General features: G+C 46.1%; 102 protein-coding genes and 4 tRNA genes (1 of these 106 running past the window's edge). 42 read left to right on the top strand and 64 right to left on the bottom strand.

Going from position 1 to position 115,343, the window contains the following annotated elements; translation table 11 throughout:
- Window positions 1-178, top strand: the 3' portion of a protein-coding gene (locus tag QUA62_RS08695; protein ID WP_333403448.1) for a restriction endonuclease. 968 nt of this gene lie to the left of the window's left edge; 178 of the gene's 1,146 nt are visible here — the last part of the coding sequence; its start codon lies off the left edge, out of view; its stop codon occupies window positions 176-178.
- A 55-nt stretch (window positions 179-233) separates the two neighbouring features.
- Here the strand turns inward: QUA62_RS08695 and hpxZ are convergent, their stop codons facing one another.
- From hpxZ to QUA62_RS08680, 3 genes are all read right to left on the bottom strand, one after another.
- Window positions 234-620, bottom strand: coding sequence for an oxalurate catabolism protein HpxZ (gene hpxZ, locus QUA62_RS08690; RefSeq protein ID WP_333403447.1), 387 nt, complete (start codon window positions 618-620; stop codon window positions 234-236).
- 91 nt (window positions 621-711) lie between these two features.
- Window positions 712-1,131, bottom strand: a complete 420-nt coding sequence (locus QUA62_RS08685) for a peptidylprolyl isomerase (RefSeq protein WP_333024554.1) — start codon at window positions 1,129-1,131, stop codon at window positions 712-714.
- Between the two features lie 235 nt (window positions 1,132-1,366).
- Entirely contained in the window at window positions 1,367-2,236 is an 870-nt protein-coding gene (locus tag QUA62_RS08680; protein WP_333403446.1) for a prohibitin family protein, read from the bottom strand.
- 135 nt (window positions 2,237-2,371) lie between these two features.
- On the opposite strand from QUA62_RS08680, the gene QUA62_RS08675 reads away from it, so the two are divergent.
- Window positions 2,372-3,163: an RNA ligase family protein gene (locus QUA62_RS08675; protein ID WP_333403445.1), complete on the top strand. Its 792-nt coding sequence runs from the start codon at window positions 2,372-2,374 to the stop codon at window positions 3,161-3,163.
- A gap of 15 nt (window positions 3,164-3,178) precedes the next feature.
- Window positions 3,179-4,339: an AAA family ATPase gene (locus QUA62_RS08670; protein WP_333403444.1), complete on the top strand. Its 1,161-nt coding sequence runs from the start codon at window positions 3,179-3,181 to the stop codon at window positions 4,337-4,339.
- A gap of 34 nt (window positions 4,340-4,373) precedes the next feature.
- Here the strand turns inward: QUA62_RS08670 and QUA62_RS08665 are convergent, their stop codons facing one another.
- From QUA62_RS08665 to QUA62_RS08650, 4 genes are all read right to left on the bottom strand, one after another.
- On the bottom strand, window positions 4,374-5,060 hold the full coding sequence (locus QUA62_RS08665) for an HAD family hydrolase (protein WP_333403443.1): 687 nt from the start codon (window positions 5,058-5,060) through the stop codon (window positions 4,374-4,376).
- Window positions 5,061-5,288: 228 nt separating this feature from the next.
- On the bottom strand, window positions 5,289-6,143 hold the full coding sequence (locus QUA62_RS08660) for a manganese catalase family protein (RefSeq protein ID WP_333219040.1): 855 nt from the start codon (window positions 6,141-6,143) through the stop codon (window positions 5,289-5,291).
- A 370-nt stretch (window positions 6,144-6,513) separates the two neighbouring features.
- Window positions 6,514-6,723 carry an acetyltransferase gene (locus QUA62_RS08655; protein WP_333219038.1) on the bottom strand — a complete coding sequence of 70 codons (210 nt, stop codon included), beginning with the start codon at window positions 6,721-6,723 and terminating at the stop codon, window positions 6,514-6,516.
- Between the two features lie 27 nt (window positions 6,724-6,750).
- Window positions 6,751-7,917 (bottom strand): zinc-dependent alcohol dehydrogenase, encoded by a 1,167-nt coding sequence (locus QUA62_RS08650; protein ID WP_333219036.1) that lies wholly within the window; start codon window positions 7,915-7,917, stop codon window positions 6,751-6,753.
- Between the two features lie 641 nt (window positions 7,918-8,558).
- Here QUA62_RS08650 and mutS point away from each other — a divergent pair.
- Window positions 8,559-11,186 (top strand): DNA mismatch repair protein MutS, encoded by a 2,628-nt coding sequence (gene mutS, locus QUA62_RS08645; protein ID WP_333403475.1) that lies wholly within the window; start codon window positions 8,559-8,561, stop codon window positions 11,184-11,186.
- Between the two features lie 193 nt (window positions 11,187-11,379).
- Here mutS and QUA62_RS08640 read toward each other — a convergent pair whose 3' ends face one another.
- From QUA62_RS08640 to QUA62_RS08570, 15 genes are all read right to left on the bottom strand, one after another.
- Window positions 11,380-12,090 carry a hypothetical protein gene (locus QUA62_RS08640; protein WP_333403442.1) on the bottom strand — a complete coding sequence of 237 codons (711 nt, stop codon included), beginning with the start codon at window positions 12,088-12,090 and terminating at the stop codon, window positions 11,380-11,382.
- 29 nt (window positions 12,091-12,119) lie between these two features.
- Entirely contained in the window at window positions 12,120-12,836 is a 717-nt protein-coding gene (locus QUA62_RS08635; protein ID WP_190656501.1) for an actin-binding WH2 domain-containing protein, read from the bottom strand.
- A 332-nt stretch (window positions 12,837-13,168) separates the two neighbouring features.
- Window positions 13,169-13,239 (bottom strand) — tRNA-Gly (locus QUA62_RS08630).
- A gap of 151 nt (window positions 13,240-13,390) precedes the next feature.
- A complete protein-coding gene (gene uvrC, locus QUA62_RS08625) occupies window positions 13,391-15,409 on the bottom strand; it encodes an excinuclease ABC subunit UvrC (RefSeq protein ID WP_333403441.1) in 2,019 nt (672 codons plus the stop codon).
- A gap of 116 nt (window positions 15,410-15,525) precedes the next feature.
- On the bottom strand, window positions 15,526-16,278 hold the full coding sequence (locus tag QUA62_RS08620) for an amino acid ABC transporter ATP-binding protein (protein WP_333403440.1): 753 nt from the start codon (window positions 16,276-16,278) through the stop codon (window positions 15,526-15,528).
- Between the two features lie 74 nt (window positions 16,279-16,352).
- Window positions 16,353-17,552: an amino acid ABC transporter permease gene (locus tag QUA62_RS08615; RefSeq protein ID WP_333403439.1), complete on the bottom strand. Its 1,200-nt coding sequence runs from the start codon at window positions 17,550-17,552 to the stop codon at window positions 16,353-16,355.
- 113 nt (window positions 17,553-17,665) lie between these two features.
- Window positions 17,666-18,187, bottom strand: coding sequence for a DUF29 family protein (locus QUA62_RS08610; protein ID WP_333403438.1), 522 nt, complete (start codon window positions 18,185-18,187; stop codon window positions 17,666-17,668).
- A 57-nt stretch (window positions 18,188-18,244) separates the two neighbouring features.
- Window positions 18,245-18,844: a hypothetical protein gene (locus QUA62_RS08605; RefSeq protein ID WP_333283843.1), complete on the bottom strand. Its 600-nt coding sequence runs from the start codon at window positions 18,842-18,844 to the stop codon at window positions 18,245-18,247.
- Between the two features lie 46 nt (window positions 18,845-18,890).
- Window positions 18,891-20,105: an ABC transporter permease subunit gene (locus tag QUA62_RS08600; RefSeq protein ID WP_333403437.1), complete on the bottom strand. Its 1,215-nt coding sequence runs from the start codon at window positions 20,103-20,105 to the stop codon at window positions 18,891-18,893.
- Between the two features lie 194 nt (window positions 20,106-20,299).
- Entirely contained in the window at window positions 20,300-21,385 is a 1,086-nt protein-coding gene (locus QUA62_RS08595; protein ID WP_190656513.1) for an amino acid ABC transporter substrate-binding protein, read from the bottom strand.
- A 320-nt stretch (window positions 21,386-21,705) separates the two neighbouring features.
- Window positions 21,706-21,933 (bottom strand): hypothetical protein, encoded by a 228-nt coding sequence (locus QUA62_RS08590; RefSeq protein WP_333219016.1) that lies wholly within the window; start codon window positions 21,931-21,933, stop codon window positions 21,706-21,708.
- Window positions 21,934-22,250: 317 nt separating this feature from the next.
- Window positions 22,251-27,359, bottom strand: a complete 5,109-nt coding sequence (locus QUA62_RS08585; protein WP_333403474.1) for a PAS domain S-box protein — start codon at window positions 27,357-27,359, stop codon at window positions 22,251-22,253.
- Window positions 27,360-27,562: 203 nt separating this feature from the next.
- Entirely contained in the window at window positions 27,563-27,964 is a 402-nt protein-coding gene (locus QUA62_RS08580) for a fasciclin domain-containing protein (protein WP_006634220.1), read from the bottom strand.
- A 348-nt stretch (window positions 27,965-28,312) separates the two neighbouring features.
- Window positions 28,313-28,708, bottom strand: a complete 396-nt coding sequence (locus QUA62_RS08575) for a hypothetical protein (protein ID WP_333403436.1) — start codon at window positions 28,706-28,708, stop codon at window positions 28,313-28,315.
- Entirely contained in the window at window positions 28,701-28,982 is a 282-nt protein-coding gene (locus QUA62_RS08570) for a hypothetical protein (RefSeq protein ID WP_333283851.1), read from the bottom strand. Before QUA62_RS08570 ends, QUA62_RS08575 begins: the two co-directional genes overlap by 8 nt.
- A gap of 23 nt (window positions 28,983-29,005) precedes the next feature.
- Between QUA62_RS08570 and QUA62_RS08565 the strand changes: the two genes are divergently transcribed.
- Window positions 29,006-29,182: a hypothetical protein gene (locus QUA62_RS08565; RefSeq protein ID WP_333219010.1), complete on the top strand. Its 177-nt coding sequence runs from the start codon at window positions 29,006-29,008 to the stop codon at window positions 29,180-29,182.
- Window positions 29,183-29,325: 143 nt separating this feature from the next.
- On the opposite strand, the gene QUA62_RS08560 is transcribed toward QUA62_RS08565, so the two are convergent.
- Both QUA62_RS08560 and QUA62_RS08555 read right to left on the bottom strand, forming a co-directional pair.
- Window positions 29,326-29,769: an Hsp20/alpha crystallin family protein gene (locus QUA62_RS08560; RefSeq protein ID WP_190656530.1), complete on the bottom strand. Its 444-nt coding sequence runs from the start codon at window positions 29,767-29,769 to the stop codon at window positions 29,326-29,328.
- Between the two features lie 495 nt (window positions 29,770-30,264).
- A complete protein-coding gene (locus tag QUA62_RS08555) occupies window positions 30,265-30,552 on the bottom strand; it encodes a hypothetical protein (RefSeq protein WP_333403435.1) in 288 nt (95 codons plus the stop codon).
- Window positions 30,553-30,738: 186 nt separating this feature from the next.
- Between QUA62_RS08555 and QUA62_RS08550 the strand changes: the two genes are divergently transcribed.
- A complete protein-coding gene (locus QUA62_RS08550) occupies window positions 30,739-31,533 on the top strand; it encodes an MlaE family lipid ABC transporter permease subunit (protein ID WP_190656543.1) in 795 nt (264 codons plus the stop codon).
- A gap of 51 nt (window positions 31,534-31,584) precedes the next feature.
- Here QUA62_RS08550 and QUA62_RS08545 read toward each other — a convergent pair whose 3' ends face one another.
- Complete coding sequence (locus QUA62_RS08545; protein ID WP_333403434.1) at window positions 31,585-32,775, bottom strand: transposase; 1,191 nt, start codon at window positions 32,773-32,775, stop codon at window positions 31,585-31,587.
- A gap of 226 nt (window positions 32,776-33,001) precedes the next feature.
- On the opposite strand from QUA62_RS08545, the gene QUA62_RS08540 reads away from it, so the two are divergent.
- Both QUA62_RS08540 and QUA62_RS08535 read left to right on the top strand, forming a co-directional pair.
- Window positions 33,002-33,394, top strand: coding sequence for a DUF3119 family protein (locus QUA62_RS08540; protein ID WP_015178462.1), 393 nt, complete (start codon window positions 33,002-33,004; stop codon window positions 33,392-33,394).
- Between the two features lie 58 nt (window positions 33,395-33,452).
- Complete coding sequence (locus tag QUA62_RS08535; RefSeq protein ID WP_333403433.1) at window positions 33,453-34,784, top strand: DUF3086 domain-containing protein; 1,332 nt, start codon at window positions 33,453-33,455, stop codon at window positions 34,782-34,784.
- Here the strand turns inward: QUA62_RS08535 and QUA62_RS08530 are convergent.
- Entirely contained in the window at window positions 34,771-34,950 is a 180-nt protein-coding gene (locus tag QUA62_RS08530) for a hypothetical protein (RefSeq protein WP_333403432.1), read from the bottom strand. The genes QUA62_RS08535 and QUA62_RS08530 overlap by 14 nt on opposite strands.
- A gap of 8 nt (window positions 34,951-34,958) precedes the next feature.
- Between QUA62_RS08530 and plsY the strand changes: the two genes are divergently transcribed.
- Entirely contained in the window at window positions 34,959-35,639 is a 681-nt protein-coding gene (plsY, locus tag QUA62_RS08525; protein ID WP_333403431.1) for a glycerol-3-phosphate 1-O-acyltransferase PlsY, read from the top strand.
- 119 nt (window positions 35,640-35,758) lie between these two features.
- Here the strand turns inward: plsY and QUA62_RS08520 are convergent, their stop codons facing one another.
- Window positions 35,759-36,580, bottom strand: a complete 822-nt coding sequence (locus tag QUA62_RS08520; protein ID WP_333403430.1) for a calcium-binding protein — start codon at window positions 36,578-36,580, stop codon at window positions 35,759-35,761.
- 178 nt (window positions 36,581-36,758) lie between these two features.
- Between QUA62_RS08520 and QUA62_RS08515 the strand changes: the two genes are divergently transcribed.
- From QUA62_RS08515 to QUA62_RS08505, 3 genes are all read left to right on the top strand, one after another.
- Window positions 36,759-39,107: a bifunctional serine/threonine-protein kinase/ABC transporter substrate-binding protein gene (locus QUA62_RS08515; protein WP_333403429.1), complete on the top strand. Its 2,349-nt coding sequence runs from the start codon at window positions 36,759-36,761 to the stop codon at window positions 39,105-39,107.
- 168 nt (window positions 39,108-39,275) lie between these two features.
- A complete protein-coding gene (locus QUA62_RS08510; RefSeq protein ID WP_333403428.1) occupies window positions 39,276-41,687 on the top strand; it encodes a bifunctional serine/threonine-protein kinase/ABC transporter substrate-binding protein in 2,412 nt (803 codons plus the stop codon).
- Between the two features lie 168 nt (window positions 41,688-41,855).
- A complete protein-coding gene (locus tag QUA62_RS08505) occupies window positions 41,856-44,252 on the top strand; it encodes a bifunctional serine/threonine-protein kinase/ABC transporter substrate-binding protein (RefSeq protein WP_333403427.1) in 2,397 nt (798 codons plus the stop codon).
- A 36-nt stretch (window positions 44,253-44,288) separates the two neighbouring features.
- Here the strand turns inward: QUA62_RS08505 and proC are convergent, their stop codons facing one another.
- From proC to der, 7 genes are all read right to left on the bottom strand, one after another.
- Window positions 44,289-45,134, bottom strand: a complete 846-nt coding sequence (gene proC, locus QUA62_RS08500; RefSeq protein WP_190656554.1) for a pyrroline-5-carboxylate reductase — start codon at window positions 45,132-45,134, stop codon at window positions 44,289-44,291.
- 192 nt (window positions 45,135-45,326) lie between these two features.
- Window positions 45,327-45,944, bottom strand: a complete 618-nt coding sequence (locus tag QUA62_RS08495; RefSeq protein ID WP_190656556.1) for a cell division protein SepF — start codon at window positions 45,942-45,944, stop codon at window positions 45,327-45,329.
- A 117-nt stretch (window positions 45,945-46,061) separates the two neighbouring features.
- Complete coding sequence (locus tag QUA62_RS08490; protein ID WP_333403426.1) at window positions 46,062-46,727, bottom strand: YggS family pyridoxal phosphate-dependent enzyme; 666 nt, start codon at window positions 46,725-46,727, stop codon at window positions 46,062-46,064.
- 72 nt (window positions 46,728-46,799) lie between these two features.
- The gene (pipX, locus tag QUA62_RS08485; RefSeq protein ID WP_006634205.1) at window positions 46,800-47,069 is read right to left on the bottom strand and encodes a transcriptional coactivator PipX; all 270 of its coding nucleotides are present in this window, start codon (window positions 47,067-47,069) and stop codon (window positions 46,800-46,802) included.
- A 35-nt stretch (window positions 47,070-47,104) separates the two neighbouring features.
- Entirely contained in the window at window positions 47,105-47,563 is a 459-nt protein-coding gene (acpS, locus tag QUA62_RS08480; protein ID WP_333065641.1) for a holo-ACP synthase, read from the bottom strand.
- A gap of 186 nt (window positions 47,564-47,749) precedes the next feature.
- Window positions 47,750-48,745, bottom strand: coding sequence for an energy-coupling factor transporter transmembrane component T family protein (locus QUA62_RS08475; protein ID WP_190657118.1), 996 nt, complete (start codon window positions 48,743-48,745; stop codon window positions 47,750-47,752).
- Between the two features lie 161 nt (window positions 48,746-48,906).
- Window positions 48,907-50,268, bottom strand: a complete 1,362-nt coding sequence (gene der, locus QUA62_RS08470) for a ribosome biogenesis GTPase Der (protein WP_333403425.1) — start codon at window positions 50,266-50,268, stop codon at window positions 48,907-48,909.
- A gap of 249 nt (window positions 50,269-50,517) precedes the next feature.
- Between der and QUA62_RS08465 the strand changes: the two genes are divergently transcribed.
- Together QUA62_RS08465 and QUA62_RS08460 are read left to right on the top strand one after the other, a co-directional pair.
- On the top strand, window positions 50,518-51,726 hold the full coding sequence (locus QUA62_RS08465) for a NupC/NupG family nucleoside CNT transporter (RefSeq protein WP_333403424.1): 1,209 nt from the start codon (window positions 50,518-50,520) through the stop codon (window positions 51,724-51,726).
- A gap of 221 nt (window positions 51,727-51,947) precedes the next feature.
- Window positions 51,948-52,535 carry an acireductone dioxygenase gene (locus tag QUA62_RS08460; protein WP_333403423.1) on the top strand — a complete coding sequence of 196 codons (588 nt, stop codon included), beginning with the start codon at window positions 51,948-51,950 and terminating at the stop codon, window positions 52,533-52,535.
- A 92-nt stretch (window positions 52,536-52,627) separates the two neighbouring features.
- Here QUA62_RS08460 and QUA62_RS08455 read toward each other — a convergent pair whose 3' ends face one another.
- From QUA62_RS08455 to QUA62_RS08440, 4 genes are all read right to left on the bottom strand, one after another.
- Window positions 52,628-53,446, bottom strand: coding sequence for a hypothetical protein (locus QUA62_RS08455; protein WP_333403422.1), 819 nt, complete (start codon window positions 53,444-53,446; stop codon window positions 52,628-52,630).
- 170 nt (window positions 53,447-53,616) lie between these two features.
- Window positions 53,617-54,090 (bottom strand): DUF732 domain-containing protein, encoded by a 474-nt coding sequence (locus QUA62_RS08450; protein WP_333403421.1) that lies wholly within the window; start codon window positions 54,088-54,090, stop codon window positions 53,617-53,619.
- 212 nt (window positions 54,091-54,302) lie between these two features.
- Window positions 54,303-54,998, bottom strand: a complete 696-nt coding sequence (locus QUA62_RS08445; protein WP_333403420.1) for a cupin domain-containing protein — start codon at window positions 54,996-54,998, stop codon at window positions 54,303-54,305.
- Window positions 54,999-55,066: 68 nt separating this feature from the next.
- A complete protein-coding gene (locus QUA62_RS08440) occupies window positions 55,067-55,633 on the bottom strand; it encodes a sigma-70 family RNA polymerase sigma factor (protein WP_333403419.1) in 567 nt (188 codons plus the stop codon).
- A gap of 625 nt (window positions 55,634-56,258) precedes the next feature.
- On the opposite strand from QUA62_RS08440, the gene QUA62_RS08435 reads away from it, so the two are divergent.
- The 3 genes from QUA62_RS08435 (at window position 56,259) to QUA62_RS08425 (ending at window position 60,748) form a co-directional block, all read left to right on the top strand.
- On the top strand, window positions 56,259-57,473 hold the full coding sequence (locus QUA62_RS08435) for a DUF4331 domain-containing protein (RefSeq protein ID WP_333403418.1): 1,215 nt from the start codon (window positions 56,259-56,261) through the stop codon (window positions 57,471-57,473).
- 102 nt (window positions 57,474-57,575) lie between these two features.
- Window positions 57,576-58,982 (top strand): tetratricopeptide repeat protein, encoded by a 1,407-nt coding sequence (locus QUA62_RS08430; protein ID WP_333403417.1) that lies wholly within the window; start codon window positions 57,576-57,578, stop codon window positions 58,980-58,982.
- A 263-nt stretch (window positions 58,983-59,245) separates the two neighbouring features.
- Window positions 59,246-60,748 (top strand): HoxN/HupN/NixA family nickel/cobalt transporter, encoded by a 1,503-nt coding sequence (locus QUA62_RS08425; RefSeq protein WP_333403416.1) that lies wholly within the window; start codon window positions 59,246-59,248, stop codon window positions 60,746-60,748.
- A 120-nt stretch (window positions 60,749-60,868) separates the two neighbouring features.
- On the opposite strand, the gene QUA62_RS08420 is transcribed toward QUA62_RS08425, so the two are convergent.
- Both QUA62_RS08420 and QUA62_RS08415 read right to left on the bottom strand, forming a co-directional pair.
- Window positions 60,869-61,306, bottom strand: coding sequence for a DUF6918 family protein (locus QUA62_RS08420; protein ID WP_190657148.1), 438 nt, complete (start codon window positions 61,304-61,306; stop codon window positions 60,869-60,871).
- Window positions 61,307-61,679: 373 nt separating this feature from the next.
- Entirely contained in the window at window positions 61,680-61,862 is a 183-nt protein-coding gene (locus tag QUA62_RS08415; protein WP_333403415.1) for a hypothetical protein, read from the bottom strand.
- Window positions 61,863-62,235: 373 nt separating this feature from the next.
- Between QUA62_RS08415 and QUA62_RS08410 the strand changes: the two genes are divergently transcribed.
- The 3 genes from QUA62_RS08410 to QUA62_RS08400 all read left to right on the top strand — a co-directional run bounded on the left by QUA62_RS08410 (window position 62,236) and on the right by QUA62_RS08400 (window position 66,009).
- Window positions 62,236-63,870, top strand: coding sequence for a Ycf66 family protein (locus tag QUA62_RS08410; RefSeq protein WP_333403414.1), 1,635 nt, complete (start codon window positions 62,236-62,238; stop codon window positions 63,868-63,870).
- 339 nt (window positions 63,871-64,209) lie between these two features.
- Window positions 64,210-65,676, top strand: coding sequence for a cobyric acid synthase CobQ (cobQ, locus tag QUA62_RS08405; protein WP_333403413.1), 1,467 nt, complete (start codon window positions 64,210-64,212; stop codon window positions 65,674-65,676).
- 96 nt (window positions 65,677-65,772) lie between these two features.
- Entirely contained in the window at window positions 65,773-66,009 is a 237-nt protein-coding gene (locus QUA62_RS08400) for a 2Fe-2S iron-sulfur cluster binding domain-containing protein (RefSeq protein WP_333218903.1), read from the top strand.
- Between the two features lie 58 nt (window positions 66,010-66,067).
- Here the strand turns inward: QUA62_RS08400 and QUA62_RS08395 are convergent, their stop codons facing one another.
- Window positions 66,068-67,402, bottom strand: a complete 1,335-nt coding sequence (locus tag QUA62_RS08395) for a hypothetical protein (RefSeq protein WP_333403412.1) — start codon at window positions 67,400-67,402, stop codon at window positions 66,068-66,070.
- Between the two features lie 97 nt (window positions 67,403-67,499).
- On the opposite strand from QUA62_RS08395, the gene QUA62_RS08390 reads away from it, so the two are divergent.
- The 3 genes from QUA62_RS08390 (at window position 67,500) to QUA62_RS08380 (ending at window position 74,208) form a co-directional block, all read left to right on the top strand.
- Entirely contained in the window at window positions 67,500-68,282 is a 783-nt protein-coding gene (locus QUA62_RS08390; protein ID WP_333403411.1) for an SDR family oxidoreductase, read from the top strand.
- Between the two features lie 699 nt (window positions 68,283-68,981).
- Window positions 68,982-72,566 (top strand): CHAT domain-containing tetratricopeptide repeat protein, encoded by a 3,585-nt coding sequence (locus QUA62_RS08385; protein ID WP_333403410.1) that lies wholly within the window; start codon window positions 68,982-68,984, stop codon window positions 72,564-72,566.
- A 166-nt stretch (window positions 72,567-72,732) separates the two neighbouring features.
- The gene (locus QUA62_RS08380) at window positions 72,733-74,208 is read left to right on the top strand and encodes a hypothetical protein (protein ID WP_333403409.1); all 1,476 of its coding nucleotides are present in this window, start codon (window positions 72,733-72,735) and stop codon (window positions 74,206-74,208) included.
- 250 nt (window positions 74,209-74,458) lie between these two features.
- Here QUA62_RS08380 and QUA62_RS08375 read toward each other — a convergent pair whose 3' ends face one another.
- Window positions 74,459-75,238 carry a photosystem II S4 domain protein gene (locus QUA62_RS08375; protein WP_333403408.1) on the bottom strand — a complete coding sequence of 260 codons (780 nt, stop codon included), beginning with the start codon at window positions 75,236-75,238 and terminating at the stop codon, window positions 74,459-74,461.
- A 171-nt stretch (window positions 75,239-75,409) separates the two neighbouring features.
- Here QUA62_RS08375 and QUA62_RS08370 point away from each other — a divergent pair, with 171 nt between their 5' ends.
- A complete protein-coding gene (locus tag QUA62_RS08370) occupies window positions 75,410-76,456 on the top strand; it encodes a DNA-methyltransferase (RefSeq protein ID WP_190738697.1) in 1,047 nt (348 codons plus the stop codon).
- Entirely contained in the window at window positions 76,453-77,184 is a 732-nt protein-coding gene (locus tag QUA62_RS08365) for a PaeR7I family type II restriction endonuclease (protein WP_190738698.1), read from the top strand. Before QUA62_RS08370 ends, QUA62_RS08365 begins: the two co-directional genes overlap by 4 nt.
- Window positions 77,185-77,239: 55 nt before the next feature.
- On the opposite strand, the gene QUA62_RS08360 is transcribed toward QUA62_RS08365, so the two are convergent.
- Both QUA62_RS08360 and QUA62_RS08355 read right to left on the bottom strand, forming a co-directional pair.
- The gene (locus QUA62_RS08360) at window positions 77,240-77,830 is read right to left on the bottom strand and encodes a Uma2 family endonuclease (RefSeq protein WP_333403407.1); all 591 of its coding nucleotides are present in this window, start codon (window positions 77,828-77,830) and stop codon (window positions 77,240-77,242) included.
- Between the two features lie 77 nt (window positions 77,831-77,907).
- Window positions 77,908-78,414, bottom strand: a complete 507-nt coding sequence (locus QUA62_RS08355) for a hypothetical protein (protein ID WP_190663783.1) — start codon at window positions 78,412-78,414, stop codon at window positions 77,908-77,910.
- Between the two features lie 290 nt (window positions 78,415-78,704).
- Here QUA62_RS08355 and serA point away from each other — a divergent pair, with 290 nt between their 5' ends.
- Window positions 78,705-80,288: a phosphoglycerate dehydrogenase gene (gene serA / locus QUA62_RS08350; RefSeq protein ID WP_333403406.1), complete on the top strand. Its 1,584-nt coding sequence runs from the start codon at window positions 78,705-78,707 to the stop codon at window positions 80,286-80,288.
- A 184-nt stretch (window positions 80,289-80,472) separates the two neighbouring features.
- Complete coding sequence (gene prmA, locus QUA62_RS08345) at window positions 80,473-81,363, top strand: 50S ribosomal protein L11 methyltransferase (RefSeq protein WP_333283916.1); 891 nt, start codon at window positions 80,473-80,475, stop codon at window positions 81,361-81,363.
- A gap of 54 nt (window positions 81,364-81,417) precedes the next feature.
- Here prmA and QUA62_RS08340 read toward each other — a convergent pair whose 3' ends face one another.
- Both QUA62_RS08340 and trxA read right to left on the bottom strand, forming a co-directional pair.
- Window positions 81,418-82,011 (bottom strand): hypothetical protein, encoded by a 594-nt coding sequence (locus tag QUA62_RS08340; RefSeq protein ID WP_333403405.1) that lies wholly within the window; start codon window positions 82,009-82,011, stop codon window positions 81,418-81,420.
- A 454-nt stretch (window positions 82,012-82,465) separates the two neighbouring features.
- Entirely contained in the window at window positions 82,466-82,783 is a 318-nt protein-coding gene (gene trxA, locus QUA62_RS08335) for a thioredoxin (protein ID WP_006634176.1), read from the bottom strand.
- 73 nt (window positions 82,784-82,856) lie between these two features.
- On the opposite strand from trxA, the gene fabG reads away from it, so the two are divergent.
- Window positions 82,857-83,621 carry a 3-oxoacyl-[acyl-carrier-protein] reductase gene (gene fabG, locus QUA62_RS08330; RefSeq protein WP_333283920.1) on the top strand — a complete coding sequence of 255 codons (765 nt, stop codon included), beginning with the start codon at window positions 82,857-82,859 and terminating at the stop codon, window positions 83,619-83,621.
- Window positions 83,622-83,703: 82 nt separating this feature from the next.
- On the opposite strand, the gene QUA62_RS08325 is transcribed toward fabG, so the two are convergent.
- From QUA62_RS08325 to QUA62_RS08315, 3 genes are all read right to left on the bottom strand, one after another.
- Window positions 83,704-84,159 (bottom strand): GTP pyrophosphokinase, encoded by a 456-nt coding sequence (locus QUA62_RS08325; protein ID WP_333403404.1) that lies wholly within the window; start codon window positions 84,157-84,159, stop codon window positions 83,704-83,706.
- An 84-nt stretch (window positions 84,160-84,243) separates the two neighbouring features.
- On the bottom strand, window positions 84,244-84,735 hold the full coding sequence (locus tag QUA62_RS08320; protein ID WP_333403403.1) for a GNAT family N-acetyltransferase: 492 nt from the start codon (window positions 84,733-84,735) through the stop codon (window positions 84,244-84,246).
- Window positions 84,736-84,914: 179 nt separating this feature from the next.
- Window positions 84,915-85,949 (bottom strand): adenylate/guanylate cyclase domain-containing protein, encoded by a 1,035-nt coding sequence (locus tag QUA62_RS08315; RefSeq protein WP_333403402.1) that lies wholly within the window; start codon window positions 85,947-85,949, stop codon window positions 84,915-84,917.
- 553 nt (window positions 85,950-86,502) lie between these two features.
- On the opposite strand from QUA62_RS08315, the gene QUA62_RS08310 reads away from it, so the two are divergent.
- The gene (locus QUA62_RS08310) at window positions 86,503-87,636 is read left to right on the top strand and encodes a class I SAM-dependent methyltransferase (protein ID WP_333403401.1); all 1,134 of its coding nucleotides are present in this window, start codon (window positions 86,503-86,505) and stop codon (window positions 87,634-87,636) included.
- Window positions 87,637-87,957: 321 nt separating this feature from the next.
- Window positions 87,958-89,661 (top strand): lipoxygenase family protein, encoded by a 1,704-nt coding sequence (locus QUA62_RS08305; RefSeq protein ID WP_333403400.1) that lies wholly within the window; start codon window positions 87,958-87,960, stop codon window positions 89,659-89,661.
- A 117-nt stretch (window positions 89,662-89,778) separates the two neighbouring features.
- Here the strand turns inward: QUA62_RS08305 and QUA62_RS08300 are convergent, their stop codons facing one another.
- The 4 genes from QUA62_RS08300 to QUA62_RS08285 form a co-directional block, all read right to left on the bottom strand.
- The gene (locus tag QUA62_RS08300) at window positions 89,779-90,918 is read right to left on the bottom strand and encodes a fatty acid desaturase (protein ID WP_333403399.1); all 1,140 of its coding nucleotides are present in this window, start codon (window positions 90,916-90,918) and stop codon (window positions 89,779-89,781) included.
- Window positions 90,919-91,238: 320 nt separating this feature from the next.
- Entirely contained in the window at window positions 91,239-92,504 is a 1,266-nt protein-coding gene (locus QUA62_RS08295; RefSeq protein ID WP_333403398.1) for a glutamate-5-semialdehyde dehydrogenase, read from the bottom strand.
- Between the two features lie 4 nt (window positions 92,505-92,508).
- Complete coding sequence (locus QUA62_RS08290) at window positions 92,509-92,913, bottom strand: hypothetical protein (protein WP_190663244.1); 405 nt, start codon at window positions 92,911-92,913, stop codon at window positions 92,509-92,511.
- A gap of 247 nt (window positions 92,914-93,160) precedes the next feature.
- Window positions 93,161-93,232 (bottom strand) — tRNA-Gly (locus QUA62_RS08285).
- A gap of 218 nt (window positions 93,233-93,450) precedes the next feature.
- Between QUA62_RS08285 and QUA62_RS08280 the strand changes: the two genes are divergently transcribed.
- From QUA62_RS08280 to QUA62_RS08265, 4 genes are all read left to right on the top strand, one after another.
- A complete protein-coding gene (locus tag QUA62_RS08280; protein WP_006635902.1) occupies window positions 93,451-93,591 on the top strand; it encodes a hypothetical protein in 141 nt (46 codons plus the stop codon).
- 289 nt (window positions 93,592-93,880) lie between these two features.
- Window positions 93,881-95,698 (top strand): ABC transporter ATP-binding protein, encoded by a 1,818-nt coding sequence (locus QUA62_RS08275; RefSeq protein ID WP_333403397.1) that lies wholly within the window; start codon window positions 93,881-93,883, stop codon window positions 95,696-95,698.
- A gap of 200 nt (window positions 95,699-95,898) precedes the next feature.
- Window positions 95,899-95,980, top strand: a tRNA-Tyr gene (locus QUA62_RS08270).
- 73 nt (window positions 95,981-96,053) lie between these two features.
- Window positions 96,054-96,125, top strand: a tRNA-Thr gene (locus tag QUA62_RS08265).
- Between the two features lie 422 nt (window positions 96,126-96,547).
- Here QUA62_RS08265 and QUA62_RS08260 read toward each other — a convergent pair.
- Window positions 96,548-97,303 carry a M23 family metallopeptidase gene (locus QUA62_RS08260; RefSeq protein WP_333403396.1) on the bottom strand — a complete coding sequence of 252 codons (756 nt, stop codon included), beginning with the start codon at window positions 97,301-97,303 and terminating at the stop codon, window positions 96,548-96,550.
- Between the two features lie 68 nt (window positions 97,304-97,371).
- On the opposite strand from QUA62_RS08260, the gene QUA62_RS08255 reads away from it, so the two are divergent.
- Together QUA62_RS08255 and QUA62_RS08250 are read left to right on the top strand one after the other, a co-directional pair.
- On the top strand, window positions 97,372-97,776 hold the full coding sequence (locus QUA62_RS08255; RefSeq protein ID WP_333403395.1) for a hypothetical protein: 405 nt from the start codon (window positions 97,372-97,374) through the stop codon (window positions 97,774-97,776).
- On the top strand, window positions 97,777-98,997 hold the full coding sequence (locus QUA62_RS08250; protein ID WP_333403394.1) for an HhoA/HhoB/HtrA family serine endopeptidase: 1,221 nt from the start codon (window positions 97,777-97,779) through the stop codon (window positions 98,995-98,997).
- Window positions 98,998-99,302: 305 nt separating this feature from the next.
- Here QUA62_RS08250 and QUA62_RS08245 read toward each other — a convergent pair whose 3' ends face one another.
- From QUA62_RS08245 to QUA62_RS08210, 8 genes are all read right to left on the bottom strand, one after another.
- On the bottom strand, window positions 99,303-99,650 hold the full coding sequence (locus tag QUA62_RS08245; RefSeq protein WP_006635907.1) for a DUF760 domain-containing protein: 348 nt from the start codon (window positions 99,648-99,650) through the stop codon (window positions 99,303-99,305).
- A 42-nt stretch (window positions 99,651-99,692) separates the two neighbouring features.
- Window positions 99,693-100,208: an SMC-Scp complex subunit ScpB gene (gene scpB, locus QUA62_RS08240; RefSeq protein ID WP_006635908.1), complete on the bottom strand. Its 516-nt coding sequence runs from the start codon at window positions 100,206-100,208 to the stop codon at window positions 99,693-99,695.
- A 437-nt stretch (window positions 100,209-100,645) separates the two neighbouring features.
- Complete coding sequence (locus QUA62_RS08235) at window positions 100,646-100,936, bottom strand: hypothetical protein (RefSeq protein WP_333403393.1); 291 nt, start codon at window positions 100,934-100,936, stop codon at window positions 100,646-100,648.
- Window positions 100,937-101,031: 95 nt separating this feature from the next.
- Complete coding sequence (locus QUA62_RS08230) at window positions 101,032-101,229, bottom strand: hypothetical protein (RefSeq protein ID WP_333219845.1); 198 nt, start codon at window positions 101,227-101,229, stop codon at window positions 101,032-101,034.
- A gap of 587 nt (window positions 101,230-101,816) precedes the next feature.
- Window positions 101,817-102,488 (bottom strand): hypothetical protein, encoded by a 672-nt coding sequence (locus QUA62_RS08225; RefSeq protein ID WP_333403392.1) that lies wholly within the window; start codon window positions 102,486-102,488, stop codon window positions 101,817-101,819.
- Window positions 102,489-102,553: 65 nt separating this feature from the next.
- On the bottom strand, window positions 102,554-102,805 hold the full coding sequence (locus QUA62_RS08220) for a TIGR02450 family Trp-rich protein (RefSeq protein ID WP_006635910.1): 252 nt from the start codon (window positions 102,803-102,805) through the stop codon (window positions 102,554-102,556).
- Window positions 102,806-103,433: 628 nt separating this feature from the next.
- A complete protein-coding gene (locus QUA62_RS08215) occupies window positions 103,434-103,658 on the bottom strand; it encodes a hypothetical protein (protein ID WP_006635912.1) in 225 nt (74 codons plus the stop codon).
- A 1,512-nt stretch (window positions 103,659-105,170) separates the two neighbouring features.
- The gene (locus QUA62_RS08210; protein ID WP_333403391.1) at window positions 105,171-107,003 is read right to left on the bottom strand and encodes a caspase family protein; all 1,833 of its coding nucleotides are present in this window, start codon (window positions 107,001-107,003) and stop codon (window positions 105,171-105,173) included.
- A 282-nt stretch (window positions 107,004-107,285) separates the two neighbouring features.
- Here QUA62_RS08210 and QUA62_RS08205 point away from each other — a divergent pair, with 282 nt between their 5' ends.
- The 5 genes from QUA62_RS08205 (at window position 107,286) to QUA62_RS08185 (ending at window position 111,138) form a co-directional block, all read left to right on the top strand.
- Window positions 107,286-107,987 (top strand): V4R domain-containing protein, encoded by a 702-nt coding sequence (locus QUA62_RS08205; protein ID WP_006635915.1) that lies wholly within the window; start codon window positions 107,286-107,288, stop codon window positions 107,985-107,987.
- A 94-nt stretch (window positions 107,988-108,081) separates the two neighbouring features.
- Window positions 108,082-108,348 carry a hypothetical protein gene (locus QUA62_RS08200; protein WP_190656584.1) on the top strand — a complete coding sequence of 89 codons (267 nt, stop codon included), beginning with the start codon at window positions 108,082-108,084 and terminating at the stop codon, window positions 108,346-108,348.
- A 170-nt stretch (window positions 108,349-108,518) separates the two neighbouring features.
- Window positions 108,519-108,989, top strand: a complete 471-nt coding sequence (locus QUA62_RS08195; RefSeq protein ID WP_333403390.1) for a phycobilisome protein — start codon at window positions 108,519-108,521, stop codon at window positions 108,987-108,989.
- Window positions 108,990-109,067: 78 nt separating this feature from the next.
- On the top strand, window positions 109,068-109,730 hold the full coding sequence (locus tag QUA62_RS08190; RefSeq protein ID WP_190656588.1) for a V4R domain-containing protein: 663 nt from the start codon (window positions 109,068-109,070) through the stop codon (window positions 109,728-109,730).
- A 241-nt stretch (window positions 109,731-109,971) separates the two neighbouring features.
- Complete coding sequence (locus QUA62_RS08185) at window positions 109,972-111,138, top strand: pentapeptide repeat-containing protein (RefSeq protein WP_333403389.1); 1,167 nt, start codon at window positions 109,972-109,974, stop codon at window positions 111,136-111,138.
- 17 nt (window positions 111,139-111,155) lie between these two features.
- Here QUA62_RS08185 and QUA62_RS08180 read toward each other — a convergent pair whose 3' ends face one another.
- Both QUA62_RS08180 and QUA62_RS08175 read right to left on the bottom strand, forming a co-directional pair.
- Window positions 111,156-111,626: a phycobilisome protein gene (locus QUA62_RS08180; protein ID WP_190656592.1), complete on the bottom strand. Its 471-nt coding sequence runs from the start codon at window positions 111,624-111,626 to the stop codon at window positions 111,156-111,158.
- A gap of 38 nt (window positions 111,627-111,664) precedes the next feature.
- The gene (locus QUA62_RS08175; RefSeq protein WP_006635922.1) at window positions 111,665-112,147 is read right to left on the bottom strand and encodes a 2Fe-2S iron-sulfur cluster-binding protein; all 483 of its coding nucleotides are present in this window, start codon (window positions 112,145-112,147) and stop codon (window positions 111,665-111,667) included.
- Between the two features lie 500 nt (window positions 112,148-112,647).
- Between QUA62_RS08175 and QUA62_RS08170 the strand changes: the two genes are divergently transcribed.
- Window positions 112,648-114,585, top strand: coding sequence for a serine/threonine-protein kinase (locus QUA62_RS08170; protein WP_333403388.1), 1,938 nt, complete (start codon window positions 112,648-112,650; stop codon window positions 114,583-114,585).
- Window positions 114,586-115,343: the final 758 nt, after the last annotated feature.

Below are 115,343 nucleotides of genomic sequence, written 5' to 3'. Positions count from 1 at the left end.
AGAAGAAATAATAAATGTTCCTATTCTGATAGAAAGATTTGAACAAGCTGTTGCCAAAGGGTACTTAAGCACTATATTGAGCGAGATTATTAAGCAAAGCAGATTAGAATTTAATTATGAAGATGAGGAAGAAAGTCTGGAAATTGAATTATTAGACGTTGCTCTAGAGGATGAATGATTCAGTCATAAAGTCCGCCTGCTTTAGACAATTATTGTTTCCTTACCTTTAACATCTACGCAGGCAAAAAAGAAACGTGAGCGGAAACAATCTTCCACCCTTCAGGAAACTTGCGCCACATCTGACTCTGCCGCCCCAGCCGCACCACTCCATCCATTACACGGCGAAATTCCAGCGTCACCGCCGCCGTGTCTGCATCGAAAGTCACGACTTTGAGGTTGAACATTTCTCGATCGACATTTACAGGCGATCGTCCTTTGCGAAAAGCCCTCACCTCATCGCTCCCGTACAGGTTCTCCGTCACCCCAAACCGCACGACTTCCGGCGCATCCCAGAACAAATTATCGAGAGTTTCAATATCGTTCGTACAAAGAGCTTTTTCGTATTTTAAATATAGTTCAGTTAACTCAGCCACCACAGCAGAATCATTGATAACAGTCATAAATTGTAGATTTTAAAACTCTTAACTTTCACAAGTTATGTTTGCAATAAGGACTTTATTCCTTATCGCAAACCAAACTAATTAGTGGGAATTAATGCTCAATTTTGAGCGAAATAATCTTGTCACCTTGGCGGATAGCATTGACGACAGACATATCCTCAGTTTTGCCAAAAGTTGTGTGAACTCCATCTAGATGAGACTGGGGAGAATGGCAAATAAAGAATTGGCTGCCACCCGTATCGCGGCCTGCGTGAGCCATCGATAAAGTTCCTGCCAAATGTTTGTTGGAGTTAATTTCGCACTTGATTTTGTAGCCGGGGCCGCCCGTTCCATTGCCTTTTGGACAGCCACCTTGAATCATAAAGTTAGGAATGACTCGGTGAAAGGCCAATCCATCGTAAAAACCTTTTTCTGCCAAGTCAACAAAATTCTTCACTGTGTTAGGCGCATCCGCATCAAACAATTCCAAATTGATTGTGCCTTTGTCGGTTTCCATAATAGCGCGGGTCATGATTTTTCCTTGCTTCCTAAAATGAGTGTGTTGCCTGCGTGTTAATTGCGGACTTCGCTTTTATAGCGACAGGTTTCAAACTGTCGTTATATTGTGGCTTTCAGAAGTGTAGCATATTCCGGCAACTCTCATAGGACTTATGTGTGCTTTCTGAGGAAACCCGGTTTAGTGCGAGATTTCTGGTTAGCAAAGCCCATATTTTCGGAGACACCGGGTTGTTACCCTCTGTCATATTTTAATTGTTGGTCACTTGCGGGTGCTCGGGTTCTTCCTGAATATCGCTCATATTAAAAATGAAAGGAACCCGACTCGAACCTGCGCCCATAACCAGCACTTTTGGCATCTGAGCGCCGCCGCTCCTCCAAGCTTCGATCGCCTCTTTTTGCAAAACTAAATCGCCGCCCTGAGCCTTCAAAGTTTCCGCCAACAGCCTTTGAGCTTCAGCCCTACCTTGAGCGCGGTTAATATCAGCTTGAGCCTGTTGTTCTGCTTCCTGAGCCACATAAACAGCCCTTTGCGCCCGCTGTTCAGCAACCTGTTTTTCCTCAACCGCTTTCGCAAAATCTGTGGAGAATCGAATGTTAACCACGCTCGTATCGAGCACGATTACATCATACTTTGATAGCCTTTCCTTCAGCGCAGTATCAAAGTCTCGCTTCAGTTCACTTCTTTGAGTAATAGATTGTTCGGCTGTTCTCAGTGCAGCCGCTGTTTTAAATGCTTCTTGCGTCTGAGGAGCAATTATTTTTGAGACTATATTCTCCAAAGTTCCTTGAGTCCTTCGGATCTCCACTATTTTCTCAGGATCGAGGCGAAAGTTGATTGCAAAACTAGCATTTAAATCCTGAAGGTCTTTAGTAGCACTCTGGGCGGGAACTTCAAATTTTTGCACTGTTACATCGTACACATCTACCTTAGATATTAGCGGGGGTCTGAGGTGAAACCCCTCTAACAATGCTCCATCTGTGGCTTTTCCTAAAATGCTGACCACCCCTGCTTCACCTGGATTGATGACGACAAAAGAGTTTAAACCGATGAGTAGCGCGCCTACTAATAGAATCCCAGCGATTGCTGATGATATGCTCTGAAAACTTTGATTTTTCAACTTACACGCTCCTTTGTGCTCCTTCCATTATAATGGTTAAATAGATTCGGTCGCCTCTAAAGTCTAAAATCTAAAATTACACTCTACAATGGATGGGGTTGCCTCTAAAATCTCAAATCTAAAATGGATGGGCTGATGCTCAAAATTGTTAAATATCCTAGAACTTATCACATCGAAGGTTCGCGTTTCCAACCAGGCGATGAAGACCTCGACAGCGTGCCATTTAGCGCCCTGATCGATCGCCCGACAGTGATTGAAGAAAAGGTAGACGGCGCTAATACAGGCATCAGCTTCGCACCAGATGGACAAATGCTGCTGCAAAGTCGCGGCCACTATCTCACCGGTGGGCCGAGGGAAAAACATTTTAACTTATTCAAACAGTGGGCTTTCAGTCTCAGCGGAGCCCTGGGAGAAGTGCTGGGAAATCGCTACATTCTTTACGGCGAATGGCTGTATGCCAAACACACTGTTTTTTATGATTTTTTGCCGCACTATTTTATGGAATACGACGTGCTGGACTTAGAAACCAGTCAATTTCTGAGTACAGAATCCCGCCGCAAGTTGTTAAGCGGACTGCCGTTGGTGTCGGTTCCCGTGCTGTTTTCTGGAGTGCTGAAATCGCCCAAGCAAATGATGCAGTTTATGGAAAAGTCTAATTTTATTCAACCTGGACATTTGGAGCGATTGCGTTTGTACTGCGGGGAATTGGGATTAGATGAGGAGCGGTGTTTGAAAGAGACTGACAAGAGCGAGATTATGGAAGGTCTGTACATTAAAGTCGAAGAAGATGGCATAGTAAAAGCGCGTTACAAATACGTGCGTGCCAGTTTTTTGACAGCCATTAAAAATGCAGAAGGACATTGGCTAAATCGCCCAATCATACCCAATATTCTGCGTCCCGATGTGAATTTATTTAATTTTAGTTAACCAGCAGGTGAATTTATGAATGCACTGTTATCGCCATCGGCAACTTGGATTTTTCCCTTTTGTCCCGAACCGCCCGATTGGTTTCTGGATTGGGACAGCATTCAAAATGATTTCGATTGGATTCAAAACTTAAGAGGATGTCAGCAAAACCCGATTTATCACGCCGAAGGAGACGTTTTAATTCATACCAGAATGGTCTGCGAAGCCTTAATATCTTCTCCAAATTGGCGGCAACTTCCAGAAAAAGAACGATCGATTCTTTTTGCCGCCGCTTTGCTGCACGATGTCGCCAAACCAGCCTTTACAAAAATAGAAGCCGACGGCAGAATTAGCTCAAAAGGTCACGCCCGCCAAGGTGCGAGAATGGTCAGACAAATTTTATCTCAATTCGAGCCGCCCGTGCAGTTTGAGATTCGCGAAACAGTGGTGGCGATCGTCAAATTCGGGAGTTTACCCATCTGGCTGATCGACAAACCCAACCCCCAGCAGTCTGTAATTAAAGTCAGTCAAGTTGTCCGCTGCGATTTTCTCGCACTTTTAGCCGAAGCAGACGTGCGCGGCCGACAGTGTAGCGACAGACAAGAATTGCTCGATAAAATAGAACTATTTCGCGAGTTTTGTCAAGAAAATAATTGTTTGGATTCTCCCCGACAATTCCCATCAGCACACAGCCGATTTATCTACTTCCGCAAAGAGAACGGAAATCCCGATTACGAAGCATTTGACGATACTCGATGCGAAGTAATCTTGATGTCGGGCTTGCCGGCAAGCGGTAAAGATTATTGGATTCGGGAAAATCTTCCAGATTTGCCGGTAATGTCGCTGGATGCACTGCGAAAAGAGATGAATGTCCCTCCAGACGAAACCCCGGGAAATGTGGTGACAGCCGCCAAAAAAAGAGCGCGCGAATACATGAATGAGGGGCGTTCTTTTGTGTGGAACGCCACGAATACAACTAAACAAATGCGGCAGCAATTAATTGATTTTTTTGCTGCTTATCAAGCGCGAGTTCGCATTGTTTATCTAGAAGTACCTCTAGAAGAAATATTGCAGCGGAATCGATCGCGCACAGTAACAGTACCGGAAGCAATCATTCGCAAGTTAGCTGCGCGACTGGATATTCCAGACATCACAGAAGCCCATCAAGTCGAGTGGATTGTGAGCGATCGCGCTTAATAGTGCCAATCCACCCGCGATCGCTCTTATTTCTTCAACGCGCTACCAATTCCTTTTTCCCTAAAAGAGAATCGTCATAATGCGCCAACAAATCTGCAGGGTGATCGTAAATTTCCGCAGCATTTGCCAGGGAAGCATCATCGAAATCTCCGCACCGAAAAGCAATTACTGGCACCCCGCACTTGCCCGCCGCTTCGATATCGTAAGGAGTATCAGCTAACATCACAACCTGGCTCGCTTCCAGCTTCAATTTGCTCAAAGCAGCTTCCACAATATCCGGTTCCGGTTTAGAAGCTTCTGCATCACTCGATGTCGCCGCTTGCCCTTGATCCAATAAATCGTCAACTTCTGCAGCTTTCAGCAAACCGGAAAGTTCTTCGGTGGTAGCTGAAGTAGCAATAATTAGCCGCAATCCTTCTTTCTGCATTTTTAACAGCAAATCCCGCGAACCGGGGGTTGGAGAAAGCTCGGGAGCAAAGCGGTTAATAATCAGTTCTTTGCGCCGCTGTGCAATCTTTTTGCCGTCGCCTTCTTCGTCGGAAAGTTCTGATACCATTTTGGGTATAACTTTGTCGCCTCCCATACCAATTAGCGGGCGCACTTTCTCAAACGGCACGTCGTAGCCGTAAGCGGCAAATGCCTCTACCCAAGCTTGAGCGTGGGCGTCATTGCTGAGCGTCAGAGTACCGTCAATATCGAGAATTACTGCTTGCAATTGCATAACTTATTTGTGGTTAGTTATTAGACTTCTTGTCAAAAGCTGGTTTGTAGTAAGGACTGAAGTCCTTAACTAATTAATAAGCAAATTAGCGAGTAAAGTTCTTACCACTAACCTTGGGTTAGTAGTAAGAACTTTAGTTTTTGTTAGGTTATGAGTAAGCACTTTAGTCCTTAATTAGTTAATTAGTCAATCGGGGACTGGCAAGCTTACTATTAACTTTTTGAGGGGCTATTTCATGCCGGTGCCGTGCAATTTTGGTTCGGGCGGCGGCGGTACTGGTTCAGGTCCTAACGGTTGGGGATTGGCTACATATTCAAACTCGCCTTTGCCGTCCATTGATTTGCCTTTCGCCCAGCGTCCCTCGCTACTTTCGGTACCTTCAGAATGATTCCAAAACTGATAAGCAAATTCTGATTTTTCCAACTCCTGCGGGAAGGAACTCGGAACGGGGGTTGTTTCCATTCCCGAACTTTCTAAATCTTCGATCGCCGCCAGCCACAAATTTTGGTGCATCGTGTCGCGGGCGATCATAAAACTCAGGGTGTCTTTCACGCCGGGATCGTTTGACATTTCATACATCCGCACAGCCTGCAATCTTCCTTGCGATTCGGCGTGCAAGTTGGAGCGAAAATCTGCTAAAAGATTGCCGCTAGCAACGATATAACGGCCGTTCCAAGGATACCCTACGCTGTCGCTAGGAAGTGCGCCCAAACCCGATACAATGGCGTGCTGCGGATTCATGCTGTCGGCGATCGCATCTCGCGGGCTGTTTCCACCCATCACAGCACCCACCACAGCATCCTTGAAACCTTCTTCTTGCATAGATACAGGAGCTTTATCTAACAAGTGAGCAATCATAGTTGCTAGCATCTCGATATGCCCGATTTCTTCTGTACCGACATCAAGCAACATATCGCGATATTTAGCTGGGCCTCGGCAGTTCCAACCTTGAAATAGGTACTGCATCATCACGGTCATTTCGCCAAATGTACCGCCAATTAGTTCTTGTATTTTCTTGGCGTAAACGGCATCTGGCTTTTCTGGTCTTTTGTAATACTGTAGTGGCTTCTTATGGTAAAACATGGAGAATTCCTACCAGAGGTTTTTGATTGACTTTCCTTATTTGTAACGCTGCCACTGAGGGAGGGAATCAGCTTTTAGTCATAAAGAAATTCAATCAAATCCGGTTACTTCTATCACTTTGGTTTAATGCGGTTTCTCGCGCCCGCGAACTAAAGACCATATTAAATTTGGTCGATCGTACATTCTATTTAAACAAACACAGCGCTGTGTCCTCCGGGTGTCAAAAAACACGTCAAAACCGCCCTCCTGCAGGGGGTTTAGCCCCTATCGGAGAGCGGTTTTTTAGGTTGAGCGGACACCTATGTGTGGTGTCCATCCCCCTAGCTTCGAGTCCCCCCCTTGTTAAGCGGGATTGGGAGAATCAGTTGAATCAATGAGTTTGATAATTTTCCTCAGTCCAACAGCGCGGTAGAGCTTCACCGGAAGGAAACACTAAATTACTCTTGGGAAAAGTTGCTGTCTCTTGCTCTTCTTGACCAGCTTGATTTTTTCCCGGCACTTCATTTTTTGTAGGGCTGAGTAAAGCCTCTACATCGAGGATTTCTATCAAGTCGCCTGATTCTTTTTCTTGTAAAAGCATGGTTTTTCCTTGAAGGGTAAATGCGAGTTAGGGTTTGAGGACAACTTTGATACAGTTGTCTTTTTTGTTGAGGAAAATCTCGTAGGCGTGGGGCGCTTCATCCAACTTCATTCGATGCGTAATTACGAATGACGGGTCAATTTCGCCTTTTTGAACGCGATCGAGCAAAGGCCGCAAATAGCGGTGAACGTGCGTCTGTCCCATTTTCAGGGTCAAGCCTTTGTTGAAAGCTGCACCTAAGGGCACTTTGTCTACGAAGCCGCCGTAAACGCCGGGAATTGAGACTGTGCCACCTTTGCGGCAAGCTACGATCACTTGTCGCAGGGCGGTGGGTCGATCGGTCTCCAAGCGCACGGCTTGCTTGGCTTTGTCGTACAAAGCGTCGAGGCCGGTGCCGTGGGCTTCCATTCCCACAGCGTCGATGCAAGAGTCGGGTCCGCGTCCCCCCGTCATTTCGGTGACGGCTTCCCCGGCGTCCATTTCTTCGTAGTTGATGATTTCAGCTTTGGCCGCGGCCGCCATTTGCAAGCGTTCCGGTACGCGGTCGATCGCAATTACTCGCTCGGCCCCCAGCATAAACGCGCTTCTGATCGCAAATTGTCCGACCGGCCCGCATCCCCAAACAGCTACAGTATCCCCCGGCTGAATGTTGCAGTTTTCGGCCGCCATGTAACCGGTAGGAAAGATATCGGTGAGGAACAATACTTGTTCGTCCGAAAGTCCGTCGGGAATTTTTAAAGGGCCGACATCTGCAAACGGAACCCGCGCATATTCTGCTTGACCTCCTGCATAGCCGCCCGTTAAATGCGAGAAGCCAAACAGTCCTGCCGGCGAATGACCGTAGAGTTTTTCAGCCAATCCTGCATTGGGGTTGGAGTTGTCGCACAGCGACCACAAATCGCGGTTGCAAAAGAAGCAACTGCCGCAAGAAATAGTAAAAGGAATGACGATGCGATCGCCCTTTTTTAAGTTCTTGACTTCGCTGCCGAGTTCGACTACTTCCCCCATAAATTCGTGGCCCATGATGTCGCCCGATTGCATTGTCGGGATGTAGCCGTTATAAAGGTGCAAATCTGAGCCGCAGATTGCTGTAGACGTGATTTTAACTATTGCATCGCGCGGGTTGATAATTGTTGGGTCTGGTACATTATCAACTCGCACATCATTTGCTCCGTGCCAGCAAAGAGCTTTCATTATTTTTTTTCCTCTAGTTAACTACTAGCTAGCAGATTTTTGATTCTAAATCTTAAATTTACTACGCCGATAAATTATCTGCTTGGATGTTTTAATTTTAAGCATATAAAATATATTCTCTCTCTATCCGAGGTATAATTTATAAATCTATCTTCCGGCTGTTTTCAATAACAAAAATGTAAAGTTTATCCTCCAACTAAAGTGCGGGAGATTTCCCATTGTTCTGTTAACCACCAACATTTATAGCAACCACGCCCGACGGTTAGGACGCTCTTAATTGCTGAAATCCTTGCTTCTTCCTTCTGCCATAACAGCTAACAGCGAGATGGATGAGATTGTTTTTGTCGAGCGGCGAGCGCTCCCCTCTCACAAGTGATAAAAATTTCGCCCTTAACCTCACTACAGCGGTTCTCATACCTCACATGAGATAAGTAGCGACCTAAAAATTCTCAACTAAAAGCGGGTTTATCGATTATTAAGTAGGGTGCGTGATTTTTGTATAGCTCAACACTCTTTCCCAATATTGAGAATCACGCACCCTGCTTAAGGAGGATTAATCGTCAAATATTGTATATTAGTTAGAGCTAAAAGCCGAGCTTGCGCTAAAGTTGTTAAAGATTAAAACTTATCGATCGCCTTTTATGCCTTACACTGCATCTACCCCAACAGACCCCAATCAAGCCAACATCCGCAATGCCGACCACCGCCTACTAGAATTCACCAAGCTAACGCCGATGATGCAGCGGTATGTGGAAGTGAAAGAACAGTATCCCCACGCACTTTTATTGTTTCGAGTCGGAGATTTCTTTGAGTGTTTTTTCCAAGATGCAGTTACGATTTCGCGGGAATTAGAACTTGTTTGTACGAGTAAAGAAAGCGGCAAAGAAATCGGCCGAGTGCCGATGACAGGAGTGCCACACCACGCCCTCGATCGCTACACGTCAATGTTAGTAGAAAAAGGCTATGCTGTGGTAGTTTGCGACCAAGTGGAAGATGCCTCGATTGCTGCTAAAGAAGGCCGCCAAGTCAAGCGAGAAATTACCCGCATTCTCACTCCCGGAACTTTGACTGATGACGGAATGCTCAAACCCAGACAAAATAATTTTTTAGCAGCAGTCGTCATCGCTGGGGAACATTGGGGATTGGCTTATACAGATATTTCTACGGGAGAATTCGTCACTACCCAAGCAGACAGTTTAGAACAATTAACCCTAGAATTGCTGCGTTTGCAGCCTTCGGAAGTCTTGGTACCGACTAATGCGCCGGATTTGGTGACTATGTTGAGGCCTGGAGAGAAATCCGAGCATTTACCGGAGTGTTTGCCGAATTCGTTTTGCTATTCTTTGCGATCGCAAATTCCGTTTAGTTTGTCCGAAGCAAAACAGAGAATCCTGCAAAAGTTCAAAGTGCGATCGCTCGAAGGCATGGGATGCGCGCACCTTTCCCTCGCAGTCCGCGCCGCCGGCGGTTTGTTGCAATATCTCGAAGAAACTCAAAAGGAAAAAGCAGTTTCTTTGCAAAGATTGCACACTTACACTCTCACCGATTTTCTCATACTCGACTACCAAACCCGCCGCAATCTCGAAATTACTCAAACAGTGAGAGATGGGGTTTTTCACGGTTCGCTGCTGTGGGCTATAGACAAAACCAGCACCGCAATGGGAGGCCGCGCTTTGCGCCGCTGGGTGCTGCAACCTTTGCTCAGCATTAAAGGCATTGGCGCCCGACACGACACGATTCAAGAATTAGTAGAAAATAACGCCCTGCGCCAAGATTTGCAGCAGTTGCTGCGCCAAATATACGACATCGAAAGACTGACAGGCCGCGCTGGTTCTGGAACAGCTAGCGCCCGGGATTTGGTGGCTTTAGCTGATTCTCTCGGAAAACTGCCGGCATTAGCCTCGATCGCAGCCCAAGGGATCTCGCCCTATTTAAAAGCGCTGCAAAATGTACCGCCCATTTTAGAAGAGTTAGCAACTAAAATTCACGCTCATTTAGTTGATGAACCGCCGATTCATTTAAAAGAAGGTGGTTTGATTCGAGCGGGAATCAATCCCATGCTAGATGAAATGCGACACACTGCATCAGCCGACCAAGAATGGATTGCAAATTTAGAAGCAACTGAGAGAAAACGCACCGGAATTTCTAATTTAAAAGTAGGCTACAATAAAGCTTTCGGCTATTACATCAGCATTACCAAATCGAAAGTAGACCAAGTGCCGAAGGACTACACCCGCAAGCAAACTCTCACCAATGAAGAACGCTACAGCACTGAAGAATTAAAAGAAAGGGAAGTGCGAATTCTGACAGCGCGGGAAGATTTAAATCAATTGGAATACGATATTTTTGCTCAAGTGCGATCGGAGGTAGGAGAACACGCCGAAATTATTCGCAACGTTTCCCGCGCCGTGGCGGCGGCCGATGTTTTGTGCGGTTTGGCAGAAGTAGCAGTTTACCAAAATTACTGCCGCCCGACTATGACAGAAAGTCGGGAAATTAAAATTATTGAAGGTTGTCATCCTGTGGTCGAAAAGTCTTTGCCGCCGGGATTTTTTGTACCTAATTCTGCTTTTTTGGGTCGGGAAGACTCGCTAAACCGCCCAGATTTAATTATTTTAACCGGGCCGAATGCTAGCGGGAAAAGCTGCTACTTGCGGCAGGTGGGTTTGATCCAGTTAATGGCGCAGATGGGCAGTTTTGTGCCGGCGAAAGCGGCGAGTTTGGGAATTTGCGATCGCATTTTTACCCGCGTCGGCGCAGTAGACGATTTGGCAACTGGTCAATCTACCTTTATGGTGGAAATGAACGAAACTGCAAATATTCTCAATCACGCGACGCCGCAATCATTGGTTTTGTTAGATGAAATTGGCAGGGGAACGGCGACGTTTGACGGACTTTCTATTGCTTGGTCTGTGGCAGAATATTTAGCAACTGAGATTCGGGCGCGGACAATTTTTGCGACTCACTATCACGAGTTAAATGAGTTAGCTTCTATTTTAGATAATGTCGCAAATTATCAGGTGACAGTCAAAGAATTGCCGGATCAAATCGTATTTTTGCACCAAGTTCAGCCGGGAGGTGCTGACAAATCTTACGGAATTGAAGCGGGCAGATTAGCTGGTTTACCGCCGTCGGTGATTGACAGGGCGAGACAGGTGATGAAGCAGATTGAGAAACATAGCAAAATTGCGATCGGGCTGCGGAAAGGTGTTAAAAAAGATGGCAAAAAAGAGTGTGAGGGCGAACAGTTGGATATTTTTGAGGATTGAAATTTCCGGTGGTAAAAAAAGTTTGTAGTAACTTCTATATTGCACCATTTTTAATAAGTCTTTCAGGGGCGGGCAAGATGCCCACCCCACAAGAAAATTTAATTTTTGTGGCACAGGCATCCTGCCTGTTCTTGAGCATGGTGCAAGATCTCAGTTACTACTTTTACTACAAACCAGGAACTCTCCAGCAACTCTAACGCCCATTTTGCAACTTTCTTACCTCTTTGTGCACGCTCATCCCAATTTCTAGCGCCTCATTTAGCAATCGCCCGTATTCAGTCGCCCGATCGCTCACATCCAGCGCCATCAAAGCAGCCAAATTACTTTCAATATTAGCAAATAGCTCGTAACGGCGACCGATAAATTGCTGATTTTCCCTGAGTATTCTTTCTGTTTTCAAAGCACAAACTAAACTTTGTCTAGTAATTTTTAAGGCTTCAATTGCATCTCCTCGGTTAATTAAATGGGCTTGTAAATTGCCAGCAGCCGTTAGGCGAGCGATAATATCTAAAGCCTGAATTACCTCATGATACTTCTCAACTTCATCCAGCAGGCTCGCCAGGGTTGCCAGAGGCTTTGCCTTAACCCATTTATAGACATTCCAAGCAAGAGTAATCGCCAGCGACAAACCCAAAGTTATTTGTAAAACCCGGACAAATATTTCAGCATCGCTAAATGAACCAACATTATGTTTATTAGCCAGTAAAGCAACAGGCAGCGAAACAACTAATGTCACACAAAATATCAGCAACTCATTCAACAAAAGAGAAAACAGCTTTTTGCCGTCCCGTAATGCAGCAGGTCGGTAAAAATCCGCTGCAAAACCGTCGCTCAAAGCTATTCCGCTCAAATCCTCCAACTCCTTCTCAGGAATTTTTAACTCATCCAAATCCGCTTGTATCACTCTTTAAAATCTCCTTAAATTGGGATTAATTACGATCCTCCCAGAGACATAATTGATTGCCACAGACTCATATAAAAATTGCTGTCTCGGTTTCGGAACAGTTGAAAAGCTTGTCCCGGTGCGCCAAAAAACGGTCTTAGCGTCCATCCCAATTGACTGCCAACAAACGCATAAAGTCCCAACCAGAAGCGCAAAATATTTAGCCTGATGTCTTTGCCTTCCGCATCTTGTTCTGAAAGAAAGTGCATTCCTTGATAAATGAAACTTACTCCCAAAAATCCTGTGATTGCCATGATAGCAACATTCAGCACCAGATAAAAATTGTAATTGGTACTGCTTATGAGGAAAAACAAACTAACAGGTGCAAATCCAAACAGCAAAACGCTAATCATCGCCATCGCTGTCATCAACAATGTCAAATACTGCTCAAAAGTTCGTTTTGAACCAAACATGACATTAAAAAAGTAAAGTGTGGGAAAGCAGATAATCAGCGTCAGCAAGTAAAGTGCTGGCAACTTAATTGCTGAAACCAGACATTGCATCCACGTACTAGATGCACCTAATATCGCTCCGTAAATGCCAAAAAATAGGGTACTAGAAATCAACAAACCGAAAATTTTAGATTTGAGCTTGACACCTTGGCGAATTTCTTCGAGAAACTGTTGCCGTTCCCGCAGCAAATACATTACTACTGAAAAATATTTCACGGGCCCTCCTTGTGACTGATGCGACTCCGAATCAGTCATAACTCAAGCTGAGTGCGCTTGGCAATCTTGTCAAATCAGGGCACTCTATGTTAACCACTTATTCTTGCAGAGACAGGACTTACACAGAACCTAATTATGTAGGGTGCTCTTGGGCCGCGCACCTTACCGCTATTAACTATCGGCTGGATATTTCTAGTCAAATTCTAGTCACATTGTCTCCAAATTGTATCCAAAAAGGTCATTTGATAGTCATTTCGTAGTCATTTCCTAGTCATTTGATAGTCACTTTGACCGCCGAATCAGCCGTATTCTGGGCAATAAAAAACCTCAAACCTTTGATTTCTCGTTGGTTTGAGGTTCTTATAGGCTCAAGCGGGCAGCGGGAATCGAACCCGCATAGTTAGCTTGGAAGGCTAAAGTTTTACCACTAAACTATGCCCGCGCACAGAAACTAAACATACCACAAGCCTCTGGGAATTGCAATAGGCCTGTGCAAAAATTTTGAAGACCTCCCTCACAGTGGCTGAATAGGGACTTGCGGCCCGATCGCCCCCTCGCCCCAAAAATCCCCGTCTCCCATGCTGCGTAAGACTTTACGGGTGGAAATAATCGTAAATTTGCTGCGCCAGACGCGGGCCAATCCCAGAAACTTCTGCCAACTGTTCGGGAGTCGCTAAACGGAGGTAGTCGATCGACCGAAAATGTGCCAACAATTGTTTTTGTCGGTGGTGTCCCAATCCGGGAATTTCATCAAGGCGCGATCGCTTCATTCTCTCGCTTCTTCGATCCCGGTGAAAACTCACAGCAAACCTGTGCGCCTCATCCCGCACCCGGCGCAATAATTGTACGCCCGGTTGCTCAGAATTAGTTTGCAGCGGCAAAGATTCCCCCGGCAAAAATATCTCCTCTCGCTGCTTTGCCAAACTGACAACGCGCAACTCTTCTAGCAAATTCATCTCCCGCAAAACAGCCACAACTGCTGACAGTTGACCTTTGCCGCCATCTATCATAATTAAGTCGGGTTTGTCGGAAATAGTATGAGAAACCGAGGATAAATTGCTGATTTCTGCCGATTCTTCTAAATCGCTAAATCCATCTTCCATCTTGCCTGTTTCTTCTTCCTTCAATCCTCGGAATCGGCGACCGATAACTTCTGCTAAACTAGCAAAATCATCAGAATGACCCGATTTAATTTCAGGATTTTTAATTTTGTAATGGCGGTAGTGCTGGTTGGCGGGCAAACCGTCAATAAATACGACGCGGGAGGCTACGGCGTCAGAACCTTGAATGTGAGAAATATCGTAACCTTCAATGCGGCGAGGAACTTCAGGCAAATCGAGAATTTCTGCTAAATCTTCCATTGCTTGAGAATTGCGATCGCTCAATCTTTGCATTCTCGCCAATTCATACTCAGCATTTCGTTCCACCATCTCAATCAACTCAGCCTTAGTTTGCCGTTGGGGCGTCAAAATCGTAACTTTTCGTCCCTTACGGTTGCTCAACCAATCGGCTAATATTTCCGCTTCTGGCAATTCGTACTGCACTGAAATTTCGCTGGGAATTTCTACGGATTCGACATTTTGATAGTGTTCTTCCAACACCCGCTGCAAAATCGCTCCGGCCTCTACCCCCCCTCGTTCCCCCCCTTGCCAAGGGGGGGAGGAAAGAGAAAGTTGAGATAACTCTTGATCCCCCTTGGCAAGGGGGGGTTGGGAGGGTATTTCCGCCATAAATCCCAATCTTCCGACCAATTGACCGGCACGAATTTGGAACAATTGGACGCAAGCGTGCTGGGTGTCGGCCGCAAGTGCGATCGCATCTCTGGAAACCGTATCGTCGGGCAAAGACACTTTTTGACCCGCACTCAAAGACTGCAAACCCTTAATTTGGTCGCGAATACGCGCCGCCGTTTCAAAGTTTAAATCTTCGGCTGCCTCTTCCATTTGGGGCTGCAAAATATCGAGCAATTCCTCAGTTCTTCCCTGGAAAATCATCGCTACTTTTTGGATGATTTTTCGATATTCTGCCGGCGAAGTTAACCCTTGACAAACGCCAACGCAGCGGCCGATGTCGTAGTTCAAACAGGGACGGTCTTTAAACAGCGGTTGAGGGCGCTGCCGCAGCGGGAAAATCCGCTTAATTAAATGCAGCGTACTCCGCAGTGCCCCTGTATCAACGTAGGGGCCGTAATAGCGGTCTTTTGCACTACCTGCGCGACGTTTGCGGGTGATAAAAATGCGGGGGTATTCCTCCGACCAAGTTATGCACAAATAAGGATATTTTTTATCATCTTTGAGGAGGACATTAAAGTAAGGTTGGTGCTGTTTTACGAGGTTTGCTTCTAAGGCTAAAGCTTCCGCTTCTGTGTCGGTGGCGATGAATTCAATTTCGCGCACTTGCTGCACCATCATCGCGATGCGGGGACTGAGATTTTGGCTTTCGCGGAAGTAGGAACGGACGCGGTTTCGGAGTTTTTTTGATTTGCCGATGTAAAGGATGCGATCGCTCTCGTCTCGCATTAAATATACACCAGGAACCGCCGGAATTTCTTTGAGGCGACTTTCTAGGCGTTCCGAGTCTTTAACTAACGGCAGAGTTTTTGTGGATGGCATTGCAAGCTATCTCAGCAAAATTGAGACTGATTGTACACTCTTTTATTTTACCTTAATTAGGCCGATTTTTACTGCTGCTACCGTCGCAAAACCCACCGATTAAACGGGAAAATCAGTTACAATATCTGAGATAAAAACTTGCGGGTGCGTTCTTCCTTCGGGTTCTGAAAAAACTCTTCTGGTTGGGCTTCTTCCACTAAAACACCGCCATCCATCAACACAATGCGATCGGCAACTTCGCGCGCAAACCCGACTTCGTGAGTTACCACTACCATTGTAATTCCAGTTTGAGCCAAATTTCGCATTACATCTAACACTTCCCGCACCATCTCCGGGTCTAATGCTGATGTCGGTTCATCAAACAGCATGATTTTAGGCTGCATGGCTAGAGAACGTGCAATAGCGACCCGCTGCTGCTGTCCTCCAGACAACTGTCCGGGATATTTTTGTGCTTGTTCCAAAATTCCCACTCTTTCTAAGAGTTGCATCGCCACTTCTTCGGCTTTTTTCTTGGGCCAACGGCGCACCCATACTGGCGCTAGCATGACATTTTGCAAGACTGATAAGTGGGGAAACAGGTTGAATTGCTGAAACACCATTCCTACTTCGCGGCGAATTGTCTCGATGTTGCGTAAGTCGTGGGAAAGTTCGATTCCGTCGATCGTAATTTTACCTTGTTGGTATTCTTCTAAGGCGTTGAATGTGCGAATAAACGTCGATTTTCCCGAACCAGAGGGCCCCATCACGACCACGACTTCACCTCGGTTTACGGTCATGCTGACACCTCGCAGTACGTGAAATTGTCCGTACCATTTATGGACGTTTTCTGCTACGATTACTTGTGCGGGGGTTGTTAGTTGAGTTTCCATAATATTTTTTTATTTTTTAACCGCAGATGAAGGCAGATGAACGCTGATGAACGCTGATGAAAGTTGATGAGTTTTTAGCGCTGGCCTACTCCTAATGTTCGCTCTATTTTGCGGCTGGCTAGGGACATTGAGTAGCAAAATATCCAATAAATGATGCCTACGAATATGTAAACTTCGGCGTACCTGCCAATATAGGATGGATTTGCTAAAACTGCCCGGGATATTCCGATTAATTCTAACATTCCGAATAGAGACAGCAGGGATGTATCCATGAATAATCCGATGAATTGACCGCCGATCGCCGGAATGACTATTCGCAGTGCTTGAGGCAGTACAATGAGAATTGTAAGCAGAGGTGTATTGAGTCCGATCGACCTCGCTGCTTCTATTTGTCCCCTGGGCACGGCCTGCAAGCCACCGCGCACGTTTTCCGCCAAGTATGCCGCACTAAATAACGTTAATCCAGCAATCGCTCTAATTACTCTATCCAATTTGGGATATTCGGGTGGCAAGAAGAGTTGCAGCATCACTTGACCTAAAAATAAAATGCCAATTAATGGTAAACCGCGAATAATTTCAATGTATAAGGTTGATAACAGTCTCACAACGGGCAAAGAACTTTGTCGGCCGAGTGCTAGCAATACTCCCAAAGGAAAGGAAAGCACAATACTAATAACTGCTAAAAACAGCGTCAATACTAAACCGCCCCAATCATTTGTTGACACTTCGGCCAAACCCAACCCGCCTTTAATTAGCCACAAAATTATGGGGAAGGAAAGAGCCCAAACTGCTGGCATCCAGTCCCTGATTTTTGGGTGAATTTGCCTGCCGATGGCATAGCTGGCGGCGGCTGCGATAATAATTCCTAAGAGGTAGAGGCGAGAGGTTAGGTCGATCGGCGAAATCACCGCACCCACAACCGCAGCACCGATTAGAATTAGTAAAGGCGGATTCCAAAGACGTTCTTGCCGCTGAATGTTTCCCCAAGTTAATCCTCCCAACAAGGCAATTATGGCCGTTACTATCCACAGCCGCCAGTAGGATTCGCTGGGAAATCTGCCGGCGAAAAATAGCGGCAAGTTGGCTTCTAACACGTGCCATTGAGCTTTTGTTGTTGCCCAAACAATAATTCCTTTAATAGTTTGGAAGGCGATAATGAGGCAAACTACTGTCAGAATGCTGTTGTACCAGGTACTAAATAAATTTTTGCGCGCCCAATTCCAAGGGGTAGGCGATTCGGTGGCTGGGGGCGGTAATATGGGGACAGTTTCCATATAGCGGTTTTCAATCCTATGACGTAGAGTAACAACCAGTTATTTTATTAACCCGCGTAGGCGGGTTTTGTTTGTGTAGACGCGATTTCCAATTGCCAAGGCTAAAAAAAATCTTATTTTCGCCGATTTATCCAATCTTCTCCACCTGGTAACTGACTTAAATGCTGGGCTAACACTGCGGGTAAATCTTTGGCGGAATGGATATAAGTCAAGTTCAATAACCTCACAGCGGTTTGAATAATCAGGTTTCTATTTATCATCTCTGCAAGTTGAAATTGAGTATAAACACCATTCAATACTTCCTCCGCAGCCTCTGCAATCGCATCCTCAATCACCTCCTCCTCTATAAAACTCTCCCATTCATCAGAATTGATGTAATAAGATGTTTTATTATCTTTAATATTTGCCTTTTTAATTTCTCTGATTGCATTGCGAATCGAACTTGCCCAAGAACCAGTTAATCGCTGTTCAACTTGATTTTTAATCAAGTGAATCAGCAAAACATTTAAAAAAGATTGGATTTGTCGCAAAATTGCCTGTTTGCTCATTCCATCTAACTCATCGACAATTGCCAAAGCATCTGTATACCTTCCTTCCAATATGCTAGTTCTAAGATCGATTAATTCTTGTGTCATTTGATTTACCTCAACTTTGATATTTGCCAACCAAAGATAGTTAGTGGTTATGGGGGATTAATTATTAATGACACTCGCTAAAATGCCTAAAATTTTATTAACATCTCTGAGGTAATACTCGGTTAAATCTATTTCAATTACTTGGTCTTTTAATTTTAGAAATCTCCAGTTAGTCCCGCTAGTAACAGCGCCAAAAATCGCAGGAATATCGTTGCCTTCACGTTCATTAAATATTCTAGCGCCTAGCATTTCTGCTACGCACTGTCCCAATCCACCATTGATATTTTCCTTTTTGGCTTCTACAATGATAATTACTGGTGCGGTAAGAATTAATAATTCTGGAGAACGACTAATCAGAAAATCGCAATTTCCATTTAATCCTTTTTCGGGATCGATTGTAAAGTCTATTCCTGAAAAAAAGCTAATTTCCGAATTTAACTGTTTTCTCAGTTCGATCAAAATTGGTGCAATAATCATTTCGGAGCGAGCTTTTTCAGTATTACTGCTAATAGCTAATGGCACAGTATATTGAAGGGTTTCTACTAAAAAATTACTACTTTCTAACTCTGGGATAGCAGAAAACATATTAACTGCATCTAAAAGTTTAAGTTCAAAAGTTTTAGATACTTTTGCTAAACTAAAATCACTGTATGCCATTTTATTCTCCTTTAATCTTACATCAAAAAAATCAACTATTCAGCAGTTACCTTTCCTTGATTTGTACGGTTTTATTGTACCAATTCATGAACAGAGAAACTATCAAACTAATTGTTAGGTATGTTACCATGATAATTAACATTGCTTCGATCGCCCGACCGGTCTGATTCAAGGTCGGAGAGCCCACCACAAAATAAACGTCGGGATAAGCAACCGCAACCGCTAAACTCGAATTCTTAGCTAAATTCAGATACTGACTGGTTAAAGGCGGCACAATCACCCGCAAAGCTTGCGGCAAAATTACCATCCGCATCATGGTTCCAGACTTCAGCCCTAAAGACTTTCCCGCTTCCCACTGGCCTCTCGATACTGATTGAATTCCGGCCCGGACAATTTCTGCAATGTAACTGCCAGTATACAAGCTGAGTCCTGTCACCAGGGCGGCAAATTCAGGAGTTAATTTTAATCCTCCTTCGAGTTGCAAGGCTGGCGTCAAGCGGGGGAAATCTAGCCGATAAGGCAGATTGTTGGTGATAATCAAAGCTAAGATTGCACTCAGCCCGATCGCACCTAGAGCCCAAAACAACTGTCTTCCCGGCTTAGCTTCTTCCAACATCACCCGTGCCCGCCACATCCACAGCCCCGCCGCCGCCAAAACTCCGACTGTTAGCAAAATCAACCAAATCTCAAAACCCGGCAAAGCCACCGGCCAAGGTACAGCAATGCCGCGATTTGTCAAGTAAATCGGCCCCCTCATCTGCTGATTGTCTTCCAGTTTTGGCAGGGAAATGAAAACTGCAAAATACCAGAAAAATAATTGCAGCAATAACGGCGTATTTCGCAAAATTTCCACATACAAACCAGCCAAACTCCGCAGCAGCCAATTGTCGGAAAGGCGCGCAATTCCTACAGTCAAACCCGCAACTGTTGCGAAAATAATGCCGAGACCCATCACCCGCAGCGAGTTGATTAAACCCACAAAATAAGCTTGTCTGTAAGTGTTTTCGGGACTGTAAGGAATCACGCTTTCGCCGATGTCAAAAGATGCTTGCGAATTGAGAAAATCAAATCCAAATGCAATCCCCAGTTGCGAGTAATTGGCACTGAGATTGTCCCAGAGAATGGCGATAACAACTATTACTAAAATTATGGCGATCGCCTGTCCGGCTATTTTCCAGAAGCGATCGTCCCGCAGCAGTTTTGATATATCTTTAAATTTGGGCAATTTCTGCGATTTGCCCGGTTGAGGTTCTGGGTTCATAACTGTTTAATGTAGAGCGAACTATACCTAACTTTAGCCGGCATAAAATATCTTGTAGGGTACACCTAGAAAGCACCTTAAAAGTCAGGTAAGCGCGGAGTACCTTGCTGTCTAAAATATCTTGTTGGTTAACTGTTAACCGTCAACTGTCAACAGTTAACAGTCAACAGTTAACAGTCAACAGTTAACTAAAATTAGCGGAACGGCGGCGAGTAAAGCAAACCGCCATCTTTCCAGAGTCTGTTTTGACCCCGTTCTAACTTGAGTGTACTTTTGGGCCCGAGGTTGCGATCGTACATTTCCCCGTAATTCCCGACTTTCTTCACAACGCGGACTGCGTAGTCGTTCGGGAGTCCCAAACCTTTACCTAAATCTCCTTCTTTTCCTAGCAAACGTTTGACGTTCGGGTCTGTAGTGCTGGCCACAATTTGGTCTACATTTCCTGAATTAATTCCCAAATCTTCCGCTTCAATCGCCGCGAAAATAATCCATTTCACCGCGTCAGACCATTTAGGATCGCCGCTTTTTACCGCTGGGGCTAACGGTTCTTTTGACATCACGATCGGCAAAACAACATTATTCTCGGAATTCGGCAGAGTTGTCCGCTTCGAGACTAGCTGCGATCGATCTGCAGTAACACCTTGACAGCGACCTTCTTGATAAGTAGCAAAGGTAGCATTCACATCTTCAAACACCACAGGAGTGTATTTAACTCCTAATTTTCGCATTTGGTCGGACAAATTTTGTTCGGTGCTCGTACCTGTCTGCACGCAGATAGATTTGCCCGCAAAATCTTTTAAACTTTTGATGCCGCTGTCTTTTTTGACCATGATGCTTTGAGAGTCATAAAAGATCACCGGGGCAAATTCCAGTCCGGTAGTGCTGTCCCGGCTCGCCGTGTAGGTGGTATTTCGGCTGAGAATGTCGATTTCTCCGGCCTGCAAAACTGTAAATCTATCTTTAGCATTGAGCTTTCGGTACTCGACTTTTTCGGGATCGTCAAATATTGCCGCCGCGACAGCCCTGCACACATCCACATCCAGTCCCGAATATTTGCCTTTTTCGTCTACAAAGCTAAAACCCGGCAGTTCGCCGCTGACGCCACAAATCAGTTTGCCGCGGCTGACAATTGTATCTATCCGGCTTGAACCTTGTTGCGAGTTGCCGCCTGCAGTAGTTGTTGCTGTTGTTTGTCCGGTTTGTGCCGATCGATCCCTACAAGACGCCAACGGTGCCACAAATAACACACTTGCTAGTAGCAGAAATCCCCATTTACGCATAGATTTTAGTAGAACGCTTTCCTGACAATCCTACCTTGTAGCTGTCGAGAACTGTGGCGATCTGCGAACTACAAAAGCCTCCGGCTTCAAATTAGCCGTTCTGCATCCGGTGCTGCACTGCGGCAACTGCACCGACTACCCGCCTGTTTTTTTTTGAGCAAACTGGGAGCCCAGAGTTAGAAACCCGGTTTCCGGCTGGAGGCCTCGTCGTCAAACCCAAGATTTATCCTTGAAACCGGGTTTCTTTTCTGCTTTTTCTGGCCAGCGCAAGGGCCGATCGCCTTTCCCTGGAATATTTATCCGATTTTGATTGAATGCGCTCACCGTAGCTCTGGTGCTAGCCGCTGCTCAGCTAAATCGCGGATTAGGGAAAGCCGAGACTGGATGTATTCGTCCAACACATCTGCTTCTTTGCCATTAAGCGCAGAGTTCGTTTTTAACTGCTTTAGCAGCCACTGTACCAAGGTCGCATCGTCTAAATTGACTAACAGAGTAGCTTGGGTGGTCTCAATTAATGACCAGAGTTGGCGTAACATGACTGGAGTCATAAAACCTCGTTGAGCGTAAATACGCACTTAATGGGCGGGCATAGCGAAAAGCTGGTCTTGGTGTCTCAAGCCGATCGACGAAAAGCACCTTCCGGGCGCTCGGCTTAATGATTATTTTATATTTGACCACAATAACTTAATACAGTAGTGTCATAAGTTACAACACACAAGATGTTATAAGAGTTCCCAATTCCTTCACATTGAGATAAACATCTTGATAAAAGATTAAAAATCTTTACACGCGAGCGATCGTGGGGGGCTGCCAAGAGCCGTCCGCGATCGGGCCCGATAGCCCGGTTCAAAAGAAAATTGATTGATTACTCACTAGCCACCAACTTTTGAACCTCCGCCAGAATTATTTCTAATTCAGCGATGATTTTTGTAGCCCCCTCCAAATCATTAGATTCAGCCCGACTTTGAAGCTGATCTGCCATGTCGGGCATTAACCGCACCGCCGCCGTAGCGCTGACACCTTTAATTTGATGAGCGTGGCGGGCCAGTGTCTCCATATCTCCCGAGGCGATCGCCTCCTTAGCAGCTTCTAAATAACTACCAGTATCCACCACAAAAACTTGCAGTATTTCCCGCTCAAACTCTAAATCAGCGCCCGAAATTTCGTGCAAACGTGCCATATCGACTACCGATTCGATATCTGGCTCAGAATTTTGAAGTTCCTCGCCCTTAAACTTGGGAGTTTCAATTTTTAGCTTGGCGGACCAATTTTCTAGTACCGATTTTAACTTTTCAATCGCAATAGGTTTGCTAATATAATCGTCCATGCCCGCCGCCAGACACTTTTCCCGATCGCCCTTCAAAGCATTCGCCGTCATCGCAATCACCACCGTCTTTTGATGCGGCTGCATCTTGCCAGCAGCAACATCTGCCGCTTCTAGGCGGCGCAATTGCAGCGTTGCTTCGTAACCGTCCAAAACCGGCATCTGACAGTCCATCAACACAATGTCATACTTTTTCAGAGCAACCATAGATACAGCCTCTGCACCGTTATTGGCCACATCCGCCGCGCATCCCAAAACTCTGAGTTGATTCAGACCAACTTTTTGATTGATTGGAGTATCTTCAACTAACAAAATCTTTAAACTTGCTAAGTCCCGGTTGTCAATAGCTGAGGCTCGATTGGACGTTGGATTTGCTCGCGGCTCATCAATCAGCGTCATCGGGGCGATCGCATTCGCCAAGCAATCAAATAGTCGGTGAGCTTTCACAGGTTTAGTTAAATAGCCACTAAAACCGCTATCTACCAAGCGTTTCGCCTCTCCAAGCTGAGTCATTGAAGTCAGCACCACCCACTTTGTCTGCTGCATTGCCGGCTCAGAAATCCTCAAGCGTTCGAGACTTCCCGCCACCATTTCCGGCAACTGAATATCAACCAAAACAATATCGTAAGGGGAATTAAGGCTGACAGCTTTGTACAGAGATGCGATCGTCATCCAACCGTTCTCAACCTCCTCCACCTCCATTCCCCACACAACAGCCATTCTCACTAACACTTTTCGCACTGTCGGCTTGTCGCTAGCAATTAACATTTTTCGCCCCGCCAGCACCGTTTCCAAATTCACTTCGCACGCTGTCCCCACACCAGTTAAATTTTCCTTAACTGTCGGCACAGTAAACCAAAAAGTCGAGCCTTGGCCAGGGGTACTTTCCACACCGATTTGCCCACCCATTAACTCCACCAACTCCTTAGAAATAGCCAGCCCCAAACCTGTTCCACCATATTTTCTTGTTGTAGAGGCATCAACTTGAGTAAAAGATTGAAACAGCTTTTTTTGGTCTTCGGGAGCAATCCCTATTCCTGTATCGGTGACTTTAAACAGCAGGAGCATCGAGTCCTTGTTTTCTATTTTTAACGGTTCGATATTCTCTAAAATTTTCTGATTCTCGCTGGCTGCAAATAACCCAGGATCGCTAGCATCAGCCACCTCAATTACCACTTCTCCTGCTTCTGTAAACTTAATAGCATTGTTGATCAAATTAGTGAGTATTTGCCGCAACCGCGCTGCATCACCTTTAATTTGCAGCGGCACGTCGCTGTCAATCAGTGCCACCACTTCTATACCTTTTTCTTGTGCGGGAGTTGCCAACAAATCCAGCACTTCATTCATACAGATACTGAGGTTAAATTCTAGTATTTCTAAGCGCATTTCTCCGGCTTCCAGTTTGGAGAGATCTAGAATATCGTTAATGATGGAGAGTAAATTTTGACCACTGAGTTTCAGCGTCTGCACAAAGTCAATCTGTTCGGGGGTAAGATTCGTTTTCAGCAGCAAATCAGTCATCCCCATCACTCCATTCATGGGAGTACGGATTTCGTGACTCATATTTGCTAAAAATAACGACTTCATTCGAGACGCTTCTAGGGCGGCTTCTCGGGCTTGCTGCGCTTGTTCAAAAAGAGTAGATTGCTGAATGGCGATCGCCAACTGTACGCTCAACCTTCCTAGTAAATCCACCTCAGAATCAGTCCAAACGCGCGGACCTCTGCACTGATGAGCAATCAGCAATCCCCACAACCGATTTTGACTCGTTTCCAAACTCCTTCCATGGGAGCAAATTCTGGGAATTTTCGGCAAATATTCTGTTGCCAACTCCTGACTTTCATCGCCTATAAAAATTGGTACAACTAAATTAGCCCTGACCTGCAAACTAGCAAGTAAATCTCGGTGTTTTTCACTCAAACTGGCAGTATAAATATCTGCCATTGCTTGAATTTGTCCAGCACTATATAGAGATACATAACTTTCCCCAAAGGATGTCATTGGAACTTCTCTGCCCAGCAGTGGCATCCAATCATCCCCTACAGATTCCACAACAACAACCGCTGTTTCGTCGGACTCAAAACGATAAATTACTGTGCGGTCAGTTGCCAACAACTGCCGCACTTCTTGTACAGCAGTGCTCAGAGTTTGAGTGAGGTTGAGAGACTGCCGGACTCGCTGGGCGATCGCCGAAACAAGCCGTTCTTGTTCTGCTTGTTCCTGCAGCATTCTCTCAGCTTGCTTGCGTTCGGTGACATCGCGAATTACCGCAGCAAAGCACAGCGGTTCGGTGCTTTGAGGGTGCTTGACCAGAAAAGCATTTATCAAAACATCTATGCGTCTTCCGCTGCGCCAGTGCTGCATTTGACCTTCTCCTTGCCACTGGCCCTGGTTGCTAATTGTTGGCAAAATCTCTTGACTGAATTTCTGTTTAAAATTTGGGCCGATATACTCCCATATCTCGGTATTAAGCACTTCCGAAAGATTCTCTACCCCCACCATTTTCCGTCCGGCTTCGTTGACAAAGAGCGTTTGGCCTTTTAGAGTAGCCATACCGATAAAATCGCTGCTGTTTTCAATCAGCGACACAAATTTTTGCCGTTCTTCTTCTCCTTTTTTGCGTTCGGTAATGTCGCGCTTGACGCAGACATGACAAATTACATCGTCGGCGTTGTTAATCACAGAGTATGCCGCAACGTCGATCGCCAGCGTCTGGCCTTTTTTAGTGCAGTTAGTAATTTCGCCCCGAAAACTTCCAGTTTCCGCTAAACTTTGGGCAATTGCCGAAAAGCGCTCCCCCGCAACCAGCGGCGACGCTTCTGCTTCTAATTCCGCGTCTGTGTATTCTAGAAGCGTTTGGTGAGCACGATTTTGTTCGAGGAAAAACCCGTCAGCATCGATAATCACGATCGCATCATTGGAGTTTAAAAATATTTCTCGGTAAAGCTTTAGTTTTTCCTCAGCTCGCTTGCGTTCGGTGATGTCTCTTTTGACACTTACGTAACAAACTACATCCCCAGCATCATTGAGAACCGCAAAAGCCGAAACCTCCACCTCAACTGTTCCTTCTTGCATAGCCTTAATACAGGTCATTTCGCCTCGGTAACTCCCTGTTTCTGCCAAGCTTTGCAGCACAGACATAAATGCCTGTTCTCCCATGTGAGTGGCAGGCGTTTTTCCCCACAATTTTGACGCACTGTAACCCAGCAAAGCCGTGTGAGCTTGATTTGTTTCTAAGTAATAGCCTTCGGGGTCTAAGATCGCGATCGCATCGTTGGATTTCAAAAAGATTTGTTGATAAAGTTGCAGCTTCCGTTCAGCTTGTTTCCGGGCGCTAATATCCGTGAACAAGCCGTAGTAAACTATCTCTCCCGATGCTTGTAATTCTGGCTGAGAAGCTCCTTGAACCCATTTAAGTTTTCCTGACGGAGTGACAATTTTTCCTTCCCAGCGCCAAGGCTGCAAATTTTCAGCAGAAAGCGTCAGCGAGTTAAGGAAATCATCTCGATCTTCGGGATGAATCATGTTAACAATTACATTAATATCCTGCTGAGCCTCCTCTGGTGCGATTTCATACAATTCTCGGCAGCCGGCGCTCACAAATGAGAAAGCCATTGAGCCGTCTGGATGTAAGTCAATTTGATATACCGTACCCGGTACGCTAGCAGTAATTTTTTGCAGTTTGGCTTGGCTTTGATTCCTGGCTTCATCTGTGGCCTGCAATTGACCAATCTCTCTAGAAAAACCCAAAACCCCAAATATATTACCCTCTGCATCGCATAGCGGCACTTTTTGCGTGTCAAAGACGTGCTGTTTTCCGCCTTCAAAGACGATCGCCTGGTAGGGATTGCGAACCCTCTCCCCAGCCAGCACAGCTCGATCTTCCTCGCGGATGCCCCTAATTTGGCTGTTGCGATCGCCAAATACTAATTCGGCTGAAAACCCTAATTCAATATCATCTTTGCCGATAATTTCCTCAACATTTTTACCCAAATATTCAGCAAAACTTTGATTTACAAAAATGTATCTAAAGTTTCTATCTTTCGCAAAAACTCGGTCCGGGCCCTCCTCCATTACAGCCCGCAACAATAGTTCTTGACTTTCAGAATCCAGAGCCAAATTATTTGGAAATCTCTCCTTGGCACTGGTCGTTTGACGTGCTAAAGTTACTAACTGTTGGGCACAAATTTGAGCTACTGTGTGTAGCAAACAAAGGTGTTCCAAATTAAAAGCAGTTGCTTGCTCTGCACCAATGAAAAATACTCCCAACAATTCTTCACTGTCATCCAGGTTGGCTGGTGCCATCAAGACTGACTGAAACTGAGCAATTGGTGGCGGAGTGATGTTGTGCGCCCAGTCCCGATTGCCAGCAAGCCATTCAGCGCGAGCAGCTTGCAAGCGCCCTTCCATTTCGGCTTTGGTGCTAGCACTTAACGGCTGTAAGTGTTCCAGATATATTTGATCGTCCGGTAGCGTCAAAATTGCGATCGCCTGTGTGGGAATGAGGCGATCGAGATGTGCCAGACACGCAGACCAAATTTCCTCAACACTGAGAGCCGCTTGAACTTTTGCAGTAAGTTCGTTGAGAACTTGCAGTTCCAAGGTACGCTGGCGGACTTTTGCTTTGAGGCTGGCGGCTAGGATTTGCATAGTGCTCACCAAACTGGTTTGCTTATATTATAATTATTGATTTTTAAACTTTTTCAAACAATCATCTTAAAATACATCCGCCGAAAAAACAACTTTTTTATATTGAAATTACCTTCAACCGATAAAAAAAAAGCGTGCGATCGGGAGCAAAGCGGCACCGCAAAGCACCTGCTTGGCTCCCGCAGCGAGATTAGACGGCGAAATTATCCCATTAAAATCACGTTATCGATGACGTGGATGACGCCATTGTCTGCTTCGATATCCGCAGCGACAACTGTAGCATTTTTCACCTCAAAACCGTCAGAACAATCAATTTTAATCGGCGAACCTTCTAAGGAAGTAACAAAACCGAGTTTTGCCAAATCAGCCTTCATAAACTTCCCCGATACGACGTGAAACATCAAAATCCTGGTCAGTTGGGGAACGTTCTGCACTAGGGTGGTGATAGTTCCCGGCGGCAATTTCGCAAAAGCATCGTCAGTGGGTGCAAAGACAGTGAAAGGGCCCGGACTTTTGAGCGCATCTACTAAATTAGCTACTTGCACCGCCGTTACCAGGGTTTGAAACGAACCCGCACCTACGGCAATATCAACAATATCAGGCATTGTGTTTTACCTCATTTGCAAAAAATGTTCTCTTAAGTATCGTAAACTGAGGCTGGCAACAATACCTACTGTCTTTTTTGAAAAATGGGTAATTATTTTGTAGTGAGGACTTCAATCCTCAGATTTTTGCTGAGGACTTCAGTCCTCACTACAAACCTAATAATATAGGACTTACGCATGGGGGCCCAGAAACCGGGTTTTTTACGAAAATACTTCGTTAAAACCCGCAGATTAGGTAAAAAACCCAGTTTCGAGGAGTCGGAGTGCGTCAAGGACTGTAATAGTTATTTTACACGACATAATATTACTAACCGCTTGGCCATTTAACCGCGCGGTGCTTTTAAATTGCTACAAGACTGCTGGCGATTGTGATACCAAAACCTCTGTTTCTAAATCGGCTACTTCAGCATTTAGGTTTTCTCCCTTGTGAATGCTAAAACTGCCGTACAAAATTGAAATTTCAAAAATGTCTGTAGTAATCACCGCAGGCTGGCGGTGTTCCGGCTCGCCAAATGAAATTCCGAAGAATTCAGCTTCCACTTCGCCAACTGCCTCTTCATCGTGTACAGTCCAACTGATATCGCGACAGTCTTTGAAAGCCAGGATATAAGGCAATCTTTCTTCTGGATTGTAGACGCATTCAATTAATACTTCGTTTCCCCATGAAGATACTTTAACATTTGTGATTAAAGATGTAAAACCACCCAATCCAAGCAAGTTATAGTCATCCTTCCAATCACTCATTTAATTTTTCTCCCGTATTGTGAGTACCTGGAATTAAATTACCAAATTCGTCTCTCGTCCGCAATAATTTACCATCTCTATCGAGACGCAAACCTTTGTTGATATTTCTTCCATCTGCTCCATATTTCGGTGCAGCCGTTCTAATCACTTCACCGTTAGGACGGATCATTACTGTTGACTTATCAAAAAATTTATATGCAACATAACCCTCTCTAGTAGTTCTGATTTCTGCACCCAATCCGCGCAAAAAATCATCGACTTCTTGGCGAGTCATCCCCGTTAAGTCTCCAAACTCAGATGCAATTCCATTTCCTCCAACTCCCTGACTCGGCACGCAAGTCTCCTCACCAACCATTCATCTTCGAGTTTAGCACAGTTGCAGAATCGGAAAAAGGAAGTTCCGCAACGGATTCGCTTTCTGAGGATGTAACGGATGGATGGAAGAAGGAAGAAGGAAGAAGGAAAAAGGAATAATCATTCCTCAAACTCGCAATTCCCAATGCTTTTCGGCACAATTTTCAATTCCCAATGACGAATTCTCAATTCCCCAAACAAATAGGGGGTGCCTTGCGCCCCCCTACTAATTAACTAAAACTAACTAAACTAGGAAACAATTATTAGCCACCGATTTGCACTTTCACCACGCGGTTCTTTTCTGCTTCCGCTTTGGGCAAATTCAGGTGCAAAACTCCATTTTTGTACTCAGCTTCTACGCTGTCATTTTGAACCCGTGCGGGTAGGGGAATCACCCGGCGGAACGAACCGTAACGGAACTCAGAGCGAGTCATGCCTTTATCTTCACTCTTAGTTTCCTGACGGCGTTCGCCACTAATAGCAACAGCTTCTGCGGTTACTTGTACGTCCAAATCCTTAGCTTCCATGCCCGGAACTTCTAATTTAAGGTGGATGGCTTCGGGAGTTTCATCGAGTTCGGCGGGGGGTAGAAAAGCAACACCGTTAGATGCGCGATCGGTTGCCGGAGTCAAGCTATCAAACAACCGATTCATTTCTCGTTGCAAGGAGTCCATTTCCCGCAAAGGTTCCCAACGAATAAGTGCCATAACTAATACCTCGACTATCTGAAGTTTTTAGGGTTGAGAAACACTTGACTCAACCTGTATTTAATATATTCCAGCTCCAGAAATAGGGGGATTCGGTTTTCCGCAAAAAAGCCGATCGCATTACCGAACATTTGCGAGCAATAATGTTGAGTGAGTCGGTTTGAGAGTGGAGATTTGAGATTGACTCCACAGATGAATCTGGAAGTTTGACCAAGAGTCTAAAATTTCAAGTATCCGTTTTTGGGCGAAGTCAGCCGATTTGAGGTTGGAGAGTTGAGATGTGAGATTGACTCTACACATGACTGGGGAAATTTTAACTTTGGTCTAAAATTTTTTGCTTTCCACCACTCCTGTCTGCTAGCAACTATCTGTTTGTGGGCGAAGTCATTGCAGGTGGCGCTATTCGATCGCATCGGAACCCAACAATTTGAGATTTTAGATTTAATTTAGAATTCCCAACCTAAAATCTCACATTCCACATATAACGAAACAAAATTAACTCCACCGCGAATGCTGATAAGAAGCGTAGGTATCAAACAAAGCACCCACCAAACCAAAAGTTAGACCAATGACGAAAAAGCCCTGCAGGGGACAGCCGCTGCCGAAAGTAGCTAAGAACTGCAAAATCAGGTCTTCTCCAGAACGACCAACTCCTTGGAGAGCAGGCACGAAGCCGATCAGCGAAAAGCTAGTCAATCCCGCGCCGATTAACAAGACGGGGGCGACAAAGCTCAACAGGCTGGTCAGCAGTACAGAGCGAAGAAAATTGGGAAAAATGCTCATAAGAGTCAGTAAATTCAGCTAAACTGCCGAAAGGTGCAAGCAAACAAAACTTGTCCTTTTCTACGATAGGCAGCGATCGCCGTCAGTGGCCAGTTCTGTCAGAAATCTTAAATGTTATAGAAAAAACTTGTTTAAGATTTGTAGATAGATTTCATTTTTTGCAGTTGTTCTACACTCGAAATTCCCTTGAGCACCACTACATCTTCGAGCCTCAGTTTGTGGAGTCAGCGGTTGCTGGCAGCAGCTTTATTGGGCGGCCAAGTCATGCTGCACCTGCTGAAGGGCAAAATTCACCGCCGCAACACCATCGACCAAATGGCAGCAGTCGGCCCGGAATCTCTGCTGATTGCTTTGCTGACTGCGGGTTTTGTCGGCATGGTATTTACTATTCAGGTAGCGAGGGAGTTTATTAACCTCGGTGCCGCCAATGTCGTCGGTGGCGTTTTGGCTTTGTCTTTGACTCGCGAGCTCGGCCCCGTCTTAACAGCCGTCATCGTGACGGGACGGGTAGGTTCGGCTTTTGCAGCGGAAATCGGCACAATGCAGGTAACAGAGCAGATAGATGCCCTGCTGATGCTCAGAACAGACCCGATCGACTATTTAGTCATTCCTCGCGTCCTTGCTTGCTGCTTGATGCTGCCAATTTTAACCATCATGTGTCTCGTCACCGGCGTCCTTGGCGGACTGCTGATTGCTACAACGATGTACGGCATCTCTCAAAGCGTGTTTTTAGAATCAGTCCGCAATTTCCTGAGTCTGTGGGATATTTGCAGCGCGGCAATTAAGGCTTTTGTGTTCGGTGGTTTGATTGCCGTAATCGGCACTAGCTGGGGTTTGACTACCACCGGCGGGGCAAAAGGCGTCGGTCAATCGACTACTACGGCGGTGGTGACGGCTTTACTGGCTATTTTTATTGTGAACTTTTTCATGACTTGGCTGATGTTTCAGGGGACGGGCTCTAGCGTACTCAAAGGCTTGTAAGCTAGGAAACAGTTGACACTCCCGGGCGTAAACGCGCGGGGATTCTTTAATCTACGATTCAACTTGCTGAAGCAGGATTTCTCCAACAACAGTAGAGGTCAATTCTCCTAAAGCGTTGCTTGGCTCAAGACCAAAGGTTCCGACGTGTCCCGCCGTACCCAATCCTCGACGAAGGATATTTCTAGCTGCGTTGAAATCTCTATCCATTACACACCCACATTTACAAACGTGTGTTCTCGTGGATAGCGTTTTTTTGACAATTTCACCGCACTTAGAGCATTCTTGGGTGGTGTACTGTGGGTTCACCGCAACCGTAATCTTTCCAAATACTTTACCGAAGTATTCAAGCCAAACACGAAATTGATACCAAGATGCGTCATTAATAGACTTAGCTAAACAGTGATTCTTCACCATGTTTTTGATTCTCAAATCTTCGTAAGCCACTACATCGTTTGATGAGATTACGCACCGTGCTAATTTCACTGCATGGTCTTTACGCTGCCTACTTATTTTGAGATGGCGTTTGCCTAGAATCTGCCTAGCTTTGCCCCTATTCTTTGAACCTCTTACTTTCCTGGAGACACTACGTACTGAACGCTTAAGAACTTTTTCACCTTTTCTGAGGAACTTCGGATTTTCAACCGTAACTCCGTTTGAATCAGTGTAATATTCCTTCAGACCCATGTCTAATCCGAGCGTAGTACCAGAGGGTTCTGTGTTTTCTTTTCGATCAACATCAACACAGAATTGAACGTACACGCCATCCGCACCTTTTACCAATCTCACCCGTTTGATTTGACTGATTTGGTAGAAGTGCAAGTCGCGTGTGCCTTTTAGTTTTAACCTTCCAATCCCTTTTTTATCGAGAAAATTGATTGATTTTCTATCGTCCGCAAGCTTCCATCCACTCGTTTTGTACTCAACTGAGCGGCAGTTTTTCTGAAACTGTGGATAACCTTTTTTACCAGGAATCCCTTTCTTGCAATTATCATAAAATCGGGAGATAGCAGACCATGCTCGTTCAGCGCTCGATTGTCGAGCCATTGAGTTGAGTTCGTCAGCAAAGGGAAAGTCGCGAGCCAGTACAGCACAGTATTTATTTAAGTCGTATCGACCCACTTTTTTGTTATCCATCCAATAGCGCAAACAACTATTGCGGACAAATTTAGCGGTACGAATTGCTTCATCCACTGCATTGAACTGATTCTGTTTCCCGTAGGCTTTAAACTCAAAAACTAGCATTGCTTTACCTCCGCTTTTTATGTTATATCGTTTGACATAAGACGGCTCCCCAAAGTAAAGAAAGTTTACAATGTAACTCGTATTTCTGATGAAGCAAGGATTTGACTGGGAGACTAAAGTCTCCCGCGATCGCCCGTCCCTGGACTGAAGTCACAGGGTTTTCAGCTTATTTCCTATAAAATATGAATAATCGGCAACATTCGTTTACTACCCTTGATTTAAACCCGTGAATACCACTGCCTCTTCGACTGCGCCGACAAATACGATCGAACTCGCTCCGAGTTATGCGATTCCCCTAGTCCTGGTACTGGCGGCCCTACCGCTGCTGTTCGTGCAGAAGTGGGCTAGTTTGCCGCTTTCGCTGTTCGGCTTGTTTCTGATGTACCAAGCCGCCACCATCCGGCTACAATTTACCCCAACAGATTTGGACATTTATCGATCGTCCAACTTAATCCGCCGCTTTCCTTACCGAGAATGGCAAAATTGGCGGATATTTTGGCCCGCTGTGCCGATTTTGTTCTATTTCAAAGAAATTAACAGCATTCACTTTCTGCCGGTTCTGTTCGATCGTAAAATGCTACAGACCTGCTTAGAACAGCGCTGTCCCCGTCAAGACTAAAAAAGTTGTTAATTTTTAATTTTTAACTTTTCCGTGCCCACGCCGAACAAAATTTCCCATGAATTCAGACGAATCTCCAACCCAAGAACCGCAACCACAACCAGCCGCCCCAAGCGGTGACGGCGAAGTCGATTTACCCGTGAATGAGACGGAGTACCAACTTCTATCTCAAACACGAGATTTGTGGATCGACGAAAATGAACTGCCAGCCCAACTCCCGCCAGAAACAGACCCGCCGCTGGGCGAGGAAGATGCCGAAATCGCCCAATTCGTGGACGAAGCAGGCGCAATCGCCCAAATTCCGCCGTACACCGACGATGCCGAATCAGAAAGTCCGATCGCTCAAATCGAGCCTCCAACAGACTCCCAGCCAACAGCAACCCCAGAAACGGTAACGCACATCCCAGAAAATCTTACCGAACAGTTGGCAGAGAGAGTCAAAGAATTGCAGCAGCAAGAACAAAATTTGACTGAAAAAATTGCCGCATTGGAAGCCGACAAAGCCAATGCTATAGAAGCGTTGGGCCAGGCTCAAGCCTCGATCGGGCGTTTGGTACAAGACGGCTTGATTCAACTAGATCACCGCAAACAAGCGCTACAAATCGAAGTAGAAAAACTCGAACGCCGGCGCGATCGAATTCAGAAGGAAATGCGAACCACTTTTGCCGGCGTTTCCCAAGATTTAGCCATTCGAGTCCAGGGTTTCAAAGACTATCTAGTAGGCAGTTTGCAGGATTTGGCCGCTACCGCCGAACTCTTAGATTTGACGCCACCAGTGCAAGAGACACCCAAGCAAATTCCTGCTGAGGAGTCTCAATCCTCAGCACCAGTAAATCCCAAATTTGCCGAACAGGGATTTCAAGAACAAGCCAAACAAATTCGCCGCACCCTCGATCAATATCGCACTCTCCCCGACTACTACGGCCCGCCTTGGCAACTTCGCCGCACTTTTGAACCCATCCACGCGGAACGAGTTTCTAACTGGTTTTTCACTCAAGGAGGAAGGGGTGCTTTGCGGACTATGGGTTCGCGCTTGCAAAATATCTTGATTACTTCGACTATTATTTCTGTACTCAGAAGCGTCTACGGTGGACGGGTGCGGACTTTGGTGCTCGCCAACAGTCCCGAACGTTTAGGAGAGTGGCGCCGGGGTTTGCAGGACTGTTTGGGCATTACTCGCAGCGATTTTGGCCCGGAACGGGGGATTATTATGTTTGAGTCTGCCGAAGCTTTAGCTCAAAAAGCCGATCGACTGGTGAAAGAGGGCAAATTGCCACTAATTGTCATTGATGAAACTGAGGATTTAATTAGTTTGTCACTGCTGCAATTTCCGCTGTGGTTGGCCTTTGCTTCTGACCCGCAAACTTTGACGACTGCTAAGGATTTTTGAGCAAGTCCGGGCGAATATAATTCGCTGCTATACAAACTTTCGTCCGCCTGCGCGGACTGAAGAAACTCAGAGGGAAATTAACCGGAATTGGTTGTTTCTTCTTCTTCCTTCTTCCTTCTTCCTTCTTCCTTCTTCCTTCTTCCTTCTGCTGTACACGAAATCTCAAATTAAAAAATGGCTAGCTGGATAATTTTAAATGGGGCATTGCTAATAGCAGCTTATCTGCTGGGTTCGATTCCTACTGGGTACGCCTTGGGGAAATGGATGCTAGGAATTGATATTCGAGAGGTTGGTTCGGGTTCGACGGGTGCGACTAACGTACTGAGGACTTTGGGGAAGTGGCCGGGGTTGGGGGTGTTGCTGGTTGATGTTTTGAAGGGGGTAAGTGCGATCGTCCTAATCCGCTACATTTACTCTCTCAGTTTTACCCAGCAGCTAGCAACCGCCGCAGGTTTAGAAAATACTGCAACTGTCATCCCTTGGATGGCAACTTTGGCGGGTTTCTCGGCTGTTTTGGGCCACAGCAAGTCTATCTGGCTGGGGTTTACCGGGGGTAAATCAGTGGCTACAAGTTTGGGAGTTTTGCTCGGTTTGTACTGGCCAGTAGGTTTGGGAACTTTCGGAATTTTCGGAATAGTATTTGCGGTATCGCGAATTGTCTCTTTAAGTTCGATTATCGGAGCAATTAGCGTTGCTGGATTGATGTTTGCTTTACATCAGCCGCTGGCTTATGTATTGTTTGGAATTGCGGGCGGTGTCTTTGTAATTGTGCGGCATCGGAGCAATATTCAGCGGCTTTTGAACGGTACTGAACCAAGGATTGGAGAGAAATTGGAAACAGCAGCTAGCGAGTGATAATTAGTTTGATTGAAGTGCGAGCTCGCCTTAAAAATCCCACAGTTTAGCGCGCGGGCGATCGCTAGCAGCATCTCCAATTAAGCTTTTATAGCAGGCATGGCAGCGCATTATACAGCTCAGAATCCCTGAACAGGGATAATGGTGTTTAGAATGCTGTTTTGCAGTTGCACAGGCGTTACACCCTCAACAAAACCGATTGCATCTCCTGAATTCCTGACTTTGATCAGAGTCCCGGAACTCACTATCGATACGGGTTTTAATAGCTGTGATTGCTCTGGCGTGACCACAGAACCGGCAACTTGCGGAAATTCTACCTGTATCGTAATTGGCACATTTGTCAAGTTTTCCAACACTATATCATTCACAGTCAAACCGTTTGCTAATCCAATTTTATCGAAAGGTTGTCGGAAACCTACAATGAAATCGGCATTATTGACATCTCTAACTCCGGGTTCTGCTTGAAGGACGTACAAGTTGCTGCCCCCGATTTTGAGTGATCCACTATCACCCAAACCTGTTAAAAGGTCGCGACCCAAAGCTCCCACCAGAGTGTCATTTCCGCTACCGCTGACTAAAAAATCATTGCCTTTACCTCCCAATAAAATATCATTGCCACTCTCACCAAAAAGTACATCTCCATCTTGACCTCCGTTTAGAGAGTCATTGCTTTCATTTCCATTTATTGCGTCTTTCCCTCTTCCCCCAAATAAAGAATCGTTGCCAAAATTCCCTCTGATAATATCTTCCCCTTCATTGCCATAAACCAAATCGTTAGCTGTTGAGCCTATGACTGAATCGTCACCTCCGAGCATCCATACTCCCGAGGGGAAATTAGTTACACCTCCGAATCGAGAATTAGCGACGGATAACTCAACAGATTCAGATGTATTGTCGCCAATTAAGCGAGGCACTCCTGATGGGTCTCTTTGTAAAGCCATAAAATATTTTCTCCCTAAAATCTCAGATGCCAAGATTATTAAATAAGCCACTCTCAAAATCAATTCATATAGTCATAACTTTGAGTTCATAAAAGTCATAACTTTGAGTTCATAAAAGTCATATTTGTGGTACGATCGACCTCAACGAGTGCAGCGAGTCAAGGCATTGTAAAAATTTATGTGTCTGAATCCAGGGGATATTCTGCGCGATCGCTACCGAATTATCGCTAAATTAGGTGAGGGAGGGTTTGCTAAAACCTATACGGCTAACGACGCTTTGGGCAGCCCCGAAAAGCCCCTGTGCGTCGTCAAGGAAATTGGGCCTCCTCAATCGAACGATCCGGAGGTTTTGCAGGCAGCGCAGGTGCAATTTGAAAGAGAAGCTGAATCCCTGATATCTCTGAAAGAGTGCTCGCGCATTCCCAGGTTAATCGAGCACTTTCAAGAACAGGGAAAATTTTACTTAATTCAAGAATACATCGAAGGAAATCCGCTGAACGAGGAGATAGGTTCAGGCAGGCTGTTTAAGGAATCAGAAGTTATTGAGTTATTGCAGGACATTTTAGAAGTTTTAGATTGCGTCCACAAAAAACATATTATTCACCGCGATATTAAACCGTCAAACTTAATCCGGTGTAACCGCTCCGGCCAAATTGCCGTGATTGACTTTGGGGCAGTCAAAGGTATTAGCAATTTGGCGATTCAGGGCGGTCAAATAACTCAAACTCGCGTCATCGGTACAGACGGTTATATGCCGGCCGAACAGTGGATAAATCAGCCAAGATTTAACAGCGATATCTATGCTGTGGGAATCATCGGCATTCAAGCGATCGCAGGTTTAGATATTGAAGACTTTTTAAATCATAAAAGAACTGGGGAACTTGTCTGGCACTACTCAACTGACGATCGCCCGATGGTACAAATTAGCGACAAGCTGGAAAAAGTTTTAAATAAGATGGTGCGCTACCACTTTAACGATCGCTATCAATCCGCTGCTGAAGTGTTAGACCATTTGCGATCGGAGGCGGTATCGCCCTCACCGCCGATTGAGATTGCGACGCAGGTGGGAGTGGAATATTCGATCGCCCGTGACAGCAAAACACCTTCCCCCCCAAACCTCCCAGATGGTTTAAGTGCCGGAGAAAAAATTCTATTTACAAGTTCTCAACCTTGGCTCAAGCAAAAAGGAGTTAAAGAATTTGCAGCTTCAAATTCAAAGCAAGCTTTTAATACCTTCAAAGAATCGTGGCACAACGAAGACGGCAAAGACCCAGAAACTTTAATTTACCTGAACAATGCTTTTCTGGAAGTCAGCAACGCTCCTTATTACACAATTGCTGTCGTCCTTTCCGTTTGTCGGAGAAACCCCGACAGTTTTTCTCAGCTTGGCGAGCAGGCGAAAGAATATCTGCGCGGAGTGGCTCAAGCGCAAACAGAAGTTAATTTGAGACTATCAAATTCTAGCGATCGGGACTTTCCAGGTCAAGGTTTTTTACCAAGTCAAGCCATTAAGGGCAAAGGACTTAAAGTAATTATTGCTGACGATGCCAACGATGAAGAGGAGGCAAAACAAAGAGCAATTTCGCTGGTCGATCGACCGGATATTTTAGCAGTTATCGGTCACGCTAGTAGCGAGATGACGATGCACGCTGTAGATATTTACAACAACAATAATCTCGTTTTGATGTCTCCGGGTGCAGCCACGGGAGAGCTGACGCATGAACCTAGGAAATTTTTTTTTCGCACTCAATATACGAGCAGTTTAATCGCTAAAGATTTAGCGAAGTACCTCCGAAAACAAAATCAAACACAAGTAGCAATTTTATACAATCCGCGAAGCCCATTCGGCGCATCTTTTGTGAAAGGTTATAAAAACTATTTTCGACGCCTAGGGGGAACAATAGTCAGAATTCAAGATTTCGATTTATTTAAAAAAGACTTCAACACCGCAAGAGCGATCAAGGAAATCCAGACAAAGGGAGAAACTGCGATCGTGCTAGTTCCCGATCCCCATCATAGCAGAACGCTAGACAGCGCATTTGACATAATAAAACTTAACGGCTCTCGCAATTGGATTGCCGGGGCATGGATGCTGATGTGTCCGCAAATGTTAGAATTTGTATCTGGGCAACCGCAAAATGTGTTTAATAAACTAATCCTTTCTGTCGGCTGGCATCCCTTAAACAGCCCCAACCCAGAATTTCCCCAACAAGCTCGATCGCTGTGGGGAGAAGAGGGAAATACTCGTATATCTTCAGCTTACGATGCAGCGCGCGCACTCATAAAAGCATTGGAAATGCAGCAGGAACCCAGTCGCGAAGGAATGCAAAGAACGCTTTCATCTCCTGATTTTAGCGCTTGGGGAGCAACAGGAACCATTCAGTTTAACTCGCCGGAAAATGGCGATCGGAAAAATCATCCCAGCGATTTAGTACATATTGTAGAGTGTCCAAATGAGCAGTTCGGCCTCGCTTTTGTTCCCGTCAAGTACCCGACAGCGGCAGCGGCAGGTTTAAATTGCGATTGAACTCGTTTCTGATTGATTCAATTTTCTTGCGTTAGCCGCCCTCGCTCGCGATACATGAACCGCCAGAGGGCGGCGTTACATACTCGTGAGTAAACTATATAAACCCGTTCCCGCCCGATGGTAAAATCAACCTCAACGAGTGCAGCCAGTCGGGGAATCGGAGAATTTATGTGCCTAAAACCAGGGGATATTCTGCGCGCGCGCTACCGAATTATCGGTCAATTAGGTGAGGGAGGTTTTGCTAAAACCTATACGGCTAACGACGCTTTGGGCAGCCCCGAAAATCCCCTGTGCGTCGTCAAGGAAATTGAGCCGCCTCAATCTAAGGATGCGCGGCTGTTGGAAGAAGCACAACAGCAATTTGAAAAAGAAGCTAAAACCCTGAAGTATCTCGATAAGTGTCCGCGCATTCCCAAGTTTATCGATCGCTTCCAAGAACAGGGAAAATTTTACTTAATTCAAGAATACATCGAAGGAAATCCGCTGAATCAAGAACTAATTTCAGGCCAGCAGTTTCAGGAGTCAGCAGTTATTGATTTATTGCTGGACATTTTGTCAGTTTTAGAGTGCGTACACTCTCAAGGTATTATTCACCGAGATATTAAACCGTCAAACTTAATCCGGCGCAAGCTAGACGGCAAAATTGCGGTGATTGACTTTGGGGCGGTAAAAGCGATCGGCACTTTGGCGATCGAGAACGGTCAAATAACTCAAACTCGTGCCGTTGGTACAGACGGTTATATGCCAGCCGAACAGTGGACAAATCAGCCAAGATTTAACAGCGATATCTATGCTGTGGGAATCATTGGCATTCAAGCGATCGCAGGTTTAGATATTGAAGACTTTTTTAATGATAAAAAAACTGGGGAACTCGTCTGGCACTACTCAACTGACGATCGCCCGATGGTACAAATTAGTGACAAGCTAAAAAAAGTTTTAAATAAGATGGTGCGCTACCACTTTAACGATCGCTATCAGTCCGCTGCTGAAGTGTTACAGGATTTGCGAGCGCTAACAGCATTGCACTCACCTGCGCCCCCTCCACAACAACCTCTGCTGCCGAAGCCTCAGTGCCAATGGCAAGATAAATTGAGAGTTTGCTTGCCGATCGCGATCGCAGGATTCCTCGGGCTAGCAGTATTTTTAATACACAAAATTTTTATACCTAAAACTTGTCCTTTAATCAAGGGAGATGCTGCGAGTTGTGGCGAGGAAATCCTGATAAAAACATCTGGTTCTCGCTTAAAAGAAAGGGGAATAGAGGAGTTTTTTAATGCAAATTATCAATCAGCTTTTAATTTATTTAAACAATCGTGGGACGAAGAAGAACGCAAAGATCCCGAAACTTTAATTTACATGAATAATGCCCTTTTGAAAGCAAAAAAAGCTGATTATTACACCCTTGCAGTTGCCGTTCCCATTAGCAACAGCGAAGGAGGTACTGTCAATTCTGATTTGGCTAGAGAAATGTTGCGCGGCATTGCCCACGCCCAAACAGAAGTCAACCTAGGACTCTTTAATTCCGATCGCAATAACGACTTTCCCGGTCAAGGTTTTTTAGCAGGGAAAGCCATTAAGGGCAAGGGTATTAGAGTCATTATCGCTGACGATGCCAATCTGAAAGCAGAGGCACAAGCTAGAGCCTCTTCACTCGTGAAGCAAACCGAGATTTTGGGCGTCGTCGGTCACTATACTAGCGAGATGACTGTGCATGCAGTCGATATTTATGACAAAAATAACTTAGTCTTAATTTCGCCGGGGAGTACAACGGAACAATTAACAGAAAAACGTCGGAAGTTTTTCTTTCGCACTGTTCCTAGACATCAAATTACTGCTGAAAACTTCAAGAACTATCTGATTGAAAAGGCAGGTTCCAAAAAAGCGGCGGGTTTCTATTGTCCTGAGATTCAAGCTACTTCTTCATTGTGGGAAGAATTCAGAAAACAGTTTAGAGAAGCAGGAGGAAATATTTTCAGCATCACTGAATTCGATTTATGTAAGAAAAATTTTAACGTTGAATTAGCATTACAAGAAATCGAGCGAACTGAGAAAACAGCGATTGTCTTAAGTACGAGTCATGTCCCGAATGCAGTCAAAAATGCGATGGCACTTATTAAAGCCAATGGCGATCGCAATTGGGTAGTGGGAACCGGGGGAATCTACAGCCAGAAAACCTTAGAAACTGCCTCCCAGTTACAGTCTTTTAATAAACTGGTGACATCATCCTCTTGGCATCCCTTAGCTGCTCCCAACCCCACATTTGCCGAAAATGCTCGGAAGCTTTGGGGAGGAAACGTCAACCACCGCACAGCTTTAACCTACGATGCAACTCGGACGCTAATTACAGCAATAGAAATGCAACAGCAACCCAGCCGCGAAGGGATGCAGCACACTATTGCGAGTCAGAATTTTAGCGCCAAAGGAGCAACCGGAACTATTGAGTTTGATGCGAAGGGCGATCGCCAAAATTTTCGACCGGACTTAGTACATATTGTCAAGTGTCCAAAAGAGCGGTTCGGCCTCGCTTTTGTTCCCGTCAAGTACCCGACAGCAAAAGCGGCAGGTTTAAAGTGCGATTGAACTCGTTTCTGATTGATTCAATTTTCTTGCGTTAGCCGCCCTCGCTCGCGGTACATGAACCGCCAGAGGGCGGCGTTACATACTCGTGAGTAAACTATATAAACCCGTTCCCGCCCGATGGTAAAATCAACCTCAACGAGTGCAGCCAGTCGGGGAATCGGAGAATTTATGTGCCTAAAACCAGGGGATATTCTGCGCGCGCGCTACCGAATTATCGCTAAATTAGGTGAGGGAGGGTTTGCTAAAACCTATACGGCTAACGACGCTTTGGGCAGCCCCGAAAATCCCCTGTGCGTCGTCAAGGAAATTGAGCCGCCTCAATCTAAGGATGCGCGGCTGTTGGAAGAAGCACAACAGCAATTTGAAAAAGAAGCTAAAACCCTGAAGTATCTCGATAAGTGTCCGCGCATTCCCCAGTTAATCGATCGCTTCCAAGAACAGGGAAAATTTTACTTAATTCAAGAATACATCGAAGGAAATCCGCTGAATAAAGAACTCGGTTCTCTCAGGCAGTTTAAGGAGTCAGAAGTTATTGATTTATTGCTGGATATTTTGTCAGTTTTAGATTGCGTCCACTCTCAAGGTATTATTCACCGCGATATTAAACCGTCAAACTTAATCCGGCGCAAGCTAGACGGCAAAATTGCGGTGATTGATTTTGGGGCAGTAAAAGCGATCGGCACTTTGACGATCGATAACGGTCAAATAACTCAAACTCGTGCCATTGGTACTGAGGGTTATATGCCGGCGGAACAGTGGAAAAATCAGCCCAGATTTAACAGCGATATCTATGCTGTGGGAATCATCGGCATTCAAGCGATCGCAGGTTTAGATATTGCAGATTTTTTCAACCATCAAAAAACTGGCGAACTCGTCTGGCATTACTCCACTGACGATCGCCCGATGGTACAAATTAGCGACAAGCTAAAAAAAGTTTTAAATAAGATGGTGCGCTACCACTTTAACGATCGCTATCAATCCGCTGCTGAAGTGTTACAGGATTTGCGAGCGCTAACAGGATTGCATTCACCACCACCGAAACGCAGGGTGTTTTCTCGATCGATCTTTGGCTTGTTGCCATTGGCAGTTGCGGGAATGACAGCGGGACTGGCAGCCCCTATTTTTTTACGCACAATTACACCTAAAACTTGTCCTTTAATCCAAGGAGATGCTGTGAGTTGCGGCGAAGAAATCCTAGTAAAAACTTCTTCGCCTCGGTTAAAGCAAAGGGGAGTTGAGGAGTTTGCCAAATCTAATTATCAATCTGCTTTTAATTTATTCAAAAAATCCTGGAACGAAGAAGACAGCATCGATCCCGAAACTTTAATTTACATGAACAATGCTTGGCTTCAGGCTAAAAATGCTGATTATTACACAATTGCTGTTGCCATTCCCATCCTGAGAACTCAGGATGGTTCTGTAATTAATGCAGATTCGGCAAAAGAAATTTTGCGCGGCGTTGCCCAAGCCCAAACACAAGTTAATTTAGGATTAAGCGCTGCTAATGAGAGGAATAAAAGCTTTCCCGGTCACAGCTTTCTCGAAGCCAAAGCTATTAACGAAAAAGGTCTTAAAGTCATCATTGCTGACGATGCGAATCTCAAAACAGAGGTCGTTAAAACAGCAAATGTACTGGTTAAACAGCCGGATATTTTAGGAGTAGTCGGTCACTATGCCAGCGAAATTACCCTATCAGCGGTAGATATTTATGACCAAAATAACCTGGTTTTGATTTCTCCGGGAAGCACAACGGAAGAACTGACAGAAAAGCCTCGAAAAATTTTCTTTCGCACATCCTATTCGAGTCGGTTTGCTGCTCAAACTTTAGCAAAGTATCTGCGGTCAGTAGGCAAAAATCAAGCGACAGTTTTATACAATCCCGGCAGTTCGTCTGGTTCTTATTTTACACAAGCTTTCAAACGGCAGTTTCAAGATGACAAAAAAGCAAAAATAGTCAGAAGTCGCGAGTTTGATTTATCCAAAAATGAATTCAACGCCCAAACAGCTTTAAATCAAATCCAGCGCACAGGGGAAACTGCGATCGTGTTATCTCCAGACGGTCAAATTACTAATTCATTAAATAACGCGATCGCAATGGTTAAAGCCAACGGCAATCGCAATTGGATAGCCGGAATTTGGGTACTCTACAAGTGGAGAACTTTGGAAGCCGTATCCCAGTTAAAATCTTTTGAAAAACTAATCGTGTCTGTCCCCTGGCATCCCTTAAGCAGTGTTAATAAAAAATTTCCTCAACAGGCTCAAAAGTTGTGGGGAGGAACGGTAAATACCGATACCGCCTTAGCTTACGATGCAACTATTGCACTGATTAAGGCAATGGAAATGCAGCAGCAACCCAGCCGGGAAGGAATGCAAAAAACTCTTTCTCTTCCGAATTTTATTGTGGAAGGAGGAACAGGAACTATTCAGTTTGGAAAGAATGGCGATCGCAAAAATCCCCCCAGCGAATTGGTGCATATTGTCAAGTGTCGAAAAGAACAATTCGGTGTAGCTTTTGTTCCCGTCAAGTATCCGACAGCGGCAGCGGCAGGTTTAAAGTGCGATTGAACTCATTTCTGATTGTTTCTGTGCGTAATTCCTGAGTTATTTCCCTAATTCTTGAGAACGCAAACAAGCTGCTTTCACTGCTTCGATTAGGGCCGATCGAAAGCCACTACTCTCTAATTTAGCAATTCCCGCAATAGTGGTGCCGCCGGGACTTGTAACTTGATCTTTCAATTGTGCCGGGTGCATTCCCGTTTCTTGCATTAGCTTCGCCGTACCGAATACAGTTTGCAAAGCTAATTGAGAGGCGATCGCCCGTGGCAGTCCTGCACAAACTCCGCCATCTGTCAAGGCCTCAATCAAAATTGCTACATAACCAGGCCCGGAACCCGAAAGCCCCGTCACCGCATCCAGCATACTCTCAGGCACTTCTACCACTTCTCCCACGGCCTGAAAGATGCGCTTTACCAATTCTAAATCAGCCGGTTGCACGAGTTTTCCCGAGGCGATCGCGCTCATTCCCGCTCCTACCGTGGCAGGGGTATTCGGCATCACACGCAGCACTCCCCGCCCCGGGAAGGCTGGTTCGAGCTTGCTCAGTGGCACTCCTGCCAAAATCGACACTACCAGCGCTTCTGGCTCAGAATTAGCCGTTTCTCCATTATTGCCCTGTTGGCGATCGGCCGCCACGGCCAATTCCAAAGCTACCGTATCAAAAACTTGCGGTTTAATCGCCAAAAACAGCACTTCTGTAGCGGCAGCAACTTCTAGATTGCTGGCTGTTGTTCCAATCCCGTAGGTTTCCGTCAAAAATTGGCGGCGTTGAAGTTGTGGGTCGCTCACCAATATTTCTGAAGGCAAATAAACTTTTTGTGCAATTAAGCGGGATAAGAGAGCTTCTCCCATTACCCCGCCGCCGATCGTACCAAATTTTATGTTAGTCATTAGTCAGTTGTCACTTGTCACTTTTGAGTTATCAGTTGTCAGTTGTCAGTTGTCAGTTGTCATTGGTTACTTAGTTGTTAGCTAATGTTATTAATCCGCAGTGTTTATTCCACAGTTATTAGTTGTTAACTATTGACTACTGACTACTGACTACTGACTACTCACCACTGTCAACTGACTACTAACTACTGACTACTGAGCGATTGGAGCTTGTTCTGCAGGCCAGACTGTTGGTGCAGGAGCAGCAGCACGAGGGCGTCCTTGAGCAGGAGGCACTTCGTGAACCACACCAGACTGAGTTCTCACCTGCACGCAGCTAGGCGTAAACAAGAAAATACTTTCGCCAATTCGCTCTTGATGACCGTCCAGGGCATAAGTACCGCCCGCCACAAAGTCCACAGCTCTTTGCGCTTGGTCTGGGTCCATCACCGTCAGGTTCAAAACCACAGACTTCCGTTCCTTAAGCGCTCGAATTGCTGCCGGCATCTCTTCAAAAGTGCGCGGCTCCATTACTACTACTTCCGAAATCCCGTTCATAGCTCCAGGCATTCCAATCACGTTATTCATTACTGACCCTACTCCCCCGGTTGGTGCAACGACATCCATACCTGTCGATCCTACTACTGAGCGCTCTCGCATTCTACGATTTTGACGACGTTCTTCTTCGGCTGCTGCGACTGCAGCGGGGTTCGGTTCAGGCGCTGGGTAGAAGTTCTGATAGCGCTCCCCTTCGGTTTCGTCGTACACGTCATCGTACTCAGGCTCATTGTTGATGCCTACAAAATCTCGCAGTTTAGAAAAAATATTCATGATTCACTCTCCTTCACGACTTTGCTGCCCCGACTATACTCGCGTCGCGCGTTAGTCGCGGGTGGCTGACTACTATATATTTAACCTAAATTGTCTTTATTAGAAGATTTGAATTATTTATCCCCTCCTAGAGCCAAATAAGGTTTGTCCTAGCCGTACCATAGTAGCACCTGCTTGAATTGCCAAATGATAATCTCCCGACATCCCCATCGAGAGCTGCTGCATTTGAATGCAGGGCAAATTTTGCTGCTGGATTTTGTCAGCAAGTTCGCGGGTGCTGTTAAATAATTCTAGGATTTGCGAGTCATTTAACCCCAGTGGGGGTATTGTCATCAAACCTTGAATTTTGATATGCTGACATTTGTTGAGTTCTGGAAGGTCGGCAAGCAGTTCTGGAACGCTCCAGCCGTATTTGTCCGGGTCGGGCAACATTTTGACTTGCAGGCAGACTTGGGGAGAGCACGACTGTTCGCCCGCCAAGCGCGAAAGTCGCTGAGCGATTTTTAAATTGTCGAGAGAATGAATCCACTGGAAGATCTCTAGGGCTTTGGCGGCTTTGTTAGCTTGCAAGTGGCCGATCAAGTGCCAGTTGATATCCGGTAAATCTTGCAGTTGCCTTTGTTTGTCGGCAGTCTCTTGAACCTTACTCTCGCCAAAATCCCGGATACCGGCGTCGTATGCTTCGCGGATAGCATCAGTCGGTACCTGTTTGGTAACGGCAATTAACCGCACTGATTCGGGCAAGTGTTGGCGAATGCTGTTAATTCGAGAGGCTATGGTCATGGGTGCTCAACGCTAGGAACGGGAGGGAAGGAAAATTAAGACAGTTACCAATTACCAAGTTACTGATTTTCGCTATTGAAAGGTGCGCTGGTGAATGGTCTGCAATTGGTCGTACTCCTGATATTGACCGCTGCGACGCAGGGTTCGCAGGCGAATTTCGACCATGAGGCGAGCGTCGGACCGGCTGATTGGTTCAAATCTCAGCCCGCCTGGGCCGTTTGTCACCAAAAAAAACAGGCGCTGGGCGTATAGGGTGGTAAATAATTCTTGGCTGTCTTCAACCTGGGATACCCTGAAGAGGAGGCCAAAGTTTGGATGATTCAGGTAAGTTTCGGTAGTCATTAACGCTCACAATCGATCCATTTTAGATTAAAGATTTAGATTTTAGTTTCGCTCGATCGCCCGACGGCGTTGTTTGACGGCGGGGTACAAAGAGCGATCGCCGTAGCCGTGCAATAGTCTCCGTCGTGGCTGAGGCTCAATTGCCACTGGCAATTTCCCCAAACAGAGGCCTGTGCTGCTGCGGTTCCGTGCAGTTGCACGTTTGGAGCACCGTTTTCGGAGCGCCGAATCTCCACATCTGCATACCGTATTCCCCGCCATCCCGTGCCTAGAGCTTTGACAACGGCTTCTTTTGCTGCCCAGCGCCCCGCTAGTTGGTTGCAGGAAACTCGATTCATTTTACCTTTAATGCTGCTGTGTTGAGAATTTAGTGACCTACAATCCCTTTGTTCGGCGGGCGTGTAAACTTTTTCGAGGAAGCGATCGCCAAACCGGTCTAATGCGGCTTGTATGCGCGGAACATATACGATATCTGTCCCAAGATAGATGTTCAAGGTCTTGGTTCTCTAAATATTTGTCTCCATTACTTTAGCAGGACTGTCGCGCACCAGACAAAACTTACTCAAATGTAGGCCAGTGCTCAAAACGACGAGCTTCATCACTCATTCCCAATTCTTTAATATTCTTCAATCTCAAATCTAATCAATCAATCTAAAATCTAAAATCTAAAATCTAAAATCTTAACTGTCCCAACCCCAAACCAAGCGGGCGCTCCAGAGGACGAGCAAGCAGCCGAGGGCGATCCAGTCTCGGATTTTCAAGTGCAACTGGTGCCATTCTACACGGTGTCGATCGGGACTGGTGAAGCCGCGAACTTTCATGGCGCTGGCAATTTGTTCAGCTCGCAGGAGCAAGTTTTCTAACAGTCGCTCGGCTATCATCAACCACACTTGAGCTGCGCTGCGAAATCCGAGTTTTTTCCAGTTGATTGCTCGGGTTCTGACAGATCGCACTAAATTTTGTATTTCTTCCAATACTAGGGGAATGAACCGCAAAGATAGAGTTAATGTTAAGGCTATTTCGGTAACAGGCCAGTTCAAGCGGCGCAGAGGCTGCATTAAGTTTTCAATCGCGGCGGTGATTTCTTCGCTGGCTGTGGTGAGAAGGTAGAGGTTGGTGCTGTAAATTACTGTGAAAAATAGGGTACTGACGTTGATAGCTAAATCTAGGGATTGGCGGGTGATTTTAATCGGGCCTTGTTTGAATACAACGTAACGGTAGTTTGTGGGTTGGGGGAGTTGATTTGGGCTTTGGGCTTTGGTATTGGGGATTTGGGAGTTTGAGCCTAAGTTAAAAGGTTTGTACCAGGGTTTGGGCTCTTGACGGGGAGGAAGGGTTGCGGGCTGTTGGGAAAAGGTTAATTCGTCGGCGGGGATGCGGGGCTGGTGTTCTGAGCGGAGTCCGTCGGGGGCGATCGCGCTGAGACCAAATACTAATAGACAGAATAGCAGCAGCAGTCCCATTTGCTGTTTCCACACGCGCAAGGGAATTGCTGCTGTTAGTGTCAGTACGATTAACATTCCTACTAGCATCAACCGCCAGATGGGATTGGCGAGTATTGGCGCAATCAAAAATGTCATCAACCAGGCTAGTTTAACGCGGGAGTCTAGCCGGTGAAGCCAGGTTACTGGTTGTTCTAGGTAGAGTCCTATCGGGAGCGATCGCAATAAATCCATTTTGTCGATTTTAGATTTTTAATAATATAAATTTATTGAACCGCGAAGACGCGTTAGGCGAAGCCGCGCGTAAGCGCTAGGACGCGAAGGAAGAGAAAAGAAAGAAACGCAATTTGCTTTGATTATTAAACTGCGTTTTTTCTTTAATATAAAGTCTAGAATTACTTCACGCGCAGTGCTCTGTTGGTTGTGCTGATTTCGCTGGCGCGAACTTTTTTGCCTCTCCAAAGCAGCCGCATTGGTGTACCGGTAAAGCCGAGGTGTTTGCGAAATTGGCTTTCCATGTAGCGGCGGTAATTTTCGGTGAAGCGTTTTGGATCGTTGACAAATAGGGCGATTGTCGGTGGCTGCGATCGCACTTGAGTACCGTAATAGATTTTGCCTTGTTTTCCTTGCCGGGTAACTGGGGCTGAGTGCCAGCTTGTGGCTTCTTCTATGACTTCGTTAATCACGGCGGTAGGGACGCGACGTTTGTGTTCGTCGGAGGCTTTGTCTACTAATTCAATGATTTTTTCAACTCGCTGTCCACTCATGGCGCTAACAAAAATCATTTCTGCCCAGTCGAGGAAATAAAGTCGGGTTCTTACTTCTCTTTCGTACTCGTAGATGGTGTCGGAGTCTTTTTCTACGGCGTCCCATTTGTTGACGACTATGATGCAGGCTCGACCTTCTTCGCTGATGCGATCGGCTAATTTTTGGTCTTGGTCGGTAACGCCGTCAATTGCGTCAATTACTAGCAGTATTACGTCGGCCCGGCGGATGGCTTTGAAAGCGCGGTTGATCCCGAAAAATTCTGCACCGTATTCGACGTTTTTCTTTTTGCGTATTCCGGCTGTGTCGATCAGGCGGTAGGTTTTACCGTTGCGTTCTACTAAGGTGTCGATCGCGTCGCGGGTTGTGCCGGAAATCGGGCTGACTATGGCGCGGTTTTCTCCAAGAAATGCGTTTAACAAACTCGACTTGCCGACGTTGGGACGACCGATAATTGCTACTTTAATTTCCTCAACTTCTGGTAATACTTCCGTGGGAAGATAAGTTATTAATTTGTCAAGCAATTCGCCGGTGCCGTTACCGTGAATGCCGGAAATTGGGTAAGGTTCTCCCAGTCCCAATTGCCAAAAGTCTGCTGCTTGGGTGAGTCCTGTATTTTCCGATTCGCATTTGTTGACGGCGAGAATGACGGGGACTTTTTGCAGTCTCAGCCAAGATGCGATCGATTCGTCGCCGCCGGTGAGCCCGGTTTGTCCGTCTACTACGAAAATGGCTGCGCTGGCTTCTGCGAGGGCCGCCATTGCTTGTTCGCGAATTAAAGGCAGAAATTCTGTCTCGTCGTCGAATACTAGACCGCCGGTGTCTACGACTTGATATTCCCGATCGCCCCAGTATGCTGGTCTGTAAGTGCGATCGCGCGTGATTCCTGGTTCGTCGTGGACGATCGCGTCTTGGGTATTGGCTAAACGGTTGACGATCGTCGATTTGCCTACATTGGGGCGTCCAATAATAGCAACTATAGGTAGAGACATAAAAGTAGCAGCAATGAGGCTGCGCCGTAATTTTGAGGTTTAGCCTTTTATTGTAAGCGAAACTGGCTGAGATTGTATGCGATCGGACTGCATCGTGTATTATACGCTCTCCGGGGCTGTGCGCCCCGCGCCGCGAACTCATGGCGACCTCCGGAAACGAGATAAAGTACGATCGGGCTGTTAATTTGGATTACCAGGCTCTGCCTGGTAACGAGAAATGCTTGCTGCCCATTCTCTAAAAATTGCTAAATGGAACGACTTATTTCTGTATTCGGGTTAGCTGTTTTTGTCGGTTTGTCCTACGCCTTTTCAGTCGATCGGCGCGCTGTCAAGTGGCCGCCCGTATTGTGGGGAATTGCTTTACAGCTAATTTTTGCTATTTTGATTCTCAAAACTGCTCCGGGTTTGGCTGTCTTTAAATTTTTGGGAGATTTGGTGACGCAGTTTCTCAATTTTTCGGATGCGGGGGCCAAGTTTATATTTGGAGACAATTTTGCCGAACACTTTATCGCTTTTAAAGTGCTGCCGACTATCATTTTTTTCTCTTCCTTTATCACCCTACTTTATCACTACGGCATATTGCAGCGAGTTGTGCAAGCAGTGGCATGGTTGATGATGAAAACCATGAAAACTTCTGGCGCAGAAACGCTTTCTTGTGCAGGGAATATCTTTATCGGGCAAACAGAAGCTCCTTTGTTAATTAAACCTTATTTGGCGGCGATGACGCTCTCGGAACTCCATGCTGTCATGACGGGAGGATTTGCCACAATTGCCGGCGGAGTCATGGCAGCTTATATTTCTTTTGGAGTACCGGCTCAACATTTAATTGGGGCGTCGGTCATGTCTGCACCAGCAGCTTTGGCTATTTCTAAATTGCTGTACCCAGAAACTGAAAAGTCGCTGACTGCTGGGGAGGTGGAGGTGAAGGTGGAAAAGGTTTATGCTAATGCGGTGGATGCGGCGGCTTCGGGTGCTAGCGACGGGTTGAAATTGGCGGCGAATGTGGCCGCTATGCTGATTGCTTTTTTGGGTTTTTTGGCTTTTTTTAATGCGCTTTTGGGGTGGTTTGGAGGGCTAATTAGTTTGCCTCAGTTGTCGCTAGAATTAATTTTAGCTTATTTGATGGCTCCGGTTGCTTGGCTGATGGGGGTGCCTTGGGCTGATTGTGCAGATGTGGGGATTCTTTTGGGAAAAAAAACGATTTTGAATGAGTTTGTTGCTTATTTAGATTTGATGGAATTGGTGAAACAACAGGCGATTTCTGAACGATCGCAAATTATCTCGACTTATGCTTTGTGCGGGTTTTCTAACATTGGTTCGATCGGGATTCAGATTGGGGGAATTGGCGCGATGGCTCCTTCGCGGCAAGGCGATTTGGCGAGGTTGGGCGTGAGGGCGATGATTGCTGGCTCTTTGGCTTGTTTTATGACTGCTTGTATCGCGGGGATGCTGATTTAAAACTTTTGAGTTTTTAGTTAAGCTTTGCGGTGCTTATGGTGCACCTTAAATTAACTCCAGTAAATGTTATTAAATAAAAATTAAAAAAACCACCAAATTATTTGATGAGTGGTATTGCTTTGATGATTGGCGAGGCAGGACATGGAATTTTAGCGATCGGCTATTATTGAAAATAAGCAGGAGTTTAGTTTTTGACCAAAGCTTAAAACAGCAGCTTAAAAATGGAAACTAAATTTCCCTCAAAGCTCAACACATTAGGTGGTAATATGGCTGTTCTGCAACTAGAAGACGGTAGAACATATACGGATATCCGGGCAATCGCGAGTCAACTGGCCGTTTTAAATATTGAGATCGGTTCTCTGCCCACCAACGAAAATCCGGCGTTTCAAGAACTGCTCGTTCAAGACATTCTCAATGTTACAGAAAAACAGCAGATTCTCGCAGCATTTAATAGCGAGTTTGAACAGTTCAAGCGCGCCAGCGGATATCAGTGGTGCGACTTAAAAGTGCTGCATCCAGGTTCGCAACAGATTTACGCGCTGATGACTCAAAGCGATCGCACTCATACCCACACAGATGCAGAAGTTCTTCACATTTTAGCTGGAGAATGCGTTTTTGGGTTTGTGTATTCTAACGGCTCTCAGGTACAATTAATGCTGCAAGCTGAAGAATACATTAAAGTGCCTGCCAATACCGAACATTGGTTTTATCTCACTCCGTCCCTGTACTTGAAAGCCTTGCAGTATTACACCAGTGCTCAAGGCTGGGTTCCTCAGTATACTAACAGGAAACTAAAAATTAAAAACTAAATGTATGGTGCGCTTCGGCGCACCTTCCTCTATCGAAATAGGCGATTGAAAGGGCGACTCAAAAAACAAAATCTCTCTCTAAGAGACTAGGATTAAATGCTTTCTGTTTCATGAGGGGTGGTCATTTCAATTTCTTCGCAACGCTGCAAAAGCGCTTCTATTTCCTGGGCTAAAAAAATTACTTCCGGCCAAGAAGAACCGTTAATTAAATCTTGAGCGTGAGCTAATTTGTTTCTCAATGCTTCTGCTGACTTTAAAAAACGCTCCCCGTAGCGTTTGGATTTGAGCCCCAGCCGATCGACTATTTCAGCAGAAGTCAGGATTAAATCTCGCTTGTCGCAGAATTGCAGGTAATCGATTAAGTCAATCGCTTCATTTCGCGATCGCCCCAATTCCCAAAGGTGTTTTGCGGCTAAGATGCGATCGCCCTTAAGCAATTTTTGCCAAGAATCCTGGGGAAAGTAAATCCGCACGATTCGCAATAAATTCATTTCCAGAAGCGTCACCAATCCAAACAGCAGCATCCGCACCGGTGCTTTTTGCAAATCGCCGCAGGTAACGATACCGTTGATCCTGTTGCTTTCTAATACAAATAATCTCGGTTTTTCTCGCAGCAGCGGCAGCAATTCCATCAAAGGAGTGGCAGCGGCGATTAATTCTGAGGGGTGAAAAATTTGCTGGTAGTCGCTGCACTTGCCTGTGATTAAGTGCGATCGTTCTACATAGCCGCAAACCGTACCGTTTTCTTCGATACCGAGCACGTCAAAATCGCGGGCCTCCATCCACGATCGCAATTTGACCGCATCTTCGCCAGCGGGGACAGCTTTCAGCGGTTCCGCGAGGTATTTAACTGTAATGCTGTCTTTGAATAAATCCCGCAAGTCGGCGGAACTTGATTTTAAATGTTTCATTTCCGGTAATTTCATGGATCGTTGCTGCAAGTAGAGACGCGGCATTACCGTGGGAAGCATCTCAGTTTTGTAACAATTATTTTTTAGGAGTGGGAGGCGGACGATCGCACACGGATAGTAAAAGCAAAACTGAGATGCTCGCTTAGCGTGTCTCTCCAGATTTTATGATATTACTTACTGGCTAACTCCGGGCAATAATGGTTGGCGGCAAGAGTGGTAATAATATCGGCATCCGCAAGAAAACTTTCTTTGACAGTGGGATTTTCGATACTGACAGCTTGCCCGATCGCTCTTAATTTAACTTCCGGCAGAGAAACTCCCGATTTTGCTTCCGCACACATTCTTTTAGCGGCCGCAATTTTTTGACCGGGCGCCCTTTGGATTGCTTGCAGTAAATTATCCGTTGCTTCGGGAGAGTAGCTTTTTGCTAAGCGTTTGTAGTCTTCGAGAAATTTCCCATCGTTTCCTGTCAGCTTAATGTCGGATTCTTGAGGCGAACACAACAAATTTAAGTTAATTACTTCTCCCAGTGAATTAACAAGAAAACATCCTTCGCGTTCTTGGGCGATCGCGCTGTGGTTGCTGGGTACAAATTGTATAATAACGGCGGACAGAACAGCAGTTAAACGCGAGTATTTTAGCATGGGAATTACGTGATATATTTGGAATTATTAACCGCCGAACGCTATGCAATGCGGTATTCTTGAGTTAGAACGTGTCGGCTAAATTAACCGAAGAAATACTTGGAAAGGCTAGTTTCACCAACACTGTAGAATTTCTACTAAAAATCGGCCTACATAAACCAGCCCCGACTAAGCGAAAATAAATCCTTGCAGGAAAACCAACCGACATAATATCAGACGAACATTTCGTTCTCTAGGGAAGTTTTCATTAACAGCAAACATCCCCCTTGTGTGAGGGGCGAATGTGTGGAACCGGGAACCGATCGAATGTAGTCGCCTTGATGGCAAATTTCCCCTTCTACAATTAAGTCTCCTTCTAATACAAGCACTTCCTCCGAGGCAGCGTGTCGGTGCAGGGGAAATGTTACTCCAGGTTCTAGTCGCATCAAGCAGGTAAGTTCGCGCTTTTTTTTGTCAATGTAAAGCTTGCCGAACGAAACTCCCGGAACTCCATAAGATTTCCATTTGACATCGTGCGAGCGCACGATTAAAGATGGAGCATTGTTCTCGGTTGGGGAGGTCACAATGGGCTTTAAATTGACTGATTCTGCCGGGGTTAGCGGCAGTTCGGCTATGCGCTGGAACAGGCGGTTTTTGAGGTCGGGGGCGACGGGAACTGGGGGGGCTGTGTAGGCGATCGCGGCAATTGTTGATTCCAAAGCAGCTAATTCACTTTTAAGTTCTGCGGACTCTTTCAATTTCTCTGCAAATGCGCCGCGTTCTGACTCGTCGAGGATATCGAGAGCTTGAAGGGCTGCAAGGATGTTATATTCCTCGTCTGGCATAATTTCCCTCTGTTTTTCGCCAATAATTGTAATTCCGCCTAAGTTGATTTTAAATTTGAGATTGTCTCCTGCGCTCGCACTCAAGATGGATGATTGGAGATGCCACAATTTTAGATTGATGTTAAACAACTTAAATTTTGTTTTTTGAGAATCTAAAATTGTTCGCTCAAAGCGTGACGCAATTTGGAAATACCCAACCGAATTCTGGTTTTGATTGTACCTGTCGGGATACCAGTTTTAGCTGCGATCGCCGCGCAAGTCAATCCTTGGTAGTAGGCGAGTTCGATCGCCTGTTGCTGTTCCTTCGGCAGTTTTTCTAAGGCCGCTTTGACTTGTTCGCGGCGTTCTTTAAACATTGCATCTTCCATCGGTTCTGCAACGCTAGAGATGGGTACTTTAGCCTCTTCCAGACAAGCTTCAGCAGCCCGGACTGTTCGCTGCACAGCTCGCAGCCGATCGAGGGAACGACTGCGGGTCAGCATGAACAACCAGGTATCTGCTCGACTGCGAGAAGGATCGTAAGTTGCTGCTTTTTGCCAAATTTGGGAAAAAACATCGAGTACCACTTCTTCAGCTTCTTCTACCGAACCCAGGATTTTGTAAGCGAGAGCGTAACTTGGGCGACCGTAGCGATCGTAAAGTTTAGCTAATGCCGTTTGGTCTTTCCGGGCAATCTGCACTAAAAGCAGCGATTCATCGCCTGACTTCTGGCCTGTCATCTCAGTGTACCGAAAATTTTTGTTTTGACTGCACAGATCCAAAATTAAAAATTCGGCGTATATCACTACAGAACATAATTGTAAGTTTGAAGTTGGGGGTACAAACTGGAGTATGCCTTTTCCGGCTAATTTTGTCGTGCTTTGAATTGTAAAAATCCCAAGTCATCTTGAATTTTACCACCTAATTAGTTATTTTCTTGAGACTTAGCAATCCGCTTTATGCAGAACGAAGAAATGCCCGGAACCTGAACAGTCAAAACAACGCCATTCACTCGTTCCCAAGATTTGTTCGCTCACTCCCAAGAAGAGCCTGGGAACCCCTATAAGCGAGGCTCTGGCTCTACTCGATCGAGGGAAGCCGTGTCTCCAAGCAGGCATTCCCAAGCATAGTCCGGGAACGAGTAAATCCTCAATAATAACACACTTTTTTACATAAATTAGTCTGGCAGCACAGATCCAAAATTGCCAAACCTTCGTATACCACCAATAGGAGAAGGATCAGCAACAGCTCAAAAGCCCGACAGGTTGACAGATTTCAACCTGTTGCTACCAAAGTAAAACCCGCGAATGCGGGTTGTTTACCATTGATTTGTGCAAAAATCTCATTGAAATAAAGGTGCTAACTGTGAAGCTCACAAAAAAAATTCGCCGAACCATACTAGCTATTGAAGTAGCTCTAATTGCTCTATTAACTCCAGGGATAATTGTTGCTTCCGACCACGACGACGGGGAAGTAGATATTAAAGGTCGCGCTGTCAATTTAACTGACCTCTACGTATTTCGGGAAAAAGACCAAAATTCAGGAGCTGCGGAGGGGGATTTAGTATTTATCCTGAATTCAAATCCCAGGTCTGTAGCTCGCTATCAATATTATTTCAGCACTACTGCTCTCTACCAAGTTCACATCACGCAGGTAGGTGACGTGAATTCTACCCCGACTGGACGCGCCGATATTGTCTTGCGGTTTGCCTTCAGTCCGCCTAACAATCAAGGTATGCAGGCAGTGGCTGTGACTGCTGTTCGCGGTGGCTCGGAGACTGTTGCTAAGACTACAGTTAACGGCGGGCTAATTGCCACAACACCCCTGAATTCTAATGCTGTTTTGAATACAGTACCTGTGGGCGGTTCTAACTTGACTGTATTTGCCGGGTTGCGGGAAGACCCGTTTTTCTTTGATGTCGAACAATTTTTCCGAGTTCGCGCCGCAGCTTTAGGAACTGGGCCGCGCACTGCTTTTAAAGAACCGAGTCAAGCGATCGACTTTACTAAAGGTTACAACGTCAATACAATTGCTGTCCGCGTTCCGAAAGCGTTTTTGCAAGCAGGAACTGGGGCGAATACTTTTGATGTTTGGTCAACAGTTGCGATCCGGGATGGAGCTGGCGGTTTCAAACAATTCGAGCGTTTGGCGAGACCTGCAATTAATGAGGGTTTGATAGTTTCTCCCGCTTATTTGGAGGCATTTAATAATATTCCTCCGAGATTGGATTTGAGCGCTGCTGCTGCTCCGGTGCGGCAGGAAGCTGTTGCTACTCTGAATGCTGTGGATCTGTTGGACGGTCGGGATAATGTCGATCCAAATGCGATCGCCGGAGCTTTCTTGCCCGATGTCATGCGGATCGATACCACAAAAACCAGCGGCTACGCTAGCGCTACAAATGCTCAAGGAAGCTTGATCGGAGGTCGTTTGCCTATGGACGATGTTATTGATATCACTCTGGGAGCATTGGTGGGTTCTCCGGTTGGCGATAACGTTTCATATAACGGAACTCCGGGCAATCCGGCTCAGGGACACAAACCTTTAGAAGCGAGTTTTCCTTATTTGGCTTTGCCTAATTAGTGATTAGTTATTAGTCATCTGTCATTAGTCAGGGTTTACTGACTAATGACAGATGTAAAATCCTTTTTTTAACTGCCGATGAACGCTGATTAACGCGGATGTATGAAAACTAAGACTAAACTGGAAATAAAATCGGATATTTTCTCGTGGTGGCTGCTGATAGTAGTTCCTTTAGTTGGGATGGTAGTAGTGAATTTACCTCCTAATTTGCGTTTTATTTCAGATAAACTTTATAACAATAGTCCCGAAAATCTCGATGCGAATTACCGCTATCATTTCTCGGAAAGTTTGAGAAATAATCCCAATCAAAAGGAAGCAATTAAGCAAGAGATTGCTTTTTACCAGCAGCGGTTGGTCGTTGATTCCCGCAGCGGTTTGAACCGGGCGGCACTGGCGGGATCTTATTTAAAAATGGCTCGCGGTACTGGGGAGGGAGGTTGGTTTTTATTGGCAGAACAAGCGGCTCAAAGGTCGATCGCCGATTTGCCTTTTGACAACCAAGGTGCGCTGTTAGTTTTAGCTCGAATTGCTGAGGCGAGACACGATTTTGCTACTGCTTTGCGCTTTGCTAAACAGGTGGGTTCTGAGAATGAAGATGCGATCGCCCTTTTAGTTACATCTCACTTAGCGATGGGAAAAGTGAGCGAGGCAAATGCAGCCGCAGAAGCCTTAGTTAATCGGATTCCTAACTTGGGTTCCCTCACTTTGAGAGCTTTAGTGAGAGAGTCTCAGGGCCGAGATGCTGAGGTTTTGCAGGATTACCGCCAAGCAATGGCCGCGGAGGAACCGGGAGAGGTTGCTGGTTCGGCGCGGGCCCGATCGCTCTTGGGTCGGTTTTACGCGCGTCGCGGGCAGTTTGTGCAGGCGAAAGCGCTGTTTTTGGAGGCGCTGCGGTTGGTGCCGCGATACCCGCTGGCGCTGATTTATTTGGCGGATTTGGAGACGCGGCAGGGCAATTATCGGGAGGCGGAAGGCTATTACAGCAAGGTTTCTGCGTATTCTGCCGGGGTTGAGACTGTGTTCGATCGCATTGTCGATCGCGGTATGGCGAGGGTTAAGGATTTGCAGGGAGATGCGAACGAATCCCGGCGACTTCGCGACAAAGCAGAAGCGGGGCTGCGACAGGAACAGGTTTCTGGATCTGGGGGTTTCGGCCACCGCAGGGATTTGGCGAGTTTGCTGCTGGAAAAAGGTCGATCGCAGGATGTCACGGAAGCGCTGGCGTTAATGCAGGAGGAGGTGAAAATTCGCCGGGATGCTGTGACCCTAGATACTTTGGCTTGGGCGCTTTCGAGTGCTGGGGAATGGCAAAAGGCCGATCGAGTGATGGCGGAAATAGTGCGATCGGGGATTCGGGATGCGGGGATGTTTTACCGGGCTGGTGCGATCGCCCGGACTTTAGGTAAGGATGCTGAATCTCGCGCTTATTTTCAAAAGTCCAAGGAAATTGACCCGAGTTTTGACGATCGATCCCGCCAAGCATTGGGTTTGGGAAGTTATGAATTTTGAGATTAGCTAATAGCAGCCATTCGGCCAAGTTCGCCATTGCGTCAATCCGCCAGGGGTTTCAACCCCTGGCTCAAAGCTTAAGTCCTCTTGCATAGGACTGAAATGCACAATTGTTGAATTTGATTAGCTATTCAGTCGGTTTTAACCGACTTTCGCTATGAGACGGGGATTTCAATCCCCGGCGGGCTTGCGGGTAAGCGCGCTGGAAAAATCACAACAAAAACAAATAATTCATCCGAAAATCACTAAAAAAACCGGGATTTATGCAGTACAAAATAAACCGAATTCCCCAATTATTTATCCTATTTTTCCTGACACTTTCATTGTTGCTAACAACCTCAACCAGACCAGTTTACTCGCACTGGTCAGACTTATCCGTAGCAGAAATAGTAGTCAACGATTTGCAAACCGAAGTAACATTAACTTTCCCAACCGGCTTAACAAACTTCGCCGACGACAATCGAGACAGCCAGCTACAACCTGCTGAAGTTCGCAGCCACCAAACACAGCTAGAAAAGTTTTTTAGCCAACAAATCCGCCTCACCAACAGTAGCAACATTCAAGGCTCCGTAGCAGTAAAACCGCTAGAAATAGCAGCTAAAAGCGCGAGTGTTATCCAGCAGCCCAATACCCACAGCACCTTAATTTTAGACTACACCTGGCCCCTACCTTCTCAAGATAAAACCCCCGGTTTACCTGACTCGATTTCCATCTCCAAACCAGAGAAGTTGCGGATTAATTACAATCTGTTTTTGCCCGAAGTTCCGACAGCTAGCTGCCAAGCTACGATTGTACAAGGGGGTGCTGTAAAAAGCTTTGTGTTTACGCCGCAAAACCGCGACTTTTTGTTAGCAGGAAAGGAATCTATCTGGGATTCCGGTTGGAGTTTACTGCTAGCAGTAGCGGGAGCATTTGCTTGGGGATGCGTGCACGCGATGTCGCCCGGACACGGAAAAACCATAGTCGGCGCTTATTTAGTTGGTTCGCGGGCTACTCCGGTACACGCTTTATTTCTAGCAGCGACCACTACAATTACTCACACTGCCGGCGTGTTTGCTGTGGGCGGAATTACTTTGTTTGCTTCTAACTTGATCGACCCGGAAAAATTAGATCCTTGGCTGAGTTTAATCTCTGGTTTATTAGTAGCCGTAATCGGGTTCAACTTACTCTTATCCAAAATTAAGACTAGGTTGGTAGTGAGGACTGAAGTTCTCCAAAAAATCCAAACTAAAATTTTTAATAAAAACTGGTTTTTAAGGAGTAAAGTCCTTACTGCGGAATGTGAAGAACCAGTGAATCTTTTGAGTAGGGGAAGTTGGGAGAGAGAATTTAAACCTGTAAAACCAGATATATCTCACCACTACCACGATCACGGAGACGGCCGCCTTCACTCGCATTTGCCGCCGGGTACTGACGGTTCTCCCATTACTTGGAAAAGCTTATTAGCGTTGGGAATTTCCGGCGGTTTGTTGCCTTGTCCTTCCGCTTTGGTGATGCTGTTGAGCGCGTCGGCTTTGGGCAATGTTGGTTTGGGAATGACGCTAGTGGTAGCGTTTAGTTTGGGATTGGCTTTAGTGCTGAGTGCGATCGGATTAATCTTAGTTTATGCCAAACGAAATTTTGATAAACTGCCCAAACAGATAACAGCAGTCAAATTTCTGCCGGCGATTAGTGCGATGTTTGTAATGTTTTTGGGGTTGGGAATTACCGGACAGGCGATGTTGAAAATATTGGCGGCAAATCAGTGGGTAATTGGCAATGGATAAGCATAAAATTAGGACTCTCCCTCCTAACTACAAACTTACGAATAAGTCGGATTTTAGATACCCGATTTATTGAAGAAGCCGGGTATCAGGGTATTGTGTTTTTTAGCCGTTGCTCACTGATCAGGCCGCGCTATGTTTCTTAATAATTTCGGCTAAATCCGGTACTCCCTTTTCTACATAAGTCTTAGCTGAGGGGCGGAGTTTGGCATAGGCGCCTTTAACCATCGATCTGGTGCTTTTCTCGACCCTTTTGTCACTTATTTGGAGCAATTCGTCTGCTACTTCACCTTTTCTTTGAGCAAAATATTCGACTGGGTTGCCATTGTTTACCGCTTCAGTCCACATCGGATCGAGTGCGATCGAGATTTCTGGCAGAAGTTGATCGACGACTTGGGCGCAATAGTCAGCCCGTATCCCCTTGACAGTAGAGTAGGCAGCTTTAAGAGCCATACCACCCAATCCGGGCGCTGCTGCAACTTGTTGGTCTATCAACTTTACACAGTCATCAACAAAAGTTTCTCTGTGGTTTTCATTCAAGAGAATATCACTAAGTCCCATTTTCACTTTCCTTGATTTAATAGTCAATGTGCTTATTAGCTTTGAACTCAATCTGACATCATATATCTATTTTGAGCCTTTATTCAAGGTTTCCCAAGTTTTTTAAGGTTTGAATGTGTCTATGACAGAACCTAATGTTGAGTTTTGTCTCGTATGTTATGGGAATTAATGTTCTATCTGCTACTAATTATTTGGCTGCGGTTTGTAGTAAGGGCTTTAGTCCTTATTAGGTGATATTAATGAGGACTAAAGCCCTGACTACAAACTGATGAGTTGTGAACAGTCACATAAAAAATAGAACAGCTCGAAAAAAATATTAGAAAGGCTCTGCCTAAGTCCGATCGCACTTGCACGTATGAGCTGGCACGTATCATTAGGATTGGACGTTGGGCTTGAGGGCCGCAGGTACTGCAACGATGGGAACTTTCTGGGTTTGAGCCGGGCGATCGCTCGATCGCAATACCAAATTTTTCGATAACGGCGCGGAAGTGGTGAGTCCGGGAAATACTTGAAGCGATAAGGTTAAGCCGGCAGCTAATAATACTTTTTCTAACATGGCAGTGTCTCCAATTACATATGCCCTAAGGCATAATTCCTCTTACACCTACAACATATAAACATCCTCAGTCGCTTGGTGCGATCGCACGGGCATAGTTTAAGTGACATCTATCACCACGGAGAAGAGGGTGATGGGGATAGGGGGTCTGGGGATAGGGGGTGATGGACCCTAGGGAACTGGGGGAGAGTGGGAAATCTTTCCTGGCACTTGTACCGTCAACATCGGTTGAACGTGTTAAATTCCTTACATCGGTTCGTTGCCGAACTTCCCCCCAAATCAAGAATTGTCCTAGAGAAAGAAGCCGTTGAGTCTCTCTCAAAGGTAGAATTAGCGCGTAGAAGTTATTTGACACAGCGGAGGTACCGACAAGATGCTTGCATACATTCTGGCGTTGGCGGTCGGTCTAGGCAGCTTCAGTATTTACATGGCGGCCTTCTTTTTTCCAGAAGTACACCGCAAAAGTGATTTTACCTGGAGCGGGGTAGGGCTTTTTTATGCGTTAATTTTATGGGCTTGTGCGGGACGAATTACTGGTGCTCTCCTGCTTGGTCAAATGGCGGGCGTGGCGATGTTGGGCTGGTTTGCCTGGGAAACTCTGACTTTGCGCCGGCAAGTGACACCCGTTGCTGAGCAAACGCCGATTCCTCAGTCGGCGAATTTGGCTGCAGCAGGCGTGCCGTTGGCTGCCTTGTTTGCCAAGAAAAAAGAACCCGCAGCGAAAAAACCTAAGTTTGTTCGATCGCCCAAACCGAAAACTGATGTGGTTCCAGCACCGACTCTGGATAAGGGCGAGGTAAAGCTAGAGGAACAGCCGGCGATTCCCCCCATAGCTGAAAGTATTGCTGAAAGTTCGATCGCTCCGACGACTGAAAGTGCGATCGCCCCTGACTGGACAATTCCCGACTCGAAACCACCTGCAATTGCAGAAATACCAGTGTTTTCAGTCGAAACTCCTGCTGCTGAGACTTCACCAACCCCAGCAGAATTAGCCAGCAGTTTCACTCCTCTACCTCTACCTCTAGAAATTTCAGAAATAGCCGTTGCACCGAGTGTGGAGCCAGCAGAGGCTCAGCCAGAGCCTCAACAGCAGCTAGAAGTCGATGATTTTGACGAGGAAACAGAATGGAGGACAGCCGTTAAAGAGTCGCAGGCGGCAGCGGCAGCGGCGGCGGCGGTGGCCCCAACTCCTCCTACTCCTCCTAAACCAGCTAAAAAATCCGGCGGTTTCGGAAGTCTGTTCGACAATATCAAAAATAGTCTCGGCGGTATGTTGGGAAGAGGTGCGGGTAAAAACAAGTCTGATGCAACTCCCCAGACGCCAAAACCTTCAGCGACTCCAGAATCGATCGCACCTGAATCTAAAATAACGGCAACTCCTGCAGCGGGTATCGACCAAATTCTCGAATCCGAATTAGCCGAGGTGGCTGCGGAAGTGGCAGCCGAAAGTAGCAACACTGTTGTGGAAACAAGCCAAGGAGTGCCGTTTCCCAACGATGTTGAAGCAATGGCCTTTTTGATGGCCACAGAAACCGCGAGTTCTGACAAAATAGGGGAAACTCCGATCGAAGATCGATCGTCCGCTGACACCCAGACACCGCTGGCTGCTGTTGGTGAACCGGAAGCAGCAGCAGGCGTACTAGAAGCAGAAGCCCCTGCTGTATCTCTGGAAACCCAGACACCGCTGGCTGCGGTTGGTGAACCGGAAGCAGCAGCAGGCGTACCGGAAGCAGAAGCCCCTGCAGCATCGATAGAAATGACTGTGGTGGAAATGGCAGAGCCTGTAGAGATAGAAGTACCGGGAGAACCTGGGTTGAGCGTGCAGGTGGAAACGGTTTCAGTATCAGTGATCTCGATCGAATCAACAGATAAAAAACCATCTTCTGAGGGAGAACAACCGGAATTGATTCGCCCGAATCCCCCCCCTCCGGATCTAGTAGAAGCTGCTCAAGCGGCCCATGAATCCAAGTCTGAGAATGTATCCGGCGAAGATAAGCCGTTATCTTGAGGCAAAAAGCAAAAGGTAGAAACCAGAATTTTTTTGATTCTGTTTTCTGCCTTCTTACTTCTTACTCCTTACTTCTTACTTAGGCCCTCTTCCTTCCTCCTTATTCACGCTTGACTTCGGCTCTCAACATCCATCCGTTAAATCCGTTAAATCCGTTATATCGTTTCCGGTTGCATCGGAATAATAAAATCGAGTCAACAGTTAACACTCAACCATTTAGTTTTTAGACTCCGAGTCAGCAGTTTACACTCAACAATCAACAATCACGGACGGTGCAACGGGAATAGATATTAAATCCCTTACACTGCGCGTTGCCGAACTTCCTTCTCCCTTAATATTATGAAAGCAATTATGGTCGTGGGAACAACCTCTCACGCAGGGAAATCTTTACTCGTGGCAGCTTTGTGTCGAATCTTTTCTCGGCGAGGCTGGCGGGTAACTCCGTTTAAAGGTCAGAATATGGCACTGAATTCCTATGTCACAGCGGCCGGCGGAGAGATTGGTTACGCTCAAGCAGTGCAAGCTTGGGCTGCGGGCGTCGCACCTTGGGTAGAAATGAATCCGATTTTGCTCAAGCCACAAGGAGACATGACTTCTCAATTGATTGTGAAGGGCCGGGCGATCGCCAATGTGCGAGCATCTCAATATTACGAGCAGTATTTCGATATCGGCTGGCAAGCTATTCGGGACTCTTTAGAATTTCTCGGCCAAGAATTTGACATGATTGTTTGTGAGGGAGCCGGTAGCCCTGCTGAGATTAATCTCAAACACCGCGATTTAACAAATATGCGGGTAGCTAAATATTTAAAGGCTCGAACTTTGCTAGTAGTTGATATCGATCGCGGCGGTGCTTTTGCTCACATTATCGGTACTTTGGAATTGCTCGATCCCGACGAACGAGCTTTAATTAAAGGATTCATTATTAATAAGTTCCGAGGACAAAAATCGATATTAGATCCGGGTCTGACTTGGCTAGAAGAAAGGACGGGAATCCCGGTAGTTGGGGTGATTCCTTGGATAGACGAAGTGTTTCCCTCAGAAGATTCTCTCGATTTGCTCGATCGGCGTTCTCCCAATGCTCAAACCGACATCAATATTTCCGTCATCCGCCTGCCCCGAATTTCCAATTTTACAGACTTTGACCCCCTAGAGTCGGAAACTTCCGTCACTGTCAAATATGTCAGCCCAAAAGACCAGTTAGGCCATCCAGACGCCGTGATTTTACCAGGCTCTAAAACTACAATTTCCGATTTGCAGGTGCTGCGCCAAACAGGTATGGCAAAAGCTATTCAAAATTATTTAGTAGCTGGCGGTACAGTCATGGGAGTTTGTGGCGGCTTTCAGATGCTGGGACAAAGTATCACGGATAAAGAAGGGGTTGAGGGAGAAAAGGGAGAATTTCCAGGATTGGGGTTGCTGCCTTTGAAAACTGCCATGGCACCGAACAAAATTGCCCGCCAACGAATCGTAACATCTAACTATCCTCAACCGGGTTTGCCCGTTTCCGGTTACGAAATTCATCAAGGAAAAACGCAAATCCTAGAGTCAGATTTGACTCAACCGCTATTTGACGATGCTAGTTTAGGGATTGTCAATACTTCTCAATCAATTTGGGGTACATACCTGCACGGCATCTTTGACAACGGAGCTTGGCGGCGAGCTTGGTTAAATCACTTGCGGCAGCAGCGGGGACTCCGCGCGTTGCCTACAGGTATTCCTAATTACCGGGAACACCGAGAAACTCTGTTAGACTCTCTAGCAGATACAGTGGAAAAGCATTTAGATATCAAGCATATTTTAGGTTAATTAGTTAACTTTTGACAGTTGACTGTTAACTGTTGACAGTTGACTGTTAACTGTTAACTGTTGATTATTGTTTGTTAGAGTTGAGGTTCAAATTCAATGACAAAAGTTTGTTTTTTACCAGATAACGTGACAGTTGAAGCTGAACCAGGAGAGCTTTTACTAGATGTAGCTAAACGTGCAGGGGTTTCTATTCCTACCGGCTGTCTCATGGGTTCTTGTCACGCTTGCGAAGTAGAAATTGATGGCGGAGATACGATTTGTGCTTGTATTTCCGGCATCCCTTCGGGGAGAAAGCAAGTGACAATTAATCTGTATGTTGACCCGACTTGGTAATTTGTTAGTTGACGGTTGACTGTTGACGGTTGACTGTTAACTGTTGACTGACAACTGACTAATTTTTTTGCCATTCTTGCTGTTTTTTGCGAGCAGATTGCAGCCATTTTTGGGATTCGGGATAAACAGTTGTCCCGGGTTTCACGGATTCTAATTGATTGATAATTTGTTGCAACTGGCTGAGGGAGTAACCGGGATTTTGAGAATTCACATTATTTTGCAAGTTGGCAAACAAGTTTTTAGCTGCTTGCAAAGCTGTGGTAGAATCTTTTTCTGCTTGCAGTCTAATCTGGGTGATTCCTAAATTTTTTTGATATTCAGCGAGTTTGGTTTGAGCATCGAGATAGCCCGGATTATCGAGGGAAATTAATTTTAGTCGGTTAATTCCTTCTTGCCACAATTCTGCTATTTGCTCCCACTGTGCGGCGGGATGGGGAGGTTTTTGGGAGGCGACGGCGGCGGAGAGAGCAAATTCTTTGGCAGCTTCAATTAAGTTGTCAGCCTGCACAGAACCGGTGGCGACGCCGCCCATTGCTTGAAAGTCTCTTTCTGCTGCTTTGAGTGTTTTCTTAGCGGTTTCTCCCGCGAGGGTTTCGGCGGGAATTTGATTGAGTTGGTCGATCGCACTTTGCCAATTTACCGTCGCTTTTTGTCTATCCGCAGCCGTTTTGGCTTGCTGATACTCCTGTTTCGCAGCCTTTAGCGTTTGTTCGACTTGATTTAACTGAGTAAAAGCATTTTTTTGCTGGAAAATCTGAGCTTCCATCCGCCCGACATTTTTGCGGGCGGCTTCAAATTCATCGAATGTAAACTGCCAACTGCACCTAAAAAAAGAGCAGTACCTCTTTGGGTAATAGCCGAGGAACCACACCGGCAAGGCGTCGAGGTGTTTTTGCGCTTGTTTTGCTTTTATTTCGCCCAAGTCAAAATCAGCGACAGCCGTGGCTTTATTCACCAGTTGATCGGATTGTTCCACAAGGGCGATCGCCTGCCGGTAATTGTGATCCATACTCATAAAACTCGGCAGCAACAATATCGGCATTGTTTTAGCCACGGGCCAGCGAATCATCGGAAAAGGTAGATTTAGCAGCCAAATTATCCCCGCTGCACTTCCCAGCAAACTCCCAGCAAAGATGATTTTACCGAACACTCCCGGCGGGCGGTTGGCTTTGACGGCTGCTTTGAGAGCTTTTTCGCTGAAGTTGGGAAATTCGTCTTTGAAGGTATCGCGGATTTCTTCTCTTGAGGCGAAAGTGCCGTTTTGCAAGCGTAATTTCTCCAACCGCTTGATTACCATCCGTCGGTAGACATCACCGGCTACACTATCAGCCGCCGCGCACTTGTCAACTTCGGCCCGCAAAATTTCAAAAGCTCGATCGGTAAGACGCGCCATAAAACTCACCTATTCCCTTTTAATTATTTTACTGGTTCCCCGTCAAAATAATTGTTAAAATATATAAAGTTCCTATCAAATAATCCGAATTAATTTCATGCCGACTGCTTTAATCACTGGTGCTTCTGGCGGAATTGGTGCAGCCTTTGCCGCCGAATTAGCCAAACGCCAGCACAATCTAATCTTGGTAGCTCGTTCCGAAGACAAATTGCAACAGCTAGCTGCTAAACTGCAACAGGAATTCAATATTTTAGTCGAAATTATCGTTCAAGATTTGACCGCACCCGGAGCCGCAACTGCTGTATTTGACGCGGTTGTTAAAAAAGGTTGGTCGGTTGATTTGTTGGTGAACAATGCGGGTTTTGGCGATTACGGTGTTTTTGCCGATCGCCCGCTTGCGAAACAACTAACAATGGTGCAACTAAATATTGTAGCATTAGTTGAACTATCGCACTTATTTTTGCAGGGAATGCGGCAGCGAAAATCAGGAAGTATCATCAATGTTGCCTCCATCGCAGCTTTTCAAGCGATGCCGTACTTGTCGATGTATGCAGCAACTAAAGCTTTTGTTTTAAGTTTCAGCGAGGCGCTTTGGGCGGAAAACAAAGATTTAGGAATTGGCGTTTTGTGCCTTTGTCCAGGGCCGACAGAATCGGACTTTTTCGCAGTAGCTGAATTCCCTCAATCAATGGCATCCAGCAGCGGGCAAAAACTCGTTCCTGCAGCGGAGGTAGTGCGAGATGCTTTGAAAGCTTTAGACAAAAATGAGTCTAATGTTGTCACAGGGGGAATTCCCAATCAAATCATCGCCAATCTGCCTCGATTGATGCCGCGAGAACTTTTGGTGAAGTCGGTAGAAAAGGTGTTTCGGGCGAAATAGGAATAGTTCGCCCGGGGTTTCTATCCCCCTCTCATAGCGAAAGTCCTCTCAAGAAGACTGAAAAGCAAATTAAATAAACAATCAAATATTTGTCACCATTATTCAGTCGGTTTCAACCGACTTTAGCTATGAGACAGGGGTTTCAACCCCTGGCGGACTCGCGGACAAACAAACAACCCCCTGTTGGACAAATCATCGCACCCACAGACAGATGAACGTTCGCCAATTTTACCAAAAGGTCGATCGCACATTCGGGCCACCAAAATCCCCGCCACCAAAATCCCCGTCACCAAAATCCCCTACGCTACCCCACAAGTCCGCCGTTCGTTTCAACCCCCGTCTCATAGCAAAAGTCCTCTAAAAGAGGACTGAAAAGCAAATTAAATAAACAATCAAATATTTGTCACCATAATCGATTATTTCTCACCATTCTTCAGTCGGTTTCAACCGACTTTAGCTATGAGACAGGGGTTTCAACCCCTGGCGGAATCGCGGACTCGCGGACAAACAAACGACCCCCCGAACAAACAAACAACCCCCCGGACAAACCATCGAACCGACGAATAAAGGATAAATCCTCCTGGTGTTGCACATCTTGTCGCCCAAATGCGAGAACCCTTACAAAAAACTGGGCCCCAAACAGATGTGTTTAACCAAGAATAAATTAATGGATCGCACAATCCAAAATCCTAAATCGCCATGAACTCAGAACGCGAACAAGCCTATCTCAACCTGATAAATCAACTGCTAACCTGTACCAGCGGCGAAGAAGCGGAGGTATTAGAGACTCACCCGGAATTGCTGGATAATGGCTTGGTGGCGGCCATGCTAAAAGAGGCAGAGAATCTCAGAGAATTTGGCGAACTAAATAATGCTAATTGGTTGATGAATTGTGCCGGGATACTGCTTGGGATGAATGACAATACCTCAGTGGCAGTCACCCGAAAAGCGGAAGCAGACAGACTGTTACAACAAGGAATTCAGCAGTATAAAATTAGTCAATTCCGAGAAGCTTTGCATTCTTGGGAACAGGCATTAACTATCTATAGGGAAATCGGAAATCGCCAAGAAGAAGCTAATTCCCTCGGCAATTTGGGCAATGCTTACTATTCCCTAGGGCAATACCACAGGGCGATCGCATTTCACGAACAGTCTTTAGAGATTAAACGGGAAATCGGAGATCGCCAAGGAGAAGCTATTTCCCTCGGCAGTTTGGGCAATGCTTACTATTCCCTAGGGCAATACCACAGGGCGATCGCATTTCACGAACAGTCTTTAGAGATTTCACGGGAAATCGGATATCGCCAAGGAGAAGCTAATTCCCTCGGCAGTTTGGGCCTTGCTTACGATTCCCTAGGGCAATACCACAGGGCGATCGCATTTTACGAACAGTATTTAGAGATTTCACGGGAAATCGGAAATCGCCAAGGAGAAGCTAATTCCCTCGGCAATTTGGGCAATGCTTACTATTCCCTAGGGCAATACCACAGGGCGATCGCATTTTACGAACAGTCTTTAGAGATTTCACGGGAAATCGGAGATCGCCAAGGAGAAGCTAATTCCCTCGGCAGTTTGGGCTCAGCTTACAAATCCCTAGGGCAATACCACAGGGCGATCGCATTTCACGAACAGTCTTTAGAGATTTCACGGGAAATCGGAGATCGCCAAGGAGAAGCCGCTTCCCTCGGCAGTTTGGGCTCAGCTTACAAATCCCTAGGGCAATACCACAGGGCGATCGCATTTCACGAACAGGCATTAACTATCTATAGGGAAATCGGAAATCGCCAAGGAGAAGCTATTTCCCTCGGCAGTTTGGGCCTTGCTTACTATTCCCTAGGGCAATTCCACAGGGCGATCACATTTCACGAACAGTCTTTAGAGATTTCAGGGGAAATCGGAGATCGCCAAGGAGAAGCTAATTCCCTCGGCAATTTGGGCCTTGCTTACGATTCCCTAGGGCAATTCCACAGGGCGATCGCATTTCACGAACAGTCTTTAGAGATTTCACGGGAAATCGGAGATCGCCAAGGAGAAGCCGCTTCCCTCGGCAATTTGGGCAATGCTTACTATTCCCTAGGGCAATTCCACAGGGCGATCGCATTTTACGAACAGTATTTAGAGATTTCACGGGAAATCGGAGATCGCCAAGGAGAAGCCGCTTCCCTCGGCAATTTGGGCAATGCTTACGATTCCCTAGGGCAATACCACAGGGCGATCGAATTTCACCAACAGTATTTAGTGATTTCACGGGAAATCGGATATCGCGTGGGAGAGTCAATCTCTCTCAACAATTTGGGAAATACTTTCCTACAAACTCATCAACTTGCTGAAGCTGAAACAGCACTTCGCGCCTCGATCGCAATTAGGGAAACTCTGCGTTCTGAATTAGTAAGTAATGACCACAAAGTCTCAATCTTTGAAACCCAAATATCTGCCTATCGCCTGCTGCAACAAGTCCTAGTCGCCCAAACTAGATTTGATGAAGCCTTAGAAATATCCGAAATGGGGCGTACCCGTGCCTTCGTCGAGTTATTGCGACAAACCTTATTAACAACCTTCCCTCAGTCCCCCCCTTATCAAGGGGGGGAAGAAGACTTCTCTCAATCTCTCCCTCTTAACCCCCCAGGGTTTGTGGGGGTATTAACAGACTTCTCTCAATCTCCCCTTTTAGCATTGTGGAATAAACTGTTGCCTAGGCTGTTTGGGGGGGTATCAGCAAACTCCTTTAACTTCTCCCTTAGCAACGGGGAGTTGGGGGGGTTATCAATTCCCCAAATCCAACAAATCGCCCGCGACAGAAACTCCACAATAGTTGAATATTCGATTGTCTATCCAGAAATTTACATCTGGGTAATCCAACCAAACGGGAACATCACCCATCGCGCCGCCAACCTCGAACCCCTCAACCAACAAAACCAAACCCTCAAACAAATCATCCTCAAAACCCGCGTCTCCCTCGGCACCGTAGAAACCGACGACGCAGGCAACAAAATTCAGCTAGAATCCCAGTACAATCGAGACGAAACAGGCCGCTTTCCCCTACTGCAACTCCTCCATCAAATCCTGATCGAACCCATCCTAGACTTGCTACCCGCCAATGCCAATTCCCCCATCATCTTCGTCCCCCACTACGACTTATTTTTAGTTCCTTTCGCCGCCTTGCAAGATAGCAACAACCGCTACCTAATCGAAGATCGTACCATCCTCACCAGCCCATCCATCCAAGTATTAGAATTCACCCGCGAACATCAAAACCGAGTGCGAGGATTGAGACAAGCCGCCCTAATTGTCGGCGATCCAACTCTCGCCGCCAAATTCAAAGAAAAGCCCTACGAACTCAAACAACTGTCCAGGGCAAAAGAAGCTGCCGAAGCCATCGCCGCAACTTTAGGAACCCAAGCAATTAGCGGAGAAAATGCCACAAAAATCGCCATTTTAGACAAGATGCTAAACACGCGCATCGTGCATTTATCCGCCCACGGACTCCTCGACGATTTCCAAGGTTCCGGCATCCCCGGCGCGATAATTTTAGCACCATCAGGAGACACCGACGACGGCGCGCTTAACGCCGCAGAAATCCTGCAATTAAACCTCGATTCCGAACTCGTAGTATTAAGCGCGTGCAGCACCGGGCGCGGTAAAATCGACGGAGATGGAGTCCTCGGATTATCGCGCTGCTTCATCCTCGCCGGAGTCCCCAGCATCATCGTTTCCCTGTGGAATATGGGAGCGAATTCAGCCAAATTACTAATGACTGAATTCTACCAAAATTTAGCACGGGGCGACAATCTAGCAGCCGCCTTGCGGTGTGCTATGCTAACCACAAAAGATCGATTTCCGAGTCCCATAGCTTGGGCTGCATTTACCTTAATTGGCGAAACCGAAACTTTACCGCTGTCAACTGAAAAAACAGATTTAAGGAGATTAGTAATGTCACTTCCCGATGAGGCCACACCCAAAGAAATTGTCGCAGCTTTCAGTAAGTTATTGAAAATATCCGAGCCGCAATTTGTCAAACAATTATCAGCGATTGATGTTGGTTCGACCGCTAATATCAATATTATCGCTCAAACAATCAAAAAATGGTGCGAAACTCGGCCTCAAATTGAAGAGAATTTAGAGAACGAAATTTATCAAATGGGTGCGGGCGGCGGTGATAGCGATGCACCGGAGGAAATCGTCAGAGAGTTTTACGAAACGCTGAAGGAAAATCAGATTCGACAGGGTTTGTCTGAGTCTTCTGTGGATGTGGAAACTGATACTTCGGACACAGAATCGACATAAAAAACTCTTGTCCCCCCCTTATTAAGGGGGGCTAGGGGGGAGCGGAGGAATGTGGAGTCACAGATAAATCTCGCTTGCACTCCAGTCTCGATCCCCCTAAATCCCCCTTAATAAGGGGGACTTTGAACCGCCACGAAATCCCCTAAAATAATTAACAAACTTGATTATGAGCCAAGAATGGCAAATTAAAAATCCCAGCATTAGCCTCTATCCTTTCCACCTGCGGGATGATAGGGACGAAGGCTATAAGCAAGTAGCAAAAAATGCTCAAGATTTGTGGGAAAATCTAGCAGATAATGTCGGCAAAGAATTTAACATCAACGAACTAAAATCGCTCAGAGACAAGCTAATTTGCTACAAAAACGGCGTCTATTATCCAGACGGCGAACGGGAAAACCTGACTCAGGTAAAATTGCTGATTCCCGATGGAAAAACTCTGAATTTCCAGCCAATTACTCAGCCAGATAACCAGAAGCTTGAGGGTTCTATCTATGCTCTGCGACTTCAGGATACTTACACCGCAGACTTGACATTTTGCTATCAAAATGTCACAATAAAAGTAGCGGACTTAACTCGATTAAATCCCCAAGGTTGCTTGTTGCCAAATGCAATTCAACCGTCTCTGGGACAAACCTTATTATTATACGCCGAACCAGCAGTTTATGATACTTACCGGAAATTAGCTGACGAATCGGTTAAAGCTTTTGTACAAGATAAACAGCCAGCATCCGTAGAGTTGGGCGCCGAAGGAAAGTTATTTGGTAGTCCGATTTTTGAGTATGACAGCCGAGAAGATGATGCGCGTCAGCGGTGTCACATTCTAGTATGGTTGCAAGACAATCCCCAAACTTTGAAATCCGCAACGCAGGCGTTTAATTCTTACTTGATGAATCTGCTGTGCTCTCGCGCTAAAATTGTATTTGTGTATCTAGAATCTAGGAAAAAGTATCGCAAAGCACAGCAAATAGTCAGCGAGTTAGAAAAGAAGCTTCCCGAATTGGGTGCAATAGAAAGCGAACAAAATCGACAAGTTAAGTTGCAGAAGTTAAAGGAGTTGCTGGCTCAAGTTCGCACTAAAATGTTGGCTTTTGCTCAGCAGGTGCGATATTTGCAAGAAGACAGAAATACCATTGATACTAATGCTGAAAATTATGGTGAGGCGTTGACAAGAATTAGAGGTTTGTGCATCCCAGGCGACAATCTGGATTTTTGGCAGAGGTTTCTAGATTTAGCTGAGGATAAGTATCAGCGGCAAATTGAAATAGATTTAAACTACCTGATTGCTAGTCAAAATTTGTTCCAGCAGTCGATATCCACTGTGCGGGGGATGGTGGAAATCGAACAGGTGGAATTGGACAGGGAACAGATGGAATTATACAAGCAACAGGAAGACAGGGAGAAAAAGGGATCTCGCCAGCTTGAGAATATCATCTTTTTTGTCGGAACTGCGATCGGTGGCGGACAAATCTTTTCGGCCGCCTATCCTCTAATCAAGGATCAACCTATTCAATGGCAACTCGATTTTTCTCTACCGCTGCATCCCTTTGCTGCGACTATTATCTGGAGTCTGCTGTTTGGCTTACTATTTGGCTTGTTAATGCTGGGTATCGCCGTGTTGATAAGGAAAACTTTTCCCCGATAATTTGGATTTAGGACTTACGCATAAAACCAAAGAAACCGGGTTTTTCGGGGTTTTTGCGTGGTATAACTCATATGTTGCAGCATTCTTAAGAACAGGCAAGATGCCTGTTCCACAAAGAGTCAATTTTTTGTGGGGAGTAGGCGTTGGGCATCTTCCCCTCAGCATTATTAAGAACAGGCAAGATGCCTGTTCCACAAAGAGTCAATTTTTTGTGGGGAGTAGGCGTTGGGTCGAAGATGCCGCCCATAAATTACAAATACCGAGTTAACTGCACTCGATAGCGTTCCTTCTTAGTAACAGCAACTTCCCCAATTTCCAATCTTCCCTTGCCCGTAACAGCAATTAAATCTCCAGACTTGACATTATAACTAGCTTGAGTAACGTCTTTCCAGTTAACTCGCACGTCGCCACTATCAATTAAATCTGCCATTTTGCTGCGAGACATTGCGAACCCAGCCGAGGCGACAGCATCCAATCTCATGGATGCTTCAACGGTTGTCATTTCTTTCTTTTTGGGTTCTCTAATTTTGAGTTCGCTCAACTCAATGCGGCGCGTTTGTACAGGAACCGATCGCACTTGCTTCAAACTCATCTCCAAATACTCTACCATCTCGGGCATGACAATGGCTTGCGCGCCGCGTTCTCCCAAAACAATCACATCGCCAGTTTTCTCCCGGACAATTCCCGTACCCAACATCGCCCCCAAAAAGTCGCGGTGAGAAGCTGTATCAAACAAGAAATTGCCAGCGATTTCTACGGCCGCAACGTTAACGCTACCAGAGTCGATCGGGATATCCGATCGCGCGATCGCAATTCTTTGTCTTTCAGCTTGCGGGTAGCCACCCCAAGCCACTAATTCCACATCAGTTAAGCGCTTAAATACCGTCAGAGTGTCCGCCAATTCCGGAGGCGACAGAAAATCAGTCAGAGTAACTTCCCAAGTTTTAATTGCTTGTTCCGCTTGGTCGATCGCCCGCGCCACACATTCGCGGTTTTCGATGCCTTTTAACAGTTCTTCTCTTTGTAACATCAGTTAATGCTAGATTCTAATTTGAAATTGCCAAAGCTTGCTGTAACTACAAAGTCTACTTTTTTAACAGTCGCACTACTTTAATTATAGTCTAAGATAATCCAATAACGAACTTATGATTTTTGGGACTCGCAAAGCTGATATGATGAACATGATTATTGTACCAAATGTATGAAGTCCTCGAGTTTAAGCAAGGTTAATATTTCAACGCGGTTGCTGTGTCAGGAAGCAGCCGAACCGTTGAAACAAGCGCTACAGGATAAAAGCCTTGTACCCGAGGAAGCAACGGCATTACTAACAGCAGACGAGCAACGCGCCATTCCTGCCATCAGCAAAAATAAGGCGTTGATCCAGGAAATTCAGAATCGGGTGCAGGGGTTGCCCTCTTTCCATTCCCTGCTACAGGGCGATAGCCGAAACTTGACACATATTCCCGATGAAAGCGTACATCTGGTAGTCACATCGCCCCCGTACTGGAATTTAAAAGAATATCTCAAAAATCTCAACCAGCTTGGCGAAATAGCAGACTACGAAAAGTTTTTGCAGGAGCTCGATCGAGTATGGCAGCAGGTATGGCGGGTTTTAGTCCCCGGCGGACGGCTGGTGATTGTGGTGGGCGATGTCTGTGTTGCCCGCAGGCGGTTTGGCAGGCACATGGTATTTCCCCTGCACGCGAGTATTCAGGAACACTGTCGCCATCTGGGATTTGATAACCTCGCACCGATTATCTGGTACAAAATCGCCAATGCTTCCCTGGAAGCAGCCGGGAATGGCACGAGTTTTCTCGGCAAACCTTATGAGCCCGGAGGTGTCATCAAAAACGACATCGAATTTATCCTGATGCAGCGCAAACCTGGCGGCTACCGCAGTCCCACTCTCACAGCACGGGTATTGTCCGTAATACCGGAAACTCTCCACCGACAGTGGTTTCAACAGATTTGGCAGGATATCAAAGGCGCTTCCACCAAGCAACACCCCGCCCCATATCCTTTGGAACTGGCAGAACGACTGGTGCGGATGTTTTCTTTTGCAGGGGACACGGTACTTGACCCATTTATGGGGACAGGAACAACCTGCGTCGCCGCCGCCAACTGGGGGCGCAACAGTATCGGGGTAGATGTGGAGCCAACTTACCATCAGCTAGCGCTGAAACGGATGCAGGAGACGTATGGCTTGCGCGTAGTCTACGACAGAACGATGGGGGAGGTTGCTGAATGACGAAACAGACACCCACTATCCCCGATGATGTCTTCCGGGAGGCGGTGCAGGGTTTCTGGGATACCCGCATCGCCCAGGCACAAGCCCAGGTGCTAGCTGGCAAGGTTGACCAAGGGAACCGCAGTGCGGTGACAGGCGGCAAGCAGATGGACGGTTTCATCCTGACGCTGACTAATTTCTTGCTGGCTGTAGGTGTTCCTCAAAACCATATCCATGTTAAAAAAAGCCTAACCGTTATACCGGGGTTCTTCCGCCCGACCAAGATGTACGACTTTTTGGTGGTAAACCGAGAAAAACGGCAACTCAAGGTAGTCATTGAGTTGAAGAGCCAGGTTGGCAGCTTTGGCAACAACTTCAACAACCGCACAGAAGAAGCGATGGGGGCTGCTCTCGACATCTGGACAGCTTACCGGGAAGGGGTGTTTGGCGCAGCACCTCCGCCACCGTGGTTAGGATATCTGTTTGTTTTGGAAGACAGTCCTGCCTCGCGCACCCCGGTACAGGTTGCTGAACCGCATTTCGCGGTTCTGCCAGAGTTTAGAGGAGCCAGCTATGCTAAACGCTATGAACTGTTTTGTCAGAAGATGGTGCGGGAAAGGCATTTCACGGCTGCTTGCTTTTTAGTGACAGGTCGCGAACAGGCAGCACAAAATCCCAACTATACGGAGCCATGTCCAGACTTGTCGGCCGTCAATTTTTTGCAGCAGCTTATCCGGCACGCGCTGTAGAGTAAGTAACAGATTTTATCGAGCCGCCACAGCACAGGAAAATGCTTTTTTAAAATTACAAAATATCACTTAAATCCAAAACAAAACCGGGTAATACATCTTCGCCTGACAGAGTTGCAGGCGCATCTAAAATTTCTACTTCTCTACCTTGACGGGAGATTTCTACTTTTCTATTTTTGCGATCGAGCAACCATCCCAACCTCGCTCCATTTTTCACATACACTTTCATTTTAGCCCGCAATTTTTCTAGCGAGTCAGTGGTCGATCGCAATTCCACCACAAAATCGGGACAAATCGGCGCAAATTTCTTTTTTTCTTCAGCAGTTAAAGCATCCCACCTGTCGCGCCGAATCCAAGCAGCGTCGGGAGAAATATCAGTACCGTCGGGCAGTTTAAATCCAGTTGAAGAATCAAAAGCAATTCCCAAATGCTTATTTTGACGGCTCCAAGATTGAAGTTGATACGATAAGTCTATGTTGAAATTACCCGTCTCGCTACCCGTAGGTGGCATAATAATTAATCCTCCACTAGCAGTGCGCTCAAATCTCAAATCCCGGTTGTCTATACACAACTTAAAAAACTGCTCGTCAGTTAATTCAAGCGTTAATTCTAGGGGAGAATGTAGGGGGATAGTTTGTAATTCCATAACGGCCTTCAAATATTACACGAGTTGACAGTCAACAGTTAACAGTTAACCGTCAACAGTTGACTGTCAACACAGAACTAAGTCTCTGTATAACCTTGGATATTTTCCGGTTCAAACTGCTGCAAAATCTTCGCAGCTTTCCCAGTCAAATCATCAGTACCCTTAACCGCAATCAAAAATTTACCCGCATTCAAACGGTTGCGGTAGGGCAAAGCATCGCCGCTGCCAAAAGCCATGCCCCCGGCTCCGCCAACAACAAAGCTGCCCATCCCGCCGGCGATCGCACCCAGCACTCCGCCGATCGCGTGATCGCCAATTTCGCCCGCCCACGCAAAAGTCTTCAACTGAGTCATCAGACTGAAAGTAACGCCAGCAATAAAGCCAAACGGCACCAGCCAAACAGCCATGAGTTTAGCTTGTTTATTCGCTTGCTGGTTGGGGTCGATCAAGCCAAATTCATCAGCAGTTTTGTAGCCGCGGCCCAAAATGCTCACTTGCTTCATGGGCAAGCCTTCTTTTTCCAGAGCACTGTAGGCAGCTTCGGCTTGAATTCGATCGGGCAGTACGGCGATAAGATAATTCATTAGAAAACAATTCCTGATAATTAGGCTTGAATAGCCAAAGTCTATTATAGCCCGAAAAGACATACTAGCTAAGCACTTGCGGGATTTTGAGACGGTCAGAGAGTCCGATCGCCCGCAAAGCTAAAATATTTCACGGAAAAAACGGCCGACCTTGACCGAATACAGATACAATTCAAACTGCACAAAGGCAAGCTTGAGCTGAGCTGTTAGATACTGCTCTAAGTCATAAGTCTCAACTTTGAGCTCGCCAACGCTCGGTCTATTTTTACTATTGCACTCAATTGCTTGCTATGCCTAAAGTTCTAGTATCCGATCCGATCGACCAAGCCGGAATTGACATCCTCTCCCAAGTCGCGCAAGTTCACGTAAACACAGGACTCTCAGCCGAACAACTGGTAGGAATTATTGCAGATTACGACGCTTTAATGATCCGTTCAGGCACCCAAGTTACCAAAGAAATCATTGAAGCCGGGAATTCACTCAAAATCATCGGCAGAGCCGGCGTCGGCGTAGATAATGTCGATGTACCCGCCGCTACCCGCAAAGGAATTGTAGTCGTCAATTCCCCCGAAGGCAACACGATCGCCGCCGCCGAACACGCGCTCGCCATGATGCTCTCGATGTCCCGCCACATCCCGGAAGCTAACGAATCCGTCAAAGGTGGTAAATGGGAACGCAACCGCTTTATCGGTGTAGAAGTTTACAAAAAAACCCTCGGCATCGTCGGTTTGGGCAAAATCGGCTCCCACCTCGCGGCCGCAGCCAAAGCAATGGGCATGAAGCTGCTGGCCTACGATCCCTTCATTTCGACCGAAAGAGCCGACCAGTTGGGCTGCCGCTTGGTAGAACTCGAACTGCTGATGCGCGAATCCGACTACATCACCCTGCACATCCCCAAAACGCCGGAAACCCTGCACTTAATTAACGCGGAAGTGCTCTCGAAAATGAAGCCCACGGCCCGCATCATAAACTGCGCCAGAGGCGGGATCATCGACGAAGCAGCCCTCGCAGAAGCCATCAAAGAAGGCAAGATCGCCGGTGCCGCGATCGACGTTTACGAACACGAACCGCTGGAAGCCGATTCCCCGTTGCGGAATGTCGGCCAGAACATCGTGCTGACGCCCCACTTGGGAGCATCCACAGCGGAAGCTCAGGTGAATGTGGCGATCGACGTGGCTGAACAAATTCGCGACGTGCTGTTGGGACTGCCCGCGCGATCGGCTGTCAACATACCCGGCATTTTCCCAGACTCGATCGAAAAACTCAAACCCTACCTGCAACTCGCCGAAACCCTCGGCAACCTCGTCAGCCAGCTAGCCGGAGGCCGAGTCGATTACCTCAACGTTCAACTGCAAGGCGAATTGGCCACCAACCAAGGTCAGCCCGTAGTCGTCGCCGCCCTCAAAGGCCTGCTCTCCCAAGCCTTGCGAGAGCGCGTTAACTACGTCAACGCCAGCATTGAAGCAAAAGAGCGCGGAATTCGCGTCGTCGAAACCAGAGACGCCTCAATTCGCGACTACACCGGCTCCCTGCACCTCTCGGCCAAGGGAACCCTCGGCGAACACACCGTGACAGGTGCAGTGCTCGGCGAAAGCGAAATTCGGATTACCAGTGTTGACGATTTCCCGGTCAACGTTTCCCCCACTCACCATATGCTGTTTACCCTGCACCGCGATATGCCGGGGATTATTGGCAAAATTGGTTCCCAATTGGGCAGTTTTAATGTCAATATTGCCAGTATGCAAGTAGGCCGTAAAATCGTGCGAGGCGATGCGGTGATGGTTTTGAGCCTCGATGACCCTCTACCAGAGGGGATACTGGCTGAGATCCTAAAAGTTCCGGGAATTCGGGATGCTTACACGGTAAATCTTTGACGGATTTTGGAGTTTAGATTTTGGATGCAAGGGCTGATAATTGGTAATGGGTAATTGGTCATTGGTCATTGGCAAGAAAGCGGGAATTTTTCTATTAGCCAATCCTCCTTCCTCACTCCCCTGTTCCCAGTCTCCAGTTCCCCTGGGCCAATCTACAATCTAAAATCTAAAATCTAAAATCGTTATGGCACATAGCTGGTGGGAAATTAGAATTCTTTGCGATCCGGCGCTGGAAGATATCATCTTTTGGCGTCTGGAACGATTTAACTGTCGCGGAACTGCTACTGAGATCAAAAGCAATTCCTGCCTGATGTCGGCTTATTTGCCGGAAGAACAGGCAGGATTGCTGGATTTGGCCGCTCTGTCTCTGTGGCTGCGCCAAGATGCTCTGTGTGCAGGTTTGCCTCTACCTGCGATGCAGTGGGATTTGATTGAAGACGAAGACTGGGGCAGCACTTGGAAGGAGCACTGGCAGCCTCAAGAAGTGGGCGATCGCTTTTTAATTAATCCGGCCTGGCTGCCCCCACCGACTGATACCGATCGCCTCATTTTGCGTTTAGATCCGGGTGTGGCTTTCGGTACCGGTGCTCACGCCACCACTCAACTTTGTCTGGAGTCGCTGGAAATGCGGCTCGGTTTTGATGACAGCAAGTCCGTAGTTGCCGATATCGGCTGCGGATCGGGTATTTTGTCGATCGGCGCCGTGTTGTTGGGCGCTACAAAAGTTTATGCTTTGGATACAGATCCTTTGGCAGTGCGATCGACCATTAGCAACAGACTACTCAACCGCGTTAATTCTCAGCAGTTAGTTGCAGAGCTCGGAAGTATCGATCGTTTGAAAGAAATGGTAGATGAGCCGATCGACGGTTTGATCTGCAACATTTTAGCAGAAGTAATCATTGATTTAATCCCGCAGTTCACTGCCATTAGCAAACCAACTACTTGGGCCGTGCTCAGCGGCATTTTGCTCGAACAAGCCAAGCCAATTGCCGACACTCTAGAACAGCACGGCTGGATTGTGGCTACTCTGTGGAAGCGCCAAGATTGGTGTTGTTTTAATATTCGGCGGAATTAACAATATGGTAATTGCTAATTCCTAATTGCTAATTGGTAATTTTGAGTTCATGTTTCATCTTTGGGAAGTGAATTTAAATAAATCTCGCACCTGAAAATAAACCGCGCCAGCCCAGTAAAAACTATTCACCAAAATTAACAAGGTTTTTCCAGCATAAGAATTAATAAAACCAAAAACGCGGTAAGTTGACAGCAGCACTAACAACATTTCAACGATAGAAACAATTGCCCCGTAGTGCTTCCTATCCCAATAAGAAATCGGACTGATAAAACGGTAATTGCTGAACGGAAAAAAGTGTCGGTGAGCGTCGTCATTGTGGACAGGCAAATCTCCCAGAGAGTGTAGTATCATGCTGATAAACAGAATTTGCACACTTTGCCAGCCAAAGTAATAAGCAATTAGCAAACCAATAACCGCAAGGGGAATTGAATGAAACAGAGCCACAATATTTTGCACAAAAGGCTCATAATATGCTTTTGACCAAATTGTAGCTGCGGGCAAGCGAGCAATGTATTTCGCCCAAAAGTAAAATAAAAATATCGGAATATCCGGCAAAATTCCGCCGATAACAATAATTAGATTAGCTTGCAGCAGTTGCGGTTTGCCGAGAATTGCGAGATTGATAATAGCGTGGCTGGGAGTCTTCATCACAAATTTGGGTAGAACCCCCGTCCTTTTAGGACGGCTTTATATTAGAATGTAATTGGTCAACGACCCACCCGAGACGATGGATCAAACAGCCTATACGAGCGAAGTTCAGCCTTGTGCTGGCGGCGAAGCAAAATCGGTAGACCGGGAAAAGAGGATAGGGCAATGGAAGTCTAACCCTAGAATCAAAACTACGAAGAATTCCGTTTGGTATTCGACACGTAAAAACCGCTTTCTCTTGCGGGGTTAGTCTGTGGAGCGAACATAAGACCAAAACTCTTTGAGGGTGGAGGCAGTTGCGAAGAAGCAGAAACTTAAGTCGCGAGGCTTAAGAATCACCGTACCTTCAGGTCGGTGAGTATGTCAAAAGTAGGGTGCGTCAACTAGGATTATCTTATTCATAATTAATCAGATATGAGCTGACACACCCTAGGCGTGAGATAATTGGCTCGTTCTACAAGTGAGGTTGCAGTCGATCGATCAACTGCGCCGGTTGCATAACTCCCTCAATGCGATCGACCTCAGCGCCATTTTTGAACAGCACCAAAGTCGGCAAAGCATAAATGTGATGCTGCGACGCCAAGTGTTCGTACTTATCCGTGTCAATCTTGACAACCATGAGCTTGTCTTTCATCTGACCGCTGACTTGCTCCAAAATCGGTGCCATCATCTGACAAGGCCCGCACCAAGTAGCGTAAAAATCTACCAACACCGGCAAGTCAGAGCCCGATAGTAACTCTTCAAAACTGCTGAACTGTTTTTGAACTGCCATAAGACAAAATAATTTTTTGGGTTCTGGCTCGATTTTAGTGCAAAATTCTCTGGTAGATTGCGAGGATACAATTATGGAATTATTGCCAGAGAATTTTCAGAGATTGCGGGGTCAAGTTGCTGTCGTGACCGGTGCGTCGCGGGGAATCGGCCGCGCCGTTGCTTTAACCCTAGCGGCAGAAGGCGCCAAAGTCGCCGTCAACTATGCGAGTTCGAGTGCTGCTGCTGATGAGGTGGTAGCAGAAATAGTCGCTGCTGGAGGAGAAGCTGTGGCACTTGCAGCAGATGTCTCGAAAACTGACCAAGTAGATTTACTCACCAGTAATGTCATGGAAAAATGGGGACGGATTGACATTTTGGTGAACAATGCAGGCATTACTCGCGATACTTTGCTGCTACGGATGAAGTTGGAAGATTGGCAAGCGGTAATTGATTTGAATCTAACTGGGGTGTTTTTGTGTGCGAAAGCTGCCAGTAAAATCATGCTGAAACAGCGAAGCGGCCGAATTATTAATATTGCTTCGGTTGCTGGGCAAATGGGCAATCCCGGACAAGCTAATTACAGTGCGGCAAAGGCTGGGGTAATTGGGTTTACTAAAACTGTGGCGAAAGAGTTGGCCAGTCGCGGGATTACTGTGAATGCAGTTGCACCGGGTTTTATCACTACAGATATGACTAAGGATGTCAAGTCTGATGAGATTTTGAAGTATATTCCGCTGGGGAGATACGGGGAAGTTGAGGAAGTTGCGGGGATGGTGAAATTTTTGGCGGCGGATGCGGCGGCGGCTTATATAACGGGGCAGGTTTTTAATGTGGATGGGGGGATGGTAATGGCTTAGGATTTCGGGATTTTATTAACCGCAGATATCGCACAGGCAATATGCCTGTGCCACGATGAACGCGGATATTTGCGGTTAATAATTATTTTAAGGCGGCACGCAACTGACTGAGGACTTTTTTGTATTTGGCAATCCGTTGAAAATCTGCCTCTGTGGGATTGGCGATGCGACGAATATCGAGGTTATGAGTAACATCAGCGATCTTGACTCGCAGTGCGATCGGGTTGGCAATAACACGTTCTAAATAAGCTGCATAAGCTTCTCCTTCTATTTTGGTAATCGCCGCGATCGCCGAGACTAGAACTTCAGGAAAACCTTCGCTTCTAAGTTGATCAAGTGTAAGTTCAGAATCTTCGACCGCATCGTGTAGAACTGCTACGATTTTTTCCTCTATAGAGTTTACATTTTCCATTACAAATAGCGGATGATCGAGATAGGGATTGCCTGCCTTATCAACCTGCCCCTCATGAGCTTTTGCGGCGATCCCGATCGCCCGTTGTAGTAATGATTCGTACTCTGAATTCGTATTTGACAACATCGTAAACACTTTCTATATTAAAGTTTCAGTGCCCTCGCGGGGAAAAGGTAGTGTGTGACTTCGGAGTTGAACGTTCATCGTCGGCTATGCGTTGTCGGCAGTGAATTTGAGCCGCAGCAATTCGTTGCCAGTTTGTTCGTGAACTTTTTCACTTACCATTTTAAAGCCATAGCTTCCGTAGAACTTCCGACCCATGGAGTTTGCTTTGAATACTTCAACTTCCAAGTCACCGCGTAATTTCTGTGCATGATCCATCAATGCCCTGCCGGCACCGGTACCCTGGAACTCCGGCTTCACGAATATTCCCCCCACTTCGTTGCCGAGTAAGGCTATGAAGCCGATAACCTGCCCTTTTTGTTCAACAACCCACGTTTCTGCATTTGGTAAATATATATTAAGAATATTGTAACGCTCTTGTTCTATGAATTCTTTTGTTAAAAAAGGATGGGCTATCCTTGAGGCACTTTCCCAAGAAGACAAGACCTCGTTTAAATCTTTATCTTCATACTTACGAACAATAGGTTCCATGATAATTTCTTGATTTTCTGGTTCAGCGAACACCGCAGAAGTTGGCAAAGCCCAAGTTCGCTCTGCCCTTAAAGCCAAAGTGTCGCGGAATGAGCCAGATTAAAATCCAAAAGGGCGATTGGAACTAAATTAATAGCAGATATGAGCGCATTATCAGACTATAACTCCGCCTAAAATTATTTGCTTAAATATTCGTCTAGTTGTTAAAAAACCTTACTGTTTTAACTCTATATTTTCCTAATCCAATTGTACACCACAGCATACAAAGCCAGCAACTTATTGACAAAACTTTGCCAGAGAGAACCTTCCCCTTTCTCAGAAACTTCTTCGATTTCCACGGGCAGCGGTGGCATTCCGACTACTTCATACAGCGGATATTCGCCACTTTTCCCCGGAATTTGCACGGATACGCATTGATTGACGATCGCCAATTCCTTCACTTCCTGATAAGTCTCCTCGGAAATCAATAAACTCGTTCCTACTTGCTTATTAGCCGCCTCGATCCGGCTGGCTAAATTCACTGCATCCCCGATCGCCGTCACTGTCTGATTTTTCAAAGCCCCCAAATTCCCCACAACCACCCAGCCGCAGTGAATCCCAATCCCAATCCGCAATTGGTGACGGTACAAATTTTCAAAATAGGGATTGAGTTTCTCTAGTTCCTCCAGCATTTCCACCCCAGCCCTTACCGCTTGTTCGGCCGCCTTGTCAGGATTTTCCAACCCAAACAGGGCCATTAAACCGTCACCCATATAATTATTAATCATCCCGCCATTCCGGTTAATCGCAAAACCCATTTTTTGGAAATAGCGATTTAAAACATAGATTACGTCGTAGGGCAACAGCGATTCTGCAAAAGGCGTAAATCCTCGAATATCCGCAAACAAAATCGCAATTTTTTTCTCTTGACCCACAGGAGGAGAAATCAACTTTCCCGACATTTCGTCGTTAAATGATTCCAAGTCTTCAGAATCGATCGCCAATCGGCGCAAAATCACCTTGCCGCCCGCAACCTGCGTCTGACAAGCCAGCCTAATTTCCGGCTCTAAACGCAATTTTTTCGCGAGTTCCTCTTCCGGCGAAGTGCGCGGAGAGCAAAATTCCAAACCTTCGACAATCAATACCCGGCAAGTCGAACACCGGGCGCTACCGCCGCAGATGTGGGTGTGCGGAATGCCGGCACGCAGAGAAGCTTCGAGAATTATATCGTCGTCGTCTATCTCGATCGTGCGATCGTCCGGGAGATAGTGAATCTGTGGCATATGTGGCGCGTCTAGCTAATTAGCGAGGAATCTCGCGGACATCTGTTATTGCAGCGAATCTGTATGCAAACCCGGTTTCTCGGCATCTTTTTTGCATCCCCTGATTCCTTAACTATAAGTCGCGATCGGCATTTGCTTCTCGTTGCGTCAGCTCAAGCGCCCAACTGACAACAGTTTAAAAAAAGAAAGCAACTCTAAGCAATAGTCCAACTCTTAGCTCATCATTCATTCTAAATTCTAAAATCTAAAATGGTATAACTGAACACTGAAATTTTCATCTCACCGTGAAAATACCCCAATTCAAGCTGTGGAGTTAATCTAAAATCTAAAATCTAAAATCTAAAATAAACTGACATAATTCTTAATAAAATTTCGAGCGCCCAAAGCCCGATAAATCCGTTATCAAATCCCCTTCAACGGCGATATATTTTTCTGAATTTTCGGAATTTTCCTGTGGAGACCTGACTTTGTAATAGTTTCAGCTTTTTTGCTCTCTAACAACCAGCCAATTTTCGTGAGATAGAATAGCAGCATCTTTAAAACCGGTATAACCATGACTTCATCAACAGCCCTACAAAACATCGAAAAGCACATTCCCATCGTGGGAGATGTGCATACCAAAAGTCCGCTCGCCTACCGAGCAACCCGCCTTGCAGTCAGTGCAGTTAACACGGTGCAAATGGCAGTAGCAGAGTCTTACATCAATGGATTAGAAGTCCCAGATTCAGTATTGCGATCGCTTTTTGATACCTGTATGCCCGTCTTTTTTAAGCATTTTCCCTCCCTGCTTGCACCCTATGAATGGGTGCTAACAGAAACAGACCATACAGCCGAAGGGCCGCGGGATTTAATGAAAATTCAGTACGACTTGCCTCAAGCCATGCTGAATCCAATGTTAGGCGAGGGGAAACTCATTTATCCTAAATACAGCATGGGATTGTGGGAAAAAGGAGCCGCCAACCTTGAACAATCGCAAATGCAGATGATTGATGATGTGATTGAAAAGCTAGAGATTCAGGATGGCGATCGCATTTTAGACTTTGGTTGTGGTTGGGGTTGCGTTCCCAATTACATTCTTTCCAAATTCCCTAATGTCGAGTTTACTGGCATTAACCTCAGCCACCACCAATGCGAGTATATGCGTCAGAAGATGCAAGATCCTGAAAGCTACCTTAGTTCTGGTAGATTTACCCTATATGAAGGCGATTTGAACGACGCCAACTTCGAGACGAAATTTGACAAAATTCTCTCCATCGGAGTTTTTTGTCATGTGGGTAATTTAACGAAGGCTTTCCAAAAGCTGGCATCTTTCCTGAAGGATAACGGCAAAGTTTTCATTCACATCATCACCGTTCGCACTCCGAACAATATATCCAGCGTTTTCACCCACAAATACATTTTCCCCCACGGCCGTTACTGGAAATACGATGCAGTTCCCAGCCACAACAAAGACCTCAAAACCATAAAAAACTGGTATCTAAACGGATACAATTACTCCACAACTTTTGCTAACTGGCTGAAAAACTTTGACGATTCTCAGGCAATAGTCAAAGATTTAGACTACGGCATCGACTATGCCAAGTTTCGCCGCATCTGGCGGTTTTACCTGATTTGGTTTGTGGCTAATTTCGCGAGTTGCGACGGCGAATATAACGGCAACGGCCAATATTTAATGGTTCGTGCCTAACCGCTAATCAGTAGACCAACCTCAAAAAACCGAACACCCCGAACCCCGACATCTCAAAGAAGTCGGGGTTCTTGAGTGCGCTCTCCCGATCGGGAGTATGAAACCTTTCTACGTCGATTTAGGGCGATTGAGAAGTGTTGCCTTCTTTTGAGGAATTTTTCTGAGTTTAAAAAAATCCGGAATAAGATTATTGCTCGGTGAATAAGACCTATATCAACCGTGATCCTGCACAATAGTTTTTAAATTCCATCCTCGATCGGTAGTGATGAGGTGCGATATTTTACTACAAAAAGAGAGTTGATTTATACAATGGTAGACAATATGAAACCTTCTCTTCCTCAAGACGACCCAAACCAAGAACAGCGCAAAGATTCCTTGAATCGTCAGCAACAAGCTTATCAGTTTGACTATGAGAGTTTATCACCTTTAGCATTATTGAAAGATGTGCCCGCCGTCGAGAATTTTTCGAGTAAGTATCTTGCAGAACGGATATTAGCAACATCGGAACTGCCAGCAAATATGTTGGCAGCCGATTCGAGAGCTTTTCTCGATCCTCTCGATGAACTCCAAGACTATGAAGACTTTTTTACTTGGCTGCCGCTACCTGGAGTTGCCAAAATTTACCAAACCGATCGCTCTTTTGCAGAACAGCGGCTGTCTGGAGCAAATCCGATGGTGCTTCGCCTGTTAGATCAGGAGGACTCTCGGGCAGAAACACTGGCACAACTTTGCTGTTTGCAGCCATTATTCGATCTTCGCAAAGAGTTACAGGACAAAAACATTTACATTGCCGATTATACAGGTACTGACGAACACTATCGCGGGCCTGCGAAAGTTGCAGGAGGAACCTATGAAAAAGGCAGAAAATACTTGCCGAAACCACGGGCTTTTTTCGCTTGGCGGTGGACAGGAATCCGCGATCGCGGTGAAATGACACCTATTGCCATTCAACTAGATCCTAAGCCCGGTAGCCATCTGTATACCCCATTCGATCCTCCTATCGATTGGCTGTATGCGAAACTCTGCGTACAAGTGGCAGATGCTAATCACCATGAAATGAGTTCCCATTTAGGTCGAACTCATCTGGTGATGGAACCAATCGCGATCGTCACCGCCCGACAGTTGGCTAAAAATCACCCGCTTAGCCTGCTGCTGAAACCGCACTTTCGCTTTATGTTGACCAACAACGATCTGGCGCGTTCTCACTTGATCGCTCCCGGGGGGCCCGTCGATGAATTGCTAGGCGGCACCTTGGCTGAGACAATGGAACTGACTAGAGAGGCGTGCAGTACATGGAGTCTCGATCAATTTGCCTTGCCCGCTGAACTGAAAAATCGGGGAATGGATGACCCCAATCAACTGCCTCACTATCCTTACCGAGATGATGGATTGTTGCTTTGGGATGCGATTGAAACCTTTGTATCGGGCTATCTTAAATTCTTTTACCCGACGAATGAGGCGATCGTACAAGATGTGGAACTGCAAACCTGGGCTAAAGAATTAGCGTCTGATGACGGCGGTAAAGTCAAAGGAATGCCAGACCACATCGACACAGTTGAACAATTAATTGCAATTGTCACAACTGTAATTTTTACCTGTGGCCCACAACATTCAGCAGTCAATTTTCCCCAGTATGACTATATGAGTTTTGCGGCCAATATGCCCTTGGCAGCCTACCGGGACATTCCTGGAATTACCGCCTCGGGTCATCTAGAAGTGATTACGGAAAATGACATTTTACGGTTGCTTCCTCCGTACAAACGAGCGGCTGACCAACTGCAAATTCTGTTTATTTTGTCAGCTTATCGATATGACCGTTTGGGTTATTACGATAAATCTTTCCGAGAACTCTACCGGATGAGCTTCGATGAAGTTTTTGCGGGAACCCCGATCCAACTTCTAGCCAGACAGTTCCAGCAAAATTTGAATATGGCAGAACAAAAGATTGATGCCAACAATCAAAAACGAGTCATCCCTTACTTGGCTCTCAAGCCTTCGTTGGTACTAAATAGCATCAGTATGTAGGAGTGTATTTGTTGGGTGGGTGTTTCGCCCACCCCACAATAAAATTCATTATTTGTGGAACAGGCTTTCTGGCCTGTTCTTAAGCATCGTAGAAGATGTAAGAGCCCCTGCACATTCTCAGCTTTTGTATTCTTCAGCGATCGAGCAATTCACGCACATTGTACCCGACGAATCGGTGAAGGTCACTTCATCTTGATAATGCCGGGGTGTTTGCATCAGCAACCGCCAAGCTTCACCAGCATCGATTAAATTCATGCGATCGGGATAGTGAATTTGCAACAACTCTTGCACCATCGGATAATAGTCTGAGTTGATGCTGGGGAAAATATGATGCTCTGTGTGGTAAGAAAAATTCAAGTGCAACAGGTCAAATATTTTAGGAACCCGCACTGAAGCACTGTTGATCAGGGGGTCATTAATGCTGGTCATCCGGCAACCCATGTGATTGGTATAGATGTAAAACATTGCGCCTGCATGACCAATTGCGATCGGCAAAAAGTACGCAAGAGCGATTTTGAGCGGATGAAAATTTAGGTAGAACAAAATGCTGGCATGAATTCCTAAAATTCCCACACATTCAAAGGCGATAGCCACTCTATCTTTAGCACTAACTGTAAAAGCAGCCGGTACATAATCAACTGATTTATCATTAAATAAAAGTACCGAGGTTAGATTGCGGAAATTATGCACTAACCACGAACCGGCCATCCCTACAATTAACCACAGCGGATTGACTTCAACTGACGGTACAAACAGATTTTGAATCCATTTTCCCCAAGTATCTGGTTGCTGGTACAGATAGTTGCGATCGGGGTCTGCCAAAGAATTCGTGTTATTGTGATGTACGAGGTTGTGCAGATTTTTCCACTGAGTAGGTGGCATGAACAGCATACTTAGACCCAAAAAGGCGATCGGATAAGTCAGGCGAGACTTTTTCTGAACGCTGCCGTGCATCAAATCGTGGGAGCTAAATAGCAAAACTATGATACTATTGCCCATAATCGCGGCTAAAGGTAAGTAAAGCCATAAAAGATAGACAGGCCAGCGATCGAGATAGTCGGCAATTCCCCATCCTAACAATAAAATCCCGATATTTATCAGCAGTATCCCTAACTTGCTTGAATTCGGCTCAAAGGCATCGGATGGCAGTAGCGGACGCAATTTTTTAACATATACTGAGTGGTGAATTAGCGTTTCTGCGCCTACAGTCGGCGTTGCCGTCTTGTCTAGAGTATGGAGTAATTTTTCTGATTTCATGTGCTCGCTAAGAGGATTTTTATGTGACTTAATAAGTTTCTAAATTTAATTAGATCCCGTACCCAATTTAGATGGAACCCACACATAAATCCGGCGGCTTATTGTCAGGCGGCGGAGATTTTATCTGTCTCCACTGCAGCTATCCGGGAGCTTGTGATCAAATTGCTTTAGATCAAGGCTGCCTGATTTTTGTACCAAGATATTATTGTATCCTATAAAAATAATTTTGGAACACCTCTTAAAGGCTTACCTATCGATAATACTCTCCCACTTTTCAGTTGGGTTTAATCTCAATAACCAATCCTAAATAATCTATAAAATTAAAAAAGTCCGTTTCCTTGAACAATTTCTTTGATTGTCGTCAGCGTATCTAACCCGATCAATCCTCGACGATAACCTTTTTGGTTGGACATTCCCAAAAATATCGCATCTCCACGATTTTGATAGCGCCAAAACCGAGGTGAGGCATTAATAAAAGTTGAGGCGCTGTTAACATCCAGAGCAAATTGGCGACTTTCTAAGTAAGATTCAGTGGCGATGCAGTCAGCGTGGCCGCTGCTGTAGCGGTTGATCCAGCCGATCGCAATCTCTAAACTATCGACAACTTTAAACGCTATAGTTTTGTTTAAATACGGTTGAGTCCACTCGTATGGTTCCGCCAGCTTCAAGTCGGGGAAATCTGCGACGAGATCCGCATCACCGCTAATTTGAAAGCCTTTTTCTTTTAAACTGTTCCACAGCCTGACTAAGGAAGAAGGCTTTTGGTTGCGATCTATCAGCACTTTCTCGATCGCATTAACAGGATCGGGCACGCTTTGATGGCTGTCCAAAATCATCCACCTTGCCATCTCCAAACTGCCAGTCGGTGACCAATAAAGGTAACAATTTCCCATTGCCGACCTCAAAACGGGTGCTGTGCACAACCTCACCACCTGCTGCACCAAACTTGGCCTGCCGTAGGGAATAATTAAATTGAGATATTGGTCTTGAGTGACCAATTCTCGGATCGAAGCGCCCCGATCAGGCGGCAGTACCTGCAAACATCCCGAGGGCAAACCGACCTCATCGATCGCCGAAACCAAAGCTTCTCCAATTACTGTATTAGTTTGCCAGCTTTCGCTGCCACCTTTAAGAATCAAACTGTTAGCGCTTTTGAGAGACAAACCCGCGGCGATCGCCCCCAACTCGGGAAACGCCTCGTAAATTAGAGCGATCGCCCCCAGCGGTAGCGACTGACAGTAAACCTGACACCGATCGACCTGATAAGAAGCATTGATCACCCTACCGATCGGATCTGGCATTTCCCCCAACCGTTCCAGAATTTGCACAGTTGTCTTGATCCGTTCCGGCGTCAGCTTCAGCCACTCCACGATCAACTCGGGAATCGCCATGTCCCGACTTGCTTCTAGATCCAGAGTATTTGCTTCTAAAATGTCATTTTGCCGGCGTTTCAGCCAGCCCGCCATCGCCTGCAAACCTGCCGCGCGATCCGCACTCTTTGTGGCAGCCAACTCCAAAGAAGCTTGATAAGCGCGACGCGCGACATTTGCGGCATCTGATGAATGGGTAAAATCCTCTATTATCATCTAGCTAACGCCTGTAAGCGAGCCATACCATCAGCGCCGGCAGCATTGCTAGCAGCACGGCGACCATTGCCCACAGAATAATATTCGGGCCCGGCGAGTGCAGCGCCAAGGGCAACCAAATCACTAGCGGCACCAATATCATACCCAAAGCCAGTGGCAAATAATGGGCCTTCAAACCCGGATGCGCTCTGTTCCACTGGTTCCCTGTCCACCGCCAAGCCTGCTTGTAAGGATAGTTCGTTGATAGTTGCTCAATCACGTATCCACTTTCGTCCAATACAAATATTTGTTGACAGCGGTTGCATCCAAAGGCTTCTGTCAACGTTATAGGCACTAGACGACCCCGGCGTCGGCAAGGACAGGGGTACTCATCATTTAAGTCAATCTTTGGAACTTTTTGAGATGGCACTAGCGATCAGATAAAAAAAGCGTTTTTGCAAAAATAATCGTTAACATATCCAGTTAATCAAACTTGTCAATTCCGCCCTACCGAGGCTTTCAACTGCCTGTTCCGAGATATGTCCGACCGGCAATTTTGACTTGCAAGTTCTGCATTCAATTTTACCACTAACTTAGGTATTTTCAACCATCATTAGGAGTATACCGAAAACTTTCTCGATCTACTTTCCCCTTTCCTTGATGTTTTTATCTTCTAAAGCGGGTGACGCGATTCGAACGCGCGACATTCACCTTGGCAAGGTGACGCTCTACCACTGAGCTACACCCGCATTTCCTGCGGTATTAACAATATTGTCTCAATTCTCGAAATTTGTCAAGTCTTTTTAGTAAGTTTTTTTCAGAAACCCAGTAAAAACCCCCAAAGCCTATCCCCAACTGAAATTTCAGCAACCAGATCATTAACCAAATCAGTAATTGCCGTGAAATTTGAGCCCCATCGGCCGACGGCAAAGCTACAATCAAGCTGGAATTGTGGGAGAACACTGTCATGTCAGATTTAAATCGCGGAATCATGAAGTTCAAGGGAGCTGACAGTCCTATAGCGATCGCCATTTCGGCGATTGTCATTGCCGGCGGAATCGGCTTCTTGATCTGGTGGGCGCTGCAATCAGCCTACACCCTCAGCTAACAGACTACTCAAACGTAAAACTTATCAGACCTTGCTCAGAAGGCAGAATTTAAGAAAAATTCTGTCTTTTGCATTTTTTTGCCCTTCGTCTTGAATTTATTGCCCAGGAATCCGGATCGATTGCTGACGATCGAATGATTGCCATAAATCACCCGATCGGGCGAGTCACTAGCATGATCCCAGATGACTGCCCGTTCCACTACTTTTGTAGTACACTTGTAAACAAGGCGCGCCGAGAGCGCAGTTTTAGATGCAAGTGTTTGCAAGGGTTGTATCTCAACAAAAATTTATGGCAAGCTTTCAGGACATTTTCCAATACTACAGTCGCTACTGGAAAATATCAGTTTACAGCATAGGCGCATCGAGCGTTTTGGCATTAGCCGATTTGCTTGTTCCCTACGCGATCGGTCAAATATTAAACGTATTGTCGGGTCAACCTACAGATACAGTAACGCAAAAACTCATAACAGCGATCGCCTCTGTTACCCAGCACTCACCCAGCAAAATATTATCGCTATCCATCTTGCTGGGCATGATTTTTCTGGTAACAGTCGCCAAAGCACCGGTACAGCCTTGGGTGGCAAATTGGTTCCACTGGGCGATACCATTGAGGGCGAGGCGCGATCGAATGAGAGGTGCGATCGGCAAAATCCTCACCTTACCCCTAGAATTCTACGACGAAAACAACGCCGGACGGATTGCCAGCCGCATCGCCAAAGGCATCGCCAACCATACTTGGACTTACCCAGAAATTGCCGGCGAATTCATCCCCGAAGTCGTGCGCTTAATCGGCATTTTTTCCGTTATCTGCTTAATTGAGTGGCGGATTGGCTTATTAATTTTGGTTTCATTCCTATTTATCCTCAGTTTCACCTTAAAAGGCTTGCAAGGGGTGACTGCCCGCGAAGAAATTCTGGATGAATACATCGAAGATACCGAAAGCCGCAACTCGGAAATTATCACCAACATCAAAACAGTCAAAGCTTTTGCCACAGAAAGCGATGAACTCAAAAGGCAAACAACCAGACTCGATCGCGAATTAAAAGTCGTGATCCACCGCATTCACAAAGGATACGTCACCTTGGGGGCATACCAGCAGACGATCGTCCAACTGTGTTTGTTTTCAGTTCTCGGTTTTAGCCTAGCCGCCACGGTTGCAGGCAAAATTTCCCTCGGATATTTTGTTACCGTCTACACGTTGGCAAGCATGGCATATTCCCAACTGCGTCCGATTAGCATTATCGCCGAATTATTGGCGCGGCGCTATTCTTCAATGATCCGGTTCCACGAGTTTATGCAAACGCCAGACGGTGTTGATGCGGTTAATTTAGCAGAAAATGCTCGATCGGCGTCGCCTTATAAATTTACCGGCAAAGTTGAATTCAGCGGTTTGACATTCGGGTACGACAGTCAAAAACCCGTTTTGCAGGATGTGAATTTATTGATTCATCCCCGTCAGACTGTAGCATTAGTCGGGCGATCGGGTTCCGGAAAATCGACTTTAGTTAAACTTCTGTTTCGCTACTTTGAACCGAATTCCGGCAGCATTCTGATCGACGGCGAAGACATTCGCAGCTTAGACGTGACTCGCTACCGCCAGCGTTTAGCCATTGTCCACCAAGAAGTAGACGTTTTTAACGGTACTTTGCTGGAAAATTTGACTTACGGAAACAGAAATGCAACTTTCGAGCAAGTTGAGGATGCTTGTCGCATTGCCAAAGTAGACGATTTTGTGCGGCTGTTGCCCCAAGGTTACTATACCGTGGTCGGGGAGAGAGGAATGCGGTTGTCCGGCGGTCAGCGGCAGCGGTTGGGGATTGCGAGAGCGCTGTTGGTGGAGCCGGATGTGTTAATTTTTGATGAGGCTACTTCTAGTTTGGACTATGAGTCGGAGCGATCGATCCAGCTAGCCATGCAGAATATCCTCGGTACGCGCACCACCATAATTATTGCCCACAGACTGAGTACAATTCGCGAAGCCGATACGATCGTCGTACTCGACGGCGGTAGAATCGTCGAAATTGGCAGCCACGAAGAACTCTTAAACCAACAAGGCATTTACCGCCGCCTGCACTCCCTGCAAGAAACCGGAGAATTAGTGAATTAGGGATTTGGATTAAGTCTAGACTTAGGGTGCGTGCTCAGGGCAGGCACCAAGCCTAGACTTAGCAATGCGTACCTGAAACAGTATTCTATTTTCCGGTCTGCCCTAAATGACTTATGGTTTCTCTACTTAATCATTAGAGTTTTAAATATAATGTTGCAAATAAAGATTCAGGTGCTAGGATTTATAACTGTGATGGAAATGGGTCGATGCCCGAGCGGTTAATGGGGGCGGACTGTAAATCCGCTGGCTACGCCTACGCTAGTTCAAATCTAGCTCGGCCCACCTCAATTTAATAAAAAGTTAAAATTTAAGAATTAAAAATTAATTTTTTAATTGGAGATTCTTAATTTTTTATGCCCGTGTAACTCAGTGGTAGAGTACCTCCTTGGTAAGGAGGAAGTCACGAGTTCAAATCTCGTCACGGGCTTGCCTTTTAAGCCATACAATTCCTTACTCCAGCTCGGAATATTCTAGAGCTTGGTTACTCTGGCAGAGTAGTTACCGCAAGGTGATACATAACTACCAATTGCTAAATCTTCGCTAGGTGTGTAGGGATGCTGTGTAACGCTGTGCTACGTATCGGTTCCCTTGATTCGAGGCCAGCGAAGCTTAAATCTATGCCGAAAAGAATCGCAGAGATTCTAGTCTCCAATTAGGTGCTAATCACTTTCGTAAAATTCGGGAAAATACGGGCTAGAACCGCTTTTCAGTAGCTTTTGCCTTACTAACCAGCCAACAGTTGGCGTCTGCTCTCAATATGGTGGACTTGTCCTCCTTGTGCTATGCTCCATCGTAATTTCTAAAGCTTGTCTACAGTAAATCGCTCATATTTCGCTGACACTAACAATCCTATTTTTTAATAGTCGCTTGCAAATAAAGCAGCGGGTCTTCAGCAACCCAACCCAAACCCGAATTGTACCGAACTTCAAAATGCAAATGAGATGGCGGAATGTCCCGTTTTCCCGTCGTCCCGACAGTTCCCAAAACTTCTCCAGACAGCACTTTTTGACCGACTTTTACGGCAATATCTTTCAAATGAGCGTAGCGCGTTTGCTTCCCTGCTTGATGGTTCACCACAACTAAATTCCCGTAATCCCCCTGCGGCCCGGCAAAGGCGACAGTCCCGTCGCCCGCCGCCAAAACCTGCGTACCCTCCGACGCCAAAAAATCTACGCCGCTGTGGAAAAAAAATTCGCGCCGCGCCGGATGCAATTGCCGCCCGTAACGCAAAGCTTCCACTGCTGGGGCGGGCAGCGGAAATCTTTGCACCGATGGCGTTTTATCGGGATTTACAGAAGGCCCGATCGACCTATTCACCGCAGGTACAAACACGGTTTGCCCCAAAGACCTGCACCCATTCGCCTCAAATAGCAAATCTGCGGGCACTTTGTAAGCTTCTGCCAGTTTTTGCCAATTCCAGCCCGCAGGTACTTCTACCTCGATGCCACTGTACGGAGGAATGACGATCGCACTTCCAGCAGATACTTGAGGGCCCCGCAACGTCGGATTTATTCCGATCAGCGCCGCAGGAATCACATTGTACTGCCGCGCGATGCTTTCTATTGTTTCGCCCTGGGCCACAGTGTGGGGGCGCAATCGAGACATAGCCGGACTCGGGCAATCGCGCGCGGGGTCGGGGTTTTCTAGAGGTGTACCTGAGGGAAGATTTGCAGGTGGGATCTCGGTATTTGCCGCCGTTTGCCCAACGGGTGCGATCGACCAAAGTAGTGCAGAAATCAGCAGAAATAAACGTTTCAAAGTCATTAGATAGAGAAGAAAGTATTCATTTCGGACAATTGACAATTTTTGAGTCGAGTGAAACGGCATATTTGAAAGCTCTAGCCACCCCCCAGACTGTAAATCCCAGGCTAAGCCAAGTTAGGATGAGAATTATTAGTTTTGGTCGCTCTTGGGAAATCAGGCAAAAATTGCTTGTGATGCCCATCAGCGCCTGCCTGTTAACAGGTATGTTCTTGAGGAAGCGGTACGCCCCGCCCCGCTTCCTTCCCGTCGTCAAGACAAAAATGCTTGATTCGGAACGTGTCTGCGGGGATGAAGTATTTAACGGGAGTTATTAAATGAGTTTATCTTTTAAGCAAACGACCCTTTATGTGACTTTGCTGTCGATCGGGGGAGGCCTGGGATGGTTGGGCAATCGCTATCTGCAAGGCTCAAACACTCTGGAAACCGGATTGGTTTTGCCAGTAGTGCGCCAGCAAATCCCCCCCTATGCGTCTCCTCCGGTTCAGGAAAATCGGGCGGTAGATCGCAGCAATCCCAATTTTATTGCTGAAGCAGCCGAAAAAGTCGGCCCGGCTGTAGTGCGGATTGACGCATCGAGCAAGGTGGCGAATCAAGTGCCCGAAGCATTCAAAAATCCTTTGTTTCGTCGGTTTTTTGGGGAAAATTTGCCGCAGCCGGAAGAACGAACCAAGAGAGGTACGGGTTCCGGGTTTATTCTCACTTCTGACGGCCGCATCGTTACTAATGCTCACGTTGTCTCGGGGACGGATACTGTCAAGGTGACGCTCAAAGACGGCCGCGAGTTTGAGGGTAAGGTGCAGGGAGTCGATCCGCTGACGGATGTCGCTGTGGTTAAGATTAATGCTAAGGAACTGCCGCAGGTGGCTTTGGGTCGATCGGACAATATTGTACCGGGACAGTGGGCGATCGCGATCGGCAATCCTTTAGGTCTCGACAATACCGTGACTGTGGGCATTATCAGCGCTACGGGTCGATCGAGTTCGCAAGTCGGCATCCCCGACAAGCGAGTCCGCTTCATCCAAACCGACGCCGCCATCAACCCCGGCAATTCTGGCGGGCCGCTACTCAATGACCAAGGCGAAGTAATTGGCATCAATACCGCTATCCGCGCGGACGCTCAGGGCTTGGGATTTGCAATTCCGATCGAAACCGCCAAACGAGTTTCCGATCAGTTATTTGCCAAAGGTAAAGCCGAACATCCCTATCTCGGCATTCAAATGGTCAGCTTGACTGCCGCCACCAAGGCCGAACTCAACAAACAGCTCGATAATAATAAAATTACCCTCGATCAAGGCGTAGCCGTGACGCGAGTCGTAGAAAATTCTCCCGCTCAAAAAGCCGACTTGCGCGCCGGAGATGTCATTCAAAAAGTTGACGGAATTGCAGTCAACACTCCCGGGGACGTGCAAGAACGGGTGGAAAACACTGTTGTGGGCAAAGAACTCGAACTGGAAATTAACCGTTTAGGTCAAGTTCAGAATATCAAAGTACGTCCGGGTGCTTTTCCCTTATCGGGTAGCTCCGCGGGTGGGTAATACCATTTGAGATTTTCGATTACAGAAGTGGGAATGACTTACGGGATAAGGATTTGGAGCTTACCTACCGTTGCTTTCTTTTGGGAAACTGCTATTAGTGGCAAACGGTCGAGGATGAAAGATAAATCTGATACTTTATAGTCCTGGATGCAGCAACCGGGTTTTTTCACCAAAATCCTCAGTGTAGGGCGAGGGATACCCGGTTAACAGCCCGGTTTCTTAATTCCCTGTGCCTCCCTGATTCAGGATTATGGGTTTTTCTTAACAACTTTCATCTTTCTGGCTTCCCCAACCCGTTGATCTTTTTACTTGTCTTTGGGCGAGTTTGGTTGAATCGAGCTGGTGCTTGCTAAATTTTCTTCTAGGTGCATCCTCTGCTCCATTTGCCTCAAAAAATAGCCTGTCATCATCGCTGAAGCTAGCAAACCTGCTAAGTTTTCGCGGTCAGTGGTAATTTCGACGTTAAAATTTTCTGAAGGCAAAACCCCGACAAGTCCTTGAACGTTATGAGAGATAATTTCTCTGATGTCGGGGCTGACGGACTTGGCGACTCGGGCTAGAACCTCCGGGGATTGGTGTTGGAGGTACTTCAGCAGTGGATTGACTGCCGTTTGTTGGGCATTGGATGTGTCAAAGTCAGGGTGAAAAACCATTTGGCGATTCTTAATTTCTGGCTGGTTACATTCTACTTCAAACTACTCGTCATTGCTTGGGTACAAATTTGCCTGAAAGTCAATTTGCAATTGTTTTGGCAGTTGGTCTACTTGAAAGTACCGATGAAATTTCTCGGTAACTTGTAACCAATATGACCGCCCCTCAGCAGGCCGCCGTTTGCGGACAAAACCCATTTCTACAAGTTCCTGCACTTGTTGGTAAGCTCCTGAACCTCGCAAGTTAACTAAATCTGGCTGAGCGATGCCGCCTTTGAGGGCGATCGCAGCCAGCGTCCGCAAAGCTCCAACACCTAATTCTGGAGGTATTAAAGTTTGCATTAAACTGGCAAACTCTTCTCTGAGTTGCAGGCTGTATCCCGTGGGGGTTTCGACGACTTCTAATGCACTGTCGCGGTGGGACGAGTCAGACATGAGTTCGATGATGGCGTCTTCGGCTTCGGCTCGATCGCATTTGGCAATCTCGGCAATTTCTGCGATCGACACTGGCTGACCTTTTAGGTAAAGTATGGCTTCTATTGTTGTGGCTAAGCGAGTCATTTGGGAATTAGTAATTAGGAATTGGGACGTTGAAAGAAGAAGGAGGAAGCAAGAAATAAGAAGGAATCACGAAAACAACAGCTATCCGTATCTCACTAACTTCCGTGTCGTGAATAATGAGAATCGGTAATAAACATTCCCCTTACACAAATGATTAATAGTGTAGGTTAGGTTGAGGAACAAAACCCAACTATTTCAATTTTATTTTTCTTTATCTCAGTCCGGGACGCATAAAATTTATATATAGGGTGCGTCATGGCGCCCCTAACCGCTAGAAGTAGAGCGTTAAACTTTTTTTGCTTCCCGGGATTCCGATGATTTTGCTAAAAAAATAGCAGTGTTAATCGTCAATTTACCACGTTAGAGTATCAAATTTAGCAATTAGCTATTTATCAATCTCACTGTCTGCCCGTCAGCTATTCTACAAAAATATCCTCTCAATTAGAAGGAATAACCATCCTTCCATTTTTATCATCTTTGCCATCCAGATAAAAATCGGGTTCTTCCCGAGTAGGAAAAAACTTATATTTCCAGCGAACGCCTATTTGTTTCATCACTAACCCTTGGTCATGTTCCTGCCGCAGTTGGGCCAACGTTCCTAGTCTAATTAGCCTGCCGCCGTCCATAATGCCGATGCGATCGCACAAATACTCCACTTCATCCATATAATGCGTTGTCAACAGCATTTTCATTCCCTGCTTGTTCAAATCTCGAATAATTTCCCACAATCACCGCCTTTGCGGGTCTAACCGTACCGTCGTTTCCTCCAAAAATAAGATTTGCGCCTCGTACCCAAGTTGTCTGGTAATTTGCAAACTTTGGTTCATTCCCCCCACAATTTTTTTACTAAATCATCTCGCCTTTCTGCTACTTCTACATATTCCAACCACTGTTTAATGAACTGTTGCCGTTTCTGGTTGGGAATGTGGTGCATCGACCCGTGAAACTCCATATTTTCCCATACTGAAAGCTGATTATCAACACTGATTTGTTGAAGCAACACGCTTATGCACTGTTTCACTTGCAAGCTTTGCCGCATCACGTCATATCCAGCTACCTAAATTTGACCGCTGCTGGGCTTAGTCAGGGTAGCCAGCATCCGAATTGTGGTCTATTTTTCGGCACCTTTGGGGCCTAGGAAACCGAACATTTCTCCGGCTTCAATCCTGAACGAATGGTGATTGACAACGAGGATTTTGTTGTAAATGTTGCAGGCTTTTTGCAGAGAAAGACACACAGACAGAGGTATTTTGGTATAATTTACTGGAAACAAAGCTCTTTCTTCTCAGTCATATCATGTCAGGTAAATTAACCACAATACTTGTTGGGGCGAGTTTCACCAATAATCTGTAATTCACATCCACCATATTTATAAACCCGCCCCAACCAGGCGACAAAATTTTATAACGGGCAATTCAACAGACATGATATAATTTCTGGAGGCATAAACCGGGTTCCATCTACTAAAATCTCTGGTGATATTCATCGGTACTGACACCAGAAAAACCCAGTTTATCTGCTATTTATACACGAGTTTTTTTAGTGTAACTAATCTGAGTGTCATCTGGAGGTAGAAAACTGATTTTTTTTACAGCTTGCAGTACCCACTTATTGCGGTTGAGTTAAGTCTGGTTTCAATTCCATCATCCTGCTGTCTAATTTGCGCGCTGCTTCGCTAATCGTTATAGCGGGTTTGTTGCCGTCGAGATATATTATCATCAGAAAACTTCCTATTTTTCCCCGTCGAAACAGCGCAACTTCGACATTCATTGTTACACCTTTTATTTTTCCTTGAGTTGTCCACCCACCCGATACCTCGCCAATCTTGTCTTCTAAGGTTAAAGCGGTAAGATTAGCAAACTGAAATTCGTTGTTACCACTGTTTAAACGTTGGGAGAACTGTTGTGCAAAACTCCCTTCACGGATTTGAGCATCAAATGTAGCTCGATCGATCCGGTTGGGCAGTGGCGTTGTAAATCCTCCAACTATTTGAAACTGCTGATCGTCGTTCTTCTGATAAGCAAACACGCTTCCTGGTTTCAACCTATTGAGACTGCTGACCAGTTTTTGGATCGTCGCAGGTGGCATTTCTGTAAAACCTGCGGGCAAGTCTTGTAAGGTAAGGGCTAGGTTGGACAAGTCCCCTGCGGGAGTTGGAATATCGGCAGACAGAATATTGCTGCGATCGATCGCCTTGGTTGCGATCGACACTTCGGAAAATCCACCGCCTAATGCAGCACTAATTAGCAAACACACCAATAAGACAACTTTTTTTTTCATTATTTTACCCTGTTGCTATTAGTCATTACCCCTGTCTACCTCACTCTACCCCACAGCGCTGTCTTTTAGTCTGCTGTTTCTAATTCCTCTAATTCTTGCGTAGACTGCCATCCAGCTTGCCAGAGCGATCTGTCTTTGAGTTGTGCGGCGTTGAGCCAAAAACGGACACTTGGATCGCAAGCCGCCACCATTTCTGCAAATACCCATTTACCTTCGTTTTTTCGGTTGACCACTTGAAAGTGTCGCCACCCCCAAGTTTTTTGGTGTGAAGTCCATCGGGAACCAACTAAATAAGGAAATTTTTGTTTTTTGCTCACAGTATTTTTGTGGAAAAATATATTAGAAAGCAAGTGAATTGTAATAAGTCGTTCTGTTTGATGATATTAGTTCCCTTTTAAAGCTCGTCAAATCCTCTCCCCCTCTCCCCATCTCGAACATAACAGATAATATAGAGGCGCTGCAGCTTACATGAGAGTTTACCTAAACTCTATCTGCAAGTAGATGCGTTTATTGTAACTTGCAGCCTTTCCCCCTCGGGGTTCAAAAGTAAGGGCAGTTCAATGACTGCCCCTGTAATTAGTTATACCTATTGAATAGGATAATTTTTCAGGCGATCCACCAATAGCCTATTTATCCAATACGAGCTAAATCGTGAATCTCAAATCTAAAAGCAAATAACCCAGGTTATAGTTGTGCACAATAATCCGTTTTGTGAAACTTAGTCAAATCTACTGTGAGAGCAGGTTTGACGCTCACTTCCTGCTTCGACCAAGGCGGTCGGCCGCTTCTTGTCCACAGGCGTGTTTTCGAGCCCAACTTTCCCTACAAACATTTTTTCAATCTTAATCGTGTTTCATTGATCCTGTACAGCTCAATAAAAAAGCACTTTTAGGTAAGATTGACTAATTTCTTTGATTCTGCCGCTACCTCTTGATTACTTCCCTGTTAAGGCTTTTGGCCGGATAAGTCCAGAGGAAGTTGGGGAAGTCGGAGGCGAACCGCATTTGTTTGCAGCCATAGAGTGATGGCGTGCTTCCGTTGCGGAGTCACATACTCTCCCGGTCGGATCACGCCAGCACAGACGCCGATGTTTTTAATAAGGGTTTCTCGCTCCGATGAACTTGCACCCTGTAGCAACCTGACTTGGGCTTTGATAAAATCCACGTTCATAGCTGAAAGTAAAAGTAAGTAAAGAACTCAGTTAAATAGCGATGCTTTGGTTCCGATTGTAACTCTAAAACCACTTGCTATGAATCAAATTGATTCAACATCCCCAGGATGGGGATCGGGGCGTCTAGAGCTAGCCAACTTTATTTACTTTATCTGTTTTTGCTAGCAAAAGTGTCACTATGCTAGCAGTTTTGGCACAATTATTTATAGTTAAGAACTGTTACAAATTTGGCTCAATTTCCACAATACGGCAGAGTTTAGTGCTAACGCTACTCTCCGGAACTCAAAAAGTTCAGCATTGTCTCCAACTCCTTGCCTTCCTAGGTTTTACCCTCCCCGATTGGGAAGCGATCGCTCGGGGAACATTCCTCTTCGAGCGCCCCTCTTAACACCCGGACACTGCCACATCACCCTATTGATTTAGATCGTCCCGTAGGCTTGGCTGGGGACTATAACTTCAGGCATACGTGTTGTTACCGGGGCTACAATAAGCGAGTAAGTTTTTATTCTTGTTTCTCAAGGATATATTTTTTGGATTTTCTTGCAAAGCCCTTATTTGTGTTAATTAAGGCAGCTTAGCGATGTCCGGGGAAAGGAAGACTCGCAGCTTGGCAATCCAGGTATTTTGTGCTGTCTGGCGGTGAATCTGTTTCCTGAATTCCTTAGGGACGATCGCTCGTTCGCTAGAATTGCCAATAAATGCTCATTTTGTATAATTCATAACATATCGCTCACTGCTAAGAATTTAAAAACAGCACAAGTTTAAACAGTCTTCCACCCATTGACCGCTCCTAATAGCCCACCAAGAGAGGTAAAAAAATTAACTCTACATACCCTATTTTTTCAGGCGATTTTGCCTTTACCAGTGGCGTTTGATAGCAATTCAATTTTGCCCAATTTGCTAGTTAATAAAATTAAAACCAACTCAACATTAAGCTAATAATTTTAATTGATAAAAGTTAACAATTAACTATTTGAATGGCATCGTAAAATCAACTCATTGACGACTTTTTTATAAAGAAATTTATGTTCTTAAAAAAAATTATTTACAGCCATCCTTCTTGTTAAAAAACAATGGTTTTTGAAGTTGGAAGCGTCGGTTTATGGAAATCTGCACGTGAATTAAAGATATTAATTAACCGACGTTACACCATTTGAGGATTATTGTGGGGAGTAGAGGTTAGGCCTCCCACCTGCTGTGAAAATACACGCCTTCGGAAGACGAGAACCCATCCCATAAAAAAAATTAAAATTATCCCGCTATTACGCAACCCCAATTAACCAGCCCATAAGATATCTTTCACTCTACAAAAACGAACCGACCAGGCAGCATATAAAATCCCCTCGCGCAGAAGTTGCGGAGGGGCAAGGGTTAATAAAATTATTGGTTTTAAATTATCGATGTGTAGATCTCTTTTTGCAGTATCAAGAGGTATCGAGCGACCTATCGACCTATTTCGGCCAGTCGCTAAGATAATTTCCCGGCGAGAAACCGAGAAATTATCAACTAAATCAACCTTTTTTCTGGCGTTGGAGCTTAGTTTTCCAATTGGCGATCTCTTTCTGAGCAGGCTGATAACTCTGAGTACCCGACGGCACCAGCGAAGCAGCTTCAACTGCCTCTTTAAGCTTTCCTTGAGAACCGCGCAACTGAGCAATTTTGAGAATACTTTCGCTCCATTCTCCAATTAACTGTTGAGCTTCTTCATACTTCGGCTGACCGGGTGGAATTTTATTAGCTTGCTGGATGCCTTTACTGTAAGAAGAGGCAACCCCCCGCTTAATTTGACCCTTAGCAGCCGATAGCAAAGCAATATTTACATCCTGGTCTTTGGATAGCTCCTCCCACTGAGCGATCGCCTGTTTCGACTGATTGTAAACAGGCTGATTGACATCAGGCATCAATTTAGCCGCCCCGATCGCCCCCTGGAAGTCGCCCCGAGCAGCCCGCCCGTTAGCTATATCCAAAATTGTCAAACTCCAGCGCTCAATATCCTGCTGAGCCTGCGGGTAGAGCGGATCGCTAGCCGGAATCGTTCGAGCCTTAACCACTGCTTTATTAAAACTAGAAGCCGAACCATCCTTGAGGAAAGTTTTCGCCTCCGCCCACACCTGCTGGCTCGATGGTGGCTGCTTGGTTCCAGTCCCCGCTTGCACCGCCCGCGGTTGGTTCTGCGATCCCCCAGTACCAGTAAATTTTTGAGATCCAGAGTTTTGGGCATTTTCAGTCCGCGATCGAGGATCTCCTTCTTGCTGACCAACAAAAATTGATTTGTTCGTCACAAAAACACCCAACAGCAACACCAAAGCCGTAGCTGAACTCCATAAAACTAGCTGCTGCAAAAATGACTTATCCGACCCCCCGTTATGCTCATCCTCCGGCTTTTGCAAGTTCGGTCGATCGCCCCCCCGATCGGCAGGGGCTACAGCATTTGGCTGCGACACAGGCGGCATCTCAACCGGCGAATCCTGAGCGTTGCGAACTGCCGGAGGCAGATCCATTCGAGCCGTAGCCGTCGCCATTTGCGGGCGATCGAACCCATCAGCCGTACCAACCGTCATATTGCCGTTGCGTCCGGCCAACGCAGAAGTTGGTACCCCTGAAGCATCCGGCAAAATCACCAAATTAGCCTTCCCCGGAGGATTCACAACCATCAAAGGTTCTTGTTTCGGACGCAAATGGTGGTCGCACAGCTCCGGCAGTCGATCGCTCAAAAAACGGTCTAAACCCTTAATGGTCATGCACTGTCCCGATCGTAGCCCCTCCAAAAGCGCCGTCGTAAAAAACCCCTGACGCAAAGCCGAAGTTTCCCGCGAAACTTGATTCGGGCGGCAAGAAAGCACCGTCGGGATTTCCAGTTCCCGCGCCAGCTCGACCGTTTGAGAGCCGATCGTTTCCCCCGCTTTCACAATCTGGCTGCGGTTCATATCAACCAGCACCAATACCGTTTCCGTAGGAGCGTTTTTCAGAGTATTCAACAGCAACTCTACCGGAATCCCCGTACCCTGAATGTCAGCCGGATTGCCGTCAACAGGCATCAAATAATCCTTACCTTCATAGCTGACACCGTAGCCGCTAAAAAAACACCAGAGTAAATCTCCCTGTTGCACATGTTCCGCGCAGAGGCTTTGGGTCAATCTCAGAATATTTTCCCGATTTGGATATGTAGATTGACCCCACAGCGACGGCGAGCTATCGGTCATCAGCAGACATCCATCCGGCGCAAAACCCGCCTCCTCAGTCAAAAAACCGTACAGAGCCTCTGCATCCTCTTGGGCATAACTCAAAGGCTGGAGTAACTGATATTGATTGATGCCTATTGCAATACAAGCGTGATTTTTCATCCCCATATGCCCTATATATATAGTGGACAGCTTGCACAAAACGATAACACATAGCCGTTTAAGGTTATACCCACTTTCGTCAGCACTCAGAGAGCAGTTGTCCGAAGGCAGAACTCCCAACAAGCCCCCAAATTTAGCATCCTAGAATTTTTAATTTTTATATTGCAGTGAAAAATTATACCCTGTGCCTGCCTTTAGAAAAATAAAGTTAAATTGGATACACAGGCTAGTCTATTTGACTCTAATTTTCACCAAACTACACCAAAAAGGAATAACCCGCCAATGGTCTCTACCGCTAAAAAAGAAATCTCCACCCACAGCGAATCGCTACTTAAGCAAAAGCATCCTAAAACTCACAGCCACTATAGGTTTCAGGATTTTTTTGCCTTCGATCGCCAGATGGGTACAATTGACGACTGGAATCAGTCGCGCAACATTTTTACCAGCGAAGACTTCATTATTGGTTTGGTGGAGGGGCTCGAAGAAGAAGTCGGCCCCGCGTCCTCTGTCATCATGTATACTATTGGTTGCCAGTGGGGACTCCAAGATTCCGAATTTTTTCAAAAATGGTTTAGTGCCGAATACAGCCAGAACATTCGCCAGTCAAATCTCATGTTTCTGCTAGAAACTTGGTGGTGGCCTTTCACGGCTCAAGGTTGGGGTCGCTGGGAAGTGGACATGAGCGATCGCAAACACGGCTGCATCTTCATCAACCTCTTTGACTCAGCAGTTGCTCGCACATTGGGAGACGTAGGCAAACCGGTTTGTCACCTATACGCTGGTTTGTTCGCCGGTTTTTTCGGCTCTCTAGTCAAAAAGCCTCTGAGCTGCATAGAACTCCAATGTTACTCAATGGGAGAAACCTATTGCAAGTTCCTGCTTGGCAACCCAGATAAAATTGATGCAGCAGCATTCTGGCTCAACGAAGGTGCTAACGCCCGCGATATTCAAAATCGACTGCAACACGGTGAAATATTGCGGTAAACAACCTGGAAAGGCACATCCCCTGCCCTGCCTTTCCTCCCACCAATTTCGCGATTGAAAGTGCGATGGTGGATTTCTCCAGGCAGGAAGAAAGATGAAAAGTCAAACTTCATGGTTGGACCAATCTGTCCAAGAATTCTTTGGTCACTATAATTGGCTGGGAAAATCTTTAGAAACCCCAACTGGCTCGACCCCCGGTCAACTTCTGAGTTTAACCCAGCCAGTAGCAGACTTTTTTCAAGCTATTTCTTGGGAAGGAATTCCGGAAGTAGGTGCCCTACCCCTACCGCCACCCTTGCCAGTAATTTCTATTTCTGAACAAGCCGAAGTCACCATTGATGACCTATTTGACCTGTTTTAATCTCTGTACGTAATGGGAAATAAAAAATAGGGCAATCCCTCCTCCATCTTCCCTCACCCCTCTTTCCTCATCCCTCAAAATCAATTAGTTAAATCCGTTAAATCCCGTACATTGCTCGTTGCCGAACTTCCTTCCTTTTATCAATTACCGATTACCACTTAATTAAAATCATGCACCCTGAGATTGAGGCGCTGCTGGATCAGGCAGAAAACCGCTTTTTAAAAGGCGAAGAACTCCTAGCTTTTAAGCGTCAAGCTGTAACCCTTGTCCAGCGCTTAAAAATTTACGAATTTTTGCGAGAGAAGGAAGCAAGCATCTTCCAACCAGTAGCCAACAAACTACAAGAAACATTCCCCGACGAAAAGCAAGAAACCTTAGAACGATCGCTCAAACACTGGGTTTTAGTCTTGCGGTACTGCGCTATGGCTATGCTGCTGAACGATCGAAATTTTCTAGAACAGCGCCTTGTAGACTGGCTTTCCGGCATAGTCGAAGCCCACCAAACTCACAATATCGAAGCAACTGTTTGCAATCTGCTGCAAACTCGTTTAAAAGAATTGCTTTCCGAGCAAGCCCGCGCTATATTGCAACCATTTTTCGACCAAGCACAGTCAATTATTATTGACCAAGGTAATAAATAATCAGCTTTCTTCCCAATTTCCGATTCCCGATTCCCAATTCCCAATTTCCGATTCCCGATTCCCAATTCCCAATTTCCGATGATTAATATTGCCGACTTACTCAAACAGCCCAGACTCCCTGGAAACTACTTTGCCAGCGATGCCTACGTCCGAGGCGACCTCGAACTCGGCCTCCTCGAAAACCGCCGGGGTGATCGGCTCTTAGCACTCCCAGAAACACTGATTCAAGCCATTTATATCGGCTTAGAACAAGAAACAGGTCAAGCCTCCCGCCTCGTGCTTTTCAACTGCGGTCGCTGGTGGGGTAAAAACTTCTACGTGCGTTTTTGCGAAGAAGTCAGCGAATACTACGGTCAGCCAGTTTCTGAAATGGAAATGGTAGAATTTCTTCAGTCCTTGCAGCAGTGTTGGAAAACTCATGGATGGGGAACCTTTGAGCTTGACCCCAGCTATTCGGAACATGGATTTTTAATAGTAAAAATTGCTAACTCTCTTTTTGCTAAAACAGCCCCCAAGTCTAAGCGACCAGCCTGTTTTTTAGAAGCAGGTATTTTAAGTGCGTTCTTTAGTCAGCTTACGGGTCGAGAACTTCACTGCCTGCAAACATCCTGCGAATCATTGGGTTCGGACTGCAACCGCTTTATTTTAGGACTGCGCGATCGCCTACAACCTGGCGATTCTATGGTCGAAGAAGGAAAAGACCATGAAGCTATTCTCAGTCAACTTTTCCAAAAAAACTGACTAATTTGACAGCTATTACTTTGTTGCTAATAGCTGTCAAATGATTGTTGGGCAGCCATATTATCCACTGTATCATCAAAACTGTGAGTTAAATAATAAAAAAGAGCCTGAGTCAAAAAATCCGGTTTTAGCAATTTAAATAAAACCTGATTATAACGAGCAGGTAGAAAATTCCTAACTTACTCTAGAAACTCATAAAATTTAAAATCAATCAAAACCTCAAACATTTTGCTAGAACTTAATGGACGCCAATGAACTTCTAACTCGATATGCAGCCGGCGAAAGAGATTTTAGACTGGCAAATCTGCGCGGCATTGTGTTGAGTCCGATCGATTTATTCCGTTCCAACGATGCCCCAACTCTAATTTTGGCAAACCTCAACCAACACCAGCAACGACCCTACTTAATTGGTGCTAACCTCAGCGGGGCGGACCTCACCAAAGCCCATTTGAGCAGAGCCAATCTCAGCAAAGCTGACCTCAGCGGAGCCAATCTCACCGGTGCTAACCTCATGGCAGCTAGTCTGAGCGGCGCCAATGTCATCGGTGCCAATCTCACCGGCGCCAACCTCGCCGGAGCTCATCTGAATTGGGCAAACCTGACCGGAGCAATTCTTCCCAATGCTAATCTCATAGGTGCAGATATGAGCGCCGCTAACCTCACCAAAGCGGTTCTCACCGAGGCCAATCTCAGTAAAGCCTATCTGATTAAAGCCAATCTCAACGGGGCAAACTTCAAAGATGCTTACTTAAGTCTAGCGAGTCTGAAAGAGGCAGACTTGACCGAAGCACAGCTCACCGGAGCCGAATTATCCAAAGCCAACCTAGCGGGAGCCAACTTAACCCGCGCTAACCTCAGTAAAGCCAACCTTTTGAAAGCTAACCTCCGGCGAACTAACCTCACTCAAGCCTATTTAAACGGCGCGTGCTTGATCGGATCAGACCTTAGCGAAGCTTGCTTGGATAGAGCCAATTTGTGCAAAGCAGACCTCAGCAAAACCTACCTGAGAAACATTACTTTGAATGGCAGCCACTTAAGCGGTATTAACCTCAGCGGGGCCGACCTCAGCGGTGTAGACTTGAGCCGCAAACTTTTAACTGGAATTAATATGGCAGAGGCTTTGTTAAACGAAGCCAACTTGAGCGGTGCTTATCTGATGGAAGCTAACTTGAGCGGGGCAAACCTCAGCAAAGCCAACTTGAGTCTAGCCTACCTGATCAATGCCGACCTTTCTAATTCTTGTTTGCATGAAATTAACTTGAGCAAAGCTAACCTGAGTAAAGCCAACTTGCAGAAAGCTGACTTGACAGGAGCCAACCTCCGGGGAGCCATTCTCACTGAGGCGGATTTGACGGGAGCGAAGTTGATTGGAGCCACTCTTCCTAATGGCACAGTTTATCGGCGTTAAGTTGTCAACCCCCTTGATTATTTGCCGAGTAAAGTGCGGTTGATGTCCAGAATCGGAAAAAATAGGTTCCTTTCTTCCACCGTGAGATATTGTTTGAGGACCTTTTTCATCACCTCGTAGGTCACGGTTGCACTATTTCTAACTTGAACAGCGCCTAAAATAGTTTGCAACCAAAGTAGTAGCCGATCGCGCAATCGTTCCGTATCATTAATCAACAGTGCTGCCGCCGAATGCCTCAACACCTGCACAATATCTCCACGGCACTTTTCAGTGACATCGTTAGCCCCCCGCCGAAATAAACTAGGGTCTAGAGACAGCATTTGTGCTTCCACTTGCCGTATAATTTCTGTTTCAGAGGCTTGAATTTTTTTATAAGCACTCATCCGGTGATTCAAAGACTGAAAGTAGTCTTTCAAAAATTGGAGTTCTTCTGCACTGGCGTAGCGTCCGTCTGCTTCCATGCTCAAACGCGCAAGTTGGCTCAACATAGATTTTTCTCTACTACTAAAATACAAACATATCAGTTTTAAGCTTCTTTAGTCCGAACTAAATACTGTCCTACTTGAAAGCGGGTTTCATTAAGCTGTGTAACGATAGAACGAGTAATTAACTTACCTGATTCTACAACTACTTGACCCGTAATTGGGTGTAATAAATCTTGCTGGGCCCGGCGGCCGATCAGAGCTTCGACATTTTCAATAGCATTAATGTACATCCCCGCAGGCAACTGTACAACCACACCCTCGCCCATAATTTGAGCCTGACAAGCAAGTCGCGAATTGGCTTTAGCCGTAGTAATGACTTCCAACGTCCTTCTCTCGCGCCGATTCATGTCCGACAAGCCTTCCATGCCTTCTTTAATGTAAACATGGCAGGTAGCGCACATTCCCCGCCCCCCGCATTCCTTGAGAACGTCTAAGTCTTTGGAAAGTAAGGCAGACAGGATATTTGATCGGGTTTCGACTGCTATTTCCTCCGCAATTGGATCTAGTTTAATAATTTTAACCATATTGATGTTTGCTCCTGTCAAGTTCAGTATTTAGCAAGTTACGATCAACTTATTCAAAGCGCAAAAAAATTTGGCTAACACTCAAAAAGGTTAAGATGCCTTGACGACAGCATCGGCTTCTGGCTCTCTAACCCCTATGGCATAACCGCACTTCTGTTTTGGTCATCGCTGTTCCCTCGCCCCGATTCCCCAGCTTAGCCTTGAAAAGTTAAAACCTTAGATACTTTCTAGATGGCATTGAAAAAACTGTAATAGTCGCGATCGACTAAAATAGCAGCCACAGGTAGTTCCCGAGCGGGTACCGGCATCCGGCAAGATTGATAGTGATTCCGAAGCTCAAGGATTTTAGTAGGTGCGACTGTGCGATCGCTCTCAAGGAGGCTGAGAATGAACCTGAGATAACATAGGCTGTACCTGGCGAGCGATTCAAAAATTTGAATTTTTGTCAGAATTATTTACATATTTTAATACTAGCTCAAGCTTTTTCTATAATTAGACCGATGCAACATTCTAAGTACCGCATTTTAGGGCTAGTCGGACAAGGACAATTTGGTCGAGTCTTTTGTGCCAGCGTTCGAGAAGCTCCCCCCCAGGGCTCCCGCCTCACCAGCCAACTGGTTGCTCTCAAAGAACTTAGTCATCAAAAAGCCCCAACTAGCGAATTCTTGCGAGAGCTGTGGTTTCTGATCACCTTGCAGCACCCGAACATTGTTACCTGCCGAGCTCTAGAACACACAGCTACAGGCAGGTACTTGGTTATGGACTACTGCGAGGGAGGAACCCTCCGCAACCTGCTCAAACAAGACCGCCCTTTGCGTCTGCTCGAAGGTTTACAGCTAGTCATGGAAGTTTTAGCCGGCTTAGACTACGCCCACCGCCGAGGCGTTGTTCACTGCGACATCAAACCCGAAAATATCCTCCTAACTTTAGGAGCAAAAGGTTGGTCGCCCCGGCTTTCTGACTTTGGCATCGCGCGTCGGCTGCCAGAAATTGGTACCACTCGCCTCCACCAAGAAATTTCTCCCGACGCTACCGTAGGTTCGCCCGCTTACATGGCCCCTGAGCGGTTTTACGGTCTTTTTTCCCCGATGTCAGATATATATGCAGTAGGAATTCTGCTGTTTGAATTGCTAATGGGCTACCGCCCTTTCGGGGGAACCCCCGGAGACTTGAGGTGGGCGCACCTGAATCAACGCTTGCAATTTCCCGACGCCATCCCCGAACCTTTGCAAGCAATAGTCAAAAAATCTTTAGAAAAGCTGCCAGCTCGCCGTTTTGCCAGTGCTTCCCAAATGGCTCAAGCTCTGCGCCTGATCATGTACGACCCCGCTGTCAGGCAATTGGGCGACTGCATTATTCCTTGGGAAAACCCCACAACCAGTGGTGATAAAAGTCTGAAGTCTGAAACTGAGTCTTTGCTAGAAGTTGAAGAGGAAAAAGCATCACTGTCGGCGATTAATTTACTTCGGACTGTGCGCTATTCGCTTTCGCAGCCCAAGCCACTGATACTTCCAGCACCGTTGACCGCTTTAATTGCCACTGAAACGTATCTCTATGCTGCTGTAGGTACAGAGGTGAAGGTTTGGTCTCAGCCGGGAAAACAGCTAGTTACACAAGAAATGTCTATTTCTATTTCATTAATGCCGGAAATCGTGCGCGGCATTTTACCTGTTTCCCACGGCTGCTGCGTTCTCACTCCGCAAAAACTTTACTGGCTCAATGAGCGCTCTTGGGAGCCTCAGTGCTTGCTGGATATGGGTTTGAGGCAAGGTCCAGATGCTTTAAAAGCAGCTGTAGACTCTCACGGCAACTGGTTGACAGTAGCGGTTCCCGGCGAACTGCGTTTTTATTCTTTAGGTGCAAACAGCACTGCGGGCGATCAGAAAAAAGCCCTGAAGCTGATTGCTACTGTGCCGTTACCAGAACATTATTTACCAGAATTAATGTTTTTGGATAGGCGACACGTCTTAGCAGTTTGGCCGGACAACGAACCAAAAAATCCCCAAACTATTTTTAGAGTTTTCACTCGCCGCGGCACGCCGGTGGGTTCTGTGCGGTTGTCTGCCAGCGTCGGACAGATGCTGTTGACACCTGAGCCTTATACTTTGCTGGGAATTCCTCAAGGTGGTAAAGCGGCGGTGCTGTTGATGAAATTGTGGCCACTCAAGGTAGCACGAATTCCTCTTGAAACTTTGCCCGTGTCTGCTTGTGTGGCTAATTGGGGATGGGTGTTGGCAGATGTTGGGGGGCAGATAGAAGTGTTAAATAGTCAAGGGATTCAAGTAGGGAGTTTTAGCAGCCCCGCCTCACCCCGGGCGATAGCTCCCTGGGGGAATAGAGGTTTGGTAATTGCTGTCAATACTGAGGAAGAGAGTCACTTGCACTTTTTAGATGTACATGTTGAGGAGAGCAGCTCGCGCTCGATCATCAAAGGCTGATAACTGGCGTAACTGAAGGAGTTTGGGGGTGTAATTCAGGAGAGTGTATTTGCGGGCGATCGATTCCTGGGAGTTGGATCAGGGTTAGAGTACCGTGTCGTATCAACTTCTGGATTTTGAATCAGAGGAATTGTTAAGCCCGATCGGCTCAATCTGAGACCCAAACTTCCCTCAGTAAAGTCCTAGAAATGCAGACACCGCTTAATATATGACTCATGCACCAGCCTGCTTCTGTCATCCTAACCCCATGATGCAGCCTCACACCTTACACTCTAACTTGGCCTTGCCTATACTCCAAGTAAGCCCCATCATGTTGAACCACTGAGTTCTTCTACCCATGCGCGGGAAATTGTCATGCCACAAGCCGTATTTGGCCCCAAAAAAAGACCCCATAGTTAAAAGAGGAGTCAGCGCTCGGATAGCGGAGCGGTGAAGGACAGGCGAAACCCGTGGTGTATATAGGTTCAAAAAAAAGTCAAAAATATTTTGGCAAAACGCTTGACAACCCTGGGGAGAGTTGATACATTAATAAAGCGCCAGAAGGAAAGCGGTTCACTGAACCGCGAACTAAAGGCAAAAAACTGAACCTAGAAAAAAGAATAGTTTGAAAGCTTAAAGCACTATTAACCTCGTCAAAAAAATCAAGATAGAGAGATATAGCGAGAGCTAAACTCAATATCACAAACAACGAGAAAAAAGTCAAGGGAAAAAAACCAGCCTTCATGGCTGAGTGGAAATAGCTTGACTTTAGCCAAAAA

Source organism: Microcoleus sp. MON1_C1 (genome assembly GCF_036701945.1).
Lineage (GTDB): Bacteria > Cyanobacteriota > Cyanobacteriia > Cyanobacteriales > Microcoleaceae > Microcoleus.
Note: the sequence above shows the minus strand (reverse complement) of the source record. Positions and strands in the feature narration are given on the sequence as shown.

Excerpts from the sequence above, each read along its gene's own strand:
- QUA62_RS08275 (WP_333403397.1), top strand. The coding sequence starts at position 93,881 with ATGGCAAGCTTTCAGGACATTTTCCAATACTACAGTCGCTACTGGAAA.
- QUA62_RS08570 (WP_333283851.1), bottom strand. The coding sequence starts at position 28,982 with ATGACTCGCCAAGAAGTCGATGATTTTTTGCGCGGATTGGGTGCAGAA.
- QUA62_RS08200 (WP_190656584.1), top strand. The coding sequence starts at position 108,082 with ATGAAAAGTCAAACTTCATGGTTGGACCAATCTGTCCAAGAATTCTTT.
- QUA62_RS08535 (WP_333403433.1), top strand. The coding sequence starts at position 33,453 with ATGAATTCAGACGAATCTCCAACCCAAGAACCGCAACCACAACCAGCC.
- QUA62_RS08545 (WP_333403434.1), bottom strand. The coding sequence starts at position 32,775 with ATGCTAGTTTTTGAGTTTAAAGCCTACGGGAAACAGAATCAGTTCAAT.
- QUA62_RS08385 (WP_333403410.1), top strand. The coding sequence starts at position 68,982 with ATGAACTCAGAACGCGAACAAGCCTATCTCAACCTGATAAATCAACTG.
- mutS (WP_333403475.1), top strand. The coding sequence starts at position 8,559 with ATGCCTTACACTGCATCTACCCCAACAGACCCCAATCAAGCCAACATC.
- der (WP_333403425.1), bottom strand. The coding sequence starts at position 50,268 with ATGTCTCTACCTATAGTTGCTATTATTGGACGCCCCAATGTAGGCAAA.
- QUA62_RS08670 (WP_333403444.1), top strand. The coding sequence starts at position 3,179 with ATGAATGCACTGTTATCGCCATCGGCAACTTGGATTTTTCCCTTTTGT.
- QUA62_RS08340 (WP_333403405.1), bottom strand. The coding sequence starts at position 82,011 with ATGAAGACTCCCAGCCACGCTATTATCAATCTCGCAATTCTCGGCAAA.
- QUA62_RS08620 (WP_333403440.1), bottom strand. The coding sequence starts at position 16,278 with ATGGAAACTCAACTAACAACCCCCGCACAAGTAATCGTAGCAGAAAAC.
- QUA62_RS08580 (WP_006634220.1), bottom strand. The coding sequence starts at position 27,964 with ATGCCTGATATTGTTGATATTGCCGTAGGTGCGGGTTCGTTTCAAACC.
- QUA62_RS08190 (WP_190656588.1), top strand. The coding sequence starts at position 109,068 with ATGATTAATATTGCCGACTTACTCAAACAGCCCAGACTCCCTGGAAAC.
- QUA62_RS08560 (WP_190656530.1), bottom strand. The coding sequence starts at position 29,769 with ATGGCACTTATTCGTTGGGAACCTTTGCGGGAAATGGACTCCTTGCAA.
- hpxZ (WP_333403447.1), bottom strand. The coding sequence starts at position 620 with ATGACTGTTATCAATGATTCTGCTGTGGTGGCTGAGTTAACTGAACTA.
- QUA62_RS08490 (WP_333403426.1), bottom strand. The coding sequence starts at position 46,727 with ATGACCATAGCCTCTCGAATTAACAGCATTCGCCAACACTTGCCCGAA.
- prmA (WP_333283916.1), top strand. The coding sequence starts at position 80,473 with ATGGCACATAGCTGGTGGGAAATTAGAATTCTTTGCGATCCGGCGCTG.
- QUA62_RS08660 (WP_333219040.1), bottom strand. The coding sequence starts at position 6,143 with ATGTTTTACCATAAGAAGCCACTACAGTATTACAAAAGACCAGAAAAG.
- QUA62_RS08400 (WP_333218903.1), top strand. The coding sequence starts at position 65,773 with ATGACAAAAGTTTGTTTTTTACCAGATAACGTGACAGTTGAAGCTGAA.
- proC (WP_190656554.1), bottom strand. The coding sequence starts at position 45,134 with ATGACTAACATAAAATTTGGTACGATCGGCGGCGGGGTAATGGGAGAA.
- pipX (WP_006634205.1), bottom strand. The coding sequence starts at position 47,069 with ATGACTACCGAAACTTACCTGAATCATCCAAACTTTGGCCTCCTCTTC.
- cobQ (WP_333403413.1), top strand. The coding sequence starts at position 64,210 with ATGAAAGCAATTATGGTCGTGGGAACAACCTCTCACGCAGGGAAATCT.
- QUA62_RS08225 (WP_333403392.1), bottom strand. The coding sequence starts at position 102,488 with ATGAAAAAAAAAGTTGTCTTATTGGTGTGTTTGCTAATTAGTGCTGCA.
- QUA62_RS08215 (WP_006635912.1), bottom strand. The coding sequence starts at position 103,658 with ATGAACGTGGATTTTATCAAAGCCCAAGTCAGGTTGCTACAGGGTGCA.
- QUA62_RS08185 (WP_333403389.1), top strand. The coding sequence starts at position 109,972 with ATGGACGCCAATGAACTTCTAACTCGATATGCAGCCGGCGAAAGAGAT.
- QUA62_RS08425 (WP_333403416.1), top strand. The coding sequence starts at position 59,246 with ATGCAGTACAAAATAAACCGAATTCCCCAATTATTTATCCTATTTTTC.
- QUA62_RS08300 (WP_333403399.1), bottom strand. The coding sequence starts at position 90,918 with ATGAAATCAGAAAAATTACTCCATACTCTAGACAAGACGGCAACGCCG.
- QUA62_RS08505 (WP_333403427.1), top strand. The coding sequence starts at position 41,856 with ATGTGCCTAAAACCAGGGGATATTCTGCGCGCGCGCTACCGAATTATC.
- QUA62_RS08370 (WP_190738697.1), top strand. The coding sequence starts at position 75,410 with ATGAAGTCCTCGAGTTTAAGCAAGGTTAATATTTCAACGCGGTTGCTG.
- QUA62_RS08450 (WP_333403421.1), bottom strand. The coding sequence starts at position 54,090 with ATGCTAAAATACTCGCGTTTAACTGCTGTTCTGTCCGCCGTTATTATA.
- QUA62_RS08455 (WP_333403422.1), bottom strand. The coding sequence starts at position 53,446 with ATGAAACATTTAAAATCAAGTTCCGCCGACTTGCGGGATTTATTCAAA.
- serA (WP_333403406.1), top strand. The coding sequence starts at position 78,705 with ATGCCTAAAGTTCTAGTATCCGATCCGATCGACCAAGCCGGAATTGAC.
- QUA62_RS08595 (WP_190656513.1), bottom strand. The coding sequence starts at position 21,385 with ATGCGTAAATGGGGATTTCTGCTACTAGCAAGTGTGTTATTTGTGGCA.
- QUA62_RS08600 (WP_333403437.1), bottom strand. The coding sequence starts at position 20,105 with ATGAACCCAGAACCTCAACCGGGCAAATCGCAGAAATTGCCCAAATTT.
- QUA62_RS08415 (WP_333403415.1), bottom strand. The coding sequence starts at position 61,862 with ATGTTAGAAAAAGTATTATTAGCTGCCGGCTTAACCTTATCGCTTCAA.
- QUA62_RS08665 (WP_333403443.1), bottom strand. The coding sequence starts at position 5,060 with ATGCAATTGCAAGCAGTAATTCTCGATATTGACGGTACTCTGACGCTC.
- QUA62_RS08565 (WP_333219010.1), top strand. The coding sequence starts at position 29,006 with ATGCAATTCCATTTCCTCCAACTCCCTGACTCGGCACGCAAGTCTCCT.
- fabG (WP_333283920.1), top strand. The coding sequence starts at position 82,857 with ATGGAATTATTGCCAGAGAATTTTCAGAGATTGCGGGGTCAAGTTGCT.
- QUA62_RS08520 (WP_333403430.1), bottom strand. The coding sequence starts at position 36,580 with ATGGCTTTACAAAGAGACCCATCAGGAGTGCCTCGCTTAATTGGCGAC.
- QUA62_RS08325 (WP_333403404.1), bottom strand. The coding sequence starts at position 84,159 with ATGTTGTCAAATACGAATTCAGAGTACGAATCATTACTACAACGGGCG.
- QUA62_RS08555 (WP_333403435.1), bottom strand. The coding sequence starts at position 30,552 with ATGAGCATTTTTCCCAATTTTCTTCGCTCTGTACTGCTGACCAGCCTG.
- QUA62_RS08170 (WP_333403388.1), top strand. The coding sequence starts at position 112,648 with ATGCAACATTCTAAGTACCGCATTTTAGGGCTAGTCGGACAAGGACAA.
- QUA62_RS08495 (WP_190656556.1), bottom strand. The coding sequence starts at position 45,944 with ATGAATATTTTTTCTAAACTGCGAGATTTTGTAGGCATCAACAATGAG.
- QUA62_RS08375 (WP_333403408.1), bottom strand. The coding sequence starts at position 75,238 with ATGTTACAAAGAGAAGAACTGTTAAAAGGCATCGAAAACCGCGAATGT.
- QUA62_RS08280 (WP_006635902.1), top strand. The coding sequence starts at position 93,451 with ATGTCAGATTTAAATCGCGGAATCATGAAGTTCAAGGGAGCTGACAGT.
- QUA62_RS08420 (WP_190657148.1), bottom strand. The coding sequence starts at position 61,306 with ATGGGACTTAGTGATATTCTCTTGAATGAAAACCACAGAGAAACTTTT.
- QUA62_RS08510 (WP_333403428.1), top strand. The coding sequence starts at position 39,276 with ATGTGCCTAAAACCAGGGGATATTCTGCGCGCGCGCTACCGAATTATC.
- QUA62_RS08250 (WP_333403394.1), top strand. The coding sequence starts at position 97,777 with ATGAGTTTATCTTTTAAGCAAACGACCCTTTATGTGACTTTGCTGTCG.
- scpB (WP_006635908.1), bottom strand. The coding sequence starts at position 100,208 with ATGACTCGCTTAGCCACAACAATAGAAGCCATACTTTACCTAAAAGGT.
- QUA62_RS08585 (WP_333403474.1), bottom strand. The coding sequence starts at position 27,359 with ATGCAAATCCTAGCCGCCAGCCTCAAAGCAAAAGTCCGCCAGCGTACC.
- QUA62_RS08315 (WP_333403402.1), bottom strand. The coding sequence starts at position 85,949 with ATGCCACAGATTCACTATCTCCCGGACGATCGCACGATCGAGATAGAC.
- QUA62_RS08675 (WP_333403445.1), top strand. The coding sequence starts at position 2,372 with ATGCTCAAAATTGTTAAATATCCTAGAACTTATCACATCGAAGGTTCG.
- QUA62_RS08245 (WP_006635907.1), bottom strand. The coding sequence starts at position 99,650 with ATGGTTTTTCACCCTGACTTTGACACATCCAATGCCCAACAAACGGCA.
- QUA62_RS08635 (WP_190656501.1), bottom strand. The coding sequence starts at position 12,836 with ATGACTGATTCGGAGTCGCATCAGTCACAAGGAGGGCCCGTGAAATAT.
- QUA62_RS08605 (WP_333283843.1), bottom strand. The coding sequence starts at position 18,844 with ATGGCATACAGTGATTTTAGTTTAGCAAAAGTATCTAAAACTTTTGAA.
- QUA62_RS08575 (WP_333403436.1), bottom strand. The coding sequence starts at position 28,708 with ATGAGTGATTGGAAGGATGACTATAACTTGCTTGGATTGGGTGGTTTT.
- QUA62_RS08310 (WP_333403401.1), top strand. The coding sequence starts at position 86,503 with ATGACTTCATCAACAGCCCTACAAAACATCGAAAAGCACATTCCCATC.
- QUA62_RS08205 (WP_006635915.1), top strand. The coding sequence starts at position 107,286 with ATGGTCTCTACCGCTAAAAAAGAAATCTCCACCCACAGCGAATCGCTA.
- plsY (WP_333403431.1), top strand. The coding sequence starts at position 34,959 with ATGGCTAGCTGGATAATTTTAAATGGGGCATTGCTAATAGCAGCTTAT.
- QUA62_RS08685 (WP_333024554.1), bottom strand. The coding sequence starts at position 1,131 with ATGACCCGCGCTATTATGGAAACCGACAAAGGCACAATCAATTTGGAA.
- QUA62_RS08180 (WP_190656592.1), bottom strand. The coding sequence starts at position 111,626 with ATGTTGAGCCAACTTGCGCGTTTGAGCATGGAAGCAGACGGACGCTAC.
- QUA62_RS08465 (WP_333403424.1), top strand. The coding sequence starts at position 50,518 with ATGGAACGACTTATTTCTGTATTCGGGTTAGCTGTTTTTGTCGGTTTG.
- QUA62_RS08305 (WP_333403400.1), top strand. The coding sequence starts at position 87,958 with ATGAAACCTTCTCTTCCTCAAGACGACCCAAACCAAGAACAGCGCAAA.
- trxA (WP_006634176.1), bottom strand. The coding sequence starts at position 82,783 with ATGGCAGTTCAAAAACAGTTCAGCAGTTTTGAAGAGTTACTATCGGGC.
- uvrC (WP_333403441.1), bottom strand. The coding sequence starts at position 15,409 with ATGCCATCCACAAAAACTCTGCCGTTAGTTAAAGACTCGGAACGCCTA.
- QUA62_RS08650 (WP_333219036.1), bottom strand. The coding sequence starts at position 7,917 with ATGAAAGCTCTTTGCTGGCACGGAGCAAATGATGTGCGAGTTGATAAT.
- QUA62_RS08460 (WP_333403423.1), top strand. The coding sequence starts at position 51,948 with ATGGAAACTAAATTTCCCTCAAAGCTCAACACATTAGGTGGTAATATG.
- QUA62_RS08380 (WP_333403409.1), top strand. The coding sequence starts at position 72,733 with ATGAGCCAAGAATGGCAAATTAAAAATCCCAGCATTAGCCTCTATCCT.
- QUA62_RS08615 (WP_333403439.1), bottom strand. The coding sequence starts at position 17,552 with ATGGAAACTGTCCCCATATTACCGCCCCCAGCCACCGAATCGCCTACC.
- QUA62_RS08365 (WP_190738698.1), top strand. The coding sequence starts at position 76,453 with ATGACGAAACAGACACCCACTATCCCCGATGATGTCTTCCGGGAGGCG.
- QUA62_RS08210 (WP_333403391.1), bottom strand. The coding sequence starts at position 107,003 with ATGAAAAATCACGCTTGTATTGCAATAGGCATCAATCAATATCAGTTA.
- QUA62_RS08655 (WP_333219038.1), bottom strand. The coding sequence starts at position 6,723 with ATGCTTTTACAAGAAAAAGAATCAGGCGACTTGATAGAAATCCTCGAT.
- QUA62_RS08175 (WP_006635922.1), bottom strand. The coding sequence starts at position 112,147 with ATGGTTAAAATTATTAAACTAGATCCAATTGCGGAGGAAATAGCAGTC.
- QUA62_RS08410 (WP_333403414.1), top strand. The coding sequence starts at position 62,236 with ATGCTTGCATACATTCTGGCGTTGGCGGTCGGTCTAGGCAGCTTCAGT.
- QUA62_RS08295 (WP_333403398.1), bottom strand. The coding sequence starts at position 92,504 with ATGATAATAGAGGATTTTACCCATTCATCAGATGCCGCAAATGTCGCG.
- QUA62_RS08355 (WP_190663783.1), bottom strand. The coding sequence starts at position 78,414 with ATGAATTATCTTATCGCCGTACTGCCCGATCGAATTCAAGCCGAAGCT.
- QUA62_RS08430 (WP_333403417.1), top strand. The coding sequence starts at position 57,576 with ATGAAAACTAAGACTAAACTGGAAATAAAATCGGATATTTTCTCGTGG.
- QUA62_RS08260 (WP_333403396.1), bottom strand. The coding sequence starts at position 97,303 with ATGTCTCGATTGCGCCCCCACACTGTGGCCCAGGGCGAAACAATAGAA.
- QUA62_RS08390 (WP_333403411.1), top strand. The coding sequence starts at position 67,500 with ATGCCGACTGCTTTAATCACTGGTGCTTCTGGCGGAATTGGTGCAGCC.
- QUA62_RS08195 (WP_333403390.1), top strand. The coding sequence starts at position 108,519 with ATGCACCCTGAGATTGAGGCGCTGCTGGATCAGGCAGAAAACCGCTTT.
- QUA62_RS08610 (WP_333403438.1), bottom strand. The coding sequence starts at position 18,187 with ATGACACAAGAATTAATCGATCTTAGAACTAGCATATTGGAAGGAAGG.
- QUA62_RS08475 (WP_190657118.1), bottom strand. The coding sequence starts at position 48,745 with ATGGATTTATTGCGATCGCTCCCGATAGGACTCTACCTAGAACAACCA.
- QUA62_RS08395 (WP_333403412.1), bottom strand. The coding sequence starts at position 67,402 with ATGGCGCGTCTTACCGATCGAGCTTTTGAAATTTTGCGGGCCGAAGTT.
- QUA62_RS08590 (WP_333219016.1), bottom strand. The coding sequence starts at position 21,933 with ATGACTCCAGTCATGTTACGCCAACTCTGGTCATTAATTGAGACCACC.
- QUA62_RS08440 (WP_333403419.1), bottom strand. The coding sequence starts at position 55,633 with ATGACAGGCCAGAAGTCAGGCGATGAATCGCTGCTTTTAGTGCAGATT.
- QUA62_RS08515 (WP_333403429.1), top strand. The coding sequence starts at position 36,759 with ATGTGTCTGAATCCAGGGGATATTCTGCGCGATCGCTACCGAATTATC.
- QUA62_RS08360 (WP_333403407.1), bottom strand. The coding sequence starts at position 77,830 with ATGGAATTACAAACTATCCCCCTACATTCTCCCCTAGAATTAACGCTT.